The organism is Hydrogenophaga sp. L99 (assembly GCF_058731905.1).
In genome coordinates, this window is the sequence record NZ_CM178972.1 from 612,007 (window position 1) to 720,970 (window position 108,964).

Annotated in this window: 113 protein-coding genes, 4 tRNA genes and 3 pseudogenes (2 of these 120 running past the window's edge); 59 read left to right on the forward strand and 61 right to left on the reverse strand. The window is 63.0% G+C overall.

What is annotated here, in order from left to right; all coding sequences use genetic code 11:
* The 4 genes from pepN to AC4QBL_RS02920 form a co-directional block, all read right to left on the reverse strand.
* Positions 1-283: the 5' portion of an aminopeptidase N gene (gene pepN / locus AC4QBL_RS02905; protein ID WP_472908171.1), read on the reverse strand. Its footprint begins 2,420 nt before the window's first position; 283 of the gene's 2,703 nt are visible here — the first part of the coding sequence; its start codon is at positions 281-283; its stop codon lies off the left edge, out of view.
* Positions 267-935 carry an HAD family hydrolase gene (locus tag AC4QBL_RS02910; RefSeq protein ID WP_472908170.1) on the reverse strand — a complete coding sequence of 223 codons (669 nt, stop codon included), beginning with the start codon at positions 933-935 and terminating at the stop codon, positions 267-269. The genes pepN and AC4QBL_RS02910 overlap by 17 nt, the downstream gene beginning before the upstream one ends.
* A protein-coding gene (gene prfB, locus AC4QBL_RS02915) for a peptide chain release factor 2 (RefSeq protein ID WP_472908169.1) occupies positions 936-2,040 on the reverse strand; the annotation gives its coding sequence in 2 pieces (ribosomal slippage) (positions 936-1,958 and positions 1,960-2,040; 1,104 coding nt in all).
* Between the two features lie 192 nt (positions 2,041-2,232).
* The gene (locus AC4QBL_RS02920) at positions 2,233-3,156 is read right to left on the reverse strand and encodes an alpha/beta fold hydrolase (RefSeq protein ID WP_472908168.1); all 924 of its coding nucleotides are present in this window, start codon (positions 3,154-3,156) and stop codon (positions 2,233-2,235) included.
* A gap of 35 nt (positions 3,157-3,191) precedes the next feature.
* Between AC4QBL_RS02920 and AC4QBL_RS02925 the strand changes: the two genes are divergently transcribed.
* Positions 3,192-5,018 (forward strand): acetate--CoA ligase, encoded by a 1,827-nt coding sequence (locus AC4QBL_RS02925; protein ID WP_472908167.1) that lies wholly within the window; start codon positions 3,192-3,194, stop codon positions 5,016-5,018.
* Positions 5,019-5,067: 49 nt separating this feature from the next.
* Here the strand turns inward: AC4QBL_RS02925 and AC4QBL_RS02930 are convergent, their stop codons facing one another.
* Positions 5,068-5,742, reverse strand: coding sequence for a YiaD family glycine zipper/OmpA-like lipoprotein (locus AC4QBL_RS02930; protein WP_472900011.1), 675 nt, complete (start codon positions 5,740-5,742; stop codon positions 5,068-5,070).
* Positions 5,743-5,930: 188 nt separating this feature from the next.
* On the opposite strand from AC4QBL_RS02930, the gene AC4QBL_RS02935 reads away from it, so the two are divergent.
* The 4 genes from AC4QBL_RS02935 to AC4QBL_RS02950 all read left to right on the forward strand — a co-directional run bounded on the left by AC4QBL_RS02935 (position 5,931) and on the right by AC4QBL_RS02950 (position 8,637).
* Positions 5,931-6,983, forward strand: coding sequence for an aldo/keto reductase (locus tag AC4QBL_RS02935; RefSeq protein ID WP_472900012.1), 1,053 nt, complete (start codon positions 5,931-5,933; stop codon positions 6,981-6,983).
* A gap of 118 nt (positions 6,984-7,101) precedes the next feature.
* Entirely contained in the window at positions 7,102-7,602 is a 501-nt protein-coding gene (locus AC4QBL_RS02940; protein ID WP_472900013.1) for an aminoacyl-tRNA deacylase, read from the forward strand.
* A 46-nt stretch (positions 7,603-7,648) separates the two neighbouring features.
* On the forward strand, positions 7,649-8,275 hold the full coding sequence (gene plsY / locus AC4QBL_RS02945; protein WP_472900014.1) for a glycerol-3-phosphate 1-O-acyltransferase PlsY: 627 nt from the start codon (positions 7,649-7,651) through the stop codon (positions 8,273-8,275).
* Positions 8,272-8,637, forward strand: coding sequence for a RidA family protein (locus AC4QBL_RS02950; RefSeq protein ID WP_472900015.1), 366 nt, complete (start codon positions 8,272-8,274; stop codon positions 8,635-8,637). Before plsY ends, AC4QBL_RS02950 begins: the two co-directional genes overlap by 4 nt.
* A gap of 60 nt (positions 8,638-8,697) precedes the next feature.
* On the opposite strand, the gene AC4QBL_RS02955 is transcribed toward AC4QBL_RS02950, so the two are convergent.
* Together AC4QBL_RS02955 and AC4QBL_RS02960 are read right to left on the reverse strand one after the other, a co-directional pair.
* Positions 8,698-9,342 carry a retropepsin-like aspartic protease family protein gene (locus tag AC4QBL_RS02955; protein WP_472900016.1) on the reverse strand — a complete coding sequence of 215 codons (645 nt, stop codon included), beginning with the start codon at positions 9,340-9,342 and terminating at the stop codon, positions 8,698-8,700.
* A gap of 107 nt (positions 9,343-9,449) precedes the next feature.
* Positions 9,450-9,935, reverse strand: coding sequence for a YajQ family cyclic di-GMP-binding protein (locus AC4QBL_RS02960; RefSeq protein WP_472900017.1), 486 nt, complete (start codon positions 9,933-9,935; stop codon positions 9,450-9,452).
* A gap of 39 nt (positions 9,936-9,974) precedes the next feature.
* Between AC4QBL_RS02960 and murB the strand changes: the two genes are divergently transcribed.
* Complete coding sequence (murB, locus tag AC4QBL_RS02965) at positions 9,975-11,027, forward strand: UDP-N-acetylmuramate dehydrogenase (RefSeq protein ID WP_472900018.1); 1,053 nt, start codon at positions 9,975-9,977, stop codon at positions 11,025-11,027.
* 228 nt (positions 11,028-11,255) lie between these two features.
* On the opposite strand, the gene AC4QBL_RS02970 is transcribed toward murB, so the two are convergent.
* The 4 genes from AC4QBL_RS02970 to AC4QBL_RS02985 form a co-directional block, all read right to left on the reverse strand.
* Positions 11,256-11,972 carry a Crp/Fnr family transcriptional regulator gene (locus AC4QBL_RS02970; protein WP_472900019.1) on the reverse strand — a complete coding sequence of 239 codons (717 nt, stop codon included), beginning with the start codon at positions 11,970-11,972 and terminating at the stop codon, positions 11,256-11,258.
* A gap of 478 nt (positions 11,973-12,450) precedes the next feature.
* The gene (gene argG / locus AC4QBL_RS02975) at positions 12,451-13,785 is read right to left on the reverse strand and encodes an argininosuccinate synthase (protein ID WP_472908166.1); all 1,335 of its coding nucleotides are present in this window, start codon (positions 13,783-13,785) and stop codon (positions 12,451-12,453) included.
* 13 nt (positions 13,786-13,798) lie between these two features.
* Positions 13,799-14,116 carry a pyrimidine/purine nucleoside phosphorylase gene (gene ppnP, locus AC4QBL_RS02980; protein WP_472908165.1) on the reverse strand — a complete coding sequence of 106 codons (318 nt, stop codon included), beginning with the start codon at positions 14,114-14,116 and terminating at the stop codon, positions 13,799-13,801.
* A gap of 54 nt (positions 14,117-14,170) precedes the next feature.
* Positions 14,171-14,515, reverse strand: coding sequence for an ArsC family reductase (locus tag AC4QBL_RS02985; protein WP_472908164.1), 345 nt, complete (start codon positions 14,513-14,515; stop codon positions 14,171-14,173).
* A 56-nt stretch (positions 14,516-14,571) separates the two neighbouring features.
* On the opposite strand from AC4QBL_RS02985, the gene folC reads away from it, so the two are divergent.
* From folC to AC4QBL_RS03030, 9 genes are all read left to right on the forward strand, one after another.
* On the forward strand, positions 14,572-15,933 hold the full coding sequence (folC, locus tag AC4QBL_RS02990) for a bifunctional tetrahydrofolate synthase/dihydrofolate synthase (RefSeq protein WP_472908163.1): 1,362 nt from the start codon (positions 14,572-14,574) through the stop codon (positions 15,931-15,933).
* 45 nt (positions 15,934-15,978) lie between these two features.
* A complete protein-coding gene (locus AC4QBL_RS02995; protein ID WP_472908162.1) occupies positions 15,979-16,713 on the forward strand; it encodes an SPOR domain-containing protein in 735 nt (244 codons plus the stop codon).
* A gap of 25 nt (positions 16,714-16,738) precedes the next feature.
* Positions 16,739-17,227 (forward strand): CvpA family protein, encoded by a 489-nt coding sequence (locus tag AC4QBL_RS03000; RefSeq protein ID WP_472908161.1) that lies wholly within the window; start codon positions 16,739-16,741, stop codon positions 17,225-17,227.
* A gap of 61 nt (positions 17,228-17,288) precedes the next feature.
* Positions 17,289-18,791, forward strand: a complete 1,503-nt coding sequence (gene purF / locus AC4QBL_RS03005) for an amidophosphoribosyltransferase (protein WP_472900025.1) — start codon at positions 17,289-17,291, stop codon at positions 18,789-18,791.
* 33 nt (positions 18,792-18,824) lie between these two features.
* Positions 18,825-20,051 carry an O-succinylhomoserine sulfhydrylase gene (locus AC4QBL_RS03010; protein ID WP_472908160.1) on the forward strand — a complete coding sequence of 409 codons (1,227 nt, stop codon included), beginning with the start codon at positions 18,825-18,827 and terminating at the stop codon, positions 20,049-20,051.
* Between the two features lie 43 nt (positions 20,052-20,094).
* Entirely contained in the window at positions 20,095-21,483 is a 1,389-nt protein-coding gene (gene gltX, locus AC4QBL_RS03015) for a glutamate--tRNA ligase (RefSeq protein WP_472908159.1), read from the forward strand.
* A 78-nt stretch (positions 21,484-21,561) separates the two neighbouring features.
* Positions 21,562-21,637: transfer RNA gene (locus AC4QBL_RS03020), tRNA-Ala, on the forward strand.
* A 73-nt stretch (positions 21,638-21,710) separates the two neighbouring features.
* Positions 21,711-21,786: transfer RNA gene (locus AC4QBL_RS03025), tRNA-Glu, on the forward strand.
* A 56-nt stretch (positions 21,787-21,842) separates the two neighbouring features.
* Positions 21,843-21,919 (forward strand) — tRNA-Asp (locus AC4QBL_RS03030).
* A gap of 81 nt (positions 21,920-22,000) precedes the next feature.
* Here AC4QBL_RS03030 and AC4QBL_RS03035 read toward each other — a convergent pair.
* The 4 genes from AC4QBL_RS03035 to AC4QBL_RS03050 are packed head-to-tail and all read right to left on the reverse strand — an operon-like array spanning position 22,001 to position 25,188.
* Positions 22,001-22,180, reverse strand: coding sequence for a hypothetical protein (locus tag AC4QBL_RS03035; RefSeq protein ID WP_472900028.1), 180 nt, complete (start codon positions 22,178-22,180; stop codon positions 22,001-22,003).
* Between the two features lie 31 nt (positions 22,181-22,211).
* Complete coding sequence (locus AC4QBL_RS03040) at positions 22,212-23,123, reverse strand: DMT family transporter (RefSeq protein WP_472908158.1); 912 nt, start codon at positions 23,121-23,123, stop codon at positions 22,212-22,214.
* Positions 23,108-23,647: a methylated-DNA--[protein]-cysteine S-methyltransferase gene (locus AC4QBL_RS03045; protein WP_472908157.1), complete on the reverse strand. Its 540-nt coding sequence runs from the start codon at positions 23,645-23,647 to the stop codon at positions 23,108-23,110. The genes AC4QBL_RS03040 and AC4QBL_RS03045 overlap by 16 nt, the downstream gene beginning before the upstream one ends.
* Entirely contained in the window at positions 23,644-25,188 is a 1,545-nt protein-coding gene (locus tag AC4QBL_RS03050) for an AlkA N-terminal domain-containing protein (protein ID WP_472908156.1), read from the reverse strand. The genes AC4QBL_RS03045 and AC4QBL_RS03050 overlap by 4 nt, the downstream gene beginning before the upstream one ends.
* Before the next feature lie 134 nt (positions 25,189-25,322).
* Between AC4QBL_RS03050 and AC4QBL_RS03055 the strand changes: the two genes are divergently transcribed.
* Entirely contained in the window at positions 25,323-26,705 is a 1,383-nt protein-coding gene (locus AC4QBL_RS03055) for a phosphomannomutase/phosphoglucomutase (protein WP_472900032.1), read from the forward strand.
* 11 nt (positions 26,706-26,716) lie between these two features.
* Here AC4QBL_RS03055 and AC4QBL_RS03060 read toward each other — a convergent pair whose 3' ends face one another.
* On the reverse strand, positions 26,717-28,000 hold the full coding sequence (locus tag AC4QBL_RS03060; RefSeq protein ID WP_472908155.1) for a 3-deoxy-D-manno-octulosonic acid transferase: 1,284 nt from the start codon (positions 27,998-28,000) through the stop codon (positions 26,717-26,719).
* Complete coding sequence (locus AC4QBL_RS03065) at positions 27,997-29,376, reverse strand: 3-deoxy-D-manno-octulosonic acid transferase (protein ID WP_472908154.1); 1,380 nt, start codon at positions 29,374-29,376, stop codon at positions 27,997-27,999. The genes AC4QBL_RS03060 and AC4QBL_RS03065 overlap by 4 nt, the downstream gene beginning before the upstream one ends.
* A 53-nt stretch (positions 29,377-29,429) precedes the next feature.
* Here AC4QBL_RS03065 and AC4QBL_RS03070 point away from each other — a divergent pair, with 53 nt between their 5' ends.
* The 10 genes and pseudogenes from AC4QBL_RS03070 to AC4QBL_RS03115 all read left to right on the forward strand — a co-directional run.
* Positions 29,430-30,131, forward strand: a complete 702-nt coding sequence (locus tag AC4QBL_RS03070; RefSeq protein ID WP_472900035.1) for an acylneuraminate cytidylyltransferase family protein — start codon at positions 29,430-29,432, stop codon at positions 30,129-30,131.
* Complete coding sequence (locus tag AC4QBL_RS03075; protein ID WP_472908153.1) at positions 30,131-31,174, forward strand: N-acetylneuraminate synthase family protein; 1,044 nt, start codon at positions 30,131-30,133, stop codon at positions 31,172-31,174. The genes AC4QBL_RS03070 and AC4QBL_RS03075 overlap by 1 nt, the downstream gene beginning before the upstream one ends.
* A gap of 3 nt (positions 31,175-31,177) precedes the next feature.
* A complete protein-coding gene (neuC, locus tag AC4QBL_RS03080; RefSeq protein WP_472908152.1) occupies positions 31,178-32,293 on the forward strand; it encodes a UDP-N-acetylglucosamine 2-epimerase in 1,116 nt (371 codons plus the stop codon).
* 142 nt (positions 32,294-32,435) lie between these two features.
* Positions 32,436-32,837 carry a sugar 3,4-ketoisomerase gene (locus AC4QBL_RS03085; RefSeq protein WP_472908151.1) on the forward strand — a complete coding sequence of 134 codons (402 nt, stop codon included), beginning with the start codon at positions 32,436-32,438 and terminating at the stop codon, positions 32,835-32,837.
* Entirely contained in the window at positions 32,834-33,304 is a 471-nt protein-coding gene (locus tag AC4QBL_RS03090) for an acyltransferase (protein ID WP_472908150.1), read from the forward strand. Before AC4QBL_RS03085 ends, AC4QBL_RS03090 begins: the two co-directional genes overlap by 4 nt.
* Positions 33,288-34,409, forward strand: a complete 1,122-nt coding sequence (locus AC4QBL_RS03095; RefSeq protein WP_472908149.1) for a DegT/DnrJ/EryC1/StrS family aminotransferase — start codon at positions 33,288-33,290, stop codon at positions 34,407-34,409. The genes AC4QBL_RS03090 and AC4QBL_RS03095 overlap by 17 nt, the downstream gene beginning before the upstream one ends.
* The gene (locus AC4QBL_RS03100) at positions 34,396-35,460 is read left to right on the forward strand and encodes a glycosyltransferase family 2 protein (protein ID WP_492131626.1); all 1,065 of its coding nucleotides are present in this window, start codon (positions 34,396-34,398) and stop codon (positions 35,458-35,460) included. The genes AC4QBL_RS03095 and AC4QBL_RS03100 overlap by 14 nt, the downstream gene beginning before the upstream one ends.
* A 1,213-nt stretch (positions 35,461-36,673) precedes the next feature.
* Entirely contained in the window at positions 36,674-37,828 is a 1,155-nt protein-coding gene (locus tag AC4QBL_RS03105) for a rhamnan synthesis F family protein (protein ID WP_472908147.1), read from the forward strand.
* Complete coding sequence (locus AC4QBL_RS03110) at positions 37,825-38,787, forward strand: IS5 family transposase (protein ID WP_472906996.1); 963 nt, start codon at positions 37,825-37,827, stop codon at positions 38,785-38,787. Before AC4QBL_RS03105 ends, AC4QBL_RS03110 begins: the two co-directional genes overlap by 4 nt.
* A gap of 490 nt (positions 38,788-39,277) precedes the next feature.
* Positions 39,278-39,379: pseudogene (locus AC4QBL_RS03115) on the forward strand (IS5/IS1182 family transposase); the annotation flags it as partial.
* 278 nt (positions 39,380-39,657) lie between these two features.
* Here the strand turns inward: AC4QBL_RS03115 and AC4QBL_RS03120 are convergent.
* The 7 genes from AC4QBL_RS03120 to AC4QBL_RS03150 all read right to left on the reverse strand — a co-directional run bounded on the left by AC4QBL_RS03120 (position 39,658) and on the right by AC4QBL_RS03150 (position 48,823).
* Complete coding sequence (locus AC4QBL_RS03120; RefSeq protein WP_472908445.1) at positions 39,658-41,019, reverse strand: TolC family outer membrane protein; 1,362 nt, start codon at positions 41,017-41,019, stop codon at positions 39,658-39,660.
* Positions 41,020-41,068: 49 nt separating this feature from the next.
* Entirely contained in the window at positions 41,069-41,419 is a 351-nt protein-coding gene (locus AC4QBL_RS03125) for a rhodanese-like domain-containing protein (RefSeq protein ID WP_472908446.1), read from the reverse strand.
* Between the two features lie 10 nt (positions 41,420-41,429).
* On the reverse strand, positions 41,430-42,107 hold the full coding sequence (locus AC4QBL_RS03130; RefSeq protein ID WP_472908454.1) for a protein-L-isoaspartate O-methyltransferase family protein: 678 nt from the start codon (positions 42,105-42,107) through the stop codon (positions 41,430-41,432).
* A 63-nt stretch (positions 42,108-42,170) separates the two neighbouring features.
* Positions 42,171-45,362, reverse strand: coding sequence for an efflux RND transporter permease subunit (locus AC4QBL_RS03135; protein WP_472908447.1), 3,192 nt, complete (start codon positions 45,360-45,362; stop codon positions 42,171-42,173).
* A 10-nt stretch (positions 45,363-45,372) separates the two neighbouring features.
* A complete protein-coding gene (locus tag AC4QBL_RS03140; protein ID WP_472908448.1) occupies positions 45,373-46,569 on the reverse strand; it encodes an efflux RND transporter periplasmic adaptor subunit in 1,197 nt (398 codons plus the stop codon).
* 41 nt (positions 46,570-46,610) lie between these two features.
* Positions 46,611-47,300, reverse strand: coding sequence for a TetR/AcrR family transcriptional regulator (locus AC4QBL_RS03145; protein WP_472908455.1), 690 nt, complete (start codon positions 47,298-47,300; stop codon positions 46,611-46,613).
* A 44-nt stretch (positions 47,301-47,344) separates the two neighbouring features.
* The gene (locus AC4QBL_RS03150) at positions 47,345-48,823 is read right to left on the reverse strand and encodes a potassium/proton antiporter (protein WP_472908449.1); all 1,479 of its coding nucleotides are present in this window, start codon (positions 48,821-48,823) and stop codon (positions 47,345-47,347) included.
* A 123-nt stretch (positions 48,824-48,946) separates the two neighbouring features.
* On the opposite strand from AC4QBL_RS03150, the pseudogene AC4QBL_RS03155 reads away from it, so the two are divergent.
* Positions 48,947-49,372 (forward strand): annotated as a pseudogene (locus AC4QBL_RS03155) (class I SAM-dependent methyltransferase); the annotation flags it as partial.
* A 373-nt stretch (positions 49,373-49,745) separates the two neighbouring features.
* Here the strand turns inward: AC4QBL_RS03155 and AC4QBL_RS03160 are convergent.
* Complete coding sequence (locus tag AC4QBL_RS03160) at positions 49,746-50,048, reverse strand: formylglycine-generating enzyme family protein (RefSeq protein WP_472908450.1); 303 nt, start codon at positions 50,046-50,048, stop codon at positions 49,746-49,748.
* Positions 50,049-50,142: 94 nt separating this feature from the next.
* Positions 50,143-50,511: pseudogene (locus tag AC4QBL_RS03165) on the reverse strand (SUMF1/EgtB/PvdO family nonheme iron enzyme); the annotation flags it as partial.
* Between the two features lie 214 nt (positions 50,512-50,725).
* Here AC4QBL_RS03165 and AC4QBL_RS03170 point away from each other — a divergent pair.
* The 3 genes from AC4QBL_RS03170 (at position 50,726) to AC4QBL_RS03180 (ending at position 51,932) form a co-directional block, all read left to right on the forward strand.
* Positions 50,726-51,001 (forward strand): type II toxin-antitoxin system Phd/YefM family antitoxin, encoded by a 276-nt coding sequence (locus tag AC4QBL_RS03170; protein ID WP_472908451.1) that lies wholly within the window; start codon positions 50,726-50,728, stop codon positions 50,999-51,001.
* 7 nt (positions 51,002-51,008) lie between these two features.
* Positions 51,009-51,236: a type II toxin-antitoxin system RelE/ParE family toxin gene (locus AC4QBL_RS03175; RefSeq protein WP_472908452.1), complete on the forward strand. Its 228-nt coding sequence runs from the start codon at positions 51,009-51,011 to the stop codon at positions 51,234-51,236.
* Between the two features lie 147 nt (positions 51,237-51,383).
* The gene (locus AC4QBL_RS03180) at positions 51,384-51,932 is read left to right on the forward strand and encodes a hypothetical protein (protein WP_472908453.1); all 549 of its coding nucleotides are present in this window, start codon (positions 51,384-51,386) and stop codon (positions 51,930-51,932) included.
* 182 nt (positions 51,933-52,114) lie between these two features.
* On the opposite strand, the gene AC4QBL_RS03185 is transcribed toward AC4QBL_RS03180, so the two are convergent.
* Positions 52,115-53,152, reverse strand: a complete 1,038-nt coding sequence (locus AC4QBL_RS03185; protein WP_472907607.1) for an IS630 family transposase — start codon at positions 53,150-53,152, stop codon at positions 52,115-52,117.
* An 87-nt stretch (positions 53,153-53,239) separates the two neighbouring features.
* Positions 53,240-54,427 (reverse strand): acyl-CoA dehydrogenase, encoded by a 1,188-nt coding sequence (locus AC4QBL_RS03190; RefSeq protein WP_472908312.1) that lies wholly within the window; start codon positions 54,425-54,427, stop codon positions 53,240-53,242.
* A 106-nt stretch (positions 54,428-54,533) separates the two neighbouring features.
* Between AC4QBL_RS03190 and AC4QBL_RS03195 the strand changes: the two genes are divergently transcribed.
* Together AC4QBL_RS03195 and msrA are read left to right on the forward strand one after the other, a co-directional pair.
* Positions 54,534-55,421 carry a LysR substrate-binding domain-containing protein gene (locus AC4QBL_RS03195; protein WP_472908313.1) on the forward strand — a complete coding sequence of 296 codons (888 nt, stop codon included), beginning with the start codon at positions 54,534-54,536 and terminating at the stop codon, positions 55,419-55,421.
* Between the two features lie 49 nt (positions 55,422-55,470).
* The gene (gene msrA, locus AC4QBL_RS03200) at positions 55,471-56,010 is read left to right on the forward strand and encodes a peptide-methionine (S)-S-oxide reductase MsrA (protein WP_472908314.1); all 540 of its coding nucleotides are present in this window, start codon (positions 55,471-55,473) and stop codon (positions 56,008-56,010) included.
* 27 nt (positions 56,011-56,037) lie between these two features.
* Here msrA and AC4QBL_RS03205 read toward each other — a convergent pair whose 3' ends face one another.
* The 4 genes from AC4QBL_RS03205 to aztA all read right to left on the reverse strand — a co-directional run bounded on the left by AC4QBL_RS03205 (position 56,038) and on the right by aztA (position 59,207).
* Positions 56,038-56,412 (reverse strand): DUF1636 family protein, encoded by a 375-nt coding sequence (locus AC4QBL_RS03205; RefSeq protein ID WP_472899609.1) that lies wholly within the window; start codon positions 56,410-56,412, stop codon positions 56,038-56,040.
* 125 nt (positions 56,413-56,537) lie between these two features.
* Positions 56,538-57,476, reverse strand: a complete 939-nt coding sequence (locus AC4QBL_RS03210) for a metal ABC transporter substrate-binding protein (RefSeq protein WP_472908315.1) — start codon at positions 57,474-57,476, stop codon at positions 56,538-56,540.
* Positions 57,477-57,492: 16 nt separating this feature from the next.
* Complete coding sequence (locus tag AC4QBL_RS03215) at positions 57,493-58,398, reverse strand: metal ABC transporter permease (RefSeq protein ID WP_472908316.1); 906 nt, start codon at positions 58,396-58,398, stop codon at positions 57,493-57,495.
* Complete coding sequence (aztA, locus tag AC4QBL_RS03220) at positions 58,395-59,207, reverse strand: zinc ABC transporter ATP-binding protein AztA (protein WP_472908317.1); 813 nt, start codon at positions 59,205-59,207, stop codon at positions 58,395-58,397. Before aztA ends, AC4QBL_RS03215 begins: the two co-directional genes overlap by 4 nt.
* Before the next feature lie 96 nt (positions 59,208-59,303).
* Here aztA and AC4QBL_RS03225 point away from each other — a divergent pair, with 96 nt between their 5' ends.
* The 6 genes from AC4QBL_RS03225 to AC4QBL_RS03250 all read left to right on the forward strand — a co-directional run bounded on the left by AC4QBL_RS03225 (position 59,304) and on the right by AC4QBL_RS03250 (position 63,627).
* On the forward strand, positions 59,304-59,816 hold the full coding sequence (locus AC4QBL_RS03225) for a Fur family transcriptional regulator (protein ID WP_472908318.1): 513 nt from the start codon (positions 59,304-59,306) through the stop codon (positions 59,814-59,816).
* Positions 59,813-60,472 (forward strand): ABC transporter ATP-binding protein, encoded by a 660-nt coding sequence (locus AC4QBL_RS03230; protein ID WP_472908319.1) that lies wholly within the window; start codon positions 59,813-59,815, stop codon positions 60,470-60,472. The genes AC4QBL_RS03225 and AC4QBL_RS03230 overlap by 4 nt, the downstream gene beginning before the upstream one ends.
* Positions 60,469-61,680 (forward strand): FtsX-like permease family protein, encoded by a 1,212-nt coding sequence (locus AC4QBL_RS03235; RefSeq protein ID WP_472908320.1) that lies wholly within the window; start codon positions 60,469-60,471, stop codon positions 61,678-61,680. The genes AC4QBL_RS03230 and AC4QBL_RS03235 overlap by 4 nt, the downstream gene beginning before the upstream one ends.
* Positions 61,681-61,685: 5 nt before the next feature.
* A complete protein-coding gene (locus tag AC4QBL_RS03240) occupies positions 61,686-61,928 on the forward strand; it encodes a hypothetical protein (RefSeq protein WP_472908321.1) in 243 nt (80 codons plus the stop codon).
* A gap of 112 nt (positions 61,929-62,040) precedes the next feature.
* The gene (locus AC4QBL_RS03245) at positions 62,041-62,595 is read left to right on the forward strand and encodes a DUF3299 domain-containing protein (protein WP_472908322.1); all 555 of its coding nucleotides are present in this window, start codon (positions 62,041-62,043) and stop codon (positions 62,593-62,595) included.
* Between the two features lie 48 nt (positions 62,596-62,643).
* Positions 62,644-63,627: an AEC family transporter gene (locus AC4QBL_RS03250; RefSeq protein WP_472908323.1), complete on the forward strand. Its 984-nt coding sequence runs from the start codon at positions 62,644-62,646 to the stop codon at positions 63,625-63,627.
* Positions 63,628-63,649: 22 nt separating this feature from the next.
* On the opposite strand, the gene AC4QBL_RS03255 is transcribed toward AC4QBL_RS03250, so the two are convergent.
* Together AC4QBL_RS03255 and AC4QBL_RS03260 are read right to left on the reverse strand one after the other, a co-directional pair.
* Positions 63,650-64,108, reverse strand: a complete 459-nt coding sequence (locus tag AC4QBL_RS03255; RefSeq protein ID WP_472908324.1) for a TM2 domain-containing protein — start codon at positions 64,106-64,108, stop codon at positions 63,650-63,652.
* A complete protein-coding gene (locus tag AC4QBL_RS03260) occupies positions 64,105-64,635 on the reverse strand; it encodes a GNAT family N-acetyltransferase (protein ID WP_472908325.1) in 531 nt (176 codons plus the stop codon). The genes AC4QBL_RS03255 and AC4QBL_RS03260 overlap by 4 nt, the downstream gene beginning before the upstream one ends.
* A gap of 225 nt (positions 64,636-64,860) precedes the next feature.
* Between AC4QBL_RS03260 and rpsP the strand changes: the two genes are divergently transcribed.
* From rpsP to greB, 5 genes are all read left to right on the forward strand, one after another.
* Positions 64,861-65,127 carry a 30S ribosomal protein S16 gene (rpsP, locus tag AC4QBL_RS03265; protein WP_472899597.1) on the forward strand — a complete coding sequence of 89 codons (267 nt, stop codon included), beginning with the start codon at positions 64,861-64,863 and terminating at the stop codon, positions 65,125-65,127.
* A 19-nt stretch (positions 65,128-65,146) separates the two neighbouring features.
* Positions 65,147-65,746 carry a ribosome maturation factor RimM gene (rimM, locus tag AC4QBL_RS03270; protein ID WP_472899596.1) on the forward strand — a complete coding sequence of 200 codons (600 nt, stop codon included), beginning with the start codon at positions 65,147-65,149 and terminating at the stop codon, positions 65,744-65,746.
* Positions 65,747-65,859: 113 nt separating this feature from the next.
* Positions 65,860-66,648: a tRNA (guanosine(37)-N1)-methyltransferase TrmD gene (trmD, locus tag AC4QBL_RS03275; RefSeq protein WP_472908326.1), complete on the forward strand. Its 789-nt coding sequence runs from the start codon at positions 65,860-65,862 to the stop codon at positions 66,646-66,648.
* A gap of 145 nt (positions 66,649-66,793) precedes the next feature.
* On the forward strand, positions 66,794-67,150 hold the full coding sequence (rplS, locus tag AC4QBL_RS03280; RefSeq protein WP_472908327.1) for a 50S ribosomal protein L19: 357 nt from the start codon (positions 66,794-66,796) through the stop codon (positions 67,148-67,150).
* Between the two features lie 167 nt (positions 67,151-67,317).
* Positions 67,318-67,881: a transcription elongation factor GreB gene (greB, locus tag AC4QBL_RS03285; RefSeq protein ID WP_472908328.1), complete on the forward strand. Its 564-nt coding sequence runs from the start codon at positions 67,318-67,320 to the stop codon at positions 67,879-67,881.
* Between the two features lie 14 nt (positions 67,882-67,895).
* Here greB and AC4QBL_RS03290 read toward each other — a convergent pair whose 3' ends face one another.
* The 4 genes from AC4QBL_RS03290 to AC4QBL_RS03305 all read right to left on the reverse strand — a co-directional run bounded on the left by AC4QBL_RS03290 (position 67,896) and on the right by AC4QBL_RS03305 (position 72,175).
* Entirely contained in the window at positions 67,896-70,145 is a 2,250-nt protein-coding gene (locus AC4QBL_RS03290) for a RelA/SpoT family protein (RefSeq protein ID WP_472899593.1), read from the reverse strand.
* A 156-nt stretch (positions 70,146-70,301) separates the two neighbouring features.
* Positions 70,302-70,505, reverse strand: a complete 204-nt coding sequence (gene rpoZ / locus AC4QBL_RS03295) for a DNA-directed RNA polymerase subunit omega (protein WP_069047262.1) — start codon at positions 70,503-70,505, stop codon at positions 70,302-70,304.
* 29 nt (positions 70,506-70,534) lie between these two features.
* Positions 70,535-71,155, reverse strand: coding sequence for a guanylate kinase (gmk, locus tag AC4QBL_RS03300; protein WP_304835173.1), 621 nt, complete (start codon positions 71,153-71,155; stop codon positions 70,535-70,537).
* A 63-nt stretch (positions 71,156-71,218) separates the two neighbouring features.
* Complete coding sequence (locus tag AC4QBL_RS03305) at positions 71,219-72,175, reverse strand: YicC family protein (protein ID WP_472908330.1); 957 nt, start codon at positions 72,173-72,175, stop codon at positions 71,219-71,221.
* A 61-nt stretch (positions 72,176-72,236) separates the two neighbouring features.
* On the opposite strand from AC4QBL_RS03305, the gene AC4QBL_RS03310 reads away from it, so the two are divergent.
* The 5 genes from AC4QBL_RS03310 to hemW all read left to right on the forward strand — a co-directional run bounded on the left by AC4QBL_RS03310 (position 72,237) and on the right by hemW (position 76,936).
* The gene (locus tag AC4QBL_RS03310) at positions 72,237-73,241 is read left to right on the forward strand and encodes a serine/threonine protein kinase (RefSeq protein ID WP_439113969.1); all 1,005 of its coding nucleotides are present in this window, start codon (positions 72,237-72,239) and stop codon (positions 73,239-73,241) included.
* A complete protein-coding gene (locus AC4QBL_RS03315; RefSeq protein WP_472899591.1) occupies positions 73,238-74,137 on the forward strand; it encodes a PP2C family protein-serine/threonine phosphatase in 900 nt (299 codons plus the stop codon). Before AC4QBL_RS03310 ends, AC4QBL_RS03315 begins: the two co-directional genes overlap by 4 nt.
* 147 nt (positions 74,138-74,284) lie before the next feature.
* On the forward strand, positions 74,285-75,016 hold the full coding sequence (gene rph, locus AC4QBL_RS03320) for a ribonuclease PH (RefSeq protein ID WP_472899590.1): 732 nt from the start codon (positions 74,285-74,287) through the stop codon (positions 75,014-75,016).
* 22 nt (positions 75,017-75,038) lie between these two features.
* Positions 75,039-75,659, forward strand: a complete 621-nt coding sequence (rdgB, locus tag AC4QBL_RS03325) for an RdgB/HAM1 family non-canonical purine NTP pyrophosphatase (protein WP_472899589.1) — start codon at positions 75,039-75,041, stop codon at positions 75,657-75,659.
* A gap of 20 nt (positions 75,660-75,679) precedes the next feature.
* Positions 75,680-76,936 (forward strand): radical SAM family heme chaperone HemW, encoded by a 1,257-nt coding sequence (gene hemW, locus AC4QBL_RS03330; RefSeq protein WP_472908335.1) that lies wholly within the window; start codon positions 75,680-75,682, stop codon positions 76,934-76,936.
* Positions 76,937-76,940: 4 nt separating this feature from the next.
* Here hemW and AC4QBL_RS03335 read toward each other — a convergent pair whose 3' ends face one another.
* The 6 genes from AC4QBL_RS03335 to AC4QBL_RS03360 all read right to left on the reverse strand — a co-directional run bounded on the left by AC4QBL_RS03335 (position 76,941) and on the right by AC4QBL_RS03360 (position 83,124).
* Positions 76,941-79,457, reverse strand: coding sequence for a sensor histidine kinase (locus tag AC4QBL_RS03335; RefSeq protein WP_472908331.1), 2,517 nt, complete (start codon positions 79,455-79,457; stop codon positions 76,941-76,943).
* Positions 79,458-79,525: 68 nt separating this feature from the next.
* Positions 79,526-80,410, reverse strand: a complete 885-nt coding sequence (locus AC4QBL_RS03340; protein WP_472899586.1) for a phosphate/phosphite/phosphonate ABC transporter substrate-binding protein — start codon at positions 80,408-80,410, stop codon at positions 79,526-79,528.
* On the reverse strand, positions 80,410-80,790 hold the full coding sequence (locus AC4QBL_RS03345; protein ID WP_472899585.1) for a response regulator: 381 nt from the start codon (positions 80,788-80,790) through the stop codon (positions 80,410-80,412). Before AC4QBL_RS03345 ends, AC4QBL_RS03340 begins: the two co-directional genes overlap by 1 nt.
* Positions 80,787-81,956, reverse strand: a complete 1,170-nt coding sequence (locus AC4QBL_RS03350; protein ID WP_472908332.1) for a histidine kinase — start codon at positions 81,954-81,956, stop codon at positions 80,787-80,789. Before AC4QBL_RS03350 ends, AC4QBL_RS03345 begins: the two co-directional genes overlap by 4 nt.
* Before the next feature lie 434 nt (positions 81,957-82,390).
* Positions 82,391-82,759, reverse strand: coding sequence for a hypothetical protein (locus AC4QBL_RS03355; protein WP_472908333.1), 369 nt, complete (start codon positions 82,757-82,759; stop codon positions 82,391-82,393).
* Complete coding sequence (locus tag AC4QBL_RS03360) at positions 82,756-83,124, reverse strand: glutaredoxin family protein (RefSeq protein ID WP_472908334.1); 369 nt, start codon at positions 83,122-83,124, stop codon at positions 82,756-82,758. Before AC4QBL_RS03360 ends, AC4QBL_RS03355 begins: the two co-directional genes overlap by 4 nt.
* 226 nt (positions 83,125-83,350) lie before the next feature.
* Between AC4QBL_RS03360 and AC4QBL_RS03365 the strand changes: the two genes are divergently transcribed.
* From AC4QBL_RS03365 to AC4QBL_RS03380, 4 genes are all read left to right on the forward strand, one after another.
* On the forward strand, positions 83,351-83,599 hold the full coding sequence (locus AC4QBL_RS03365; RefSeq protein ID WP_472899581.1) for a lipoyl domain-containing protein: 249 nt from the start codon (positions 83,351-83,353) through the stop codon (positions 83,597-83,599).
* Positions 83,600-83,856: 257 nt separating this feature from the next.
* A complete protein-coding gene (locus AC4QBL_RS03370; RefSeq protein WP_472900628.1) occupies positions 83,857-84,819 on the forward strand; it encodes an IS5 family transposase in 963 nt (320 codons plus the stop codon).
* A gap of 130 nt (positions 84,820-84,949) precedes the next feature.
* Positions 84,950-85,387, forward strand: coding sequence for a universal stress protein (locus tag AC4QBL_RS03375; protein ID WP_472906483.1), 438 nt, complete (start codon positions 84,950-84,952; stop codon positions 85,385-85,387).
* A gap of 46 nt (positions 85,388-85,433) precedes the next feature.
* Positions 85,434-85,964, forward strand: coding sequence for a flavodoxin family protein (locus tag AC4QBL_RS03380; protein WP_472906484.1), 531 nt, complete (start codon positions 85,434-85,436; stop codon positions 85,962-85,964).
* 310 nt (positions 85,965-86,274) lie between these two features.
* Here the strand turns inward: AC4QBL_RS03380 and AC4QBL_RS03385 are convergent, their stop codons facing one another.
* The 10 genes from AC4QBL_RS03385 to AC4QBL_RS03430 form a co-directional block, all read right to left on the reverse strand.
* On the reverse strand, positions 86,275-86,619 hold the full coding sequence (locus AC4QBL_RS03385; protein ID WP_472906485.1) for a single-stranded DNA-binding protein: 345 nt from the start codon (positions 86,617-86,619) through the stop codon (positions 86,275-86,277).
* 52 nt (positions 86,620-86,671) lie between these two features.
* On the reverse strand, positions 86,672-87,151 hold the full coding sequence (locus AC4QBL_RS03390; protein ID WP_472899577.1) for a hypothetical protein: 480 nt from the start codon (positions 87,149-87,151) through the stop codon (positions 86,672-86,674).
* 94 nt (positions 87,152-87,245) lie between these two features.
* Positions 87,246-87,333, reverse strand: a tRNA-Ser gene (locus AC4QBL_RS03395).
* Positions 87,334-87,382: 49 nt separating this feature from the next.
* On the reverse strand, positions 87,383-88,051 hold the full coding sequence (ureG, locus tag AC4QBL_RS03400; protein WP_472906486.1) for an urease accessory protein UreG: 669 nt from the start codon (positions 88,049-88,051) through the stop codon (positions 87,383-87,385).
* Positions 88,052-88,064: 13 nt separating this feature from the next.
* Positions 88,065-88,787 (reverse strand): urease accessory protein UreF, encoded by a 723-nt coding sequence (locus tag AC4QBL_RS03405; protein ID WP_472906487.1) that lies wholly within the window; start codon positions 88,785-88,787, stop codon positions 88,065-88,067.
* Positions 88,774-89,331, reverse strand: a complete 558-nt coding sequence (ureE, locus tag AC4QBL_RS03410) for an urease accessory protein UreE (RefSeq protein WP_472906488.1) — start codon at positions 89,329-89,331, stop codon at positions 88,774-88,776. The genes AC4QBL_RS03405 and ureE overlap by 14 nt, the downstream gene beginning before the upstream one ends.
* 19 nt (positions 89,332-89,350) lie before the next feature.
* Positions 89,351-91,069, reverse strand: coding sequence for an urease subunit alpha (gene ureC / locus AC4QBL_RS03415; RefSeq protein ID WP_472906489.1), 1,719 nt, complete (start codon positions 91,067-91,069; stop codon positions 89,351-89,353).
* Entirely contained in the window at positions 91,069-91,374 is a 306-nt protein-coding gene (locus tag AC4QBL_RS03420) for an urease subunit beta (RefSeq protein WP_472899563.1), read from the reverse strand. The genes ureC and AC4QBL_RS03420 overlap by 1 nt, the downstream gene beginning before the upstream one ends.
* An 8-nt stretch (positions 91,375-91,382) precedes the next feature.
* Positions 91,383-91,544 carry a hypothetical protein gene (locus AC4QBL_RS03425; RefSeq protein ID WP_472899562.1) on the reverse strand — a complete coding sequence of 54 codons (162 nt, stop codon included), beginning with the start codon at positions 91,542-91,544 and terminating at the stop codon, positions 91,383-91,385.
* Between the two features lie 156 nt (positions 91,545-91,700).
* Positions 91,701-92,003 (reverse strand): urease subunit gamma, encoded by a 303-nt coding sequence (locus AC4QBL_RS03430; RefSeq protein ID WP_472899561.1) that lies wholly within the window; start codon positions 92,001-92,003, stop codon positions 91,701-91,703.
* 173 nt (positions 92,004-92,176) lie between these two features.
* Between AC4QBL_RS03430 and AC4QBL_RS03435 the strand changes: the two genes are divergently transcribed.
* Together AC4QBL_RS03435 and AC4QBL_RS03440 are read left to right on the forward strand one after the other, a co-directional pair.
* On the forward strand, positions 92,177-95,734 hold the full coding sequence (locus AC4QBL_RS03435; RefSeq protein ID WP_492131627.1) for a hybrid sensor histidine kinase/response regulator: 3,558 nt from the start codon (positions 92,177-92,179) through the stop codon (positions 95,732-95,734).
* Positions 95,731-96,753 (forward strand): response regulator, encoded by a 1,023-nt coding sequence (locus tag AC4QBL_RS03440; protein ID WP_472906491.1) that lies wholly within the window; start codon positions 95,731-95,733, stop codon positions 96,751-96,753. Before AC4QBL_RS03435 ends, AC4QBL_RS03440 begins: the two co-directional genes overlap by 4 nt.
* 23 nt (positions 96,754-96,776) lie before the next feature.
* Here the strand turns inward: AC4QBL_RS03440 and hepT are convergent, their stop codons facing one another.
* Together hepT and mntA are read right to left on the reverse strand one after the other, a co-directional pair.
* Positions 96,777-97,190 (reverse strand): type VII toxin-antitoxin system HepT family RNase toxin, encoded by a 414-nt coding sequence (hepT, locus tag AC4QBL_RS03445; protein ID WP_472899559.1) that lies wholly within the window; start codon positions 97,188-97,190, stop codon positions 96,777-96,779.
* Positions 97,183-97,611 carry a type VII toxin-antitoxin system MntA family adenylyltransferase antitoxin gene (gene mntA, locus AC4QBL_RS03450; RefSeq protein WP_472906492.1) on the reverse strand — a complete coding sequence of 143 codons (429 nt, stop codon included), beginning with the start codon at positions 97,609-97,611 and terminating at the stop codon, positions 97,183-97,185. The genes hepT and mntA overlap by 8 nt, the downstream gene beginning before the upstream one ends.
* A 269-nt stretch (positions 97,612-97,880) precedes the next feature.
* On the opposite strand from mntA, the gene urtA reads away from it, so the two are divergent.
* From urtA to urtE, 5 genes are all read left to right on the forward strand, one after another.
* Entirely contained in the window at positions 97,881-99,143 is a 1,263-nt protein-coding gene (urtA, locus tag AC4QBL_RS03455) for an urea ABC transporter substrate-binding protein (protein WP_472906686.1), read from the forward strand.
* Between the two features lie 91 nt (positions 99,144-99,234).
* On the forward strand, positions 99,235-100,842 hold the full coding sequence (urtB, locus tag AC4QBL_RS03460; RefSeq protein WP_472906493.1) for an urea ABC transporter permease subunit UrtB: 1,608 nt from the start codon (positions 99,235-99,237) through the stop codon (positions 100,840-100,842).
* An 89-nt stretch (positions 100,843-100,931) separates the two neighbouring features.
* Positions 100,932-102,038: an urea ABC transporter permease subunit UrtC gene (urtC, locus tag AC4QBL_RS03465; RefSeq protein WP_492131628.1), complete on the forward strand. Its 1,107-nt coding sequence runs from the start codon at positions 100,932-100,934 to the stop codon at positions 102,036-102,038.
* Positions 102,035-102,910: an urea ABC transporter ATP-binding protein UrtD gene (gene urtD / locus AC4QBL_RS03470; protein WP_472906495.1), complete on the forward strand. Its 876-nt coding sequence runs from the start codon at positions 102,035-102,037 to the stop codon at positions 102,908-102,910. Before urtC ends, urtD begins: the two co-directional genes overlap by 4 nt.
* 675 nt (positions 102,911-103,585) lie before the next feature.
* Entirely contained in the window at positions 103,586-104,278 is a 693-nt protein-coding gene (gene urtE, locus AC4QBL_RS03475) for an urea ABC transporter ATP-binding subunit UrtE (protein ID WP_304839837.1), read from the forward strand.
* Between the two features lie 40 nt (positions 104,279-104,318).
* Here urtE and AC4QBL_RS03480 read toward each other — a convergent pair whose 3' ends face one another.
* From AC4QBL_RS03480 to AC4QBL_RS03500, 5 genes are all read right to left on the reverse strand, one after another.
* Positions 104,319-105,467, reverse strand: coding sequence for a tetratricopeptide repeat protein (locus AC4QBL_RS03480; protein WP_472906496.1), 1,149 nt, complete (start codon positions 105,465-105,467; stop codon positions 104,319-104,321).
* A 48-nt stretch (positions 105,468-105,515) separates the two neighbouring features.
* Positions 105,516-106,019 carry a response regulator gene (locus tag AC4QBL_RS03485; protein ID WP_472906497.1) on the reverse strand — a complete coding sequence of 168 codons (504 nt, stop codon included), beginning with the start codon at positions 106,017-106,019 and terminating at the stop codon, positions 105,516-105,518.
* A 137-nt stretch (positions 106,020-106,156) separates the two neighbouring features.
* A complete protein-coding gene (locus AC4QBL_RS03490; protein WP_472906498.1) occupies positions 106,157-106,987 on the reverse strand; it encodes an urease accessory protein UreD in 831 nt (276 codons plus the stop codon).
* Between the two features lie 49 nt (positions 106,988-107,036).
* Positions 107,037-108,623: an HDOD domain-containing protein gene (locus tag AC4QBL_RS03495; RefSeq protein ID WP_472906499.1), complete on the reverse strand. Its 1,587-nt coding sequence runs from the start codon at positions 108,621-108,623 to the stop codon at positions 107,037-107,039.
* 121 nt (positions 108,624-108,744) lie between these two features.
* A protein-coding gene (locus AC4QBL_RS03500) for a nucleoside deaminase (protein ID WP_472899551.1) crosses the window boundary here: on the reverse strand, positions 108,745-108,964 show its 3' end. Its footprint extends 257 nt past the window's final position; only the last 220 of its 477 coding nucleotides appear in the window; its start codon lies beyond the right edge, outside the window; it ends in the stop codon at positions 108,745-108,747.

Consider the following 108,964-nt stretch of genomic DNA (forward strand, 5'->3'; position numbering starts at 1 on the left):
CTTCGGGCAGGTTCTCCAGCACCAGCTGGTTGCCGTCCATCTTGAACGAGCAGCCGGCACCGTTGACCAGCACGCGTGCCAGGTTCAGTTCCTCGCCGTCCAGGCGCAGCGCTTGCGCCGCCACGGCGGGGTTGCGGCGCAGGCGCATTTTGTTCAGCACCCGGGTTTTGGCCGGGTCCAGGTCAAAACTCAGCTCGACGGTGTCGATCCAGTAGGCGGGGGCGGCGTAGTCTTCGCGGCGGACCACCGTGGTTGGGCCATTGGCCTCACGCAGAAGGGACATGGTGGGTCTCCAGGAAACGGGATGTGATCAGGGCGTGGTAGTCGGGAACGCGGGCCAGCACGTGGGGTCCGTCGAGTTCGTCGGCTGGGTGTGAACTGCAAATGGCCACGGCGCGCATGCCAGCGCGCCGCGCCGCTTCAATGCCCAGCGGGGCGTCTTCAAACACGATGCAGCGCTCGGGCGCCACACCCAGGCGCCGCGCCACTTCCAGGAAAATGGCGGGATCGGGTTTGCCGGGCAAGCCTTCGTCGCCACCCACCGTGGGCAGTGTTTGCTCCAGCGCCAGGTGCTGGTAGGCAAAGGCCTGGTTGTGGCGGTCGCCTGCGGTGCCCACGCCGGCAGACAGCCCGCGCGCCTGGGCCTGCGCCAGAAAGGCTTTGAAGCCGGCGACTTCGCTGAACACGGGCGCAAACAGCTCGCGGTAGACCGCTTCTTTGTCGGCCACAAAGGCGGTGGCCTGATCTTCGGGCAGGTCTTGCCCAAACAGCTGGCGCATGCATTCCACACCCGTGCGCCCGGTGGTGCGGCGCATGAGTTCTGCCACGTCGATGTCCAGCCCCTGGCGGCGCGTGAACTCAACCCAGCTGCGCTGGTGCGAGGGCATGGAGTCGATCATGGTGCCGTCCATGTCGAAGATCAGGGCTTGAACCATTCAAACGCCTTGCTTCAGCGAGGCTTCAATGAAGGCGTCCAGGTCGCCATCCAGCACTTTTTGGGTGGCCGAAATTTCGACGTTGGTGCGCAGGTCTTTGATGCGGCTGTTGTCCAGCACGTAGCTGCGAATCTGATGGCCCCAACCCACATCGGTCTTGGTGTCTTCCAGCTTTTGCTGCTCTTCTTGCTGCTTGCGCAGTTCAAAGTCGTACAGCTTGGAGCGCAGGCGCTTCCAGGCCACGTCGCGGTTGCCGTGCTGGCTTCGTCCGTCCTGGCACTGCACCACGATACCGGTGGGAATGTGCGTCAGGCGCACGGCCGAGTCGGTCTTGTTGATGTGCTGACCGCCCGCGCCCGAGGCGCGGTAGGTGTCGGTGCGCACGTCGGCCGGGTTGATGTTGATCTCAATCGAATCATCAATTTCCGGGTAAACAAACACCGAAGCAAACGACGTGTGGCGCCCACCCGACGAGTCGAACGGGCTTTTGCGCACCAGGCGGTGCACACCGGTTTCGGTGCGCAGCAGGCCAAAGGCGTACTCGCCTTCGATCTTGATGGTGGCGCCCTTGATGCCCGCGGTGTCGCCGGCGGTTTCGTCTTCAATCGTGGTTTTGAAGCCCTTGCGCTCGGCGTAGCGCAGGTATTGGCGCAGCAGCATGCTCGCCCAGTCGCAGGCTTCGGTGCCACCCGCGCCGGCCTGGATGTCCAGGAAGCAGTTCAGCGGATCGGCCGGGTTGCTGAACATACGGCGGAATTCGAGCTTTTCCACCTCGGCGGCCACCTTGGCGGCTTCACCTTCAATGGTGATCAGGCCAGCTTCGTCGCCCTCTTCGTTCGACATGTCGAACAGCTCGGAGTTGTCGGCCAGTTCGCTGGTCAGGCGGTCCAGCACCAGCACCACGTCTTCGAGCGACTTCTTCTCGCGGCCCAGGTCCTGGGCGCGCTTGGGGTCGTTCCAGACCGTCGGGTCTTCAAGCGCCGATTCGACTTCTTTCAGTTTGGATGCTTTGGCATCGTAGTCAAAGATACCTCCGTAACTCGACCACGCGGGTGGTCAAGTCTTCGAGTTGGCTGCGGATGGCGTTGCTGCGTTCGGCTTCCATGGGGGATCCTTCGGTGTTGTGGTGTGCTGAAAAAAGGGGCGTCCGGCGCTGAGCCACCCGGTGCGGGTGGCGCGTGCTACGCCGGGCCGAAACCGCGATTTTCTCACGTCTGGCCTGCGGTTGCGCCGAGCCTTGCCGGGCGTGTTGAAGGGGGGTCGGTCCAGCCTGCCGGAGCCCATGCGCCTGGGCGGTTCAGGTCAGGTCAGCCCGGGCCAAAAAATGCTCGATGGTGTGGGCCAGCACCTGGGGCTGGTCGTGGTGCAGCATGTGGCCCGCGTCGTTCACCACCGCGTTGTCCAGCCGTGGCACCGCGCGTTGGCGCTCGTGGTATTCGGCCAGGGTGAACCGGCCTTTCCACCACTGGCTCATGCTGTCGTCGCTGGCGGTCACCGCCAGCACCGGCGCGCTGATGCGCCGGTACATTTCCAGCGCCTCGTCCACCCGGTACAGGTAGGCGCTCACCACTTTGTGGGCGGCATCACCCAAAATTTCCCACTGCCCCTGGGCGTTGGGGGCGGCCCATTGCCGGGCCAGCCAGTCGGCTTTGTCTTGCGCCAGGCGCGGGTTGGTTTTCATGAGCCGGCGGGCCACCGCGTCGGGCGAGTCGTAGGCTTTCAGCGTCTGTTCGCCCCGGTGCAGCGCTTTCACTTCGTCCATCCATTGGGCGTAGCGCCCAGGCGCCTGGGCGGGCTGGGTGGCCGGCATGCCAAAGCCTTCCAGGTTCACCAGTCGGTGAATGCGCTGCGGCCTCGCGCCGGCGTACACCATCACCACGTTGCCGCCCATGCTGTGGCCCACCAGGTCCACCGGCTGTTCCGGGGCATAGTGGTCCAGCAGGGCGTCGAGGTCGGCCAGGTAGTCGGGAAACCAGTAAGTGTCGGGTGCCGGGCCTTCAGCGCGGGTCAGGCCAAAACCCCGCCAGTCGGGCGCAATGATCCAGCGATCACCGGCCAGCGCGTCCACCATGAACTGCCAGGAAGCGGCCACGTCCATCCACCCATGCGCCAGCACCAACGGAGCGCGGGCCAAGTCGGGCTCGCCCCAGACGCGCACGTGGTAGCTGAGGTTGCGAATCGGGACAAACTCGCTGCGCGAGGCTTTCAGGGCTTGGTACATTCATCGGATCATAAAGACCGAGATGGAGACAGGCCATGCGCCCGAGTCAACGCCGAGACAAGAACGCAGCACATAAAACCGCACAGAGTCCGCGCAGTCGCCAGACCGCAGATGCTGCCTCCGCCAACGTGTATGCCGCCTTGCACAGCCAGTTCCGCTGGCTGGTGCCCGAGCGCTTCAACATAGCCGAGGTGTGCGCCCGGCGCTGGGCCGCCGACCCTGCCCACGCCGCGCAGACCGCCGTCATCGCCTGCGCCACCGACCAGCCCGACTGCCACCACAGCTACGCCGAACTGCAGGACCAGGCCAACCGCCTGTCCAACGCGCTCACGGCGCTGGGCGTGCAGCGTGGCGACCGCGTGGCCATTGTGTTGCCGCAGCGGTTTGAGACCGCCGTGGCTTACATGGCGGTGCTGCAAATGGGCGCGGTTGGCATGCCGCTGTCGCAGCTGTTTGGTCCCGAGGCGCTTGAATTTCGTTTGCAAGACAGCGAGGCAGTGGCCGCCATTTGCGATGCGAGCACGCTGGCCGCCGTGCAGGCGGTGAGCGCCCATTGCCCGTTGCTGCACAACGTGCTGGCGGTGGATGCGCAGGCGCAACTTGGCAATGCGCTGGACTGGACGGCGGTGCTGGCCCAGGCACATACTGAATTCCATCTGGTTCCCACACTGGCCGATGAAGCAGCGGTGCTGATTTACACCAGCGGCACCACGGGCAACCCCAAGGGTGCGCTCATTCCGCACCGAGCACTGATCGGCAACCTGACCGGTTTTGTGTGCAGCCAGAACTGGTTTGGCTTCGACCCGTTTGATGCCGCGCAGCCTTCGCAAGCGGTGTTCTGGTCGCCGGCAGACTGGGCCTGGACCGGCGGCCTGATGGACGCGTTGTTGCCCACGCTGTATTTCGGCCGGCCCATCGTGGGTTACAACGGCCGCTTCATCCCGCAAACGGCGTTTGAATTGCTGGAGCGCCACCAAGTGACGCACAGCTTTCTGTTTCCCACGGCGCTCAAGGCCATGATGAAAGCCTTTCCCGCACCGCGCAACCGCTACCGGCTGCAACTGCAGGGCCTGATGAGCGCGGGCGAAGCGGTGGGCGACGCGGTGTTTGCCTACTGCCAGCAGCAACTGGGTGTGACGGTGAACGAAATGTTTGGCCAGACCGAGATCAACTACATCGTGGGCAACTGCGCCCGCTTGTGGCCCGCCCGTGCCGGCAGCATGGGCAAGGGTTACCCCGGGCACCGGGTGGCGGTGATCGACGACGAAGGCCGCGAATGCCCGGTGGGCGTGCCGGGCGACGTGGCGGTGCACCGGCTGGATGTGCATGGCCAGCCCGACCCCATCTTCTTTTTGGGCTACTGGAAAAACGAAGCCTCAACCCGGGCCAAGTACACCGGCGACCCGGCCAACAGCTGGTGCCGCACCGGCGACATGGCGGTGCGCGACGCTGACGGCTACCTCTGGTACCAAGGCCGTGCAGACGATGTGTTCAAGGCGGCGGGTTACCGTATTGGCCCCAGCGAAATCGAAAACTGCCTGGTGAAGCACCCGGCCGTGGCCAACGCGGCGGCGGTGCCCAAACCCGATGCCGAACGCGGCGCGGTGGTCAAGGCCTATGTGGTGCTGGCGCAGGAATACCTGGCCGCCCAGCCAGGCCGGGTGGTGGGTGATGCCGCTTTTGTGCAGCGCCTCACCGCCGAACTGCAGGCCCATGTGAAGGGCAAGCTGGCACCCTACGAATACCCGAAAGAAATTGAATTTGTGGACGCTTTGCCCATGACCACCACCGGCAAGGTGCAGCGGCGTGTGCTGCGCCTGCAAGAAGAGCGGCGCTACAAAGAACAGCAGGGACGGGCCTGACGGCGCGTCCCTGTGCTGGGTCTCGGGGCGAGCGCCCCGAGGCGGCGGCTTACTTGGCGGCTGGTTCGGCCACGTAGATCTCAATGCGGCGGTTTTTGGCGCGGCCCTCAGCCGTGCCGTTGTCGGCCACGGGTTCGCGCGAGCCACGGCCTTCGGTGCTGAAACGGTTCACCGCCACGCCACGGGCAATCAGGTAGTCGCGGGCGCTGTTCGCGCGGTCCAGCGACAGGGGGTTGTTCACCGCGTCGCTGCCGGTGCTGTCGGTGTGCCCGACGATGGTCACGCTGGTCACCGGGTTGGCGTTCAGCGTGTTGGCAAACTGGTTGAGCACGCCCGCCATATTGGACTTGATGGCCGAGCGGCCCACGTCAAAGGAAATGTCGGCCGGAATGTCCAGCTTCAGGCGGTTGTCGGCGGTTTGGGTCACGCCCACGCCGGTGCCTGCGGTGGCCTTTTCCATGGCGGCTTTTTGCTCTTGCATTTTTTGCGACCAGATGTAGCCACCCAGCGCGCCGGCGCCAGCACCCAGCACCGCGCCCGTACCTGCGCGTTTGGAGCCTCCGGTGGCCACGCCGAGCAGGGCACCAGCGGCAGCGCCAATGGCAGCACCTTTGGCCGTGCCTTGCTGGGTTTCGGTCATGTTGGCGCAGCCTGTGAGGGTAATCGCGGCCGCCAGGACGGCAGCGGTGAAGGCGCGGGGCAATTGCGTTTTGTTGTGATGCATGTTCAATGCTCCTGTTCGGTTGTTACGAAAAATCGCTGCGGCTGAAGCTGCAACTGGCATTCGCCAGGTTGTGAGCATAGCGCGTCGCTTGTTGCGCTAGTGACCAGCCCTCTGCGCGGTTGAAGTCTAAACTTACACCCTGTATTCTTGATTCGCCAACGACTTCCATCTTTGCTTACAAATATTTCATGAAAACTGTCTCACTTGGCGCCAGCGCGCTACAGGTAACGCCCATATGTCTTGGCACCATGACCTTTGGCGAGCAGGTGACCGCGGCCGACGCACACAGCATCCTGGACCGCTCGCTGGAGCGAGGCGTCAATTTTCTGGATGCCGCCGAGATGTATTCCGTGCCGGCCCGGGCCGAAACCTGCGGCGCCACCGAAACCATTTTGGGCAACTGGTTTGCCAAAACACCGGGCGCGCGTGACAAGCTGGTGCTGGCCACCAAGGTCGCTGGTCCGTCGCGCGGCATGCCCTGGATCCGTGGCGAAAACTCCGGGGTCACCAAGGCCGAGATCATCAACGCCTGCGAGGGCAGCCTGCGCCGCTTGCAAACCGACGTGATCGACCTCTACCAGATCCATTGGCCGGCACGCAACACGCCCGCGTTTGGCGCGCTGTACTTTGACCCCAGCAAAGACAAGCCTTGTGCCTCCATCCATGAACAACTGGAAGCCATGGCCGAACTCGTCAAGGCTGGGAAGGTCAAGGCAGTCGGTCTGTCCAATGAAACGCCTTACGGTGTGCACGAGTTTGTGCGCCTGGCCGAACAGCACGGCTTGCCTCGGGTGGACACGGTGCAAAACCCTTACTGCCTGATCAACCGCAGCTACGAGAACGGCATGGACGAGACCTGCCACCGCCTCGGCGTATCGCTGCTGGCGTATTCGCCACTGGGGTTCGGTTTGCTCACGGGCAAATACGACGCTACGGGCCTGGTGGGTGATGCTGGCCGTATGGCGTTGTACGACTCCATGCGCAAGCAGCGCTGGGGCCGCCCGGAAGCACTGGGCGCAGCGCGCCGCTACAACACGCTGGCGCGCGACCACGGCCTCACGCCATCGCAGTTGGCATTGGCCTTTTGCTACCGCAACTGGCGCGTGGCCAGCACCATCATTGGCGTGACTTCGTTGACCCAGCTGGACGAATGCCTGGACGCGTGGGGCACCGAGCTCTCGCCCGAACTGCTGGCTGAAATCGACAAAATTCGGTGGGAATGCCGCGACCCAGCTCAATAAAGCCACAAGGCCGTGCACGAGGGGGCGTTGTCCAGAGGCACCGCGGAACTGGCTTCGTCAGGCCGCAGGTGCCGTCCCCCCTCCCAGCGCTGAAAGCGCGCCAGAGAGGGGGGAAGCCGTGAAACGGCGCAGGGGGGAGACCCATGTCTCGGAAACGCCCGCCACTGCCTGGCTCAAGGCGCATGGGGTTGCGTTCACCGAACACCCTTACGACTACCTGGAGCACGGCGGTGCCCAGCACAGCGCGCGGGTGCTGGGTCTGGACCCGTTTGCGGTGGTCAAGACCCTGATCATGCAAGACGAGCGGGCGCAGCCGCTGGCGGTGCTGATGCACGGCAACCGCACCGTGTCGACCAAAAACCTGGCGCGCCAGATCGGGGCCAAGTCGGTGGAGCCCTGCAAGCCCGAAGTGGCCAACCGGCACAGCGGCTACTTTGTGGGCGGCACTTCGCCTTTTGGTCTGAAACGCAGCATGCCGGTGTGGGTAGAAGCCTCGGTGCTGGCGCTGCCCGCGATCTGGATCAATGGTGGGCGCCGCGGGTTTCTGGTGGGTATCCACCCGGCGGTGCTGTCGGGCCCGCTGGGCGCTCAGCCGGTGCAGTGCGCGCTGGCAGAATAGCCGCAGCGCTGGCAACCACCAGCCGTCACACCACGAGGAGCTTTGTTTGGAATTCGCATACCCCCTGTTGGCCACGGTGGCCGCTTATTTTGTCGGCTCGCTCTCCTTTGCGGTGCTGGTCAGCCGCGTCATGGGGCTGAACGACCCGCGCACCTACGGCAGCAAAAACCCGGGTGCCACCAACGTGCTGCGCTCGGGCAACAAGGCTGCGGCGGTGGTCACGCTGCTGCTGGACGCTCTGAAAGGCTGGTTGCCCGTGGTGGCCGTGGCCTGGTGGGGCGAGCCCTACGGCCTGGGTGACGGTACGGTGGCACTGGTGGGCTTGGCCGCGTTTCTGGGTCACCTGTTTCCGGTGTTCTTTCGCTTTCAGGGCGGCAAGGGCGTGGCTACAGCGGCGGGCGTCATCATCGGTTTTCAGCCCTGGCTGGGCCTGGCTGCGCTGCTCACCTGGGTGATCGTGGCCTACTTTTTTCGCTATTCGTCGCTGGCCTCCATCGTCACGGCGGTGTTTGCGCCAGCGTTTTACCTGTTTGGCGACCGCGTCGCCTGGAGCGCACCCGGTGTGATGGTGCTGAGCCTGGCTGTGATGGGTGTGCTGCTGGTGTGGCGCCACGCGGACAACATCAACCGTTTGCTGGCGGGCAAAGAAAGCAAACTGGGAGCAAAAAAATGAGCAACGAGTTGGTGCGCCACGGTGTGGCCGCGCGGTACAGCGAGGCGGCGGTGTTTCAGGGCGTGGTGTACCTGGCCGGCATGGTGCCCGAGCGCGGCGACACCGACGTTACAGGCCAGACGCAAGATGTGCTGGACCAGGTGCAGGCGCGCCTGCAAGAAGCCGGCAGCGACAAGTCGCGCATTTTGCGGGCGCAGATTTACCTGAGCGACATCAACGACATTGCCGCCATGAACGCGGTGTGGGACGCCTGGGTGGTGCCCGGCACCGCCCCGCCGCGCGCCACGGTGCAAGCGGCGCTGGCCGACCGGGCCTGGAAGATCGAGATCGTGGTGACCGCTGCGCAGAACGAGCCGCTCTGATACGTCGCCAGCCAGCGAAGATGCTCCACCCACCCCAGAGTGAAACCGGCGATGGGAGGCCTAGAAACGCCGCTCCAACGTGAGCTGGTCGTTGTTGCGCTGCATCTGAAAGCGGGTCAGAAAGCTGTTGCCCAGCAGCACATAAGGCATGGCCTGGGGCAGCACGATGGCGGGCACCGCAAACACCTGGGCGTCGCCCACTTTCACCGAGTCCAGCCGCACCTGGTAGCCCACCGCGCCGCCGTTGGCGGTGCTGACCCGCACCTTCTGGCCCTGCTCGAAGGGCAGGTTGATGCGTTTGGCGTCCGCTTCGCTCAAGATGACCAGGGTGGCGCCGGTGTCCACCATGAACTGCACCGCACGGCCGTTGATCTGGCCCGGCGGCATGAAGTGGCCCTGGCTGTCGGCCGTGAGCACGATGCGCTGCGCGCCCGCGTCGCCTGTGCGCTTGCCCACGCTCACGGGTGCGTCGCCCACCCGCAGGGTCTGGCGCTGGCCGTTCACCTCCACCACAGCGGTTTCGCCTTGCACGCTCAGCAGTTTCGCGCCTTGGTGCGTCTGGCCGGCGCTGACGAACTTGGGCGCCGCGCCGTCCACGGTCAGCAGCGCCTTGGCGCCCGCCACGCCCGAGAGCGCCACCGACTGCGCCAACGACGAACCCGCGGCGAGCGCGAGGACCAGTGCAGGCAGCAAAGGCGTGGGCATGGGGTGTCTGGATCAGCGGGCGCCGAAGGCCCGGCTGTGCCGCCCCAAGGCGAGCGCGCCCCCTTGGGGGGCCGCGACCCGCGAAGCGGCGGAGCGTGTGGGCACGTTCAATCCCGGAAGTTGTTGAACGACAGCGGCAGGTCTTTCAGCTCAGCCTTGATCACATTCATGGCCGCCTGCAGGTCGTCGCGCTTGGCGCCGGTCACGCGCACCGCGTCACCCTGGATGGCGCCCTGCACCTTGAGCTTGCTGGCTTTGAGCGCCTGCTGGATCTTTTTGCCATCTTCGGTGGCAATGCCGTTGCGCACCTTGACCACCTGCTTGACCTTGTCGCCGCCGATTTTTTCGACCTTGCCTTTGTCCAGAAAGCGCACGTCCACGTTGCGTTTGGCCAGTTTGTTGCGCAGCACCTCTTCCACCTGCTGGAGCTGAAAGTCGGCGTCACCAAACAGGGTGATGTCTTTCTCTTTAAGTTCAACGGCGGCGCTGGTGCCCTTGAAGTCAAAGCGCGTGCCAATTTCGCGCGCCACCTGTTCAACGGCATTTTTCACTTCTACAAAATCGGCTTCGAGAACGGTGTCAAAAGAGGGCATGGTGAGGATTCCAGAGAGCGTGGGTGAGACAATCCAACGATGTTAGTCGAGAACAACGTGGCGCTCCAGCCCTACAACACCTTTGGCATCGTGGCCCGTGCGCAGCGGCTGGCCCGCGTGCGCTCCGAGGCCGATGTGCTTCAACTCATGGGCAGCGCCGACTGGGCTGCCGACACCGCCGCCGCACCGCCGTTTGTGCTGGGGGGCGGCAGCAACCTCGTGATCACGGGCGACGTGAAGCCGCTGGTGCTCAAGGTCGAAATCGCCGGGCGCCGCCTGGTGGAAGAAACCCCCAAAGGCTGGCTGGTGGAAGGCGGAGCCGGTGAAAACTGGCACACCTTTGTGGCCTGGACGCTGGACCAAGGCTGGCCGGGGCTGGAAAACCTGGCGCTTATTCCCGGCTCGGTGGGCGCTTCGCCGGTGCAAAACATTGGGGCCTACGGCGTGGAGCTGCAAGACCGCTTTCATTCGCTGGACGCGATCGACCTGCACACCGGCAAAGCCTTCACGCTCGACGCCGCGCAGTGCGGTTTTGGCTACCGCGACTCGGTGTTCAAGCACGCGCCAGCGGGTGAAAAGGGCCTGGGGCTGGCCGGGCGGGCGCTCATCACGCGGGTGCGGTTCTGGCTGCCCAAGCCCTGGAAGCCGGTGCTGGGCTACCTGGATCTGGAACGCAAGATGGCCGAGACCGGCATTTCAGCGCCCGACGCACGCCAGATATTTGACTGGGTGGTGGCCATTCGCCGCGCCAAGCTGCCCGACCCGGCCGTCATTGGCAACGCCGGCAGCTTCTTCAAAAACCCCACCGTGAACGAAGAGCAGTGCGCCGACATCATTGCGCGCGACCCCAAAGTGGTGCACTACCCCATGCCCGACGGCAGCATCAAACTGGCCGCAGGCTGGCTGATAGACGCCTGTGGCTGGAAAGGCAAAAGCGTGGGTAACGCCGGGGTGTTTGAACGCCAGGCGCTGGTGCTGGTGAACCGGGGTGGCGCCACCGGCGGCGAGGTGATGACGCTGGCCAAAGCCATCCAGACCAGCGTGTACGAGCGCTTCGGCATCCTGCTGGAGCCGGAGCCGGTGGTGATCTGACAGACACCGGTCATTGACACATCGAAGAAAGGCACTCCACGGGGCGCCTTTCTGTTTGGGGCATTGGAAAGTGAGAGCAGGGGATCGGGCGCCTCCCTCCATGCAGGGTCAGACTGTCGCGCGTTTTTGTGGACTTCGCCGAGGAATCCGCGCAGGAGGGCAAAAGGCAAGACCCCTTTGCATGGTGCTCGCGGCCTTCGGGTGTTCGAGGTGTGTCCCATACCCCGCCTACGAAGTCGGCGCCCACTCAAAGGCCGTCGGCGGCGGCGCCGCGCCCACTTTGTTGGTCAGCATACGCAAGCGGTCCGCCAGCAAGCGCCCCCACAGGCCTTCGAGCTTGCTCTTCAATTCAGGGCGCTTGTCGAGCAGTTGGGTCAGCGCCTCGCGCGGCAGCTCGAACACCTGCACCGGCCCGGCCGCGTGCACATCGGCCGACGCTGGCCGGTCGGTCAGGTAGCTGACCTCGCCGACGAAGCCGCCGTCCTCCACCTGGGAGATGGGGTGGCCGTTCAGGCTGACCGCGAGCCGGCCGCGGGTAACCACTGCAACCCCGTCCACCGGGCGGCCCGCCTCCACCAGCGCCTCACCGTCGGCGAGAGCCCTCTGGCGGCCGATTTGCAGCAGGTGCCGGAACTCGACCGGCGTCAGCACGGAGAAGGTCTTGCGGTACAGCGCTGCGGCGTCTTCCGTCAGGTCCGTAATCGACCGCTCGCGGTACAACAGCCAGAGCTGGTAGCCGTTGATCAACACGATGCCGACGTTGAAGCCGATCTGCACCCACATGGGCTGCCCGGGGCGAATGAAGTAGTAGACGATGAAGTCGATCAGGCAGGCGAACACCGTGATGACCCGCAGCCACGCGATGTCGCGCATCATGTACGACAGCGTCAGCAAGCCGTACGAGACGGCCGAAAGCCCGTCGTAGAAACCGAGTTCGATGTTCATCTGCCACCCCCTTGTTTCGATTCAGCTCGCCCAAGTGAGCGGGCTGCCCAAGAAAACGATCCTTGTCTTCAATGACACGCCGGCCAACATCGCCTCGCTTGTCGAAGCCCTGAGGGCCGGTTACCGCGTCAAAGGGGCCCCGGCGGCGAGCGCGCGATGGCCACGGCGCTCAGCGACGATCCGCTCGGCCCCATCCTGCTCGGCCGCAGCGGTTTCATGTCCTGCCTTTTGCCTGCAGGCAGTGGCGTCAACCCTGATTGGACCTCGCCACCAAAATCGAGATCTCGTTGTAACTGCTTCCGCTCCGCACATCAAGCGAGCCCGGTTCAGGCCTCAGAGACGTTCAGCCCGCAACATTCCGCCATTGTTCAGTGAAATCCAGGGTGTTGCACTTCACTTTTGAATCCGCCGAGTTTGTGTGTAATCAATATAAAAAACGGCCCTTTGAGGGCCGTTTTTCGTTGAGCAGTGCGACGGATTACTTATCGCCTTCCAGTCGGAGCATTTGCGCCCCTTCACCCAGCGACAGCAGTCCACTCTTGGCGTAAATACCCAGCTTGGCTCGCGTGTCCACGATGTCGAGGTTGCGCATGGTCAGCTGGCCGATGCGATCGAGCGGCGTGAACGGTGCGTCTTCCACCTTTTCCATGCTCAGGCGCTCGGGCGCGTAGGTCAGGTTCGGGCTCTCGGTGTTCATGATCGAGTAGTCGTTGCCGCGGCGCAGTTCGATGGTGACCTCGCCGGTGATGGCGCGCGCCACCCACCGCTGGGCGGTTTCGCGCAGCATGATGGACTGCGGGTCGAACCAGCGGCCTTGGTAGAGCAGGCGGCCGAGCTTGAGGCCGTTGATGCGGTACTGCTCGATCGTGTCTTCGTTGTGGATGCCGGTGACCAGGCGCTCGTAGGCGATGTGCAGCAGCGCCAGGCCGGGGGCTTCGTAAATGCCGCGGCTCTTGGCTTCGATGATGCGGTTTTCGATCTGGTCGCTCATGCCCAGGCCGTGGCGCCCACCGATGCGGTTGGCTTCCAGGATCAGGTCCACCAGGCTGTCAAACGTCTGGCCGTTCAGGGCGACCGGCTGGCCTTCTTCAAAGCGCACCGTCACGGTTTCGCGCTTGACTTCAACCTCGTCTTTCCAGAACGCCACGCCCATGATGGGGTTGACGATGGAAATGCCGCTGTTGAGGTGCTCCAGGTCTTTCGCTTCGTGCGTGGCACCCAACATGTTGCTGTCGGTGCTGTAGGCTTTTTCGGCGCTCATCTTGTAGCCAAAGCCGTTGGCCGTCATGAAGGCGCTCATCTCGGCGCGGCCGCCCAGCTCGTCGATGAACAGCTGGTCGAGCCAGGGCTTGTAGATCTTCAGGCTGGGGTTGGTGAGCAGGCCGTAGCGGTAAAAGCGCTCAATGTCGTTGCCCTTGTAGGTGCTGCCGTCGCCCCAGATGTGGACGTCGTCTTCCTTCATCGCGGCCACCAGCATGGTGCCCGTGACGGCGCGGCCCAGCGGTGTGGTGTTGAAGTAAGTCACGCCGGCGGTGCTGATGTGAAACGCACCGCACTGCAGAGCGGCAATGCCCTCATGGGCCAGCTGGGTGCGGCAGTCGATCAGGCGGGCTTTTTCAGCGCCGTACTGCATGGCCTTGCGCGGAATCTCGTCGTAGTCCGGCTCGTCGGGCTGGCCCAGATTGGCGGTGTAGGCGTAAGGGATCGCGCCTTTTTGCTTCATCCAGAGCAGGGCGGCGGAGGTGTCGAGCCCGCCGGAGAAGGCGATGCCGACTTTTTGCTGCGTGGGCAGGTTCTGAAGAATGGTGGCCATGTTCTGTGTCCGATCAGCCGAAATGGCAGATGTAGTGGTAAGGCTCGGTCACCCGAATGTCGAAGCTGCTGTTACCGGGAATGGCGAACGTGTCGCCGGGGCCGGACTTGAGCCAGGCATCTGTGCCGGCCAACTTGTATTCGCAGCTGCCGGCCACGCATTCCATTATTTCGGGCGCGCCGGTGTTGAAGGTGAGCGCGGCGGGCAGCACCACGCCAACCGATTTCTTAGTGCCGTCGGGGTAGGTGATGCCGTGGCTGACGCACTTGCCGTCAAAGTACACGCTGGCCTGGGTGGTGACGGTCACGCCGTCGATGTGGGTGGTGGTCATGGGCGAAGGAGATGTAAAGGCGAAAACGTTGATTTTAGGCCGGGCGTTTCGCGTTCAGCGACGGCTTTCCCAAGCCTCGGCGTCAAAGCCCACGGTCACGCCGTCGGCCCACTGCACCACCGGGCGCTTGATCACGCTGGGCTGCGCCAACATGAGTGCTCGTGCGCTGGCGGCGTCCACCACGGCGGCGCGTGTGGTTTCGTCCAGCTTGCGCCAGGTGGTGCCTTTGCGGTTCACCAGGGGCTCCCAGCCCAGCGCGGCCAGCCATTGGTCCAGCGCCGCCTCGGGCACACCTTGTTTTTTGAAATTGTGGAACTGGTGTTCCACGCCATGGTCCGTCAGCCAGGTGCGGGCTTTTTTGACGGTGTCGCAGTTGGGAATGCCGTAAAGGGTGGTCATGCCGCTGATTGTCCCCGATGCCTTGGCCGCACCGAGCGCAATGGGACAATCGGCGCATGCTGAATATTGATCTGCCCTCCCACCCCCAAACTCTGCCCGAGTGGCTGGCCCACTGCGAGCGCCTGCACCCCGTCACCATCGACATGGGGCTGGAACGCGTGCAGCGCGTGGCGCAGCGCATGGGCCTGGCCATGGGTTGCCCTGTGATCACCGTGGCCGGCACCAACGGCAAGGGGTCCACCTGCGCCATGCTGGAAGCGATTTACACCGAGTCGGGTTACCGCACCGGGCTGTACACGTCGCCGCACTTGGTGCATTTTGAAGAGCGTTGCCGCATTGCCGGCGAGCCGGTGGCCACGCAAGACCTGCTGCCCGCCTTTGCCGAGGTGGAAGAGGCCCGCAAAGGGCAGGGCGCTGATCAGGAAGAGGTCAGCCTGAGTTACTTTGAATTCACCACCCTGGCCATTTTGCGCACCTTGTCGCGCAGCGGGTTGGATGTGGTCATTTTGGAAGTGGGCCTGGGCGGCCGGCTGGACGCGGTCAACATCATCGACACCGACTGCGCGGTCATCACCTGCATTGCGCTGGACCACATGGCCCTGCTGGGCAACAACCGCGAAGCGATTGGCTACGAGAAGGCCGGCATCATGCGCACCGGCCGCCCGGTGGTGGTGAGCGACCCGGTGCCGCCACAAAGCATATTGGACCGCGCGCTGGAAGTGGGCGCTGACCTGTGGCGGCTGGGCAAGGACTTCCATTTCGCTGGCGACCAGCAGCAGTGGGGCTGGGCCATGCACCCTTCGCACGGCGGGCGGCGCTACGCAGGCCTGGCTTACCCCGCGCTGCGCGGTGCCAACCAGTTGGTGAACGCCTCTGGCGTGCTGGGGGCCGTGGAGGCGATGCGTGCGCGCCTGCCGGTGACGGCGCAGGCGGTGCGCAACGGGCTGGCGCTGGTGGAGCTGCCGGGTCGTTTTCAGATCGTGCCCGGCACACCCACGCTGGTGCTGGACGTGGCGCACAACCCGCATTCCGTGGCCGCGCTCACCGAAAACCTGGATGCCATGGGCTACTACCCCACCACCCACGCTGTGTTTGGCGCCATGGCCGACAAAGACCTGCCCGCCATGCTTGAGCGCATTGCGCCGCTGATTGACCACTGGCATCTGACCGACCTGCCGCTGGGGCGCGCCATCAAGGCCGATGCGCTGGCGCAGGTGCTCAACAACACCCCGGCCACAGCGCCCGGGGGCAAAACTCGGGTGGCCGGCTGCCATGCCAGCCCGATGGAGGCGCTGCGCGCAGCCGTGGCGCAGGCAGACCCCGCTGATAGAATCGTGGTCTTCGGTTCGTTCTTCACCGTGGGCGGCGTTTTGCAGGACGGCGTACCTCGAATGTCCGCCAAACACCTTGTTTCCTGAGGCCGTTATCGCCAGGCGTTGATGGTGTCAGGGTCTCTACCGCGAATGTTCAAATCCCGTTCAGGCTCTCAGGGCAACCCGGCGACACACCCGCCCCAAAGCATTGAGGCCGTGCGCCGGCGCGCCCGCCACCGCCTCATTGGGGCCGCGGTGCTGGTGTTGTTGGGCGTATTGGGTTTCCCCCTGTTGTTTGACACCCAGCCGCGCCCGATTTCGGTGGACATTCCCATCGAGATTCCAGCCAAGAATCCGGTCGCGCCCCTCAAGGCCGCCAAAACATCACCGTCCACCAGTCCGCCCGCGCCAGCCCAAACCCAGCAGCCCGCTGCGGGTGCAGACAGCGGCGTGACCACCAGCGACAGCCTGAGCGCTCGCGAAGAGGTGGTTGAAAGCGTGCGCCCTGCAGCTTCGCCGGCCAAACAGGCCCCGGCGCCCGAAGTGCAGCCCGAATCCGCCAAACCCGCAGCGACGCCGCCAGCGGCTGCCAAAGCCAGCGCCACCGAAGCCGCGCGCGCCAAAGCGCTGCTGGAAGGCAAGCCCGCCGAATCGGCCGAGCGCATTGTGGTGCAGGTGGGTGCGTTTGCCGACGCTGCCCGGGCCCGCGAAGTGCGCCTGAAGCTGGAACGCGCTGGCCTCAAGACCTATACCCATGTGGCCGAAACATCAGAAGGCAAGCGCATCCGGGTGCGAGTGGGTCCGTTTGCGTCCAGAGCCGAGGCCGACAAAGCGGCCGCGCGCGTGAAGGCGCTGGGCTTGCCTGCGGCCATTCTCACGCTGTGATGCCTTTCGCAGCGGCCCGGGCCTGATGCCCATGGTGTGGATCGACTGGGCCTTGCTGTCCGTGCTGTTGCTGTCGGCTGTGCTGGGTTTGTGGCGCGGGCTGGTGTACGAGGTGATTTCCGTGGCGGGCTGGGTGGCGGCGTTTGTGCTGGCCCAGGCTTACGCCAGTGATGTGGCTGCCTGGCTGCCCATGGACGGTTTTTCAGCCCCGCTGCAGCTGGCAGCCGGTTTTGCGGTGGTGTTCATGGTGGCGGCCTTTGCGGGCGGTCTGGTGGCCTGGGTGGTTAAAAAATTGGTGGAGTCGGTGGGCCTGCGCCCGGTAGACCGGGTGCTGGGTGGTGCGTTTGGGCTGGTGCGCGGTGTCGTGATCTTGCTCGGCGTGGCGGTGGTGGTGAGCATGACGCCCTTGCAGCAAGGCGCATGGCAGGCGTCTCGCGGGGCGGGTGTGCTCTCTGCCACGCTGCACGAGGTGAAGCCTTTGTTGCCCGAGGCCGTGGCCCGCTACCTGCCCTGAGCAGCGTGTCAGAACGCTGTGGTTTTAGTCTGAATTTTTCGTTTCTCGTCAAGGATCAAACATGTGTGGAATCGTGGGCGTGGTCAGCCAGGCGCCGGTTAATCAACTGATTTACGACGCGTTGCTGCTGTTACAGCACCGCGGCCAAGATGCTGCCGGTATCGTGACCCAGCAGGGCCGCAAATTTTTCATGCACAAGGCCAAAGGCATGGTGCGCGATGTGTTTCGCACCCGCAACATGCGGGCGCTGCCCGGCAACTGCGGCCTGGGCCAGGTGCGCTACCCCACTGCGGGCAATGCTTACAGCGAAGAAGAAGCGCAGCCTTTTTACGTGAACGCACCGTTTGGCCTGGTGCTGGTGCACAACGGCAACCTGACCAACGCCCAGGCGTTGAAGAAGGAGCTGTTTCAGACCGACCACCGGCACATCAACACCGACAGCGATTCCGAGGTGTTGCTCAACGTGCTGGCGCACGAGCTGGAAAAGGTCACCCGTGGCATCACCCTGAAACCGGCCGACGTGTTCGCTGCCGTGCGGGGGGTGCACCAGCGGGTGCGCGGTTCTTACGCGGTCGTGGCCCTGATTGCAGGGCACGGCCTGGTGGCGTTTCGCGATCCCTTTGGTATCCGCCCCCTGTGTGTGGGCCGCAGCCCGGCCGGTGTGATGGTGGCCAGCGAATCGGTCACCCTGGAGGGCAACGGTTTCGAACTCGACCGCGATGTGATGCCCGGCGAGGCCCTGTTTGTGGACCTGGACGGCAACATGCAGTTTGAGCAGTGCGCCGAAAAAACCAGCCACAACCCCTGCGTGTTTGAGTATGTGTACCTGGCCCGGCCCGATTCGGTGCTGGACGGCATCTCCGTCTACCAGGCCCGCCTGAACATGGGCGAAACGCTGGCCAAGCGCGTGGTGTCTACCGTGCCGCCGAACGAAATCGACGTGGTCATCCCCATTCCAGAGTCCTCGCGCCCCAGCGCCATGGAACTCGCCCAGCTGCTGGGCTTGCCGTACCGCGAAGGTTTTGTGAAAAACCGCTACGTGGGCCGCACCTTCATCATGCCGGGGCAGGGCGTGCGCAAAAAGTCGGTGCGCCAGAAGCTCAACGTGATCGCCAGCGAGTTCAAGGGCCGCAACGTGCTGCTGGTGGACGACTCCATTGTGCGCGGCACCACCAGCCGCGAGATTGTGCAGATGGCGCGCGACGCCGGTGCGCGCAAGGTGTACCTGGCCAGTGCCGCGCCGCCGGTGCGCTACCCCAACGTCTACGGCATCGACATGCCCACGCCCGACGAGCTGGTGGCCCACAACCGCACGGTTGATGAAATCCGCATCAGCATCGGTTGCGACGCGCTGATTTACCAGGATGTGGACGCCATGAAGCAGGCCATTGGTTCGCTCAACCCCAAGCTCGCCGGCTTTGACGCCTCGTGCTTTGACGGTGTGTACGTCACCGGCGACATCACGCTGGAAGACATCGCGCGCATGAACGCGGGTCGCGACCACAGCGAAGAGGGCGAGGAAGACACCTCGCGCCTGGCCTTGCCCAACGCCCAGACCGCTTGATGCGTGCAGGCCTTTTCTGAAGACAGCTTGAACATGAACACAGAGAACCCGGCCCACGGCGATGCGTTGGCAGGCTTGCACCGCGACACGCTCGCCGTGCGCGCGGCGGTGGAGCGCAGCCAGTACGGTGAAAACTCCGAAGCGCTGTACCTGACCAGCGGCTACGTGCAGCCCAGCGCCGAAGCGGCGGCCCGGCGCTTTGCCGGCGACGAAGAAGGCTTCACTTACGGCCGCTACGGCAACCCCACCGTGGCCAGCCTGGAGCAGCGTCTGGCCGCGCTCGAGGGCGCCGAGGCCTGCATGTCCACCGCCTCGGGCATGTCGGCCATCTTGCTGATGTGCATGGGCCTGCTCAAGGCGGGCGACCATGTGATCTGCTCGCACTCCATGTTTGGCTCCACCATCAAGCTCATTGGCACCGACCTGGCCAAGTTCGGTGTCGAGTCCAGTTTCGTGTCGCAGACCGACGTGAACGCCTGGAAAACCGCCATCAGGCCCAGTACCAAACTGCTGTTTGCCGAAACGCCCACCAACCCGCTCACCGATGTGTGCGACATCCGCGCTCTGGCCGACGTTGCCCACAACGCCGGCGCCTTGCTCTGCGTGGACAACTGTTTTGCCACGCCAGCGCTGCAGCGCCCCATGGCGCTGGGTGCCGACATCATCATGCACTCCGGGACCAAATACCTGGACGGCCAGGGCCGCGTGATGGCCGGCGCGCTGTGTGCCAGCCAGGCGTTGGTGACCAAGAGTTTTCTGCCCATCATGAAGAGCGCCGGCATGACGCTGGCGCCTTTCAACGCCTGGGTGGTGCTCAAAGGGCTGGAGACGCTGGACATTCGCATGCAGGCGCAGTCGGCCCGCGCACTGGCGCTGGCGCAGTGGCTGCAAGTGCATCCGGCGGTTGCACGGGTACATTACCCAGGCCTCACCAGCCACCCGCAGCACGAACTCGCCATGGCGCAGCAGTCCGGCTGCGGCGGTGCTGTGTTGTCGTTCGAGGTGAAGGCGGCTGACGCCGACCAGGGACGCCAGCGCGCCTTCCATGTGCTCGATTCGATGCAGATGCTGTCGCTTTCAACCAACCTGGGCGACACCAAAACACTGGTGGCCCACCCCGCCAGCACCTCGCACGGCCGCCTGACCGAAGCGCAGCGCCAACTGGCCGGCGTGAGCCAGGGTCTCATCCGCGTGGCGGTGGGTTTGGAGCACATCACCGATATCCAGACCGACCTGGACCGCGGCCTTTCCAGTATTTGACACAGCGCCCTTGCCCGCCAAGCCGCTGCCACCGATCCAACACATGACCACGCCCATCCGCACCCGTTTCGCCCCGTCGCCCACCGGCTTCATTCACCTGGGCAACATCCGCTCGGCCCTGTACCCCTGGGCTTTTGCCCGTGCCAACGGCGGCACGTTTATCTTGCGCATCGAAGACACCGACCTGGAGCGCTCGTCGCAGGCCGCCGTGGACGTGATCATTGAAGGCATGAAGTGGCTGGGCCTGGATCACGACGAAGGCCCGTTCTACCAAATGCAGCGCATGGACCGCTACAAGGCGGTGCTGGCCGACATGGTGGCCGCCGGCCATGTGTACCCGTGCTACATGAGCATGGAAGCGCTGGACGCCTTGCGCGAGCGCCAGATGGCCAACAAGGAAAAGCCGCGTTACGACGGCACCTGGCGCCCAGAACCCGGCAAGGTGCTGCCGCCAGTGCCCGAGGGCGTGCGCCCGGTGCTGCGTTTCAAAAACCCGCAGGGCGGTGTGGTGGCGTGGGACGACAAGGTCAAAGGCCTGATCGAAATCCGTAACGACGAACTCGACGACCTGGTGATCGCCCGGCCGGACGGCACGCCCACCTACAACTTTTGCGTCGTGGTGGACGACATTGACATGGCCATCACCCACGTGATCCGCGGCGACGACCATGTGAACAACACGCCGCGCCAAATCAATATCTTCAAGGCGCTCGGCAAAGAGCCGCCGGTGTACGCCCACCTGCCCACCGTGCTCAACGAGCTGGGTGAAAAAATGAGCAAGCGCAATGGCGCCAAACCCGTCACGCAGTACCGCGACGAAGGCTACCTGCCCGACGCCATGGTGAACTACCTGGCCCGCTTGGGCTGGAGCCACGGTGACGACGAAATTTTCAGCCGTGCTCAGTTTTTGGAATGGTTCAACCTGGATCACCTGGGCCGCAGCGCCGCCCAGTTCGACGAAGCCAAACTGCGCTGGGTCAATGCGCAGCACCTCAAGGCCATGGACGACAACGCGCTGTCCTCGCTGGTGGGCGTGCAACTGGAGAAGCGCGGCATCTTGGTTGACGAGCGCCTACCCCGCATTTGCGCCTTGTTCAAAGACCGTTGCGACACCACCGTGGCTCTGGCCAATTGGGCGGCAGCGTTTTACGCCGACATCACCCCGAACCCTGAGGAGCACGCCCAGCATGTGACCGATGCCGTGCGCCCTGCGGTGCTGGCGCTGGCCGCCAAGTTGGCCACCTGTGCCTGGGAACGTGCAGCCATTTCAGCAGCCATCAAAGAGGTGTTGGCTGCGCACGGGTTGAAAATGCCGCAACTGGCCATGCCGGTGCGTGTGCTCGTCATGGGCACCGCCCAGACGCCGTCGCTGGACGCGGTGCTTGAATTGCAAAAACAACAAACAATTTTGGACAGATTGCAAAACGCTTGAAATTTGTCCTATAATTTGAGGCTTGGCGGGATGCACTGATCAGTGAATAACTTAGAAGCGCAAAACGACAAACCCTGTGGGGGTATAGCTCAGCTGGGAGAGCGCTTGCATGGCATGCAAGAGGTCAGCGGTTCGATCCCGCTTACCTCCACCAAAATTTAGTTTTGTGTCTTAAAGCCGGTTTTTATCGGTGATATAATACAAAGCTCGGTTAGTTCCAAGGTTTTGACCCTATCGTCTAGAGGCCTAGGACATCACCCTTTCACGGTGAGTACCGGGGTTCGAATCCCCGTAGGGTCGCCAAGTTTGTGGCACTTGGCCTGAAGCTTTAAAGCATCAGGCAAAAGCTGCACCACTGCGGAGTGGTAGTTCAGTTGGTTAGAATACCGGCCTGTCACGCCGGGGGTCGCGGGTTCGAGTCCCGTCCACTCCGCCAGTAAAATGATAAACCGTCCAAGTCGTAAGATTTGGGCGGTTTTTTCTTGCCTGTTGGCTGTGTCTTGCGTGTCGTTGCGCGTTAGTCACCGTCTTTTTGGGCGTTCCAATCCCTTTTCTGTAGCGCCATTTTTTCGGCACGCCGTTGCGCTGCCGTGCTCTTGCCGTGGGCTCCAGCTTTGCGTTTGGCCGCCGGCACCACCAGCGGGTTGCGGGGCTTGGGTGTTTTGAGCCGCAGTTTTTTGTGGCGCGCTGAGTTCATGGCTGTTCCTCGTGTCAAAGCCTGCAAAGAATCATGTGGCGCGTTCCAGCCAGCGCAGCCGAACCAGTCCGGTTGACAGCGCTGTGCCGCACACAATGACGACACCGCAGAGCACCATCCAGGCGGTGATGCTTTCGCCCAGAAACAGTGCGCCGTACATCAGCGCAAACACCGGCACCAGAAAGGTCACGGTGAGGGCCCGGCTGGGGCCCGCTTTGGCGATGATGCGAAAGAACAGGATGTAGGCGATGGACGTGCAAAACAGCGCGACCGCGGCCAAGGCACCCCATGCGCTCAGGCTCACGGGCTGGGCGGGCCACAGCCAGAGCGTGGGCAGGGCGAGGCCCAGTGCCGCGCCCATCTGGCTGCCCGTGGCGGTGGCCAGCGGGTGGGCGCCGGTGAGGTAGCGCTTGGTGAAGCTCGCCGCCAGGCCGTAGCACAGGGTGGCCAGCAGGCAGGCTCCCATGGCCAGCAAGGTGGTGCCGGAGGCACCTGAGCCGGCTACCCCGGCTGCGCTGAAGCCTGACTTGCCGACCACCAGCAAGGCAACGCCCACAAAACCAATCAGCAAACCGAGCATGCGAGAGCCGCTCGGCCGGTCTTTGAGCCAGAGCCAGGCCACCAGCGCGCCCGATAGCGGCACCGTGGCGTTGAGAATGGACGTGAGGCCGGTGGTGATGTGCATCACCGCAAAGGCGAACAAGGCAAAGGGAATGCCGGAGTTGAGCAGGCCCACAAAAAGGATGGGTTTGGCGCGTTGTTTGAAGTCGGCCCAGACGCCTTTGACCAGAAAGACGGGCAACAAAAACAGTGCTGCCATTGTCACACGCAAGCCAGCGGTGGGCAGGGCACCAAACTCGGCAGCGCCCAAGCGCATGAACAGAAACGAAGAGCCCCAGAGCGCGGCGAGCAGGAAAAATTCGGCAATCAGGGTGGGTGACATGGGGAGGGTGGCGAAAAGAGACCATCGCCGTGCTCCAGGCGGAGCAGGGCGGCCTTGCGGTCAAGCCCGCCAGCATAGCCGGTGAGTGAGCCGTCCGCTCCGACCACCCGGTGGCAGGGCACCACGATACTCAAGGGATTGCGCCCAATGGCGGTACCCACAGCGCGCATTGCCGCGGGGCGGCCGATCTGGCTGGCCAGCTCGCCGTAGCGCTGTGTGTGGCCGGCGGGTATGGTGAGCAAGGCGTTCCAGACCGATTGCTGAAAGTGCGTGCCGCTTGACAAGTCCAGCGGCAGGTCGAAGGCGTTCAACGCGCCCGCCCAATAGCGGGTGAGCTGCTGCGTTGCGGCTTGCAGCACCGGGTGGCCGGCATCGGTGGGCCAGCTGTCGATGAGGCTGTCAGCTGGCAGGTGGCGCTGGTTGGTGAACCAGACACCAGCCAAACCCTGTGCGCTGGCTGCCAGCAAAAGGTTGCCAAGCGGTGATGTCACCGTGGTTTTGACCAAATTCGGGGTTTTTTTCATGGGGTGGGTTCCGGTGGGGCAGTGGCCGGTCCCAGGTAGGTGCCAGCCCAGGTGCGCAATACCGCGTAGCTGCGCCAGGGTCGCCAGGCGCTGGCCAAGCTATCGGCCTGGCGCCGGGTGGCGGCGCCCAGGCGGTGGTTCAGACCCAGGGCCTGGTGCAGCGCCACGTCGCCCGTGGGCCAGGCGTCTGGCCAGCGCAGGGCCCGCAGGGCGATGTAGTGTGCCGTCCAGGGGCCGATGCCAGGCAGCGCCTGCAAGCCCTGTAGCGTCGACAACAGATCGGCTTGGCCGTTCAGGTCCAGCGAACCGTCTGTCACGGCTCGGGCCAGCCCCTGGATGGCGGCTTGGCGCTGGCGCACGATGCCCAGCTCGCCCAACGCCTGGGGCTCCGCGTTGGCCAGGGTGTGTGCCGACGGAAACAGGCGGTTCAGGCCCGAAAACGGTGTGTCGATGGGTACGCCAAAGCGCTCCACCAGGCGCAGAGCCAGGGTGCGCGCTGCAGCTACCGTGATCTGTTGACCCAGCACCGCGCGCACGGCGAGCTCGAAGCCGTCCAGACCTCCCGGCACGCGCAAGCCGTCGCCGGTGGGGAAGTGCGGGTGCAGCACCGCGTTGATGGCTTGCGGGTCGGCGTCCAGGTCAAACAGCGCCCGCACTCGCCAGAGCAGGCTGGGTAGCACGGCGTGCAGGCTGACGCTGGCGCGCAACTCCAGCCGGTGGGCCGCAGGCTGCAACTGCGCGATCAGCCAGCCGGTGTGCACTTGACCGCCCACCACCAGCCGCACGGTGCGGTGCAGGCTAAGCGCTTCGGGTTGCACCCATTCCACACCGGGCAGTTGCCGCGCGGCCAGAAACGCCAGCATGGCTGTGGCGTCGTACGGCGGGCGCCACGACAGGTGTACGGTGGTGCCTGCGTGTGCCGCTTCGTGGGCGTGGGGTGTGGGCTGGCTGCGTCGCATTTGCGTGGGACTGAGCCCGTAGTGGGCCTGCAGGGCACTGTTGAAGCGCCGCAGGCTGGCAAAGCCGCTGGCCTGCGCCACTTGCGACACCGGCAAGCGCGTGTCGGCGAGCAATTGTTTGGCAATGAGCAGTTTGCGGGTTTGCAAATACCGCTGGGGTGAGACCCCGATGTGTGCCTCAAAAATGCGGCGCAAGTGCCGATCGCTCACACCCAGCCGCGCTGAAAGCCGGCTAACGGCCGTGCCTTCTGCGGCGGCGGAAGTCCAGCTTTGTGGGTCGTCCAGCAAGCACATGGCCTGGCGGGCCAGGATGGCGCCGGCGTCCTCAGCAGACCAGTGGCGGTCCAGCGGCGCCAGTTCGGGGCGGCAGCGCAGGCAGGGTCGAAACCCTGCCTGCTCGGCCTGCGCCGCGTGGTCAAAAAAGCGGCAGTTTTCGCGCCGCGGCGTGCGCACGCGGCAGACTGGGCGGCAGTAGATGCCGGTGGAGGTGACCCCGATGAAAAAACGGCCATCGAACCGCGCGTCGTGCGAGCACAGCGCGCGGTAGCGGGCTTCGTCATCGAGGTTCACAGGGCGGTTCATGGGGCACATGGTAAGCCGGTACGGCCGCCCTGACTGGCCATTTCCGGACAAGCTTCTCAGGTGCTCCAGCAAAGTGTTTCCGCAAGCCGTGCCCCCTACAATGCCGGCACTCCAAGCGTTCAGGGAAAAACACCATGCAAGTCGCCGCATCCATCTTCAAGGCCTATGACATTCGCGGCATTGTGCCGAGCACGCTCAACGAAGGCGTGGCCGAAGCCCTGGGCCTGGCCTTTGGCACGGTGGCCATGCGCCAGGGTGAGCGCACCGTGGCGGTGGGGCGTGATGGCCGCCTGAGCGGCCCGAGCATGGCTGCGGCACTCATTCGCGGCCTGGTGGCGGCGGGTGTGGACGTGATCGATGTGGGCCTGGCCACCACGCCCATGCTGTATTTTGCGGCCAACACGCTGTGCAGCAGCGGCATTCAGGTCACGGGCAGCCACAACCCCAAAGACTACAACGGCTTCAAGATGGTGCTGGGTGGGCGTGCTATTTACGGCGACGACATTCAGGCTTTGCGCCGCATCATTGAGGCAGAAAACCACCAACTCGCCGAGGGTGGGCGCGTGCGCCTGGTGAATGTGCTCAAGCCCTACACCGACCGCATTGTGGGCGACGTGAAACTGGCCCGCCCGATGAAGGTGGTGGTGGACTGTGGCAACGGCGTGGCCGGCGCTTCGGCGCCCGCGCTGTTCCGGGCGCTGGGGTGTGAGGTGGTGGAGCTGTTCAGCGAAGTGGACGGCAACTTTCCCAACCACCACCCCGATCCCAGCAAGCCTGAAAACCTGCAAGACGTGATGCGTGTGCTGCGCGAAACCGATGCTGAGCTGGGCCTGGCCTTTGACGGTGACGGCGACCGCCTGGGCATCGTGACCAAAGAAGGCCACAACATTTACCCCGACCGCCAGATGATTTTGTTTGCCCAAGACGTGCTCTCGCGCGTACCCGGCGGCAATATCATTTTTGACGTGAAATGCTCGCAGCGTCTGGCGCCAGCCATTGAGGCAGCAGGCGGCGTGGCCCACATTTACAAGACCGGTCACTCGCTCATCAAGGCGCGCATGAAAGAGCTGGACAGCCCGCTCGGTGGCGAAATGAGCGGCCACATTTTCTTCAAGGAGCGCTGGTACGGCTTTGACGATGGCAGCTACGCTGGTGCGCGTCTGCTGGAAATTGTGAGCCGCAGCCCCGATGCCAATGCGGTGCTGAACGCGCTGCCCACCAGCTTCAGTACACCTGAGCTCAACGTGGCCTGCGCCGAAGGCGAGCCGCATGCGGTGGTGGAGCAACTGGTTGCACTGGCCCGGTTCGACGCGCCCGCCAAGATTTCCACCATCGACGGCGTGCGCGTGGACTGGCCCGACGGTTTTGGTCTGATCCGCGCGTCCAACACCACACCGGTGCTCGTGCTGCGGTTTGAAGGGCACACGCCTGAGGCGCTACACCGCATAGAAACTGCCATGTTCGCTTTACTGAAGCAGGCCAAGCCCGACGCGGTGGTGGGCGCCAGCGCGCACTGAGGCACGTTGGTTTAAGGCGCGTTCGCTGAAGGCAGCAGGGCCAGAAGGTCTGCAATGTGCACAGCGCTTCGCTCCCTGTTGTCGGGTCCGTCGGCGCACAGCTGTGGCCCGGTCACCTGGGTGGCAGCCCACACCTCGCGTACGGCTGCCGCGAGCGACTCGGGGCTAGAGGCCAGCACGCTCAAACCCTGAGCATCCAGGTCGGCATAGCTTTCGCTGAAGTTGTGAACCAGAGGCCCATGCAACACGGTGTTGCCCAGGGTGGTGGCTTCATACGGGTTGTGTCCACCCACGGACACCCACGATCCGCCCACCATGGCCACGCGGCTCAGGCGGTACCACAGCCCCAGCTCGCCCATGGTGTCTGCTACGTAGCATGCGGCTTCTGTGGGCAGCATGGCGCCTTGGCTGCGCAACGGGGTGGCTGGGCCACACAGGTCCGCCACCATCGGGCCGCGACCTGCGTCGCGTGGGACCAATACCAGCAGAGCATCCGGGTATTTGCGGCGCAAAAGGGCGTGCACAGCCAGTGCCAGCTCTTCTTCTCCCGGGTGGCTTGAGGCCAGCACCCACACCACACGGCTTTCCAGCGCGGTGTGCCAGCGTTGCAGCTCGTCGGTGTCGGCCGCAGGTGGGGGGACCATGGCCTTGATGGTGCCTGTGATCTCGACCCGATCTGCCCGTGCTCCAAGTGCTTGCAGATGGCCAGCCGTTTCGGCGTTTTGTGCCCAGATGGCGTTAAAACCAGCGAGCAGCGGTGCATACAGATTGCGTCCCCAGCGCCGTTTGGCGGCTGAAGCGTCGTTCAACCGTGCATTGACCAGCACATGCGGCATACCCCTTTGGGCTGTGGCATCTATCAGGGCCGGCCACAGGTCCATTTCGCACCACAAAGCCAAGTCAGGTTGCCAGTGAGTCAAAAACTCGGCCACATTGCTGGGCGTGTCCACTGGCGCAAACCAGTGAGTAAAGTGGGGTCCCAACCGCTGCCGCGCCAGCGCCTCGCCGGAGGTGCGGGCGGTGGTGGTGATCAGAAAGTGCAGATCTGGGCGTTGCTCATGCAGTCTTTTGAGCAAGCCCGCCAAGGCCAGGGCCTCACCCACGCCGACCGCATGGCCCCACACCAGTGTGCCCTGTGGGCGCGCAGGTGCGTGGCGCATCCAGCGCTGGTCCAGGCTCATCGGTGTTTCCTTGCCCTGGTGAAGGCGGCGTTTCAGCCACCAGCGCCAGAGGGGCGAAAGTGCCTCAAACATGGCGCCATAGAAGCGCAAAGCGCGGGGTCGAAACAAGCTCATGGTGTGGAGCGCGCTCGCAGCCAGGTTGAGAACACCGCCATGTGCTTGGCAGCCGATCCGGCATGGGTGGCATTGAAGTGTTGCGTCTTTTGCACCAGCGCCGCATACGCGCTGGGTTCAGCCAGCACCGCTGTGAGCTGCCGAGCCAGATCGTCACCATCTTGCGCATGGTGCAGCACACCGGCCTCCATGGCCTCCAGTGCCGGGTATTCAATGCCCCGCACGCTGGGCCCGGTCCACACCGGCTTGTTGATCGCCAGCGGCTCAATGATGTTGTGGACTGCTTTGTCGCCAAACGATGAACCCACCACCACCACCTGGCTCAACCCCAGGTAAAAATACATTTCGCCAAGGGAGTCGCCCAGCAGCACCTCGGTTTGTGCCCAGTCGGGTGTGTGCTGCCATTGCAGCTTCGCATCCAGCGCCTGGCTGCGTCGCACCACCCGCAGCCCTGCCGCGAGCATCAGCTCGGCCACTGCATCAAAACGCTGCGGGCTTCGCGGCACATACACAAACAACGGGGCGGGGCGCCCCGCTTGTGCCATTGCGCGCTGCATGGCTTGCATGGCGCCAATAAAAATGCCGTCCTCGCCCACAATGGCGCTGGCAAAACACACCACCGGCCGGTCGTGGAGACGATAGGTCAGAAGCGTGTTGCCAGCCGCTTCCAGCTGGCTGGCTGACACGGGCAGATCAAACCGCGTCTCGCCCACGATGGCGACCCGTGGGCAACCCACTTTTTCAAAGCGCTGCGCGTGCAGGTGTGACTTGCACATCACCAGCTCATACGCTTTGAATAACCGGGCCCGAAAGCCTCCCCAGCGCTGATCGCGCTCAAAGCTGGCCCGGGGGTATTGGGCATTGGCCATGGCCAGCGGCACGCCGGCGCGGCGTACCGTTGCAAGCAACACCGGCCAAGTATCAATTTCGGTCATAACCGCGCAGCAGGGCCGCACGCGGGCCAAAAACCGGCGTACCGCCCAACTCAGCTCTAGCGGGGCGTAAGCCAGTTGCAGGCGCCCTTCCTGCATGGCTGCACCAAACAGCTGTTGTGCCGTCAGTCGACCCGCAGGGGTGAGCGTGGTGATGAACACCGAATGGCCTTGTGCCAGCAGCGCGTGCACCCAGGGCGCGGCTCCCCGCATTTCACCCATTGACGCCGAATGGACCCAGACCGGGTTCGTCAAAGCGCAGTGGACTGCGCCAAATCGCTCGTTCCAACCCTGCCGGTACATGGGTTCCTTGGCCCCTCGCCGCCACAGCAACACCCAGACCAAGGGCAGCAGCAGGTGCCACATCAACTCATATGCCCTGATGATCAAGCCCAGCCCCCAGCTGGGAAAAGGCGGTGCGGCAAGGTGAGGTGGTTGTTTCATGGGGCAAAAACGGGCGCCATCTGGTGGCTCAACGCTTCAGTATAGTTAGGCCCATGCTCGTCACACCGCCATCGACACCCTGGACAGCCATCATTCCCCTTCGCGGGGGCTCCAAGGGCCTGCCCGGAAAAAACACCCGTTTGCTGGCTGGCAAGCCGCTCTACCGCCATGCGGTGGATCTTGCCTTGGCAGCAGGTGCCAGCCGCGTGCTCATCAGCACCGACATCATCGAGGTGCTGAACGCCGATCTCCCCAGCGGCGTGACCACATTGCACCGCCCAAACGCATTGTGCGGCGACACCGTCTCGATGGCGCCAGTGCTGTTGCACGCGCTGCAAACCGAAAAAGTGAGCGGGGCGGTGGTGCTGCTGCAAGCCACTTCGCCCCTGCGTGTGATGGACGACGTGCAAGCTGCCTTGCGCAGTCTGTCCAGTGGCGAGTTCGATCTCGTCTTGTCCGTCACAGAAGCTGACCGAGGCGTTTTGAAGTGGGGGCAGATCGAAGACGGCCGCTTTGTCCCCTTGTCGCGCCCCGAACACTGCTTTGCCAACCGCCAGAGCCTACCTGCTGTTTACAAACCCAACGGCGCTGTCTACGCCATGCAGGCCCAGTGGTTTTTGGACAACCAAGGTTTTGTTACCCAGCGCATGGGCAGCATTGTCATGCCGCCCGAGCGCAGCCACGACATCGATAATCTCCCTGACTTCGAGCGTTGCGAAGCGCTCCTCACTGGTCTTCCCGCAGGAACTTCATGATGAAAATCGCCCACCGAGAAATCTCCCCCAGCCAGCCGCCACTGGTGATTGCCGAAATTGGCATCAACCACGGCGGCAGCCTGGATGTGGCTAAGGCTATGGTCAGTGCCGCACACCGTGCCGGCTGCGAAATGGTCAAGCACCAGACCCACTTCGTCGACGACGAGATGACCGACGAAGCCAAAGGCATTTTTCCGCCCAACGCTGACGTGTCCATCTGGGAGGTCATGGCCCGTTGCGCCTTGTCCAAAGACGATGAAATCGCCCTGAAAAAGCACGCTGAAGACCTCGGCCTGATCTACATTTCCACCCCGTTTTCGCGCGCTGCAGCCGACTTCTTGAACGATATCGGCGTAGCTGGCTTCAAAATTGGCTCCGGCGAAGCCAATCACGTGCCCCTGATCCGCCACATTGCCAGCTTTGGCAAGCCTGTCATCCTTAGTACCGGCATGCAGACCATCGACAGCCTGCGCCCTTCGGTGCAAGCGCTGGACGATGCGGACATTGAATACGCCTTGCTCGAATGCACCAACCTCTACCCCTCGCCGCCTGAAATCGTCAGCCTGCAAGGCATCACCGAGTTGCGTAACGCCTTTCCACGCGCCGTCATCGGCTTTTCAGATCACAGCATTGGCCCCGAAATGGCGCTGTCCGCCGTGGCACTGGGCGCTTGTATTCTGGAACGCCACTTCACCGACACCCGCTACCGCAAAGGCCCGGACATCATTTGCTCCATGGACCCTGCCGAGTTGCGGTTTTTGATTGATCGCTCGCGCGAAATTCAAATTGCGCTGAACAACCCCAAAGTGCGCACCGCACCCGAAGAAGACGTGTACCGCTTCGCCCGCGGCTCAGTGGTGGCCGACAAAGACCTGCCTGCAGGCCACGTGGTGAGTGCCGCTGACATCTGGGCGCGCCGTCCTGGGTCGGGAGAAATTTCGGTGCAGCACTTTGACCGCCTCATCGGCTCCCGCCTCACCCGCGCCGTCAAGCGCAACCAGCAACTGCTGTGGAGCGACCTCGATGGTGTGCAACCCGAGTAAACGATGAGCAAAAGACTCCTCTTCGTAACCGGCACGCGGGCCGATTACGGCAAGCTAGAACCCCTGGCCCGTGCGGCACAAGATGCTGGTTTTTCCATCAGCTTCTTCATCACTGGCATGCACATGATGCGCCGCTACGGCGAAACGCGGCTGGAAGTAAAGCGCTTTGCCGGCGCCGACTTCTTTGAATTTGTCAACCAGCGTGAGGGCGACGCACAGGACTTCATCCTCTCCAAAACCATCCTCGGCTTTTCCGACTTCGTGCACGAACACCGGCCTGACCTGGTCATCATCCATGGCGACCGTGTTGAGGCGCTGGCCGCATCCATCGTTTGCGCTATGAAATACATACCCTCAGCGCATATTGAGGGTGGCGAGGTGTCCGGCACCATCGACGAGAGCATCCGCCACTGCAATACCAAGCTTTGCGCCACCCACTTCGTCAGCTCAGAATCTGCTCGCGCCCGAGTGCTCGCGCTGGGTGAATCGCCCGATAGCGTTTACAACATTGGCTCCCCCGAACTCGACACCCACGCCCGGCCGTCGGGCGTGTCGATTGAAGAGGTCAAAGCTCGCTATGCGATACCGTTCGACGAATACGGTATTGCTGTTTTCCATCCAGTGACTTCGGAAGCCGACACCATTGGCGACCAGGCAGCTTCGCTGTTTGGCCGACTGGAAGCCAGCGGCAAGTGTTTCGTCGTCATCGCACCCAACAACGACCCTGGGACCGAAGACATCTTCGCCGTACTGGAACGTCTGCCCAAGGAACGCTTTCGGCTCATTCCGTCCATGCGCTTCAACTATTTTTCAGAGCTGATGAAAAATGCGGCGGTCATGGTGGGCAACAGCAGCGCAGGGGTAAGGGAGGCGCCGTTTCTGGGCGTGCCGAGTCTGGACGTGGGGACGCGGCAGACGAACCGGGCACAGGCGGGTTCTGTGACCACATGCGCAGCTGACGAAACAGAATGCATTGATCTTTTTTTAATCCATCGGTGGGGGCAGCGCCTGCCAATAGATGCGTCATTTGGCTCTGGAGATGCGGCACAGCGTTTTGCAGATACTGTGTGTCAGGCTGTGTACTGGAATCGCCCTTCTCAAAAAGTGTTTGTGAATTGAGTAAAAGAAGTTTTCTCAAGCAAGAGGCAGTAAAATAGCGCGCATAAAATAGTCGAATAGTTTTTTTTATTTAAACCTAATCAACTGGTTTTCATGAAGCCATTAAAGACAATCCTCTGCATTTTGCTATAAATTAAAATCCATGCACATTAAATTAATTCCTCTTCAGATCCATGGTGATGATCGTGGTTCTTTGATTGCTTTGGAAGAAGAAAAAAATATACCTTTTGATGTTAAAAGGATTTATTATTTATTTGGTACAAAGCAAGGTGTTAAACGAGGTTCTCACGCTCATCGTGAATTAACCCAGCTGGTGATTGCTGTACGAGGATCGTGCCGCTTTCTATTAGACGATGGTGCAGAAAAAGTGTCACTTTTATTAGATAATCCTGCACAAGGTTTATTGATTGATTCCTGTATATGGCGCGAGATGTATGAATTTTCCGAAGATTGTGTGCTTCTCGTGCTTGCCGATAAAGTGTACGATGAAACTGATTATATTCGTGACTACGATCAATTTAAAAAAGAGTATCACAAGAAATGATGATTCACTCGTTTAGTGATGTAAAAACCTCCCTCATTGGGGAGGGAACACGGGTTTGGCAGTATGTTGTTATTTTTCCAGGTGCACAAATTGGAAAAAATTGCAATATCTGTGCTCATGTCTTAATTGAAGATGATGTCACTATCGGGGACGATGTTACGATTAAATCTGGTGTGTATTTATGGGATGGAATTGTTATAGAGAGCAAGGTATTTATTGGTCCAAATGCTACATTTACTAATGACAAGAATCCAAGATCAAAAAAATATCTGGAAAAATATTTAAAAACAACTGTAGAAGAGGGGGCCTCAATTGGCGCAAACGCGACAATATTGCCCGGCCTGACGCTCGGTCGTTATTGTATGGTAGGTGCTGGTTCCGTTGTTACAAAAGACGTGCCGCCCTACAGCATCGTTGTCGGTAATCCCGCTCGCATTACAGGCTTGGTAAATGATCAAAGCAATTAATTTTTTGGATTTGAAAAAAATCAACCAAAAGTATGAAAAGGACTTGGTTGATGCGTGTACCCGCGTCATTCAATCTGGTTGGTATATAGGTGGCTCTGCCCTAACTGAATTTGAGAATAAGTTTGCAAATTATTGTGGTACGAAATTCGCAATAGGTGTTTCGAACGGGCTAGATGCGCTCATCCTAGTCTTGCGCGCATGGAAAGAACTTCATAAATTGAAAGATGGTGATGAGGTTATTGTTCCTGCTAACACATATATCGCCAGTATCTTGGCGATCACAGAAAATAACTTAAAACCTGTGCTGGTTGAACCAGATCCAAATACATTCAATATAGATCCAGCGCAAATTCGGCAGGCAATTACTTCAAAGACAAAAGTAATTTTGGCTGTTCATTTGTATGGACAGTTAGCGGATATGATCCAAATTTCGCAAGTGGCGAAAGATCACAATTTGCTGATTTTAGAGGATGCAGCGCAAGCACATGGTGCATCGGTAAACGGTGTTAAAGCGGGTTCTTGGGGAGTGGCTGCTGGATTTAGCTTTTATCCCGGAAAAAATCTAGGTGCTTTGGGTGATGCGGGTGCCATCACTACCAATGATCAAGTTTTAGCTGAATTGTTACGTGCCCTGCGTAATTATGGATCGCATGAAAAATATAGGAATTTTGTTCAAGGTGTAAACAATCGTCTAGATGATATTCAAGCGGCTATGCTTTCTGTTAAGCTAAACTATCTTGATCAAGACACACAAATTCGTCGCCGTATTGCTCGACGTTATTTGTCTGAAATTAAGAATCCTCTAGTGCGGCTGCCTATTGTTAAGACTAATACTGAACTCTATCTGGGTCACGTATGGCATTTATTCGTGATTCGCTGTGATCGACGAGAGGCATTGCAAGCTTATTTGCATGAGCGTTTCATCCAAACTCTTATCCATTATCCAATACCTCCACATCAGCAAAAGTGTTTTCCCTTGCTGAATGACTTGTCGTTACCAATAACTGAAAAAGTTCATCAATCGGTTTTGTCGTTGCCAATTAGTCCTGTGTTGTCAGATGATGATGTTACACGTATTGTTGGGGCTATTAATGAATTCAGATAATAGTAAACTCGTAACCTTTTGTTGTTTGGGTTACAATCACGGTGCCTATTTGGCAGAATGTCTTCAATCTATAAGTGCGATTGGGTACGATCATATTGAGGTTATAGTAGTTGACGATGGATCTGCTGACAATAGCTTAGAGACGTTGCATTCTTTAAAATTGAATTTTCCTTATCCGTTGGAAATTATTGCTCAGGAAAATACTGGAAATATTGGGAGGAATTTTAATAATGCGTTGAATAGGGCGAAAGGTGATTTTGTTGCTTATATCGCCCTAGATGATGTTTTCAATCCTCCGGTACTACTTGCAGAAATTGAGTTAATGACTCGTGATAATTCTTTAGCATTTGTTGCATCGTCAAAAACTGTAACGATTGATGACGAAGGTTTTTTAAATGCTAATAATTTACCCGAGTTGACTTTGGCGCGTTTAAAAAATCCAACAGTGTTAGATTGTCTGGAGTTAGAATATAAAGAATTTGGTTCTTTTTACATTCAAGGTGCAATAATAAGAAAAAAGGTTATCGATCAAATTGGTGGTTTCGATGAAGATATGACTGGTGATGATATTGTTTTGAGAACAAAAATATTCAAATTTATGTTGCAAAGTGATTGGTGGAATTTTAAGATAGTTGATAAAAACAGTGTTTTCTACCGTCTGCATGATAACAATATAAATAAAAATTCCATGCGACAGATTAAAATCGTTACAGAGTATTTGGCTCGGTACTGGCCCAGTCATCCTAATCCTCCTATTCTTATCTCGTGGGTAAAGCATTTGATCAGATACTTTCCTTCTGAGCAATACATGAAAGTTTTTGAATATAACGAAAGATCTGCGGAATTATTGAAGGACGAGAGGATTTTGCGTCTAATCAAACGATCCAATTTGTATAAAAAATTTCGGATGTTGGAGTTTATTTTCTCGAAAAAAAGATTTAATAATGGCGATCGTAATATTCGAATATTTGGCATCTTGGCTTACTCGTATAATAAATATAGTGGAATTCGATCAGGTCGTAATAAAATCCATTATTCCGAGATTAAATAAAAATTAGCATTTTTTAATTCGATTCTCCATCGGTGCCCGCACTCAAAGACCATATGTAATACATTTTTTTGGAGAATGTGTTGTATGTGCAGGCCAAACAAGCAACTGAGGTAAGGAGAGAGATCCTTGATGCAAACGCTGATTGAGAAACACTGGGGCCAGGGAGACGCCGAATGCAGACTCGAGCGCATTCCCTCAATCCTCATTCGTAATCTCAAGCGTCCTCAGGGGCGCTCGCCCTCACCCGGTGGGTCATCAAGCCTCGGTATTTTTGCAATAGCTTGCAGTTACGGTTATGAATTAGCTCAGATATGCGACCATGGTCTAGCCTGCAAGTCTCACGTAGATCGCAAGATGGTCAACCGCAGCTCTTGCGGCTTCGTGTACTGGCGGCCTTGCGCAGAGGCCTTGCCAGCGAGCAGGTCAGCGGCATACTTGCACGCACGCCTGATCATGGTCGTATCAGCTACGCCGCCATCTATAGCGCTTGTTACTCCATGCCAATTGATGAGCTGCGTGCTGAGGTGATGGCTTCGCGGGCGTGTAGCGATCAGTATCGTTGCCCGGGCGCCGCCGGAACAGACGGTCGTGCGCTTACACCTAATGCTGTCGGTGTTGATTTGCGCCCCATTGACGTTAGCGAACGACTGGGGCCCGGCCACTCAAAACGCATCAAAGGAGCTAGAAAACAGTCCCAGATTAGCATGCTGGTTAAGCGACCGACGATCTACACAATGTTTGTGCAGCTCGATAACGCGGCTCCCTATGCGGAGAGTTTCGGATTTGTCCGCAACAGCCTAGCTGCGGTAATGCAGCTGTCTGTGCCATACGAGATCAGAAAGATGTTAGGTCATAACTAGGTGCTGAGCACAAACAAAGGCACAGATGTGTTCTTTGCTCATGTTCTCAGAATCTTGGGACGCGGCATCAACGAGAACACCAATGGCCACCAGCGTTCTGATTTACTCAGTGGAACGGACCTCAACATCTAGATCCGGGAGGAGTTCGATTGCTAAAATTACAAACCTCGTATGTCTCCGCCTTGTCTGTTTACTGCTGAGCTGTTCCTGCCTACATTTACGTTCGATTTTCAGGCCTGTTGAGCCCCTATCTCAAGCTTGTTGTACTTGGAGCTTGAATCTGTCCAGTCATTGAAACATAGGGTGTTATGCTGCCGTTTATTTTTTTAATTAAATAATATTTTTAAATGCTAATGATACCTAAATGGAAGCTGAAACGCGAGCTGGACCTTATTAAGCAGCAATTAGTCAGTGTCCCACATTATTTCATTGATGTCGTACGTCAATATTTTTATGATAGATCGTTCCCCGGCAATTTAGCCATCCAAAAAAATAAGGAGTCACTTGGAGGAAAGTATGTAATATTTTTGAGTTTTGATCCCGTTGCGTTGTCAAAGTCAACTATTGATGCATGCAAATTCTTTGCTAATAAAGACTACAATGTCATGTTAGTATCAAATGCATCACTAAGTGAGATTGATATTAAAAGTGTAATCGGTAATGTGTGGTGCCTAGTGCAGCGCCCTAATTTTGGATATGATTTTGGCGGCTATCGCGACGGCATCAAGTTATTTAAATTCTGGGGGATTATCCCCGAAAATTTAATTATAATCAATGATAGCATCTGGTTTCCAATAAACGCAAATTGCAATACGATAGAGAAAATGGAAAGCAAGCTTGAAAGCTTTCAAGGTATTGTCAAGTTTACGCGTCTTTCTGACTTGAAAAAATATTTTTTCGAGTCATATTTTTTGTTTGTTAAGCGTAGTTGCTTTGATTCTGATGCGTTTTATAAGTACTGGATTAATTACAAATTATCAGATATAAAATATCGTGCGATTAAGCAGGGTGAGCGTGGTTTTTCTAAGGCGATGTTTGCAGCGGGTCACAGTCATGATGCCTTGTTTAGCAGAGATTTATTTAATAACGCCTTACAAGATAAGTCTGCCACTTACCTGCGAAAGTGCCTTGAGTATGGCGCGTACTCCGATGAGGATCTCGAGCTGGATTCGCAATCTTTGCTACTATCATATCAGGACAATGAAGATTGGAAACGTTCTGCTTTGGTTCATATCAAAAAAACTATCGATCGTAGAAATCCGCATGCATCGTTTCCCTACGCTAGTATGACATTGACAGATGCGTCTTTTTTAAAAAAGAATAAAAGTCCTTTGTATCTGCGGTCCCGCCAAATGTACATTAAAGCTGTGGAGGCTGGTGATCTTCCTAGTCCTAGCTCTGATAACGTTTGGGTTGAAATTCAGCGGGCATCCATTAAGGAAACTCTGCAAAACCACCCCAGCGGCATGGCAGATGTAAGCCCAGCGCGGCACACTCGGGCACCATGAAACAAAGCAGCTTTGACTTGAACCTGAGCACGCGCAAGACCCGCAAGCAGGTGTTTTTGCAGCAGATGGAAACCGTGGTTCCATGGGCTGCCCTGGTCGAGCTGATAGCCCCGTATTACAGCGAAGGGCGCAATGGTCGCCCACCCTTTGCGCTGGAGACGATGCTGCGAGTGCACTTCATGCAGCAGTGGTTCAGTCTGTCAGACCCGGCCATGGAGGAAGCCTTCTTCGACACACCGCTTTACCGCGAATTCGCTCAGCTCGATACCTTTGGCCGACTGCCCGACGAGAGCACCATTCTTCGGTTCCGCCACAGGCTGGAGAAACACAAGCTGGCCGATCAGATCCTGGCCACCGTCAACGAACTGCTGCAGCAGCGCGGCTTGCTGCTCAAGGCCGGCACCGCTGTAGATGCCACCCTCATCGCCGCGCCCAGCTCCACCAAGAACAAAGACAAAGCGCGAGACCCCGAGATGCACTCGAGTCAAAAGGGCAACGAGTGGCACTTTGGCATGAAAGCCCACATAGGCGTGGATGCCGAATCGGGCTTGGTGCACACCGTGCGAGGCACCTCGGGCAACGTAGCCGATGTCACCGAGGGCAACAGCCTGCTGCATGGTCAAGAGACGGACGTGTTCGGTGACGCGGGCTACCAAGGCGCAGACAAGCGCCCCGATGCAAAAGCCAGCCACAAATGGCATGTGGCCATGCGCCCAGGCAAGCGCAAGAAGCTGGACAAAGACAGCAACCCGAGGGATGCGCTGATCGACAAAGTCGAGAAGATCAAGGCCGGGATTCGCGCCAAGGTGGAGCACCCGTTTCGGGTGATCAAGCGCCAGTTCGGCTTCACGAAGGTGCGATATCGGGGTCTGAAGAAGAACACCTTGCAGATCAAGACGCTGTTTGCGTTGTCCAACTTGTGGATGGCCCGTCACAAACTGATCGGAGCACAGGCGTGAGTGCGACCGAAACCGGGTCAGTGGCCCTCAGGCGGCCCCAAATGGGGCAAACCGGATACGAATTCCAACCCAAACTGGGCCGGATCGCGCGAAAGCTCATCGGACGAAACTCCGTCAGGCACGTAACACGCTGGCTGGTGGGTTTTTCAGAGCATCCTTAACTGAGGATGGTTGTGAATTAAAAAATAGGTCAAAATGATTCTGATGTAATTAATTTTTGTGCAAGTTCAATGCGCATTTAAAACGTGACGTTTTGCGTGCATTTTTGTTGCGTCTCTAATCGAACCCAGAAGCGTCTGCTAAATGGGGTTCTCGTGGCGTCCGACTCGGCGAATAATGTTTGAGCCATCAGGCTTTCCAATCCATCCGCTCGTATCTTCTGTGGTGCATGATGCTTTGCTGGCTGCGTTACACGGAAAGCTAAGGAAACTCTGCAAAACCACCCCAGCGGCATGGCAGATGTAAGCCCCGCGCGGCACACTCGGGCACCATGAAACAAAGCAGCTTTGACTTGAACCTGAGCACGCGCAAGACCCGCAAGCAGGTATTTTTGCAGCAGATGGAAACCGTGGTTCCATGGGCTGCCCTGGTTGCAGATCAAGACGCTGTTTGCGTTGTCCAACTTGTGGATGGCCCGTCACAAACTGATCGGAACACAAGCGTGAGTGCGACCGAAACCGGGTCGGTGGCCCTCAGGCGGCTCCAAATGGCGCAAACCGGATACGAATTCCAACCCAAACTGGGTGGAATCGCGCGAAAGCTCATCGGAAGAAACTCCGTCAGGCGCGTAACACGCTGGCTGGTGGGTTTTTCAGAGCATCCCTAAAGCACTCATAGCCAACTTATTTGCTTGCCAATCCCCGCAGAGCTTCACCGCACCAGCAGCGCGTTGATCGGCTGCAAATCCTGCGCCGCAAGCTGCCCGCTGGCTTGTTTCAGGCGCAAACCGCCCAGCAGCACGTTGTAGCGGGCCACGGCGAGATCGCGTTTGGTCTGGAACAGCTGGCTCTGGGCGTTGAGTACGTCGATGTTGATGCGCACACCCACCTGATAACCCAATTTGTTCGCGTCGAGCGCGCTTTGGCTGGAGGCTTCAGCGGCTTCGAGGGCTTTCACCTGGCCCTGGCCTGAGAGCACGCCGAAGTAGGCGGCGCGGGTGGCCTGGCTCACGCCGCGTTGGGCGGCTTCCAGGTCGGCGCGGGCTTTGTCTTCCAGCGCCAGGGTTTCTTTGATGCGGTTTTGCACGGCGCCGCCGGTGTACAGCGGCATGTTGAACTGCACGCCCACGCTGGCCGTGTTGCTGCGCACATAGCCCAGCGTTGGGTTCGAGGTGGAAGGCGCCCGCGCGATCTGGTATTGCCCCACCAGGTCCAGCGTGGGCAGGTGGCCGGCCTCGGCTTTGCGGGTTTCCAGTTGGGCAATTTCAAAGCCCTTGGTGGCTTGCAGCACGGCGGGGTGGCTGGTTTCGGCTTGGTTGACCCAGGCCTGTGGGTCAGCTGGCGACAGCTCGGGCAAGGCCACGGGCGCCGCCAGGGGTTTGGGCGCCACGCCAGCTTTGCCCACCAGTTGATCAAGCGCCAGTTTTTTGACGCGCAGGTCGTTTTCGGCGGCAATTTCTTGCGCCAGCACCAAGTCAAACCGGGCTTGCGCTTCGCGCGAGTCGGTCACGGTGGTGGTGCCCACCTCAAAGTTGCGTTTGGCCGCTGCCAGTTGCTCAGACACAGCCGATTTCTGGGCCTTGACGAAGGTGAGCGTGTCTTCGGCGGCAAGCACGTCAAAGTAAGCCTGCGTGGTGCGCACGATCAGGTCTTGTTCGGCGGTTTCGAGCTGGGCCTTGGCAATGTCGATGCTCAGCTGTGCCTGGTCGTTGCTGAGTTTGTTGGTGGGGCGGTAGAGGGGCTGGCTGGCCGCGAGCGCCACGTTTTGGCTGTTGCTGCTTCCGTCTGGGGTTGTGCCAGAGTTGTCGCGGCGGGCCCAGTTGGCGGCGCCCGACAGCCCCGCCTGCGGCAGCAAGCCGGCACGGGCTTGGGCGGCTTTGGCCTGGCTGGCGGCAAACTGGGCGCGGGCAGACAGGTAGGTGGCGTCAAATCCCCGTGCCGCCTCATACAGCTCCACCAGGCTCTGGGCCTGAGCGCTGGTGGCCCCACCCAGCGCCAGCAGGGCGCCGATGGCCAAGCGGCTCAGCGCCAGCGGGCGCTTCGGTTGGGACGGGCTGATGGAATAGGCGTTCATGGGGGTTTCCTTTGAGGCAGAGCGGTGGGGCAACAAGGCGCAGGTGCGCTCAGTAGACCGGAACCGTGGGGTCGAGTTCGTGTGACCAGGCGTTGATGCCGCCATGGATGTTGACGACTTCGGTGAAACCGTTGTTCATCAGGAAATGCACCACCTGCGCGCTGCGGGCGCCGTGGTGGCACAGGCAGGCAATGGGCTGGCTGCGGTCCAGCTCCAGGTAGCGGGCGGGCACGCTGCGCATGGGCATGTGAAGCAACTGGAAACCGTTGGGTTTGACCGATGCGGTTTGCAGTTCCCAGGGCTCGCGCACGTCCAGCACGATGGGCTGGGCGCCCGGCGGCGTTTGGGCCTCGGCGGCTTTGAGCCAGTCCTGGAGTTGGGCGGGGTGTATCGAGATCATGGCGGCGGTCTCAGAACTGGAAGCGCGATGGCTCGGGGAAGTTGTGCAGGCGCGGCGCCACGGTGTCCCAGGGCTGGGCGGTCTGGAACGAGGCATCGCCCACGCGGGTAACCACGGTGGCGCGCATCATGGGCTCTTGGCCCACGATGGCCACCAGCCGGCCACCGGGAGCAAGCAGAGCGAGCAAAGCTGGCGGGATTTCGGCCACCGAGCCGCTCAGCACAATGGCGTCAAATGGGCCTTCGGCGGTGCAGGCAGCAAACTGGTTGGCGGCTGCGTCGGCGGTGCGCACATCGGCGTTGGTGATGCCGGCTTTTTGCAGGTTTTCGCGGGCGCTGCGGGCCAGGTTGGGGTCAATTTCAATCGATACCACACGCTGCGCCAGGCTGGCCAGCAGCGCGGCCAGGTAGCCGCTGCCGGTGCCCACTTCCAGCACCTTGTCGGTGGGCTTGAGCTGCAGGTCTTGCAGCATGCGGGCTTCCACCTTGGGCGCCAGCAGGCACTGGCCTTCTACCGCTGGGTGGGTCAGGGGCAGTTCCATGTCGGCAAAGGCCAGCGCCTGGTGGGCGGCGGGCACAAAGGCTTCGCGGTGCACGCGGCTCAGCAGCGCCAGCACGTTGGCGTCCAGCACTTCCCAGGGGCGGATCTGCTGTTCGATCATGTTGAACCGTGCCTGGTCAAGGCTCATGGGGGCGGTCTGAGTGGTCATGTTTGATACTCCGGTGGGTATATTAGCCGATGTTGGTCCATTTTACTGAGCGCTGGCCGGTGGAACCCTGACGTCGGCATGGGGCGGGTCCCCCTTAGCGCCGAAAAGGCGTCGAAACCATTGGGCCAGGTCGTCCATGTAGCAGTACACCACGGGCACCACCACCAGCGTGAGCAGCGACGAGGTGAGGACCCCGCCGATGACCGCCTGGCCCATGGGCGCGCGCTGCTCAGAGCCTTCGGTGAGTGCAAACGCCAGCGGCACCATGCCAAACACCATGGCCAGTGTGGTCATGAGAATGGGGCGCAGCCGCACCCGGGCCGCCAGCAGCAGGGCGCTCTCGCGGTCCAGCGGCGCCGCGCCGTCGATACCGTTTCGGGCGCGGATGGCGAAGTCCACCAGCAAAATGGCGTTTTTCGTCACCAGGCCCATCAGCAACACGATGCCAATGACCGAGAACATGCTCATGGTGGAGCCAAACATGAGCAGTGTCACCACCACACCAATGAGCGTGAGCGGCAGCGAGGTCATGAGCGCCAGCGGCTGCAAAAAGCTCTGGAACTGGCTGGCCAGAATCATGTAGATGAAGATGATGGCCAGCGCCAGGGCAGACAAGGCGTAGCCAAACGATTCCTGCATGTTTTTGGTGGAGCCGCCGAACTCGTAGCGGTAGCCGGGCGGGAAGGACGTGGTGTCGAGCACCCGGCGGATGTCGGCCGACACATCGCCTGCCGAGCGGCCGTACACGTTGGCGTTGATGGCCACTTCGCGGTTCAGGTTGCGGCGGTTAATCTGGTTCGGCCCGGTCGATTCCACCACCTGCGCCACCTGCCCCAGGCGCACCACGCGCGCTGTGCCGTCGGCGGCGATGCCCACCACAAAAGGCAGTTGTTCCAGGTCGCTGGTGCGCTGGCGCAGCTCGGGTGCCAGGCGCACGTTCACGTCGTAGCTTTCGCCGTCCACCGCGCGCCAGTTGCCCACGGTTTGCCCGGCCACCAGGGTGCGCAGGCTGCTGGCCACGGCCGCAGCGTTCAGCCCGGCGTCGGAAGCGAGTTCGCGCCGCATCACCACGTTCACCGTCGGTTTGTCGGGTTTCACGCTGGCGTCCAGGTCGACCAGGCCCACGATGGGGCGGATGCGTTCCATCACCTGTGCCGTCAGGCGTTCCAGCTCGGCCAGGTCGTCGCCCTGCAGCGAAAACTCCACCTGTTTGTTGCCGCCCACCGGGTCCAGCAGGCCGGCGTGGGTCACGGTGATGCCGGGCACGCTGCGCAGGCGCTCGCGCAGTTTGGCCGACATGGCATCGGCACTGAGCGTGCGGTCTTTGCGGTCCACCAGCCGCACGTACACGCTGGCGTACATGGTGCCCACGGCGTTGCCGGTGTTCAGGGTGGCCAGGGTGTATTTCACTTCCGGGAATTCGCGCAACACCGCTTCCACCTGCCGGGTTTTGGCTTCGGTGGCGGCCAGCGAGGAACCCACCGGGGTATGAAAGCTCAGCGAGGTTTCAGAAAAGTCGGCCTTGGGCACAAACTCGGTGCCCAGCAGCGGCACCATGAAAATGCTGCCCACAAACGTGACCAGCGCCAGGCCCAGCGTGGCCAGCTTGTGTTTGAGCGACCAGCGCAGCGCGCCCTGGTACGACTCGGTCATGCTGTCTTGCAGGCGGTCAAACCAGCCGGTGACGCGGCCAATGGTCTTGTCGTACAGCGTGCGCGGGGCGCCGTGGTTGTGTTTTTCGATTTCCGGGTCGTGCCACACGCTGGAGAGCATGGGGTCGAGCGTGAAGCTGACAAACATGGAAATCAGCACCGCGGCCACCATGGTGATGCCGAATTCGTGGAAAAACTTACCGATGATGCCGCCCATGAACCCGATGGGCAAAAACACCGCCACGATGGACAGTGTGGTGGCCAGCACCGCCAGGCCAATCTCTTGCGTGCCGTCCATGGCGGCATTGAAAGGCGTTTTGCCCATCTGCACATGGCGCACGATGTTTTCGCGCACCACGATGGCGTCGTCAATGAGCAGACCCACCGAGAGCGTGAGCGCCATCAGCGTGATCATGTTGATGGTGAACCCGAACAGGTTCATGAAAAAGAAGGTGCCGATGAGCGCAATGGGCAACGTGAGCCCGGTGATGACGGTGGAGCGCCACGAGTTCAGGAACAGAAACACGATCAGTACGGTGAGCAGCGCGCCTTCAATGAGCGTGCGGCGCACGTTGTCCACCGACACGCGAATGGGGCGCGAGCCGTCGGTGATTTGTTCCAGCCGCATGCCGGGCGGCACCTCGGCCTTGAGCGCCTCCACGGCTGCCTTCAGCCCATCGGTCACTGCAATGGTGTTTTCGTCTTGCGCCTTTTGCACCTGCAGCAGCAGCGTGCGCTGGCCGTTGTACAGCGCCAGGCTTTCCACTTCGTCGGTGCTGTCGCTCACCCGCGCCACTTGCGACAAATACACCGGCGAGCCACCGCGCCGGGCCACGATGATGGATTCAAAGTCTTTCGGGTTTTTCAGGCGCGCCAGCACCTGCACCACCCGTTCGCGCTCGGCACTTTTGAGCGTGCCTACCGGCAGGTCCTGGTTTTCGTTGCGCACCGCCGTGGTGATTTGTTCGGCCGTGATGCCCAGCGCTTCCATGGCCTTGGGGTCCAGGTCGATGTTGACCGCCCGCTGCGTGCCGCCCACCAGCGTCACCGAGCCGACACCGCGCACGTTTTCCAACCGCTTTTTCAGGGTTTGTTCGGCCCAGGTGGTCACGGCCACGGCAGAGGGCGCTTGGCCATTCACCGCCTCGGGGATCACCGCCAGCGACCAGATGGAGCGCGCCGCAGGGTCAAAGCGCAGCACGCGCGGCTCCTTCACCTCGGTGCGCAGCGTGGGCCGCAGAATCGCGATTTTTTCGCGCACGTCTTCGGCCGCTTTGCGGCCATCCACCGTGAGCTGAAATTCAACGATGACGACCGACTGGCCCTCGTAGCTGCGCGAACTCAGCGCGTTCACGCCCGCCACGGCGTTCACCGCTTCTTCCACCTTTTTGGTCAGCTCCGACTCGACGATTTCGGGCGATGCACCCGGGTATTCGGTAGTGACCACCACCACCGGAAAGTCGATGTTGGGGAACTGGTCGATCTGCAGCCGCTGGAATGAAAACAATCCCAGCACCACAAAGGCCACCATCACCATCGTGGCAAACACCGGGTTGCGCAACGAAATTTGGGTGAACCACATGGTGCGGTGCTCAGTGGGTGGTGGTCAGGGCGGCGGGGCTGCTGGCGCTGGGTGCGCTGCTGGTCTCGGTAGCGGCTTGCAGGCGCACGGCAGTGCCCTCGCGGATCAGCCCGGCCTGTGCCCGCAGCAGCTGGGTGCCAGCGGGCAGGCCGTCCAGCGCCACCATGGGTTCGCCGTTCAGCAGACCGCGCGCGCCGGGTGTGACCGGCCGGTGCTGGATGCGGCCGTCCTGCAACACCTGCACATAGGGTTTCGGTTGGTCGTTGCGCACGGCAGACAACGGCACCGCCAGCGCGTTCACCTGCCCGGTGACTATGTAACCCTGGGCAAACAGCCCCTGGCGCATGCCCGCACCCGCCGAGACACGCAAATACACCAGCACGCTGCGGCTGCCCGCCTGCACGCTGGGGTTGATGCGTGCCACCGTGGCCGGCACTGGCTGCGCCAGGCCTTCGACCGTCAGGCTCACCTGCAGGCCCGGCAGCACCGCCACCGCGTCGGCCGGGGCCAGCGCGGCTTCCAGCTCAAAGCCCGACAGGTCCACCACCTCCAGAATGCGCGCGTCCAGCCCCACCCGCTCGCCGTTTTGCACCAGGCGGGTCGATACCTGGCCGTTCAGGGGTGATCGCAGCGTGGTGTCTGCCAGGGCTTTGCGGGCAATGTCGCGCGCCGCCAGTGCCGCCTGGTGGTTGGCTTCGGCAGCGGCCAGGTTGGCGGTGGTGGTTTCCAGCGCGGTGGCCGATATGAAGCCCTGGCGCACCAGGGCCTGGTTGTTGTCCAGGGTGCGCCGGGCAATGCTCACCTGTGCCAGGGCCGCCTCGGCTTGCTGGCTGGCCTGGCGCAGCCGGGCTTGTGCCTCGGTGCTGTCAATGCGCGCCACCACTTCGCCGGCGCGTACCGTGTCACCCTCGCGCTTTTGCAGGCCTTGCACCTCACCGGCCACGCGGGCCTTGATCGCCGCCGTTTGCAAGGCCTTGAGCGAGCCGGAAATGCCCACGGTTTGCGCCAGGGTCAGGGGCTGCACCGCCACCACATCTTGGGCTGTCAGTTCATACACGGGGGCTTGCTGCAAGGCTTCGGCGGCCTGGTTGGCGGCGTCGCGCTGTGCGGCGCGTTTGTTCAGCGCACGCGCCAGGCCCAGCGCAATCGCCAGTACCAGCAGCGCCAGCAACAACCATTGGATCCAGGGGCGGCGTGGGGTGTTCATGGGGATGAATAAAGGGGTGTGGGTTGCCAGCGCGCGGGCGCTCAGGCGGTGGGCGCCAGCATGCCGCCCAGCAGCAGGCTCACCTGGCTGTCGATGAAGCTCACGGGGTCAATCTGTTGCGACGCGGGGCAGCATGGCGCCATGGAGTGTTTCCACATCAACAGAAAGATCATGGGTGCGATCAGGCTGTACACCGCGTATTCCAGGTGCAGCGGCCGAAACTCGCCGCTGTCCATGCCACGCTGCAGGATCCGGCGCAGCAGGTCGTGGCCGGGGCCAATCACTTCTTGCTGGTAAAAGGCCGCAATCTCGGGAAACATGCCCGCTTCGCTCATCACCAGCTTGGTGATACCCGAGGCCGCTGTCATGCCAATGCGCTCCCACCAGCTGTGCATGCAGTAGCGCACCAGTTCGGCGTTGCTGCCCTCAAAGCGGTCCAGTTCTGCATTCCATTCGGTGAATCGTCCGGCAATGGTTTCGCGCACCACGGCCTTGAACAGCTCTTCTTTGCTGGGGAAGTACAGAAACAGCGTGCCCTTGGACACGCCGGCCCGAGCCGCCACCTCTTCCACACGCGTGGCCGCAAAGCCTTTTTCAACAAACAGGGCGAGCGCCGCGTCCACCAGTTCACCCGGGCGTGCCTCTTTGCGACGGGCACGGCGCTGCCTTGGCTGGGTGCCAGTGGCGTCGTCTAGAGGGTCGTCGGCAGTTGCAGCGGGGGACACGGGCAGACAGATGTTAATGACCGATGGGTTATTAATATAACCCATGCCGCTCAGCCCAGCTTGATCCCCACGTGCCCAATGCGCTTGCCCTTCATGTCGCGCACGCTGATCTCGGCGGCACCCAGTGGCACGCTGTCGCCCGGCACCGGGGGGCGGTTCAGCTCGGACTGCAGCCAGTCGCCCACCGCCTGGGTGGGCTCGCCGGGCACCGGCAGCCCATAAAACGCGCACAGGCTTTCCATGGGCGTGCCAGCGTCCAGCACAAAGTCACCCAGCACCAGCCGAGCGTGTTCGGTGTCGTCCGGGTCCGGAATCGTTACCCCGGTGCGTTTGGCGCTCCAGGCAATGGTGGAGCCCTGCAGCAGCAGCGACGTGAGCACCACCACAAACGCCACATTGAAGAACGTCTGAGCCCCAGGCACGCCCGCCATCACCGGGAACACGGCCAGCACAATCGGCACCGCGCCACGCAGGCCCACCCAAGAAATAAAGGTCATCTCACGCGGTTTGAAGCGCAGTGGCGCCAGACACAGCCACACCGAAATGGGGCGGGCCACAAACATCAGCACCAGCGAAACCCCCAGCGCTGGCCACAGGGTGCGCAGCAGGTCGGACGGCGTCACCAGCAGCCCCAGCAGCAAGAACATGCCCGCTTGCGACAACCAGGCGTAGCCGTCCATGGCCGACAGCGAAGTGCGCACCTGCCGGCGTGCCCGGTTGCCCACCACCACGCCCATGAGGTAGACCGCCAGAAACCCCGAGCCGCCAAACCAGGTGGTGAAAGCAAACACCGTCAGCCCGCCCGACACCACCAGCAGTGCCCGGATGCCGCCGCCACCATCGGTTCCACGGCCCAGCCGCTTGAGCAGTTCAGCCAGCGCCCAGCCGCAACCCAGCCCAAGCACGGCGCCCCAGCCAAACTGCTGCAGCAGCGACAGCAACACATCTCCGGCGTTCACCGCGCCCGCGCCGCCCCCCGACACCGCCAGGGCTATGCCAATGAATGTCAACGTCAGGTACACCGCCATCGGGTCGTTCATGCCCGACTCAATTTCCAGCGTGGCCGCCACCCGCTCGTTCAGGTGCACACCAGAAGACTTCAGCAGCGAAAACACCGCCGCCGCATCGGTGGAGCCCACGATGGCGCCCACCAGCAAGGCCAGCGGCCAGGACAAGTCCAGCAGCCAATGCGCCGCCGCTCCGGTGATGGCCGTGCACAGCACCACACCCACCGTGGCCAGCAGCATGGATGGCCGCAAACCGGTGCGAAACGAACTCATGTTGGTGCGCAAGCCGCCGTCCAGCAAGATCACCGCCAGCGCCACGTTGCCTACCCAGAAGCTCAGGCGGAAATCGTTGAAAACCAGGCCACCAGGGCCGTCCACGCCCGCCAGCGTACCCACAACCAGAAACACCAGCAGGAAAGAAAAACCGATACGTGCTGAAAAGACCCCCGCCAACACGCTGATGAACACGAGCGAGGCAGCGGCCAGCAAGGGCAGGGTGAGGAAATCGAAGGAAAGAGTCATGCCCGTAAGCTAACAGAATGCGCAGCAGCCCAGACCGTCAAACACAATACGTTTTTCGGGTGCTCGTCTGTCCGAGCGAAACCCGCAAGCCCGTGGGTTGAATGAACATGACACGCACGCCCTATGGACAACCTGGATCTGCTGATCGACCTGCACCAACCCAACCACCGCCAGGGGCCGGGGGACGATGCACACACCGCGCTGGCGCTGCGTCTGAGCGGCCTCGACCCGGATGCGCCTGCCGCCGTGGCCGACATCGGTTGCGGAACCGGTGCGTCCACGCTGGCGCTGGCCCGGCTGCTGCCTCGGGCGCACATCACCGCGGTGGGCGTTCTGGCGCCCTTTCTGGCCACGCTGGCGCAGCGCATCGCCGCCGCCGGCTTGGCCCGCTGCGTGGCGCCGCTCGAAGCGTCCATGAGCGAACTGCCTTTTGCCGACGCGCAGTTCAACCTGCTCTGGTCCGAGGGCGCCATCTACAACATGGGATTTGAAAACGGCGTGAAAAGCTGGCGGCGGCTCCTCAAGCCCGGTGGCGTGCTCGTGGCCTCCGAACTCACCTGGACCACCGACGTTCGGCCGCCCGAGCTGCAAGCGCACTGGGAACGCGAATATCCCGAGGTCGGCACGGCCTCAGCAAAAATGCGTGTGCTGGAGCGACACGGCTATTCGCCACTGGGCTACTTCGTGCTGCCCGAGTCTTGCTGGATGGAAAACTATTACCGACCGCTGCAGGCCGGCTTCGGCGACTTTTTGCGGCGCCACGGCCACAGCGCAGCCGCGCTGGCCGTGGTGGCCGAGCAAGAGCAAGAGATCGCCTTGTACGAAGCGCACAAAGCGTTTTTCAGCTATGGGGTGTACGTGGCGAAGCGGGTGGATTGAACCGCTGGTGCGTTGCGACCAGGCAGCCCCAAGGCGCTGACAGTCAGTTCACCGCGGCAACGCAACGAAACCCGATGTACACCGCGTAAAAGTCCGCCGCTTTCCAGGCGTTCATGTCCTTGCGCATTTGCTCTGGTCCGTACCACCACGAGCCGCCCATGGTGCGCCGCTCGGCGCCTTGTGCGTCGCTCACCCACTCCCACACATTCGCCCCCATGTCGAAAAGGCCGTTCAAACCCTCGGCTGTGGCCCCTGCCGGCGCGGCGCGTGGCCAGGCATCGGCGCCGCTGGTGTTGGCGCCTTGCGGGGTGTTCCCGGTGGGGTAGGGGTAAGTGGTGCCGCGCACCCAAGGCGCGGGGGGCTGGGTTGCGCTGTTCGGTGTAGGCCGCGCTGGTCCATTCCGCAGCGGTGGGCAAGCGGCCACCCGCCCAGCGGCAATAGGCCTCGGCTTCGGCGTGCGTCAGGTGCACGGCAGGCAACTGGTTGGACGCAGGCGGCACGCCATCGGGGGTGCGCCATGTCCAGCCGGGGCGCCTTTGCCAGCCACCCACATATTCAAAACCGCCACCCTCGCGCTCGGCGCGTGTCACGGTGCCGGTGGCTTGGGCGAAGCGGGCAAACTGGCCAATGGTCACTTCGGTGCGGTCCACCAGCAAAGGCCCCACCCGTACGCGCTGTGGCTCCGCTGCGGCGGTTTGGGCCTGGGCAGTTGCTGCCCAGGCGGCCAGCAAGCCGCCCACCGTACAGGCGAATGCAGCGACCCGCCAAGGGCGCTGTGCCACAGGTTGGAAGGGAATGGATGGGTTCATCGGCACATGATCGCAGTGTGTGCTTGACCCAGTGCTGCGCGGGGATTCGGCGTGTCAGGCGCCATTGGTGGCGGTGTCGCACATTCGGGAGCTGCCTTTTGTACCTAGATAGAGAACACATGAGCAGGCGCACCCAAGCACCCGCGATCATTACCGATCCAGGTTGACTGCGTCCAAATACGGGGATAAATTCAGTCCACCATAAGGAGGTGCCATGCAAGCCCGTGAACAGATCCGATCCATCTCCTACCTCAAGAGCCACGCCGCGCAGATCTCGGAAGAGGTGGCCGCCACCGGGGCTCCGGTCATCATCACCCAGAACGGCGAAGCCGCCATGGTGATCGAGGGCGTGCAGCAGTACCAGGAAAAGCAGGAGCTGATCGCCCTGCTCAAGCTGCTCGCGCTGGGTGAGAAAGACCGGCGGGCGGGTCTGGGTCTCTCGGTGGAAGAGTCGCGCGCCCAGCTGGCTCAACGGCGCCAGCAGCGCTGACCGTACCATGGCCATCGTCATCCTGTCCGACGCGCAAGCCGACCTGCTTGACCTGCAGGATTACATGCTGGAGCGCTGGACCCCCGAGCTCTGGCTGGCCGCCGAAGACGATATCTTTGCGCAGCTCGCTCAGGTGGATTTGGGCTTCATCACCGGCCCAGTGGTTCCCTTGCTTGCCAGTGTGGGTATCACGGATTACCGCACGGTCCTCAGCTCACACCACTGCATCCTGTAACGGCAGATCGAGGGCAACACCTGTGTGTACGCGGTGGCCGGACAGATGCAGGATTTTCAGACGCTGTTGCTCAGGCGGCTGTTCAGGCGGTGAAGCGGTCAGCGCGGCAAGATCGACAGACTCACTGCGTTTATTTGAGGAGGCTACGTGACTTTTTTCCAGATGTTGCTGATGTTTGGTGTACCGCTGGCCGCCTTTCTCGCGTTGTCCATCTGGAAAGATCAGCGGCGTGAGAAAAAGGGCTGGCGTTCCAGGGTGCATTCTGGTTCGCACTCTTCAAATATGGACGGGATCTTGAAACTGCCAGAGGAGTCCCAGGAGCCATCGAGCTCTCTTCACACCAATGTGCAGGACGAGATCGCTGCGATTGCTCGTTTGTCGGCCAAACCATTTCACTCGTCTCCGGTCGTATCTTCGCCTAGTAGAACCGGCATGTTTAACCTGCCTGGGCGTTGGGAGATCAGGTATGTGGACGCATATGGAGAAGAAACAAGCCGCACGATACGAATCCTGCACTTGGATTTGCGAGCAATGGAGATCACGGCCTTTTGTGAGGCACGGAAAGCCGAACGCACCTTCAAGATTCGCAACATAAGGCGGGCCCGCGATGCCGTTACCGGTGCTGGAGTCAATATCGCTGCCTATGTTGAGAAAGTGCGCGCCGAACGCCGCGTCCAACGTGGCAAGTTCGGGTAGCTCAAATGGCGGTCCTGCCTCGGGAAGACTGACGGGAGTCCATCTTTCTGTTCGATGGGTTCACGTAGGATCCTTTACACGGAATGGGCTTCGCGTCGGTCTGAATTGAGTAGCCTTACTTCCAGTCGTTTCACCGCCAAAACAAAAAAGGGCTTCCACTATTGATCCGGCCCTGTGAAGTCTTAAGCTGCATATCGAACGTGACGGTCCTGGAAGTAGCTCATGACGCGCTCGGGGTTTTGCTCCAGCATCGCCATGTGATCGTTGGCCGCATCGCGTAGCTTGGCCTTGGTTCGCACCGGCACGCGCTTGCCCATCTCCTGCTTCAAGTCCGCATTGAGCCGCTCCTCTGGGTTGAGCTGTGGGCTGTAGCTGGGCAGGTAGAACAACTCGATCTGGTCCTGCCGCTCAGCCACCCAAGCCTTCACCAGCTTGCTGTGGTGGACCCGCAGGTTGTCCAGAATCAGAAAGACTTTTTTACCCGCGTCCTTGATCAAAGCTTGTAGGAATTCGATGAGCTTCTCAGCATCGAAAGCCTCGTCAATGATCATCCACCGCGTCTTGCCCTGGTTGGTCACCGTGGCAATCATGGAGAGCTTTTGACGGGTGCCGCCCACGGCCATGGCCACCGGTGTTTTGCCCGCTGGCGCGAAGCTCCTGCCGCGCACATCGGTGTTGACCAAGGCCGTCTCGTCGCCCCAGTGAATCTCGGCCCCCTCGGCCCTGGCGCGCTGCTCAATGCCGGGGTACTCGCCCTCCAACCAAGCCTGCACGGCAGCAGGGCTTTGCTCGTAAGCGCGCTTGATGGGCTTTTGCGGTGTGAAGCCCCAGCGGGTGAGGTACTTGCCGATGCTGCGCACTTGCAGCTTGATGCCAAATTCCTGTTCGATGAGCTGACCCACTGCGGCCCGGCTCCACAAGCTGAAATCCATCTTGAGCTGCTCGGGGCGTTTGTCGATGATCAGGCGCTGGATGGTATCTTCCTGCGCCTGACCGAGCACCCGGCCATCGCCTCTGGCTCGTCCACGAACAGCGGGACGTATCGCACCCCAGCCGCCAGCGTCAAACAGATCGATAGCCGTTCGCACTGTCGGGTAGCTCAGCCCCGTCATCGTGACGATCTGCATGATCTTGGTGCCTTGTCTGTACAGCCTCACGACCTGTTTGCGTCGTTCGTGAAGTTGCTCCAGTGTCTGACTTCTTGCGCTTTCTTTTTCCATGACACTCTGATCGCGAAAATCAGACAAAGTTCAGACTTTAACGGGCCTTATCTATAGGAGCCCCTTTTTTTGCAAGCGCGGAATAAATCAGTTCGAAAACGCCGCAATCCCGGTGATCGCCCGGCCCAGAATCAGCGCATGCACATCGTGCGTGCCCTCGTAGGTGTTCACCACTTCCAGGTTCACCAAATGCCGCGCCACGCCGAATTCGTCGCTGATGCCGTTGCCGCCCATCATGTCGCGTGCCAGGCGGGCGATGTCCAGCGCCTTGCCGCAGCTGTTGCGCTTCAAGATGCTGGTGATCTCGACCGCGGCCGTGCCTTCGTCCTTCATGCGGCCCAGGCGCAGGCAGCCTTGCAGGCCCAGGCTGATCTCGGTCAGCATGTCGGCCAGTTTTTTCTGGATCAGCTGGTTGGCGGCGAGCGGGCGTCCGAACTGCTGGCGGTCCATCACGTACTGGCGGGCGCGGAAGTAGCAGTCCTCGGCGGCGCCGAGTGCGCCCCAGGCGATGCCGTAGCGTGCGCTGTTCAGGCAGGTGAATGGGCCTTTCAAGCCGCGCACATCCGGGAAGGCGTTTTCTTCCGGCACGAACACCTCGTCCATCACGATCTCGCCGGTGATGGAAGCGCGCAGACCGACCTTGCTGTGGATGGCGGGAGCGCTCAGGCCTTTGAAGCCTTTTTCCAGAATGAAGCCACGGATCTGGCCGCCGTCGTCCTTGGCCCAGACCACGAACACGTCGGCAATCGGGCTATTGGTGATCCACATCTTGGCGCCGCTGAGCGAATAGCCGCCGGGCACGGCCTTGGCGCGCGTGACCATGCTGCCCGGGTCGCTGCCGTGGTTGGGTTCGGTCAGGCCGAAGCAGCCGATCCACTCGCCGGTGGCGAGCTTGGGCAGGTACTTCTGCTTCTGCGCTTCAGAGCCAAAGTCATTGATCGGCACCATCACCAGCGAGCTTTGCACGCTCATCATGCTGCGGTAGCCCGAATCGACGCGCTCCACTTCGCGGGCCACCAGGCCGTAGCAGACGTAGTTGAGGCCGCTGCCGCCGTAGGCTTCGGGGATGGTGGGGCCAAGCAGGCCGAGCTCGCCCATCTCACGGAAGATGGACACGTCGGTGGTTTCGTGGCGGAAGGCTTCGGTCACGCGGGGCAGCAGCTTTTCCTGGCAGTAGGCGCGGGCGGCTTCTTGCACCTGGCGCTCGTCGTCGGTGAGCTGGGCGGACAGGTGGAAGGGATCTTCCCAGCTGAAGGTGTTTTTGTTCGATGCCATGGTGCGGGTCTCCGGTGGTCGGGGTGGGGTTTGCTGGGCATTGTCGTTGGCCCATGAATAGCTGTCTAATATTGATTAACGATTAATCAATACAAAAAACATATTTATGGAATTTCGCCACCTGCGCTGTTTTACCGTGCTGGCCGAAGAGCTGCATTTTGGGCGCGCGGCCCAGCGGCTGGCCATGACGCAGCCGCCGCTCTCGCTCAATATTCAGCAGCTGGAAGCCTCGGTGGGCGCGCGCCTGTTTGAGCGCAACAGCCGCGGCGTGGCGCTCACCGCTGCTGGGCTGGCTTTTTTGCCTCGTGCGCAGGCGTTGCTGGAACAGGCGGCCATGGCGGCCCGCGAGGCGCGCGACGTGGGGCAGGGCCTAGCGGGGCAGTTGCACATTGGCTTTGCCGGCACCGTGCTCTACCGCGGTTTGCCGCAGGTGCTGCGGGCTTTTGGCAGCGCGCACCCCAGGCAGCGCCTGGCGCTGCGCGAGCTGAGCAGCAGCGAACAGCTGGTGGAACTGGTGCACGACCGGTTGGACCTGGGCTTTGTGCACACCACCCGGGTGCCAGCGGGTTTTTCGCAAATTCTGGTGTCGAGCCAGCCTTTTATGGCCTGCCTGCCGGCGGGCCATGCGCTGGCAGCGCAGGCGGTGCTGCCGCTGGAGCGGCTGAAGGGCGAGGCATTTGCTGTGGTGATGCGGGCCGTGTCGCCCGACTACCACGACCGCATCTTGGCGGCCTGTGCCGACGCGGGCTTTGAACCGGCGCTGCACTTTGAACTGCGGCACTGGCTGAGCGTGGTGTCGGTCATTGCGCAGGGGCTGGGTGTGGCGCTGGTGCCGGCGGCGCTGCAGCAGGCCGGTTTGCCCGGCGTGGTGTTTGTGCCGCTGGCCCAGCCGTTGGCGCCTTACGACACACACTGCCTGTGGCGCACCGGGCACGACGAGGCGGCGCTGGGGGCATTTTTGGCCACGGTGCGCGCTGCGGCGCAGCCGGGCTAGAGTGGCGGGCTGCCGGGGTTTTTCACCGCCGGCCTTCAAGGAACACAACATGACTGATTTGCAAACCATCGTGCTGGGCGGCGGCTGCTTCTGGTGCACCGAGAGTGTGTACAAAGAAGTGCGCGGCGTGACGGACGTGGAGTCGGGCTACAGCAACGGGCAGACGGCTCAACCCAGCTACGAAGCGGTGTGCACCGGGCGCACCGGTTGCAACGAAGTGGTGAAGCTGGTGTACGACCCGACCGTGATCAGCACGCGCGAGCTGCTGGAAATTTTCTTTGTGATTCACGACCCGACCACGCCCAACCGGCAGGGCAACGACGTGGGCACGCAGTACCGCAGCGGCATTTATTACACCAACGACGAACAGAGGCAGACCGCCCAGACGCTGCTGGACGAACTGGCTCGGGACGATGCCTTTGGGCGCCCGGTGGTGACCGAGCTGCTGGCGCTGGCCGACTACTGGCCCGCCGAGGACTACCACCAGGACTTTTTTGAGCGCAACCCGAACCAGGGCTACTGCATGGCCGTGGCCGCGCCCAAGGTGGCGAAGTTTCGCAAAACGTTTGCGAGACTGGCGCGCGGCTGAAGCTCAGCCGGCACGCCCGCTGGCGCTTCAGGCCGCAGGCAGGCAGGCCGGCAAGCGGGCCAAAATGCCCTCGCGCAGGCGCTCGGGGCGTTCCGCCCGCAGCAAGGTGCCGTCGGGGCTGAGCTGGTGCATCTGGGCGCAGGCAATCACCTGCTGGGCGGTCTCGGTGTCGGCGGTCAGGTCGCCAAAAAAGTACACGCTCTTGCCCGGCGCTTGCAGCGCCACGGTGCACGAGCGCGAACAGCCGTTCATGCATTCCACCGGGCGCACCGCAAACGGCAGGTCTTCAAGAAACGCGGCTTCCTGCACCGCTTCAAACAGGGCGCGGCCGGCGCGGGGGGCTTCGCGGGGTGCGCCGGCGGGGCGGCACAGCACGCAAACCAGTATTTCGGTGTTCGTCATGCGGGGATGGGTGTCAAGGCGGGGGATGGCAGTGGGCGGGTAAGCGCCCAGCGGGGAGGCGGCACCTTACCACCGCGCCCATGCCCCCGGGGCGTCACAGCTTTGTGCGCTGGGGCCACGGGTGTTCAGAGCCCGCGCACGGCGGCGGTGAGTGACTGGGTGTTCAAGCGCATCATGGCGATGTAGCTGCCCGCTTCGCCCGTGGGTGCAGACAGCGAGTCGGAATACAACGCGCCAGACGGTTTCGCGCCTGTTTCGCGTGCAATCTGGGCGATCAGGCGCGGGTCTGAAATGCTTTCCACAAACAGCGCCTTGATGTTTTCCTTTTTGATCTGCCGCACCAACTGCGCCACGCCCTTGGCGGAGGCTTCGCTTTCGGTGCTCACACCCTGCGCGGCTAGAAACTTCACGCCGTAGGCCTTGGCGTAGTAGCCAAAAGCGTCGTGCGAGGTGATCACCTTGCGCTGAGCCAGCGGAATGGGGGCCCAGGCGGCCTTGATGTCGGCGTCCAGCGTCTTGAGCTGGGCGATGTAGGCGCCGGCGTTGCGTTGGTACACGTCGCAGCTGCTGGCGTCGACCTCGCACAGGCCCTTGGCTATGTTGCCCACGTAGGTGATTACGTTGGGCACGCTTTGCCAGGCGTGCGGGTCTGCCGCACCGCCGTGGCTGTGCCCGTGTTGGTGGCCATGGTCGTCGGCTTTGCCCTTGACGGGTTCAATGCCTTGGCTGACGACCACGTGGCGGCCCTTGTAGCTGGCAGTGTTGAGCAGGCGGTTCATCCAGCCTTCAAAGCCCAGGCCGTTGGAAAACACAATCTGCGCCTGCCCGACCAGCTTCGCTTGGGAAGGCGTGGGCTGGAACACATGGGCGTCGCTGCCGGGGCCCACCAGCGCATCCACCGTCAGGCGGTCTCCCCCCACCTGTTTCACCAGATCAGCCAGGATGCTGAAGCTGGCCACGGCCTTGATGGGTGTGGGGGTCTGGGCCTGCAGCGACGGGCTGAGCGCCAGCATGGCGAGGCCGATGGCGGAGGCGATGAAATGGCGACGCGCAGAAGTGGTCATGGAGGGTCCTTGGGTTTCAGGCTTTGAGATGGGACGACGCAGGGCGCTGGTGGCGCAGCGCGCCGTGCGGGGCGAGCAGCAGCGACAGCAGGTAGGCCGCGCCGAGGCTGAGCACGATCACCGGGCTGGTGGGCAGGTCGGCGTGGTACGACAGCAGCAGGCCGGCCAGGCTGGCGGCCAGCGCCAGCGCGGTGGCCAGCAGCAGCAGCGGACCGAGGCGGCGCACCCAGAAGCGCGCGGTGGCCGCGGGCAGCACCATGATGCCCACCGCCATGAGCGTGCCCAGCGCGTGAAAACCGGCCACCAGGTTGATGACCAGCAGGCCCAGAAAACCGTAGTGCGCCACCGGGCTCCAGCGGCTGACCTGGCGCAGGAAGCCTGGGTCCAGGCACTCCATCACCAGCGGGCGGTAGAGCAGGGCGAGCGAAACCAGCGTGACCGCGCTGATGCCACCGAGCAGCAGCAGCGCCGCGTCGTCCAGCGCCAGCACGGTGCCGAACAGCACGTGCAGCAGGTCCACGCTGTTGCCGCGCACCGAGACGATGAGCACACCCAGCGCCAGCGAGAGCAGGTAGAACGCGGCGAGGCTGGTGTCTTCGCGCAGCACGGTGTTGCGCGAGACCAGCCCGGAACCCACCGCCACCGCCAGACCAGCGAACACGCCGCCGATGGTCATGGCGGTGAGCGACAAGCCCGCCACCAGGTAGCCGATGGCCGCACCCGGCAAGATCGCGTGGGCCATGGCGTCGCCGGTCAGGCTCATGCGCCGCAGCATCAGGAACACGCCCACCGGCGCCGCGCTGAGCGACAGCGCCACGCAGCCCAGCAGCGCGCTGCGCATGAAGCCGAATTCGACCAGCGGGCCGAGCAAGGGGTTGGCCAGCAGCCAGACCATGAGAGGCGATGCGGTGATGTCGCTCATGACAGAGCCTCTGCCGCGTGGGGATGGGTGTGGGCGTGCAGTTCTGGCGAGACCGCGCACGGCGGCGCATCGTCGTCAAACGGTTCTTGCATGCGCTGTGCCCGGGCCCAGTGCGCGTTGGTCAGTACCTCGTTGGTCGGCCCGAAGGCCACCAACTCACGCGCCAGCAGCAGCGTGAGCGGGAAGTGCGCGCGCACCTGTGCCAGGTCGTGCAACACCACGATGACGGTTTTGCCATGGTGCTGCCAGCGGTGCAGCAGGGCCAGCAGGTCGGTGCTGGTGCGGTTGTCCACGGCGGCAAAGGGTTCGTCGAGCATGACGACTGGCGCGTCCTGCAGGATCAGCCGGGCAAACAGGGCGCGTTGCAACTGGCCGCCCGAGAGGGTGTCCAGCCCGCGCGACTCGAAGCCGGTGAGGCCCACCGCGGCCAGCGCCTCGTCGCACAGGCGGCGGTGTTCGGCGGTGAAGCGCCCGAGCGCGCCCACCCGGTGCCACAGGCCCATGGCCACCATGCGCCGCACGTCGATGGGGAAGCTCGGGTCCAGCCCGCTGTGCTGTGGCAGCCAGGCGATGCGCTGCCCGGCCAGGCCGCTCACCGAGCCGCTGATGGGGCGCAGTTCACCCGCCAGCGCCTTGATGAGCGTGGACTTGCCTGCGCCGTTGGGGCCGACCAGCGCCAGCAGCGAGCCCGGCGCAATGCGCGCGCTGACGTGGTGCACCGCGGGGTGGCGGTCGTAGCCCAGCGTGAGGTTGTGCAGCTCAATCACCGGGGCTGCCGAGGTGGTCGGGTCTGCGGGCGGGTGGGACATGGGGGCGGGCCGTTTAAACTGTTGCAACTGAATTGCATTAATGTGCAAAGAAGGCGATAGTAACGCAACTTAGTTGCAACAAATGGAGGCAAGCCCATGTCTGCCCGTCCCGCCAAAGAGCCCGCTGCCGTGCCGCCCGAGATTCAGACCCGCCTGGAAGCCGCTGGCCTGCGCCGCACCCTGGGCACCCGCGCCGTGCTCGGCCTGTTCCTGGCGAACCCGCAGGGCACGCTGAGTCACGCGCAGGCACTGGCCTCGCTCACGGCCCGCGGGTTGGACATCAACCGCGTCACGCTGTACCGCCTGCTGGACCGGCTGGCCGCCTGCGGCGTGCTGCAACGCCACGCCGACGACGGCGCACGCACCTGGCGCTTTTGCCTGGCCGACGCGCCGCAAGAAGGTCTGGTGCCCCGGTTTGAATGCGACGCCTGCCACCGCCAGTTTCGGCTGACCGAGGCCAGCGAGCCGACCCGCGCCGTGGCCACCGACCTGTTTCGCACCCTGGCCAGCCTGGGCCACCAGGGCCAGCGGGTCGACCTGTCCATTCACGGCACCTGTGCCGGCTGCATACCCGCTGCGCCCAGCGGCACCCAGGAGCCGCTCGCGTGATTCAGGCGCGGGGCGTGGCTTTTGCCTACCCTGCGGGGCAGGCGCTGCGCTTTGACGACGTGTCGGTGGCGCAGGGCGGCACGCTGCTGCTGCGCGGGCCGTCGGGCAGCGGCAAGTCCACCTGGCTGGCGCTGGCGGCGGGTTTGCTCACGCCCAGCGCGGGCGTGTTGCGGGTGGCTGAACAGGACGTGGCGGCGCTCGGCCCCGGCCTGCGCGACGCCTGGCGGGCCCGCCACGTGGGCTTTTTGCCGCAAAAACTGTATTTGAGCGACGCGCTCACCGTGGCCGACAACCTGGCGCTGGTGTATTTCGCCGCCGGTTTGCCGGTGGACCGGGTGGCCATGGCGCAGGGTCTGGCCGCGCTGGGCGTGGCCGACCTGGCGGGCCGCAAACCCGCCCAGCTGTCAGGCGGGCAGGCCCAGCGGGTGGCCCTGGCCCGTGCCCTGCTGCTGCGCCCGCGCGTGGTGCTGGCCGACGAGCCCACCGCCAGCCTGGACGACGCGGCCTGTGCCACCGCCTTGCAGCGTTTGCAGCGCAGTGCCCAGGCCTGTGGCGCCACGCTGGTGGTGGCCACACACGATGCGCGGGTGCTGCAGGCGCTGCCGCAGGCGCAGGTGCTGGCCTTCCATGCCAAGGCTGCCGGGGCTGCGGCATGAATGTGTTCACGCTGTCGTGGCGCTACCTGTGGTCGCGCCCGCTGGCCACGGTGCTCAACCTGCTGTTGCTCGCGCTGGGCCTGGCGTCCGTGGCCTTTGTGCTCATTGCGCGCGACCAGGTGGACCGCGCCTTTGAACGCGACCTGGCCGGCATTGACCTGGTGGTGGGCGCCAAAGGCAGCCCCATGCAGCTCATTCTGGCGGGCGTGTTTCATCTGGACGTGCCACCGGGCAACATCGCGCTGGACGATGTGCAGGCCCTGCAGCAGCACCCGCAGGTGGCCCAGCTCATTCCGCTGAGCCTGGGGGACAACCTGGCGGGCTTTCGCATGGTGGGCACCACGGCCGACTACCCGGCCCATTTCGGCGCCAAGCTGGCGCACGGCGCGCTGTGGCAGGCGCCCATGCAAGCGGTGCTGGGTTCGCAGGTGGCAGCCCGCACCGGTTTGCAAACTGGCCAGAGCTTTGAAGGCGCGCACGGCCTGGGCGCTGGCGGCGCTGTGCACGCCGAAGCGGCTTACACCGTCACCGGCGTGCTGGCGCCCTGCGGCTGTGTGCTCGACCGGCTGGTGCTGACCGCCACCGAGTCGGTATGGAAAGTGCACGACGACATGCACGCCACTGACGACATGGACGAAGAAGACCGCGCCGCGCTGGCCGCTGACCGCGAGATCACGCTGGCGCTCATCACCTACAGCACCCCGCTGGCGGCGGTGAGTTTGTTGCGCTTCATCAACGACAGCACCGCCATGCAGGCGGCCGCGCCGGCGGTGGAAATCACCCGCCTGCTGAGCATGGTGGGTGTGGGCACGCGGGTGTTTCAGGGGCTGGGCGCGGTGCTGCTGGGGGTGGCGGCGTTATCGGTCTTCATCGCGCTGTGGAGCGCAGTGCGCGAGCGCCGGGGCGACCTGGCCATGCTGCGCATGCTGGGCGCGTCACCGCTGAAGGTGGGCGCGCTGCTGCTGTGTGAAGCTATGTGGCTGGCGGCGCTGGCTTGCGTGCTGGGCTTGCTGGCGGCGCACGGCTTGGCCGCGCTGCTGGGCGCGATGTTGATGGCTGAGCAGTCGCTCGCCATCTCGGGCTGGCAATGGGTGCGCACCGAGGTGTGGGTGCCCGTGCTGGCGTTGGGGGTGGCGCTCTTGGCGGCGGGGCTGCCCGCGATCAGCGCTTACCGGCTGGACGTGATGCCATTGTTGAATTCGAGGTGATGCCCATGAAAAGATATTCGATGTTTCTGGCTGCTGCGGCTTTGCTGAGCACCGCCGCGCTGGCCCAGCATTCCGACAAAGAACGCAAGGAAGACGCCGCCCGCCACCGCGCCATGGCAGCCGCCCACGACAACGCGGCGAAATGCCTGGAATCGGGCAAGAGCGAAGACGTGTGCATGAAGGAACTCCAGACCGCCTGCAAGGGTCTGGCCATTGGTAAATATTGCGGCATGAAACACGCCCACTGAGCCCACTCCCATCGCTTGCCCGCTGCGCGCAGCCGCTCAGCCCCTCAAGGGGCCACGCTGGCGCCCGGCAAGCCGGTTCTGTGGCGTTCTTGGGCTCAGACACTTCTTTCGCATGAATCACTTTTCCCGTTCTGTTGTTGCGTTGTCCTTGTGCGGAGTGGCTGCTGCCTTCGCGCAAACGTTGTCGCCGCCTCTGGGCACGCCGACACCATCAAAATCTGCACCTGCGGGCACGCCGTCGGCGGTGCCGCACGGGCAGGGCGCGGGCGTGCACAGCCCGCTGAGTCCGTTTGCGCCGCTGTCCAAACGCACCGACGTCGTGGCCTGGTCGGTTCTGACCGACGTGACCACGCGCATTGAAAACCGGCGCATCGTGCCCGTCTACCCCAAAGCCGTCGCGGCGCTGAACCAGAAAACGCTGCGCCTTCAGGGCTTCATGATGCCGCTGGAAGCGGGCGAGCAGCAGAGCCACTTCTTGCTGGCCTCGGTGCCATTGACCTGTTCGTTTTGCACCCCCGGCGGCCCGGAAAGCATGGTGGAAGTGCGCACCAAAACCCCGGTCAAATACAGCCTGGGCGCGGTGGTGGTCGAGGGCAAGTTCCATGTGCTGCAAAAAGACCCCTATGGGTTGTACTACCGCATCACCGAGGGTGTGGGCGTGAAGTAAGGTCATCGCCCTCAGCCGCTGTGCGCCGGCCTCCGCGCGACAGCGCCCATGCAGGGTCGGCGATACCATCGCCGGGTGAACATCGCTACCCACCCCGTCGTCGCTTCCCTCACCCCGGTTTTTTTGCTCATTGCCCTCGGCTACTTGGCCGGGCGACTGCAGTGGATTCGTGAAGCCGCCGTCAAGGACCTGTCCAACCTCGTCTTCTTGCTGCTGATCCCGGCCCTGCTGTTTCGCACCATGAGCGCGGTGCATTTTGAGACGCTGGACTTGCGGCCCGTGGCCGCCTACTTTCCGGCGGCGCTGGCCCTGCTGGGCGTGTCCATTGCCTGGCGCGGCTTCAACCGCAGAAGTGTGGTGATGGCGCTGGGCGGGGTGTTTTCCAACATGGTCATGATCGGCATCACCCTGGTGGAGCTGGCTTACGGCCAGGCCGGCCTGGTGACGCTGCTGACCCTGGTGTCGGTGCACGCGCTGATCTTGCTCACGGTGGGCTCCGTGGTGCTGGAGCTGGCGGTGGCCCGCGAAGCCCGTGCCGGTGGCGAGCGCGCGCCCCATGTGCTGCAAACGGCTTGGTCGGCCTTCAAGGGCGCACTGATCCACCCCATTCCGTTGCCCATTTTGAGCGGCTTGCTGTTTGCCCAGACCGGCTGGGCCTTGCCTGCGGTGGTGGACAAACCGCTGCAGCTGCTGGGCAGCGCCTTCGGCCCCATTGCGCTGGTGCTGGTGGGGGTGACGCTGGCCCGCACGCCACTGGGCGGCCACTTGCGCCAGGCGCTGTGGATCTCGGCGTCCAAAAACCTGGCTTTGCCGCTGCTGGTGGGTCTGTCGGCCTGGGCATCCGGCATCACCGGCTTGCCGCTCACCGTGATGGTGGTGGCTGCCGCGTTGCCCATGGGCGCCAACGTGTTTTTGTTTGCTCAGCGCTACGAAGTGGCGCAAGAACTCACCACCACCAGCATGGGCCTGTCCACCTTGCTGGCGCTGTTTACGCTGAGCCTGGTGATGCTGGTGATGGCGTATGTGAACTGAGCCGCTCCGCCTTGCGAGCGCGCTACTGGCTGATCTTGCGGGCCTCTTCAATCTGGTATTCGAAGTAGTGCTGGATGCCGTAGGTCAAACTGCCCATGAACGACACGGTACCCAGCAGCAGGCCCAGCACCAGCGCGCCAATCGTCAGCCAGTTGGTGGCACCGGCCTTGGCTTCGTCATCGGTGCCCGGGTTGAACCAGCGGTTCCACTTGGCCCGGTCGCTGAGCGCATACACAATGCCCGCCAGGCAGCCCGCCGCGATGCTGCTGCCCAAAAAAGGAATGAGTACCCAGGCCAGCTTGTCGTCTTGCCCCAGCGCCTGCACCCGGTTCACGCCCCACCAGCCAAGACCTGCAGCAATCGGGTGCAGCCAGCCGATCCAGTCGCCCAGGCCGCGCAGGTAAAAGCGGTGCACGCCCATGCTGCCAACCACCACAGCCAGCCAGGTGGCCACGGTTTTATTTTTGGCGCGGCGCGTCATGCCATGTCCTTCGGTGGCGTGCTGTCGCCAGCGCCCAGCGGCTTTTGCATCAGCACAATGTCCAGCCAGCGGTCAAACTTCCAGCCGCACGAGTTGATGACGCCCGCGGGCTCAAAGCCCAGCGCGCGGTGCACGCCAATGGACCCTGCGTTGGCCGAATCGCCAATCACCGCCATCACCTTGCGCACACCGGCGCGCTCCAGCGCCGCCAGCAGCTCGGCCAGCAAGGCGCGCCCCAGGCCCTTGCCTGCGGCTTCTGGCGCCATGTAAATCGAATCTTCAACCGAAAACCGGTAAGCCGGGCGCGGCTTGAACCAGTTGCCGTAGGCAAAACCCAGCACCTCGCCACCGTCTTCCACCACCAGCCAGGGCAGGCCTTTGGCCAGCACGTCGGCTCGGCGGGTGGTCATGTCGGCCACGCTGGGCGGGGTGGTTTCAAAGGTACCGGTGCCGTGCAGCACATGGTGGCCGTAAATGCGGGTGATGGCGTCGAGATCTTCGTCGCGGCTGGGGCGGATCAGGGGCATGAATCGTTAAAGCGTTGGGGTGGCCATCGGCCGGTAAGGGTGGTGTGCTGGTCGGTGCGCCAGCACGGGGCTATAATCGCGGGTTTTGCGGCGTTTCGCTGACCGGGTGGTCAGTCGTGTGTCTCAAGCGTTGCAATGAAACGGGTTGATAAATCGGATGAAGTTCAGCCGATGAAAACCCGGTGAGGTACCGATTGTGGTGCCTCTCCACCCGAAGGATAAATCATGGTCGTCATTCGACTCTCCCGCGGCGGCTCCAAAGCCCGTCCTTTCTACAACATCGTGGTTGCTGACAAGCGCAACCGCCGCGATGGCCGCTTCATCGAGCGTATCGGTTTCTACAACCCCCTGGCCCGTGGTGGTGAAGAGCCCCTGCGTATCGCCGTGGACCGCCTGACCTACTGGACCGGCGTTGGCGCCGAGCCATCGGACACCGTGGCCCGCCTGGTCAAGCAACACGCTGCCAAAGCCGCTCCCGCTACCGCTGCCTGATCCCAGGCCTGCGACTCCCGTGAGCGATCCCACGTCTGGCGTCTTCAAGGCGTCTTCCCTGCCGGTCGACGCCATCGAGCTCGGCCGATTCCAGGAGGCGTGGGGCCTTAAAGGCTGGCTTCACATCCTGCCGCACAGCGCCGATACCGAAGCGCTGTTTGCCTCGACCGAATGGTTTTTGCAGCCGCCCGAAGCCCGCTTCGCGCGCGGCTTTTCGGCGTTTTCCGGCTGCGTCACCGTCAAGATCGCCGAGATCAAGATCCATGCCGACGGCGTGGTGGCCCGCATCGAAGGCGTGGACGACCGCAACGCGGCCGAAGCGCTCAAAGGCGTGCGCATTTATGTGCCCCGCAGTGCTTTTCCGGCCACGCCAGAAGGCGAGTACTACTGGGTTGACCTCATTGGTCTCGATGTGGTCAACCGCGAAGGCGTGCACATGGGCATCGTGCGCGACCTGCTCACCACCGGCCCCAATTCGGTGCTGGTGCTCGAATACACCGAAACGGTTGACGGTGCCGAGCGCATCGCCGAACGCATGATCCCGTTCGTGTCTGCCTATGTGGACAATGTGGATCAGTCCACCCGCCGCATCACGGTGGACTGGCAACTGGACTACTAAACGCAACGTTGCCGAGCGTCGCGATCGCTCAGTTGTGATGGCTGCCAGGTGGTTGCAGCCAGTGACATTTTTGCCCTGTCCACGTCAACGCTGCGAGCGCGACAATAACCGCCATGCGATTCGACGTCATCACCCTTTTCCCCGAGCTGTTTGCCCCGTTTTTGACCTGCGGCATCAACCGCCGTGCGTTTGAGTCTGGCCTGGTCGAGGTGCGTTTGTGGAACCCACGGGATTTTGCCGAAGGCAATTACCGCCGGGTGGATGACCGTCCGTTTGGCGGTGGCCCCGGCATGGTGATGATGGCCGAGCCGCTCTGGCAATGCTTGCAGGCGGTGCGCGCCGAGCGTGCCGAGCCCCCCCCAACCCAGGCTCCTGTGCTGCTGTTTTCACCCATCGGTGATCGGCTCGACCACGCGGCGGTGGAGAGCTGGTCACAGAGCACGGGGGCGGTGCTGGTGTGCGGCCGTTACGAAGGCATTGACCAGCGTTTCATTGATGCCTGTGTCGACGTGCAGATCAGTCTGGGTGACTTTGTGTTGTCGGGCGGTGAAATTGCGGCCATGGCACTGCTGGATGCGGTAGCCCGCCTGCAGCCCGGGGTGTTGAACGACGAAGGCAGCCACCAGCAAGACAGTTTCAACCCTGCGCTGGATGGCTTGCTGGACAGCCCGCACCACACCCGCCCAGAGACGTGGGAGGGCCCGAACGGAGCGGTCACCGTGCCCGAGGTGCTGCTCGGCGGCCACCATGAGCGCATTGCGCGCTACCGCCGCGAGCAAAGCCTGATGCTCACAGCGCGCCTGCGGCCCGATCTTTTGGCGCAGGCGCGGGAGCGGGGTGCACTCACCGCTGCCGATGAAAAATGTCTGCGCGCGCTGCGCAGCGAGCCGGGCAGGCTATAATCCAAGGCTTTTCGATCCTCTGACCGGCCGCCGTAACCGGGCCAGCCCGCATCTGACACAAACCCGTTTGTGGCACATGGACAGGGCCCCTGCCGGATTTGTGGCCTTTAGTGCAGCGCGGGCATGATCGTGAAATCAGGAAACCATGAACCTCATCCAGACCCTTGAGCAAGAAGAAATTGCTCGTTTGAACAAAGTCATTCCCCCGTTTGCACCTGGCGACACCGTGATCGTCAGCGTGAACGTGGTTGAAGGCACCCGCAAGCGTTTGCAGGCCTACGAAGGCGTGGTGGTTGCCCGCCGCAACCGTGGCCTGAACTCCAGCTTCATCGTGCGCAAGATCTCCAACGGTGAAGGCGTGGAGCGTACGTTCCCGCTGTACAGCCCGCTGATCGCCAAGATCGAAGTCAAGCGCCGTGGTGCTGTGCGCCGTGCCAAGCTGTACTACCTGCGCGAGCGCAGCGGCAAGTCGGCACGTATCAAGGAAAAGCTGGGCGCGTAAAGCCTAGGGCACCCAGTGCCCTTGGTTTTGCCCAAAAAAGCCGCTCTTCGGAGCGGCTTTTTTTTCGCGCGTTGATGACCATCGCCATCAGCCGGCCTTGCACCCTGCGGTGCGGGCTTTTTGATGGCGATCCACACGCCCAAACATCCCCACCCGATAGCGACCCCATGAGCAAGGCTTTTACCCGCGAATCCGATCAGGACGAAGACGACGATCTGCCCGTGGTTGCGCCCCTGCCCACAGGGAAAAATTACATCACCCGCGCCGGTTACGAGCGCCTGCGCTCCGAGCTCTTCACCTTGATCGACGAAGAGCGTCCGAAAATGGTGGAGATCGTGCATTGGGCGGCCAGCAACGGTGACCGCTCGGAAAACGGCGATTACCTGTATGGCAAGAAGCGTTTGCGCGAGATTGATCGGCGCATCCGTTTTTTGACCCAGCGGCTGGAAATAGCCGAGGTGGTAGACGCCTCGGTGCACCATGGCGGCGATCAGGTGTTTTTTGGAGCAACCGTGACATACGCCGACGAAAGCGGCGTGGAGACGACCATCACCATTTTGGGTGTTGACGAGGTCGAAAGCGCCCGTGGAGAAATCAGCTGGGTGTCACCCGTGGCGCGAGCGCTGACCAAGGCCCGCGTGGGTGAAGTGGTGCGCCTGGCGGTGCCGGGTGGTGCGCAAGAGCTTGAAGTGCTGGCGGTTCGGTACCCGGCTCACCAACCCGCAAGCTGAATGCTCTGCTGTGTTCAGGCCTTGGCAGGTCTGTGGCGCTGCGCTTTCAACACCGAAGGCGTGCGTTTGAGGCTGCGCAGCACGTCAGCCAGGTGAACCCTATCACGCACCGCGATGGTGAACCGGATGTCGGTGGCGGTCTGCGCCGGCTCGTCACCCATATCGACGTGGGTGATGTCGGCCTCGGCCGATGCAATGGCAGACGCCACGCGGGCCAGCACGCCTTTGCCGTTGGTCACGGTCACCACCACCAGGGTCTCAAACGAGCGAACCGTTTCGTCGGCCCATTCAACTTCCAGAAATCGCTCGCTGTCGCGCAACAGCAGGCGTTTGCCCGTCGGGCATTCTTCGGCGTGCACCACCAGGCCTTCACCGCGGCCCAGGTAGCCCACGATGCGGTCGCCGGGGATGGGTTTGCAGCATGCGGCGTATTGCACCGACAAGCCTTCGCTGCCGTCGAGTGTGACCACGCCTTGGGATGCTGATTCGTCCTGACCGCTGGCATAGCGTTCGGTGCTGATCAGCAGCGCATCGGGCTTGAGCCCGGTTTCAGACAGCAACACGGCCAGCTTTTTGCCCACCATGCTGGCAATGCGCTTGCCCATGCCAATGTCGGCCATCAGCTCGTCGCGCGTTTTGTTGCCCGTGAAGCGCAGCAGTTTTTCCCAGGTGGCTTTGTATTCGCCGTCTTCGCTGGGCAGGGTGGCAATGCCCTCCGAGCGCAGCGCCTGGCCCAGCATGCGTTCGCCCAGTTCATTGGACTTTTCTTGCGCCACCGTCTTGAGGTGGTGGCGTATCTTGGAGCGCGCACGCCCGGTTTTCACGAAGGACAGCCAGGCGGGGTTCGGTTCGGCCTTCTCATCCGTGACGATTTCCACCACGTCACCGTTGTTGAGCTCGGTGCGCAAGGGCCGCTGTTCGCCGTTGATGCGCGCCGCCACGGCGCGGTTGCCCACCCCGCTGTGAATGGCGTAGGCAAAGTCCATGACGGTCGCGCCACGCGGCAGTGCCATGATCTTGCTCTTGGGTGTGAACACATACACCGCATCGGGGAAAAGGTCGATCTTGATGTGGTCCCAGAATTCCGAGGCGTCGTGCGTTTCCTGCTGGATGTCCAGCAGCGATTGCAGCCATTGCGTGCCCAGGCGCTGCGATGTGTCGCTGTTGGGCTCGCTGGCCTTGTAGAGCCAGTGGGCCGCCACGCCAGACTCGGCCACCACGTCCATCGCGTGGGTGCGCAGCTGGAACTCGATGTTGGTGCCAAAAGGACCGATCAGCGTGGTGTGCAGCGATTGGTAGCCATTGACTTTGGGAATCGCCACATAGTCGCGAAACTTGCCGGGCACCGGCTTGTACAGCTGGTGCAGGATGCCCATGCCGGTGTAGCAGTCGGTCAACTCAGGCACAACGATGCGAAAGCCGTAAATGTCCGTCACCTGCGAGAAGGACAGGTGCTTGTTGTCCATCTTGCGGTAGACGGAATACAGCGTTTTTTCGCGACCCATGATGCGCACGGGCATGCCATGGCGAGCAAATTCGGCTTCCACTTCCAGCTGCACGCGGGCAATCAGGTCGCGGCGGCGGTGGCGTGACTTGTTCAGCGCCTTGGAAAGCACCTCGTAGCGCCACGGGTGCAAGAACCGGAACGCCAGGTCTTGCAGCTCGCGGTAGGTGAAGTTCAGGCCGAGGCGGTGGGCAATGGGGGCGTAAATTTCCAGTGTTTCGCTGCTGATGCGCTCCCATTTGCTGCGCGGCATGTCACCCATGGTGCGCATGTTGTGGGTGCGGTCGGCCAGCTTGATCAAAATGACCCGCACATCCTTGGCCATGGCCAGCAGCATCTTGCGAAAGGATTCGGCCTGGTTTTGCTCGCGCGTGTCAAATTCCAGCTTTTCCAGCTTGGTCAAGCCGTCCACCAAGTCGGCTACGGGTGCGCCAAACCGCTCGGCCAGGTCCTGTTTGGTCACGCCACAGTCTTCGATGGCGTCGTGCATCAAAGCGGCCATCAAGGCCTGGGCGTCCAACTTCCATTCGGTGCACTGCGCCGCCACCGCAATGGGGTGGGTGATGTAGGGATCGCCATTTTTCCGCAACTGGCCCAGATGCGCTTCGTCTGCAAAACGGTAGGCCTGGCGGATGCTTTCAACGTCGGCTGGCGACAGATAATCCAGTTTGCCGAGCAAGGCCGCAAAGCTGGCCGCGGCGGCGCTGTCCGCTGGGTGGGCTTGGGCTGTGGTGGGCTCTGAATCGGGCACGGTGATCATCCCTGTACTTTAGCCTGAGATGGCCGGGTTTGCTGTCACTGCGCCGGGTGCCCGAAAACCACGGCAGGCGCGCTTGGATGATGGCTGTGAACAGATGAAGGCAGGACGAAAAAAAAACACCGCAAAGCGGTGTTTTTCTGTTCCAAAAGTCAGCGTTCAGAGCGGGACTTTTTTCAGCATTTCCAAGCCAACTTTGCCTTCGGCAATTTCGCGCAGCGCGGTCACGCCGGGTTTGTTTTTGCTTTCGATCTTGGGGGCATGCCCTTGGCTCAGCATGCGGGCGCGGTATGTGGCGGCCAGCACGAGCTGAAAGCGGTTGGGGATTTTTTCCAGACAATCTTCGACGGTGATGCGTGCCATGGGCGGGCTTTCGGGAAATGTGCGGTGGGTCAGTGGATGTTGAGCGCGCGGAACGTGTCGCTGCGGGCGATACGTTGGGCGGCGAACTTGAGCCGCTGGGCATGGACGATGGCTTTGAGATCAAACAAAGCCCGCTCGAACAACTCATTAATTATAACGAAGTCGAACTCCCGTGCGTGCCCCATCTCGGTAGCCGCGTTTTGCAGGCGCAGCTCAATCACCTCGGCACTGTCTTCGGCACGCCGCTCCAGCCGCGAGCGCAGCTCTTCCCAGCTGGGCGGCAATATGAACACGAGCACCGCGTTCGGAAAGATCCGCTTGACCTGAATAGCGCCCTGGAAGTCGATTTCCAGCACCACATCAGCGCCCTGGGCCATGCGCTGCTCGATGGCTTGTTTCGATGTGCCGTAGCGGTTGCCATGCACCATGGCCCATTCAAGGAACGCGCCTTGGATGACCATTTGGTCAAAGGTTTCCTTGGACACGAAGTAGTACTCGCGGCCATGCAGTTCCTGCCCGCGTGGCGGACGGGTGGTGTGAGAAACGGACGGCACAACGCGCGAGTCCAGCTCCATCAAGGCCTTGACCAAGCTGGACTTGCCGGCCCCACTGGGTGCCGCAACAACAAAGAGATTTCCGGGGTATTCCATAAAGGTAGGTGCTTGGTGTTGGGGTCACGGTCCGCGCAGCGGTACCGTGAGAGGGTCAGGCCTTCATTCGATGTTCTGGACTTGCTCGCGCATTTGTTCGATCAGCACCTTCATGTCCACCGAAATGCGTGTCAGTTCCAGGTTGGACGATTTCGATCCCAGGGTGTTGGCTTCGCGGTGCAATTCCTGGATCAGGAAGTCCAGCCGCTTGCCGACGTCGGCCCCTTTTTTGATCAGGCGCTCGATCTCGGCCAGGTGCGAGTCCAGGCGGGTCAGTTCTTCGGCCACATCGATGCGAATGGCGAAGGCCGTGGCTTCGGTGAGCGCCCGGTCTTTGGCCATGTCGCTGGTGATGGCGTTGCCCAGCGTGCCGGAGGCTGCGGCGCCTGGCGCTGCCGCGGCAGAAGCGCCGAGCGCCTCGTTCCATCGGTCAATGAAACGCTGGCGCTGCTGGGCCACCAGCTGGGGGATCAGGGGCTGTGCGTCTTTGGCCAGCTGGCGCAGCTGTTTCAGGCGGTCCAGCAGCATCTCGGCCAGGCGTTTGCCCTCACGTTCGCGCGCGGCCCGCAGGCCGTCCAGGCCGGTTTGCGCCAGCCCCACCAGGGTTTCGTGCAGTTCGCCCATGTTGCCTTGCTGGCGCGAGGTCAGTTGCAGCACCTCGGCCACCGACAGTGGCGCGGCGGTGGGCAGCCAGGCGCGGATGTTGTCTTGCAGACTCAGCAGCTTTTGCAGCTCCTGGGCGCTGGGCGCGCGGGGTCCTGCATCGGCCCGGCCCTCGACCCAGGCGCGCACCTCCACTTTGCCCCGTTTGAGGGTTGAGGTCAGCAGTTCCCGGATGGCGGGTTCCGACGCACGCAGGTCGTCGGGGAGCTTGAAGGTGAGGTCGAGAAAGCGGCTGTTGACCGAGCGAATTTCGATTCCCAGACCGGGCTTGGCCTCGCGTGCGGGCTCTGTGGCATTCGCGGCAGAGGGCCCGCCTGTTTGGGCCGTGGCGTAGCCGGTCATGCTGTAAACTGCCATTGAACTGTGTCCCATCAAGTTGTTTGGGCCAAAACGAGGCGTTCCGGAACCCATCCGAATTATGTCAAAGGTCAAACCCGCCCCGCTGCCACCCGATACCGTGATTGGTGGCTACCGCATCGTGCGCAAATTGGCGGCCGGTGGATTCGGCGTGGTGTACCTGGCGGTGGACACCGAAGGCCAGCAGGTGGCGGTGAAAGAATACCTGCCCTCATCCCTGGCCACGCGCGGCCCCGGCGAGCTGCTCCCGCAGGTGCAACCTGAAAAACTGTCGCTCTACCGGCTGGGCCTCAAGAGCTTCTTTGAAGAAGGCCGGGCTTTGGCCCAGATCTCGCACGCCTCGGTGGTGAGCGTGCTGAATTTCTTCCGAGAAAACGAGACCGTTTACATGGTCATGAACTACCTGGAGGGCGCGTCCCTGCAGGAATTCATCATCACCGCGCGCGAACTCAAGAAGCAAAAGGTGTTTCGGGAATCGACCATCCGGTCGCTCTACGACGAAGTGCTGCGGGGCTTGCGCATCGTGCACCAGCACAAGATGCTGCACCTGGACATCAAGCCGGCCAACATTTTTGTCACGGACGACAACCGCTCCGTGCTGATCGACTTTGGTGCAGCCCGCGAGGTGCTGAGCAAAGAGGGCAACTTCATCCGCCCGATGTACACCCCCGGCTTCGCAGCGCCCGAAATGTACCGGCGCGATTCCAGCATGGGCCCCTGGACCGACATCTATGCCATTGGTGCCTGCATTTACGCCAGCATGCAGGGTTATCCGCCCAACGACGCACCGCAGCGTCTGGAAAAGGACCGCCTGTCGCTTGCGCTCTCCCGTCTGCGCGGCGTCTATTCCGACAACCTGATCGAGGTGGTCGAATGGTGCATGTCTCTCGATCCGCTGTCTCGTCCCCAGTCGGTGTTTGCGCTGCAGAAAGAGCTGAGCCGCGAAACCGAGCGCAGCTACACCAAGCTCACCGTGGCCGAGAAAATGCGTCTGCAGTTTGACAACATCGTGTCGGACAACAAGAAGTCAGCGCGCAAGACGGGTGTCGGGACCAAGTTTCGATGAAATTTTCGGTCTATCAGATCAGCCGCCAGGGCGGGCGTGAGCGCAACGAAGACCGCATGGGCTACGCCTACACGCGGGAGTCGGGGTTGTTTGTGCTGGCTGACGGCATGGGTGGGCACCCCGAGGGCGCCATGGCAGCCCAGCTCGCGCTGCAAACCTTTTCTGCGTATTTCCAAAAGGCGGCCAACCCCACTGTGCGGGAAGTGCCCGAATTTTTGTCCAGCGCGCTCATGGCGGCGCACCACCAGATCATTCGTTACGCCTCCGAAAAAGGCATGCTGGACACACCGCGCACCACGCTGGTGGCTGCGGTGATGGAGCGCAACACCATGCACTGGGTGCATTGCGGTGATTCGCGGCTGTACATCGTGCGCGACGGTGAGCTGCTGACCCGCACGCGCGACCATTCCTACATGGAGCAGCAGGCCCATCTGGGCCGTGCCACGCAGCACATCAACCGCAACATCCTGTTCACTTGTCTGGGTTCACCGGCCAAGCCCGTGTTTGACCTGTCGGGCCCGCTGCCGCTGCAGCAGGGCGACCGCGTGCTGCTGTGTTCCGACGGTTTGTGGGGCACGGTAAAGGACCACGAAATCGCGTCTGAGCTGGCCAAGCGCCCGCTGGAGCAAGCGGTGCCCGAGCTGGTGGAAATGGCGTTGAAGCGCGGGGGCCCTCGCTGCGACAACGTGACCGTGCTCGCCATGGAGTGGGAGACGGCCGAGGAATTTCAGACCACCCGGGTGTCCACCGAGGACATTGAAGACGGCGTGTTTGCCTCCACCATCCAGTCGGGTGTGCCAGACCCGACCATTGAAGACATGGACGACGAGGCGATCGAGCGCTCGATCGCTGAAATCAACGAAGCGATACGGCGCACCGCCGAAAAAAATTCTTGATCGGTTATGGGACTTGTGCCGCCTGCGGCGTCACTCCCCTAGGGGGTAACGCGAGCGGCCCGGCAAAGCCACTTTTGCCATGACCTGGACTTGCGTCCCTTGCGCGCCAGCCCCACCCACTTTTAAGCAACCGCCACTGAGGTTTTCATGACTGTTTCCACACGTCCCGGCCACCGAGCCGCCAATGCCCTGCGCCCGGTGAAGATCACCCGCGGTTTCACCATCCACGCCGAGGGCTCGGTGCTGATTGAGTTTGGTGAAACCAAGGTGCTGTGCACCGCATCGGTGGAAGAGAAAGTGCCGCCGCACAAACGCGGCAGCGGTGAGGGCTGGGTGACCGCCGAATACGGCATGCTGCCGCGCGCCACCCACACCCGCAGCGATCGCGAAGCCGCCAAGGGCAAGCAGAGCGGGCGCACGCAAGAGATTCAGCGCCTGATTGGCCGCTCCATGCGCGCCGTGTTTGATCTGAAGGCATTGGGCGAGCGCACCATTTCGCTCGATTGCGATGTGTTGCAGGCCGACGGCGGTACGCGCACCGCCAGCATCACCGGGGCCTTTGTGGCCGCGCACGATGCGGTGTCGCGCCTGTTGGCGGACGGAAAAATCGCCACCTCGCCCATCAAGGACCATGTGGCCGCCATTTCGGTGGGCATTTTGCAAGGCACGCCATTGCTCGATCTGGAGTACGTCGAAGACTCGGCTTGCGACACCGACATGAACGTGGTGATGACCGGTGCCGGACATTTCGTGGAAGTGCAGGGCACGGCCGAAGGGGTGGCTTTTAGCCGCCGCGAAATGGACGCCTTGTTGGAGCTGGCTGAAAAAGGTGTGGGTGAGCTGGTGGCGCTGCAGCGGCAGGCGCTGGGTCTGGTTTAAATTTCTGTTGCGGCCTGTGTCCATGAAACTTGTTTTGGCTTCGAACAACGCGGGCAAGCTCGCTGAATTGCAGGCGCTTTTTGCCCCGCTCGGGGTGGAGCTGGTGCGCCAGTCGGATCTGGGCATACCCGAGGCGCCCGAGCCGCACTGCACGTTCATTGAAAACGCGCTGGCCAAGGCGCGGCACGCAGCGCGCGTGAGCGGCTTGCCCGCCCTGGCCGACGACGCCGGCCTGTGTGTGGAGGCTTTTGGTGGGTTGCCTGGGGTAGACACCGCGTACTACGCGACGCAGTTCGGTTATGCCAAGGGCGACGACAACAATGTGCGCGCCTTGCTGGAGCAAATGGCTGGCAAGACCGACCGCCGCGCTGCGCTGGTGAGCACACTGGTGGCGCTGCGCAGCGCAGACGACCCCGAGCCCCTGGTGGCCATGGGCCGTGCGCCAGGGCTGATCACCGAGCAGCCCATTGGCGACAACGGGTTTGGTTTTGATCCGGTGATGTACCTCCCGCAATTTGACAAAACCTTTGCGCAGCTGCCCACCGAAGTGAAAAACGCCAACAGCCACCGCGGCAAAGCGGCGCAGCAGATGCTGGCGCTGATGCGTGAGCGCTGGTTGTCTGAACCGCCGGCCCACGCATGAGCCAGGGCAACGGTGTCCCCATGTCGTGGCCCGGTGGCCTGGCTCCGGCTGCGGCACCTGCCAGCGCGGTGCCGGTGAACGATATTCGCCACTGGATGCGCCCCGGCACGCTACAACTGCGCAGCCTGCCGCCGCTCTCGCTGTACATCCACCTGCCGTGGTGCCTGAAAAAGTGCCCTTATTGCGACTTCAACTCGCACGAATGGAGCGCCACGGCTGAGCCCGGCCAGGCAATGCCCGAGCAGCGTTACCTGGACGCCTTGCGGGCCGATCTGGAGGCGTCGTTGCCGCTGATCTGGGGTCGCTCGGTGCACAGCGTTTTCATCGGTGGCGGCACGCCCAGCCTGTTTTCGCCGGCCGCTATCGACCAGCTGCTGGCCGATGTGCGTGCGCGCGTGCGGCTGGACGCCGATGCCGAGATCACCCTGGAGGCCAACCCGGGCACGTTTGAAAAAGACCGTTTTCGCGCGTTTCGCCAGGCGGGGGTCACGCGCTTGTCCATCGGTGTGCAAAGCTTCAACGATGCGCACCTGAAGGCGCTGGGCCGTGTGCACGACCGTGCCCAGGCCATGGCGGCGGTGGAAGAGGCCGCGCAAGCGTTTGACACCTTCAACCTGGACATCATGTACGCGCTGCCGGGGCAGACGCTGGCCGACTGCGAAACCGACATGCGTACCGCCCTGGCGTTCAAGCCGCCGCACATTTCCATCTACCACCTCACGCTCGAACCCAACACCTACTTTGCCAAGTACCCGCCCGCGCTGCCGCCGGACGACGATGCCTACGCCATGCTGGACCGTATCACCGAGCTGACGGCCGAGGCCGGGTTGGCGCGTTACGAAATTTCAGCCTATGCCCGCGACGGACACCGTTGCTGGCACAACCTGAACTACTGGCAGTTTGGCGACTACCTGGGCATAGGCGCCGGCGCCCACAGCAAGCTGAGCTTTGCCCACCGTGTGGTGCGCCCGGTGCGGGTGCGCGAGCCGCGCCTGTACATGGAACGTGCGCTGGCGGGCGATGCGGTGGTGAGTGCCGACGAGGTGGCCAGGGCCGACCTGCCTTTTGAATTCATGCTCAACAGCCTGCGGCTGAAGGCGGGTTTCGAGTTGCAGGACTTTCTGGACCGGACCGGCCTGCCGCTTTCCGCGATTGAGCGGGGCTTGAGCCGTGCCGTGCAGCAGGGGCTGCTGGAGCGGGATGCCCAGCGCGTGTGGCCCACCGAGCGCGGATTTGACTTTTTGAGCGATTTGCAGAGTCTGTTTTTGCCGGACTGAAACCTCAGGCCAGCCGCAGCCGCAGCGTGGCCACGGTGCCTTGCCCCGACTGGCTGTTCAGCTCGACACTGCCGCCATGGATTTCGGCGATTTCCCGCACCAGGTTCAGACCCAGGCCGGTGCCGGGGATGTTGCCCGATGCGTCGGCCCGGTAGAAGCGCTCAAAGGCACGGGCCAGCTGATCCTGGCTCATGCCCATGCCTTTGTCCCGCACATGAATGGCCACAAACGGGACATCGCTGCGGTTTTCCTGGCTGATGTCCACGCTCACCTGGGCGCCGCCTGGGGAATACTTGAACGCATTGCTGAGCAAGTTGGTCAGCGCTTGCTGTATTTTTTCGGCGTCCGCCATCACCTGTAGATCGGGCATCGGGCCCTGGCTGACCGTGCGGCCCAGGTCGGGGTTGGCGATGCCGCGTATCGCTTCACCCAAAATGTCGGCCACGGGCGTGGCCACGATGTGGAAGTCTTTGCCCTGGCGCGCTTCGATGCGGGACAGGTCCAGCAGCTCTTGAATCAGGTTGGACAGCAGCGAGCCTTGGCGGTGCACCGTCTCCAGCAGGTCGCGTTGCTTTTCTTCGGTGAATTTGCGGTGCAGCATCAACTCGGTGAAGCCCAGAATGCTGGCCAGCGGCGTGCGCAGTTCGTGGGCAGCGGTGGCCAGAAACTCGCTTTTCATGCGGTCCACCTCGGTCTGGTGCGTCACGTCGCGAAAGTACAGAATCGTCTCGCCGCTGCCGCCCAGGTTGCGGCGAATCTCGCGCTCCAGCACCTTGAAGGTGGGGCGCGCCAGCTTGATGATGTCGGTGGTGCGGTCGTTCCAGGTTTCGGTGATGGAGCGGTAGTTGTCGAAGTCTTCGCACAGGTTTTTGAACCACACGTCAAACCGCTGCAGCGAACACCAGGCGGGAATGTCCCCCACCATGCCCCGGAATGCCGGGTTGCTGTTGATCAGCTCGCCCTTTGAGTCAAAGACGGCAAAGCCGTCGGGGCTCAGGTCAAAGGTGGCGTTGAGCCGGGCGGTGCGCTCAATCAGTTTTTGCTTGACTTCAATCTGGCCACTCACGTCTTCAATGACATTGATGTAATGGGTAATAGTGCCTTGCGCGTCCTTCACCGGTGACACCGACAGCTTGTTGTGGAACAGGCTACCGTCCTTGCGGTAATTTTTCAGGGTCAGGCTCACCTCGCGGCCTTCCTGCAGCGTGCGGGCCAGCAGCGCCAGGTCGTCCTTGTCGGTCAAGGGTCCTTCCAGAATGCTGCTGAAGCGCCCCAGCACCTCGTGCGGCGCATAGCCGGTGATGCGTTTGAACGCCGGGTTCACGTACACCAGCGGCTGGGGGTAGCGGCGTGCGTCGCTGATCATGATGCCGTTGATGGTGCAGTCCACGGCACGGCTGTAGAGCGTCAGGTATTCCTCGGCCAGCTTGGTGTCGCTCAGGTCGCGCACGATGCAGGTGTACCGGATTTCGGGGTCGTTTTGAATCTCGCCCAGCAGCACCTCCACAGGGAACTCGGTGCCCCCGTGGCGCAAGGCGTTGATCTCGGTGCGGCCAATGCGGCTTTGCGTGCTGTGGATCAGCATGCCGCCGTCCATGGTCTGTTGCAGGCCTTCGCAGTTCAGGCCGATAAGAAAGGACTCCAGCGGCTGGCCCCGGACCTCCTCGGCGGGCCGCCCAAACATGCGCTCGGCGGCCGGGTTGACGCTGTCGATCAGGCCCGCCGGGCTGACACCAATGATGGCGTCGGCAGCGGTGTCCAGAATGGCGTGCAGGCGGGAGAGTCGCTGCTGGGTGCTGGCCATTTGTGTGGCCAGTTCCTGGGACGACCAGTTGAGCGCACGGCCCAGCTCGCGCACTTCGCGGCTGCCCCAGCGCATGCGCAGCTGTTCGCCCGGCTGCGCTGCCATGGCGGTTGAAAATCGCGCCAGTTCGCTCAAGGGCTTGATGGCACGGCGCAAAAACAGCAGGAAGAACCAGAGACCCAGCACCACCAGGCCCAGCGCGGCCATGGCGCCTATCAGCCAGCCATGCTGTGCCCGTTCCAAGCGTGCGTCGTAGCTGAAGACCACCTCGGCCCAGCCTTCATTCAAGTAGCTCCCATAGTCCAAAGCGCCAATGGGGTCGCGGTGATCGCGCGTGAGCAGGCTGGCGTAAGCGTGAACATGACCGTCTTCGACAGAGAACGGACTGCCGGGAGGTGTATCGTCCTGGTCGGTCGGGAAAATGGACAGAGGCCCGCCAGTGGGCTGGCTCAGCACACGCAGGGCCACCCTCCCACCCGGGCGCACCACGTGGATGGCCTGCACCCCCGGCAAGCTGGCGATTTCCTGCAACACGCTTTCCAGCGCGGCGAAGTCGCGGTCCAGCAACGGGGTCGCGCTGGAATGTGCCACCAGCTGAGCGATGGCCATGGCCCATTCGCGGCTTTCCACCTCGGTTTCTTCGACGCTGCGCTGGTAAGAAACCACACCGATCAACGAGCCGGCCACCAAGGTGACGCCCATCACCAGCCAGAGCATTTGGGTTTTCAGCGAGCGCTGGGAAAAAAACCGCCCGGGCCACCGCAAAGTCTTGTGCCACAGTGTTTTCACAGCGGTTTTCTCTCTGCGAACGGTTCGTTGACCACGTAGCTTTCCAGCGCCAGCTTTTCCAGCGGCTGGTAATCCCGGGCGTAGGTGGTGGCCACGGGGTTGGGTATCAGCGCTTGGTCCAGCTGCGCTTGAAGCGGGCTGTCGGGCGGAGCGTTCAGCAGCGTCTGCTGGATGCAACTGCGCACGGCCGAAGGCACCCGGGGGTGTGCTGCCAGCGGGTGCGGTGCAATCTGGGGTGTTTCGTAAATGACCCGCAGGCGCTCAGCAATGTGGCGTGGCTCAATGCCCAGCGTGTAGCTGGCACCGCTTGCGGCATCGGCTTCACCCACGATGACCTGGCGGTAGCTGTTGCTGTGCGTTCGGGCGTATTGCACCTTGACCTGGACCTTGTGCTCCCGCTCCAGCAAGGCGCGCATGTAAAGCGATGCTGCCAAGGCGTTGGGTGATGGAAATGCGACGGTCTTGCCTTCCAGATCGGACACGTGGCGCACGGGGCTGTCATCGCGCACCACCAGGACGCCCTTGAAGGGTTGCTTGCCCTCGCGGACCAGCGGCAGGTAGCCCTGGGCCTTGTGCGCGGTCACCATGTGGTACGGATTCAAAAAGACAAGGTCGAATTTGCCCTTTTTGAGCTGCGCTTCAAATTCGGCCGTCGAGCGGGACAAGGCCAACTGCACCGGCTGGCCGCAGGCCGTGGCCAGGGAAACGGCCAGAGGATGGGCGCGCTTGTGGAGTTCGGCGCTGGAAAACACCGGCACCACGCCCATGGAGAGCACCGGCGCTGCGGTACGGGTTTGCGCGGCCAACACCAGCGGCAGCGCGGCCAGGCCCAGACCCCATGCGCGCACCCAAGAACAGGTGCTGAAGGCACCACGGGCCATCAGCTGCGCCCCAGCATGTTGTCCACCAAGTCCAGCAGCTTCAGGGGGCTGAAGGCCTTGGTCAGGTAGGCGTCGCAACCCACTTTGCTGCCCTGCTCCAGGTCTTCCTTCTGGGCCCGGGCGGTGAGCAGCACCACTTTGGTGGTGTTTTTGAGTTCGGGGTGTTTTTTGACCTTGTCGCAGACCTGGTAACCATCGAGTTCGCCCGGCATCATCACGTCGAGCAGCATCACGCCGGGCTTGAGGTCTTGCGCCATGCGCCAGCCTTCGCTGCCGTTTTCGGCTTCAAACACCTCGGCATCGTCCAGGTGTTGCAGCGTGAGGCGAATGAGCTTTCGGATGTCCGGCTGGTCATCGACGATGAGAATGCGGGCGGTCATGCAGCGCTCCGGTTGCGGCCTCGGGCCAAGAGTTTCGAGAGGTCTTCCGCGTAAATTTGGGCTTGCAGCATATCGAGGTGGTGGGTGCTTCGGCGCGGAGCGCCGGTGGGGAGTTCGAGCATCACGTTGAGTTCCTGGTCGGATTCCTGCTCGACTCGCAAGCGTCCGCCATGAAGTTGCAAAATGCGCTGGGCCAGTGGCAATCCGATGCGCATCACAGGAGGTGCGGTGTCGGGTTTGCCGTTGTCCAGCGCAGCAGGTTTGAAGAGGGAAGCGGCGTGCCGGTTGAGGGCGGCGGCCGACAAAGCGCCCATGTTGACGATGCTGACCAGAAGGTGCTGGCCAGAGGCGCGAAAACCGATTTCCACACCCACTTGCTGGGACGGGTTGATTTCGGACCGGGCGTGCAGCACCGCGTTGTGGATGCATTCGAGCAGGGCGCGTCGGATCAGGCGGCCACTGCCGTAAATGGGTGGCAGATCGTCCTTGTCGCCATTGAACACAATGGACACGCCCTTGCTGCGGATGAGCGGCGAGAGTTCCATGCAGGTGCTGCGCACCAGGTCCACCATCATCATGCGTTCGTCGCCAATGAGCACATCTTCACCAAACACGTCCACCAGGTCCACCAGGCGGTCGAGGCGCTCGGTCAGGCCCAGCAGGCTGTCTTTCAAGCCGAGCATGGGCTCCGGGATAGGCGTGCTGCGGGTGTGGGTCAGCACGTCCTGCACGGGGGGCAGCAGTTCGCTGCGCAAGAGCTCCATGATCTGTTGCAAAGACAGTCGCTGGTCGGCCACGGGAGCCACCAAGGCGCTCTCGGCGGGGTCGGCTTCAGCGGTCGGTGCTTCGGCGGTCACCGCCATGGCCACCAGGCCCGCAATGGGTTTGGGTGCGCAGCGGCACAGCAGCTGGGCGATGCCGTTGTCGGACAGCGCTTCCACACGCAGCTCGTTGTGGGTGACGATTTTTCCCTGCGCGATGGCCTTGACCAGCTCGCGCACGTGGGGGTCGCTGCCCAGCACCAGTGCGGGGCGGCTGTCCAGCTGTTTGGCAGCCTGGTTGGCAAAGACCACATGGCCATCGTCGCTGAACAGCAGCAGGGGGCTGTTGATCAGGTCCAGCAGGACCAGCAGGGGGTTGCTCGCGGGAGGTGAAGCTTTCTGCATGTTGCGAACCAATACCGAACGGGGAAATACCCGGTCGTCCTATGTGTAGGCTGTATCGGCAGTTGGCCCGCGAGCTTTAGATGGCCGGATGATGCACCCCGGTCGTTTGGCTCTTGAGGTGAGGTCTAAAGAACTCTTATCGGAACTTTTTACAAACAAATTCACCTTTTTTTGCAGTTTTAAACGATAAAAATATGAGATGTGTGGGTGCCTGCGGTGTGCAGAGTCACTTTTCTGCGCGCCTGGGCCAAGTGAGCAGACCAGGCGAGCTAGGAGCCTGCGCGGCAGAAGCGCATCGGCTGGAACGGATGGAGGAAAGTCCCACTTCGCCCCTGTTTTTCCGGCTGTGGCGACGGCCACAGTCCTCAAAAGCAGGACCAAATTGGGCTCTTTTCCCACCCGTTTCGCTACGATGCCTTCAGCCGCGCAGGCTCCTAGAGATCTTCCCGCGCTTCGATACAGAGCTGTTGCACGCTGGACCCCTTCACCCCGGCCGCCGCGCGGATGCGCAGCGACCGCCCGGTTTCCAGCTGGACGCGGCAGTGGTAGTCCAGTCCGTCGGTGTGGCCTGGGCTGTGGCTGGCAATGCGGCGTAGCCATTGCTGTTTGCCGTCGAGTTCCACGCGCAGTTCGTGCCAGGGCTCTGCAGCCTCGGCGGGCACCCGCACCACCAGGGTCACGTCGATGTCAAAGGTCCGGCGCCGGTCCAGCGCGCCCGGGATGTCAACCACCGCCACGTTGGCGCTGCCCACGTCGCAGTGCCAAAGCTCGGCCCGGGGTGGCTTGCTGGCGGCGCGGTTCATGGTGCCAGCAGCCTCTGGAGCTCGCCAGAAGCGATGCACTGTTCCAGCTCTTGGGCTCCGCCAATGAGCATGCCGCGCGCAAACACCATGGGAAATGTGGGCCAGCCGGTCCACATCTTCAACGCGTTGCGCCGCCGCCATTGCGACGCATAGCCGCCAAACGCCAGGTAGCCGTGGGCGATGCCGGCCGACGCCAGGGATTTGCGGGCCTTGCGCACAAAGGGGTTGCCGTTCATGCCCACCACCACCACCGGGTGGATGTTGATGGCCGTTTGCACCTGTTGGATCACATCGCTGTGGAGTTCAGCCACCCTCTGCCGGATGGCGGGGTGCAGGTGGGTTTCGTCGAGCACGGGGCGGGTCATAGAGGGTCTCCAAGGGTGAGGGCTGAACTGTAGTGCCTGGGCGAAAACCTTGGGGCAGGGGTGTGTCAGCGTGCGGCCTCGGTTTTCCTGGTCATGGCTTGAGGCGGCTCAACAGGGTGCAGGGAATCCGCCGGTCGGGCGTCTGGGGTGGCGACACAATTTCGTTCAAGTCACGACGTGTGGCGTTTTCAGGTGGTGCGGTAGCCCCGCCTGCTCAGGAGTGTTTATGCACGCAGTGGTGTTGGACCCCCGGCTGTGGGAGTCGATGGAGGCCGGTGACCAAGCCCGCCTGGAGCGTTGGGTGGTGTCCGAGGGCGAGCATGTGAACGCCGGGCAGTTGCTGGCGCAAGCGCGGTTGCTGCACCAGACGCTGGACATCACTGCCCCACACGCGGGTGTGGTGGAGCAGATTGTGGTGGGCCATGGTGAGCCCATTGGGCACGGTGCGGTGCTGGCCCACCTGGTGCCCATTTGAGCTCGCGGTTTTGTCTTGTGCCGAACGCTGTTGCGGCCCGCTGCGCTTGGCACCATTGAGTCCGCTCAACAGCGCAGGCAACCGGCTCATTAAGCTGGGGCCAGGCCTTGTGTCGGGTTGGTCCCAAAGCAGGTGTTTGCATGGGGCTTTGGCGGTGGCTGCGAAAGGTTCTCCATGTTAAGGCAACGCTGATTAAGTACTGCTCGAGCGTGGTGTTTACCTGTACCGTTGCAGTACAGACGAACAGGCAGATGAAGATGAAACAGCAAACCCTTGCCATGGCCGCCGATCAAGCTGAAGGTTTTGAGCCTTACCGCAGGCCGACCAGGCGCGATACCTTCCTGGCCACGATGCAGCAGATCGTGCCCTGGCAGGCGTTGTGCGCGGTGATCGAGCCTCACTACCCCAAGGCCGGCAACGGGCGTCCACCGATCGGGCTCGAGCGTATGCTGCGCATGTACTTCGTGCAGCACTGGTTCAACCTGGCCGATGAGGCCTGCGAGGATGCGCTACTCGACAGCACCGCGCTGCGGCGCTTTGTCGGCATAGACCTCGGGCGCGAGCGCGTGCCCGATGCGACCACGCTGCTGAAGTTTCGCCGCTTGCTGGAGACGCACCAACTGGGCGAGGCCTTGTTTGCCAAAGTGGGAGAGGTGCTGCAGGCGCAGGGCATGAAGGTCGGTACCGGCACCATCGTGGACGCCACCATCATCGGCGCACCGAGCTCGACCAAAAACGCAGACAAGCAACGTGACCCCGAGATGCACCAGACCAAGAAGGGTCAGCAGTGGTATTTCGGGATGAAGATGCACATCGGCGTGGACAGTCGCAGCGGGCTGGCGCACAGCGCCGTGGTGACAGCGGCCAACATGCACGACAAACACCCGCTGCCCGATTTGCTGCACGGCAACGAGCAGCGCGTGTACGGCGACAGCGCCTACGCTAGCCAGAAGACGCTGATCGCTTCCAGGGCGCCCAAGGCCAAAGACTTCACCAACCAGCGCGTGCGCAAGGGCGGTGAAGTCGATGAAGCCGAACGCTCGAAGAACCGCAACAAGTCCAGAATCCGGGCGCGGGTCGAACACGTCTTTGCAGTGGTCAAGCGGCTGTGGGGCTTTGCCAAGGTGCGCTACCGGGGGCTGGCCAAGAACGCCACGCGCTCGTTCGTGGCGCTGGGATTGGCCAACATCTACCTGGCGCGTCAGCGCCTCATGGGATGAGTGCGTCTGCAGCGCACGCCAAACGCGTGCACAAGGTCGAAATGGCCCTGAAACGGTACGAAATCCACTTGATTTGACCTTGCTTCTCGCATGGCGCAATCAGGAGGCAACGGGTCGCTGGATCGACCGCTTGTTCAGCGTTGCCTTAAAAATTTTGATCGCTGTGGATGGTTCGGTGCCCGCCCACCACGCCATTGAAGCCGTGGCCCGAATGGCGCGAGAACAGGTCCAGGTGGCGGTGTCGCTGGTGAATGTGAGAACCCCGCTGCTGGACGGCGAATGGTCGCCCGACTCGCGGGAACAGATTGACGCCGCTTTGCGCGCACAGCAGGCACGCACGCTCAACGAAGCCACGCGCCTGGCCACCGCCAACGGCCTGGTGGTGGGCGCCAGTTACAACCCCGAAGGCCTGGTGGCCCAGGAAATAGTGCGTGTCGCCCAGGCGGCTGGCGTCGACCAGATTGCCATGGGCACACGCGGCATGGGCGCGCTGGGCAGTTTGCTCATGGGCTCGGTGGCTTTGCGGGTGGTGCACATGGCGCCTGTGCCGGTGCTGCTGGTGAAGTGATTTGCCGCGCGGCACAAGGGGGCAGGCTTATTTTGGGAGGCGCGCGATGAAACGCATTTTGGTGGTCTATTACTCGCGCAGCGGCCACACCGCATTTGTGGCGGAGCAAATTGCACGGCGCTGCCGGGCCGATCTGGTGTGCATCCACGACCCGACCGATCGCCGTGGCGCCGTGGGGTATCTGCGCAGTGCCTGGGAGGCCCTGCTGGATACGCGCCCGCTGATCGAGTTGGACCTGTGCCGGCCACAAGACTACGACCTCGTCATGGTGGGTACGCCGGTGTGGTTCTGGAACATGTCCAGCCCGGTGCGCAGCTTTTTGCACCGCTACGGGCGCCGCTGCGCACAGATCGCGCTGTTTTGCACCTATGGCGGCTCGGGCCAAGAGCGGGTGATGGACAGCATGGAGCGCCTCTGCAAACAGCCCGCCGTGGCACGGCTCGCGCTGACGGAACGCCAGGTGGTGCAACGTCAACATGCCCTGGCCCTCACCCGCTTTTTGGGCGAGGTCAAGCGCTGGCACCGGCTGAGCGATTCGGGTCAGACGGCGCAGAACGCGGGCAGACCACACGGCTGAAAAGGTTGCGCTACAAAAAAAGCCCGTCAACCGCGATGGATGACGGGCCCCGGTGAAGGCCCCCGGCATCGCCTGTGAGGGCTACGCCGGTCTGAGGGTGCCTTCATCCACCGTGGTGTCGGAACACCACAGCAACCCCCTCGCGGGGAATCCCCATCTGACCGTTGACGATGGGACTCACATTCCATCGCCGCCGGTTCAGGGTATCTTGCCGCGGCCCTGGCGTTGTTGATTGAGCGCGCTCAATGCTGGCCGCGGTGCGCTGAAAAACGCTGGTCAGCACACACCAATCCAACCGGCGTTGCGCGGTTCAATCGGGGTCGGTGTCGTTCGTGCCTAGGGCCGCCTGCTTGCGCCCCGCGTGGTAGGCCGTCAGCACCTGCGTGGCCACCAGGTCCAGGCTGGGGCGGGTGATGCCTTGTTTGTCCGTCCACACCTTGGGCGTGAGCGAGCCCGTCAGGCTCAGCGCATCGCCATCGGCCAGCGCCAGCAGGGCCGCGCAGGCCGCGTCGTCAAACGCAATCACGTTGACGATGAATTCTTCGTCTGCCTTGTTGCGTGCCAGCACCCGGGCCACGGTGTACCCGCGCCCCATTTTGTCCGTGCGCCGCGAGGCGTCACCCATCAGGCGGCCGGCAATCAAACCATCAATCATGTGGGTGCTTTCTGTGGGTTGGGGTCGGTGTCGCTGGGAATGGGGCTGGGTTTCAACGGGGCCGCTGGTAGCCAGAAGCCACCCAGGCTTGGGCACTGTCCAGCGTCAGCTTGAAGCTGGGCGGCACCGGCACGCGGGCCAGTTCTTCATCGAACCCGTCCAGCGCGGTCAGGCTGGCGGTGGCACCTTCTTCGTCGGGCACGATGGCCAGCGCCACCCGCACACGGTTGCCGTCCACCGTCACGGTCACGTTTTTGTTCAGCTCCGCGTGGCGCTGCTGCTCAGAGCGGCGAATCACTTCTTTGGCCGTTTTCACCAGCGTGTTGAAGGCCGCGGTGTCGAGCGGCTTGGGGTTCTTTTTGTCGCGCCCCATGGTCCAGGGCCCCACCAGGGCGGGCTCGGACTCGCCCGCCAGAAACATCGCCACCGCCCAGCCATCGTCGTCATCGTTGTTGATGACGCGCGCGGTCCAGTCGCCATCGCTCCACAAGCGGGCTTCGTGAATGGGCTCGTCGGCGGCGTCGGTGGTCATGGTGGCTGGGCTTGTGGGGCTGGCTGAGCGCGAGCCGTGTTGGGTGCAGCGGCAACAAAAAAGCGGCCTGGAAGCCGCTGGTTGCCTGTGCAGGTGGCGGAGACTGTGAGATTCGAACTCACGGACCCTTGCGGGTCGGCAGTTTTCAAGACTGCTGGTTTAAACCGCTCACCCAAGTCTCCGGATGCGGCTGCACAAGGCGCTTATTTTAGCCTGAGCGTGCCGGCCTGTTCACAGCGCGCCGGCTTCTGTCCGCAGCATGCCCCGCGTTTCGATGAAGCGCACCACCTCGGCCACGCCAGCCTGGGTTTTCAGGTTGGTCATCACCCAGGGGCGGCGCGCGCTGTCGGGGCGCATGCGGGCGGTGTCGGCCTTCATTACCTCCAGGTCGGCGCCTACGTGGGGGGCCAGGTCGGTTTTGTTGATGACGAAGAGGTCGCTCTTGGTGATGCCCGGGCCGCCCTTGCGCGGAATTTTTTCACCCGCGGCCACGTCGATCACGTAGATGGTGAGGTCGCTCAACTCGGGGCTGAAGGTGGCGGCCAGGTTGTCGCCGCCGGACTCCACAAACACGATGTCGGCGTTGGGGTGCTCGCCCAGCATGCGGTCGATGGCCTCCAGGTTGATCGAGCAGTCTTCGCGGATGGCGGTGTGCGGGCAGCCACCGGTTTCCACGCCCATGATGCGATCGGCCGGCAGCGCGCCGCTGACGGTGAGCAGGCGCTGGTCTTCCTTGGTGTAGATGTCGTTGGTGATGGCGATCAGGTCGTAGCGATCGCGCATGGCTTTGCACAGCATTTCAAGCAGGGTGGTTTTGCCGGAGCCCACGGGGCCGCCGATGCCCACGCGCAGCGGTGGCAGGGGTTTGGTGCGGTGGGGAATGTGGTGCAGAGCGGTCATGGTGAACTTGGGGTCAGGATCGGAACAGGCGGGAATATTGGGTTTCGTGGCGGGCCGACAAAATGGCCAGCATGGGGGTGAAGGCCTGGCGGGCATGGTCGGGCAGGGCGATGGCGTGGTCCACCGCAGCGGGTATTTCTTGGGCCAGCCGCGCCAGCATTCGCTGGCCCGAGCTTTGGCCCAGCGGCACCGACTTGATGGCCGCCTGCACCATGTTTTCGGCCCAGCCAAAGGCGTAACCCAGCAGGCTGTCGCGTTGGCTGGCCTGGCTCTGTGCGGCGGCGCAGGCCATGGCCACGGGGTAGGTGGGCGGGTGCAGGGCGGCGCTTTGCAGCTGCTCAAACACGCCGGCGCCCAGCTCGCCCAGGTTGCGCGCCCATTCCAGCAGCGACCGGCCCATTTGCTCGGTTTGCAGCCGAAATTCGTGCGTTTCGCGGGTGTGCAGCACCCATTGGTTGAGCGCTTGGATGCGGGCGAGGTCGCCGCGTTGCCAGGCGGGCAGGGCCTGGGCCACCACGGCCAGGTCGGTGCGGGCCAGGCCCAGGTGCAGCTGGTCGATGAGCCACTGTGCGGCGCTGGCTTCGTGGCTCACCAGGCCGGCTTCCACAGCGGCTTCCAGGCCTTCGGAATACGAAAAGCCGCCCACCGGCAGCGTGGGCGAGGCCAGCCACAAAATGTGCAGCAGGCCCGAGGCCGGGCGCGCTGTGCCTGGGGTCAACGGGTCAGCCGTGTGCATGGCCGTGATCGTGGGTGGTTGAGGTGTTGTGCCCGTGCGCATGTGCAGGGGCATGCCCGTGCCCATGGTGGTGGGTATGCCCGCCGGCTTGGGGCGTGTAGGCACCGCCTTCGGGCTCAAAGGGTTCGCGCACTTCCACCACCGTGAGGTGCATGGCGCGCAGCATCTCGGCCAGCACATGGTCGGGTTCGATCTTCAGGTGGTCGGGCTTGAGCTCAATGGGTACATGGCGGTTGCCCAGGTGGTAGGCGGCGCGGGTCAGGTCAAACGGGCTGCCGTGGGTGGAGCAAGGGGTGATCTTCAGCACCGCCTGGGGTGCGGCCACCACGCGCAGCAGCGTGCCGTCTTGCGTCACCAGCACGTCACCACCACGCACCACGGTGCCACGCGGCAAAAACACGCCGACGTGGCGCCCGTCGGACGCGGTGGCGTCAAAGCGGCTTTTCTGGCGCACGTCCCAGTCCAGTTCCAGCTGCGCTGCACGGCGCAACAACACGGGGGCGAGGCCTTCGCCTTGTGGGATGAGTTTGGACGCTTGAAGCATGAAAAAGGGCCTGAAACCGTTAAAAAAGAAAGTACCGCTGCGCCAGCGAAAGCCGGCTGGCGGGCTCGCAGGTGAGCAGCACGCCGTCGGCCCGCACGGTGTAGCGCTGCGGGTCAATTTCCATGTGGGGCAGGGCGCTGTTGTGCACCATGCTGGCCTTGGTGACGCTGCGGCAGCCTTTCACCGCCACCAGGTTTTTCTGCAACCCGAAGCGCCCGCCAATACCCGCTGCCAGGCCCGCTTGGGACACAAAGGTGAGGCTGCCTTTGGCCAGCGCCCCGCCCAAAGCGCCAAACATGGGCCGGTAGTGCACCGGCTGCGGCGTGGGAATGGACGCGTTGGGGTCGCCCATGGCGGCCAGCGCAATGCTGCCACCCTTGAGCACCAGCGCCGGCTTCACCCCGAAAAAGGCGGGCTTCCACACCACCAGGTCGGCCCATTTGCCCACTTCCAGCGAGCCGATGGTGTGCGACATGCCGTGCGCAATGGCCGGGTTGATGGTGTATTTGGCGATGTAGCGCTTGACGCGGAAGTTGTCGTTGCGGCTGCTGTCCGGCGCCAGCGAACCTCGCTGGCTTTTCATTTTGTCGGCCGACTGCCAGGTGCGCAAGATCACCTCGCCCACCCGTCCCATGGCCTGGCTGTCGCTGCTCATGATGCTGATGGCGCCCATGTCGTGCAGGATGTCTTCGGCCGCAATCGTCTCGCGGCGGATGCGGCTCTCTGCAAACGCCAGGTCTTCGGGGATCGACGCGTCCAGGTGGTGGCACACCATGAGCATGTCCACATGCTCGTCGAGCGTGTTCACCGTGTAGGGCATGGTCGGGTTGGTGCTGGACGGCAGGAAGTTGGCCTCGCCCACCACCCGCAAAATGTCGGGCGCGTGGCCGCCGCCCGCGCCTTCGGTGTGAAAGGCGCACAGGGTGCGGCCCTGGGTAGCGGCAATGGTGTCTTCCACAAAGCCCGACTCGTTGAGCGTGTCAGAGTGCAGCGCCACCTGGGTGTCGGTTTCTTCGGCCACGTCCAGGCAGTTGCTGATGGCGCTGGGCGTGCTGCCCCAGTCTTCGTGCAGCTTCAGGCCGATCACGCCGGCCTCTATCTGCTCGCGCAGCGGCGCGGGCTGGCTGGCGTTGCCTTTGCCCAGAAAGCCCAGGTTCATAGGCAGGCCGTCGGCAGCTTGCAGCATGCGTTCAATGTGCCAGGGGCCGGGCGTGCAGGTGGTGGCAAAGGTGCCGGTGGCCGGGCCGGTGCCGCCGCCCAGCATGGTGGTGATGCCCGAGGCCAGCGCCTCGTCCACCTGCTGCGGGCAGATGAAGTGAATATGGCTGTCAATGCCGCCCGCGGTGACGATGGCACCCTCGCAGCTGATGACTTCGGTGCCGGGGCCAATGACGATGTCCACACCCGGCATGGTGTCGGGGTTGCCCGACTTGCCGATGGCCACGATGTGCCCGCCCTTGAGGCCAATGTCGGCCTTGACGATGCCCCAGTGGTCGATGATGAGGGCGTTGGTGAGCACGGTGTCCACGGCGCCTTCGGCGCGGGTGCGCTGCGACTGCGCCATGCCGTCGCGAATGGTCTTGCCGCCGCCAAACTTGGCTTCCTCGCCGTAGCCGCCGGCGCGCAGGGTGAAGTCTTGTTCCACCTCAATGACCAGTCCGGTGTCGGCCAGGCGCACCCGGTCGCCCACGGTGGGGCCGTACATGTCGGCGTAGGCGCTGCGAGCAATGTGGGCCATCACAGCGCTCCTTGGGTGAGGCCGCGAAAGCCGATCACCACGCGGTCGCCCGCATAGTCCACCAGCTCCACGGTGCGTTGCTGGCCGGGCTCAAAGCGCACGGCGGTGCCGGCCGCAATGTTCAGCCGCATGCCGTGGGCGGCCACGCGGTCGAAGCTGAGCGCCGCGTTGGTTTCGGCAAAGTGGTAATGCGAACCCACCTGCACCGGGCGGTTGGCGGTGTTCTGCACCACCACCGTGGCGGTGCGCCGGCCAGGGTTCAGGGCGTGCTCGCCTGCTTCAATGAAGTATTCGCCGGGGATCATGGCGGAGCTCACTTCTTTGACAGCCAAACGGCCACAGCCAGCAGCGCACCCGCTGCCACAAAACCCAGGGCGTCGGTGGCATGCCAGTGGCTGCCCAACAGACCATGGCCTTCGTGGGCGAAGGCGGGCAGGGTGGCCAGGGTAGCCGCGATTGTGGGCAGAGATTTCATGTCATGGCTCCAAAGTGAAGAGGCAGGCAGTCGGCGCGAAATGTTTGAATCCAGGGATGCGGTGGAACCGGCTTCGCCGGGCCACTTGCATCGCCCCCTGGAGGGGGTCGCGCGCAGCGCGGCGGGGGTGGGTCAAATACCGCGGCGCGGGGGGTATCACGGTATCGGTTGGTGCACGGTCACCAGCTTGGTGCCGTCGGGAAACGTGGCCTCCACCTGGATGTCGGGAATCATTTCGGCAATGCCGTCCATCACGTCGGCACGGGTGAGCACGCTGCGGCCCTCGCTCATGAGCTGGGCCACGGTCTTGCCGTCGCGGGCACCTTCCATCACGGCGGCAGAAATCAGCGCCATCGCTTCGGGGTAGTTGAGCTTGAGCCCCCGGGCGCGGCGGCGCTCGGCCAGCAAGGCGGCGGTGAAGATCAGCAGCTTGTCTTTTTCACGAGGGGTCAGTTCCATTGCGTTTCACTCAATAGTTGGCTCTTGCAGCCGCACATGCCGGCTGAGCGCGAGGTGTCAGTTCCATGGCGGTGGGCACGTATTGGGGCTTTGTGTGGGGGGTCTCTAGCAAGTCCCGTGCCCTCTGGGGCCCTTGCACACCCGGCATGGCATGAAAGCTGCACAAACCCGGTGTGAACACCCCTTTGCCCGAACCCGTCGCCAGCCGCTCGCCCCGCCCCGTTGCCGAGGCCCCGGACGCCAGCGCGCCCCAGCGCATCACCCGCGTGCGCCGCGACTACAACCATTGGGTGGGCAGCGAAACCATGGAGGATTACGCGCTGCGCTACACGCCACAGCGCTTTCGCAAGTGGAGCGAATGGCGCGTGGCCAACACCGCGTTTGGGGCCGCGTCGTTTCTCATTCTTGAAGCGGTGGGCGCCACGCTGCTGGTGCAATACGGCTTCATCAACGCGTTCTGGGCCATCCTGGCCACCGGTCTCATCATCTTCATGGCGGGTCTGCCCATCAGCGTGTACGCCGCGCGCTATGGGGTGGACATGGACCTGCTCACGCGTGGTGCGGGTTTTGGCTACATCGGCTCCACCATCACCTCGCTCATTTACGCCTCGTTCACCTTCATCTTTTTTGCCCTGGAAGCCGCGGTGATGGCCTATGCGCTGGAACTCGCGCTCGGCATTCCCCCCGCTTGGGGTTATTTGATTTGTGCCGTGGTGGTCATTCCGCTGGTCACACACGGCGTGTCGGTCATCAGCCGTTTTCAGATGTGGACGCAACCGCTGTGGCTGGTGATGATGGTGGTGCCCTTTGTGGCGGTGGCGGTGCTCGACCCTGGTGCATTTGCCAACGTGGTGCACTACGGTGGTGAATCGGGTGCGGGTGCTGCGTTTGACTGGCACCTGTTTGGTGCGGCACTCACGGTGGGCATTGCGCTCATCACCCAAATGGGTGAACAGGCCGATTACCTGCGCTTCATGCCCGCGCAAGCGCCGGGCAAACCGCTGCGCTGGTGGGCCGGTGTGCTGGCCGGCGGGCCGGGCTGGGTGGTGCTGGGTGTGCTGAAAATGCTGGGCGGTGCGCTGTTGGCCTACCTGGCCATCAGCCACATGGTGCCGCCCGAGCGCGCGGTAGACCCCAACCAGATGTACCTGGCGGCTTACGAATACGTGTTTCCGCACTACGGCTGGGCGGTGGCGGCCACGGCGCTGTTTGTGGTGGTGTCGCAGCTCAAGATCAACGTGACCAACGCCTACGCTGGCTCGCTGGCCTGGAGCAACTTCTTTTCGCGCCTCACCCACAGCCACCCCGGGCGTGTGGTGTGGGTGGTGTTCAACACGTTCATCGCCTTCATGCTGATGGAAATGAATGTGTTCCAGGCGCTCGGTGAGGTGCTTGGGCTGTACAGCAACATCGCCATCGCCTGGATCATGGCCGTGGTGGCCGACCTGGTGATCAACAAACCGCTGGGCTGGTCGCCCAAGGGCATCGAGTTCAAGCGTGCCCATTTGTACGACATCAACCCCGTGGGTGTGGGCGCCATGGGGCTGGCCTCGGCGCTGTCCATCGTGGCGCACCTGGGCCTCATGGGCGCGGGCGCTCAGGCCTTTTCGGCGGTGATCGCCATGGTCACGGCGCTGGTGGCGGCGCCACTGATCGCTTGGGCCACGCAGGGGCGCTACTACATTGCGCGTGCCGCTGCGGATGGGGATGCGGCCGCTTGTGTGGCGGGCGGTTGCGGCGGTTGCGCCCGCCAAGGAGGCTCGTGCGCAAAAGCAGGACACACCCTCCAGACCTGCGTGATTTGCGAGCGCGCCTACGAAGCGCCCGACATGGCCCATTGCCCCGCCTACCAGGGTCATATTTGCTCGCTCTGCTGCACGCTGGACGCGCGCTGTGGCGACCTCTGCAAACCCCATGCGCGTCTCTCCGAGCAGTGGCAGGGCGCATTGCGCACGGTGCTGCCGCAGCGGGTGTGGCCGTATCTGGAAGCGGGCCTGGCGCACTACCTGCTCATCATGCTGGTGATGGCACCGGTGCTGGCGGCTGTGCTGGGTTTGCTGTACCAGCAGCAGGCGCAAGGCCTGGGGCAGGGGCTGCAGGCCGGGGCCGACGCTGGCTTGATCGACGCCGCCCTGCGCGCGGGTTTTCTGCATGTGTACGCCGTGCTCATGCTCATTGCCGCCACCGTGGCCTGGTGGCTGGTGCTGGCGCACAAAAGCCGCGAAGTGGCGCAAGAAGAAAGCAACCGGCAAACCCGTTTGCTGATGCAAGAAATTGACTCGCACCGCAAGACCGACGAAGCCCTGCAACACGCCCGCCAGGCCGCCGAGCAAGCCAACCAGGCCAAGACGCGCTACATCAGCACCATCAGCCACGAGCTGCGCACACCGCTCAACAGCATCCTGGGCTATGCCCAGCTGCTGCAGGAAGACACCGGCATGGCACCGCATCGAGCGCAAGCCATTCGCGTCATTCACCGGGGTGGTGAGCACCTGCTTTCGCTCATTGAAGGCACGCTGGACATTGCGCGCATCGAGTCCGGCAAGCTTGCGCTCGACGTGAAACCCATGGCCTTTGCCGACACCCTGCGCGAAGTGGCCAGCATGTTCGAGCTGCAGGCCGCGGCCAAAGGCCTGCAGTTCACGTTTGAAAGCGGCAGCCGCCTGCCCGACGCCGTGCGCGCCGACGAAAAGCGCCTGCGCCAGATCCTCATCAACCTGCTGGGCAACGCTGTCAAGTTCACCCGCGTGGGCCAGGTGCGCCTGCGCGTGGTGCATGCGCGCGAAATGGCGCTGTTTGAAGTGCACGACACCGGCCCCGGCATGGCCGCCGCCGACCTGGAGCGCGTGTTTGAACCCTTTGCCCGCGCCCAGGGCGAAGCCGCTGCGGTGGCACCCAGCGCCGGCACCGGCCTGGGCCTCACCATCGCCAAAATGCTCACCGACCTCATGGGCGGCGAAATGACCGTGCGCAGCACCCCCGGTGTGGGCAGCGTGTTCACCGTGCGGCTGTTTTTGCCCGAGCTGCACGGCGTGGCGCTGCCGCGCGCCGCCACCGCACCCGCCGTGACCGGCTACGCCGGCGAGCGCTTGCGCCTGCTGGTGGTGGACAACGAAGAGGCCGATCGCGAACTGCTGCAGCGCTGGCTGGCCCCGCTGGGTTTTGACGTGATGCTGGCCACCAGCGGGCTCGATGCCTTGCGCCTGCTCGATGGCCTGCAACCCGGCGACCCCGGCGCGCCCCACGCTGTGTTCATGGACCTGGCCATGCCCGGCATCGACGGCTGGGAAACCGTGCGCCGGCTGCGCGCCGCTGGCTGGGGGCCGGTGCCGCTGGCCATCGTGTCGGCCAATGCGTTTGACAAAGGGCTCGACAACGATCTGGGTCACCGCCCGCAAGACTTTTTTGTGAAGCCCGTGCGGCGCGAAGACCTGCTGGCCTGGCTTGCTCAGCGCCTGGCGCTGCAATGGCTCAGCGCCGAACCCGCTGCGCCGGCCGCGTTGAAACCGCCCACGACCGCCGCCAGCAACCCCACCGAACTGGCGCCCCTGCTGGAGCTGGTGCGCCTGGGTTACTACAAAGGCATCGTCACCTGGCTCGACGACTGGGTGCGCCAGCGCCCCGAACAGGCCGACTTTGCCCAGAGCCTGCGCACCCTGGCGCGCGAGTTTCGCTTTGAAGTGATCGAGCAGCGCCTGCTGGCGCACAGCGCCACACCCCAAACACCATGAACCCCCGCTCGCCCGCCGAACACCCCGGCACCCTGAACGACGCCCTGGTCGTACTCATCGTGGACGACGTGCCCGACAACGTGGCGCCGCTGCACGACGCGCTCGACGAAGCCGGCTACACCGTGCTCGTGGCGCTCGACGGCGAGGCCGCCATCCGCCGCGCCACCCAGGCCCTGCCCGACGTGGTGCTGCTCGACGCCGTCATGCCAGGGCTGGACGGCTTCGAGGTGGCCCGCCGGCTCAAGGCCAACCCCGCCACGGCCCACATTCCCATCATCTTCATGACCGGGCTGACCGAAACCGAGCACCTGGTGGCCGCGCTCGACGCCGGCGGTGCCGACTACGTGACCAAGCCCATCAAGCCGCGCGAGGTGATGGCGCGCATGGGCGTGCACCTGCGCACCGCGCGCCATGTGCGCCAGGGCGCGGTAGAACGCAGCCAGGCCCGCAACGCGCTGGACGCCTTTGGCTACGCCACCATCACCGTGCGCGCCAAAGACGGCCGCCTGATGTGGCAAACCCCGCTGGCGCGCGACCTGCTGCAGCGCTACTGCGGCACCGAAGCGCCCCACACGCCACCCGCCGTGGTGCAGTGGCTGCGCCGCCACCTGGGCGAAGCGCAAGCCCAGCGCGAGCCGCCGCGCCTCACCCTGGAAAACGGCCCGCGCCGCCTCACCTTTCGCCTGCACCAGCAGGTGGGCGACCAGGACGCCGAAGGCAGCGAAGCCCCCGGCGAGGGCGGCGACTGGCTCATCGTCATGCAAGAGACCTCCGACGCCAGCGTGCTCGAAGCCATGGCCCACGCCTTCGCGCTCACCGCCCGCGAAGCCGAGGTGTTGTACTGGGTGGCGAAAGGCAAGATCAACCGCGACATCGGCGATATCCTGGGCTCCAGCCCCGCCACCGTGAAGAAACACCTGGAGCGCATCTACGCCAAGCTTGGCGTCGAAACCCGCACCGCCGCAGCGGCCATGGCCATCAACCGCGTGCCGCTGCTGCAGCCGCAGCACGGGGGGTGAGCTGGAGGGGGTAGCGCGTCAGTTCAAGCACTGTCTTTTTTCAGGATGGCGGCGGTGAAGCGGAGGAAATCGTTCAGATGCACAGTCACCACCCGTTGCAAAATGGGGAGCAGCAACTTCTGGTCATCGTGCACCGCGATGTTGCGAAAGCCCACCATGCGTTGCATGGTGTCTTGCAATGTCGCATCCATCCAGCCCGCTTGCGCCAGCAGGGAAAACACATCGCGCGCACTCTGTGGCAAGCCCAGCCGGTCACGGCGAATCAGGTGCTGGCCCATGTCCAGGCAGGCCTCACAAGCCCGCTGAATGTTCAACACGGCAGCATCCTGCCGGGTGAAGTCGGTCGCAAAGTCCGGACTGGCCGCATATTCCTCGCGCGCACGGGCCACACACCGCTCCACGGTGGCCGCCTTGTTGAGCAACACGTCGTCAGCCATAAATGCTTCCTCTCTCGGCAATGTCGCGCAGCAAGCCAGCGCGTGCTTCGTCCAGATGCAGTTTTTCGGTCAGCGCGAAACACTCGAACAGACCGGCGGCGAGGGCATCACCCCACAGGCGCTGGCCGGTGGTCAGCACCTGGTGCTGCATCACCGTGCTGGCTGCGCGCAGGTCCAACAGATCGACATGCCGGTTGAGCAGCGCGGCCAATTCCATAGCGGTATCCCACAGCGCGTTGGCGTTGGCGTAACCGGGCAGCAAGACCGCCAGATCCACGTCGCTCAAGGCATCAGCCTGGCCACTGGCCTGGCTGCCAAACACATAAAACGCCAGTGCATCAGGAAACCGCTGCTGCAACACGCGCAGCACCGGGCCTTGGGCGCTGAGCGCGTGGGTCAGATCAAGGGATGTGGTGTGCATGGTTCATGGGGCGGACGTTATGCGAGCCACGATAACGATGGCAGCCGAAAGCTGGGAGCGGCGGCAGCGCTGGACCACAGCAGGCGCAGCCCGACGCGGCGAAGTTTTCAGCCGTGGGACCCCCGCATACGCCACCCGGCGTACAGACGCCTCTCAGGGTTCTCCCTAGCATCCAGTTGTCCGCTGTGAACCGCCTGAAAGGGCGGGTTCGGCGGCCAGAGTCACCCCCTCAACTGGATGTTTTTTAGAACCCCTGGAGAAGCGCCATGATGCAACGTCGATTCACCCTCAAAGCCCTGTCTGTGGCCGCCGCCCTGGGCGCCATGGGCATCACCGCCCACGCCCAAAGCACCATCAAGGTCGGGGTGCTGCACAGCCTGTCGGGCACGATGGCCATTTCAGAGACTGTGCTGAAAGACGTGGCCCTGATGGCCATTGACGAGATCAACGCCAAGGGCGGCGTGTTGGGCAAAAAGATCGAACCCGTGGTGGTGGACCCGGCTTCCAACTGGCCGCTGTTTGCCGAAAAAGCCAAGCAGCTGATCGACCAGGACAAGGTGGCCGCGGTGTTCGGCTGCTGGACCTCGGTGTCGCGCAAGTCGGTGTTGCCGGTATTTGAAGAAAAGAACAACCTGCTGTTCTACCCCGTGCAGTACGAAGGCGAAGAGCTGAGCAAAAACGTGTTTTACACCGGCGCTGCGCCCAACCAGCAAGCCATTCCCGCGGTGGAATACCTGATGAGCAAGGACGGCGGCAGCGCGAAACGCTTCGTGCTGCTGGGCACCGACTATGTGTACCCCCGCACCACCAACAAGATCCTGCGCGCCTTCCTGAAAAGCAAGGGCGTGGCCGATGCCGACATCATGGAGGAATACACCCCCTTCGGTCACTCGGACTACCAGACCATCATTGCCAACATCAAGAAGTTTGCCGCGGCTGGCAAAAAGACGGCGGTGGTGTCCACCATCAACGGTGACTCCAACGTGCCGTTTTACAAGGAACTGGGCAACGCAGGCTTGAGCGCGAAAGACGTGCCCGTGGTGGCCTTCTCGGTGGGCGAAGAAGAGCTGCGCGGCGTGGACACCAAGCCGCTGGTGGGCCACCTGGCCGCCTGGAACTACTTCATGTCCATCAAGAACCCGACCAACGCCGCGTTCATCAAGAAGTGGAGCGACTACGCCAAGTCCAAGAACATCCCCGGCCACAAGGACAAGCCGCTGACCAACGACCCGATGGAAGCCACCTACATCGGCATCCACATGTGGGCGCAGGCGGTTGAAAAGGCCAAGAGCACCGACACCGACAAGGTGATCGCCGCCATGGCTGGCCAGACCTTCAAGGCACCGGGCGGTTTCACCAGCACCATGGACAAGGAAAACCACCACCTGCACAAGCCGGTGTTCATTGGTGAGATCCGCGCCGACGGTCAGTTCAACGTGGTGTGGAAAACACCGGGCCCCGTGGTGGCCGACCCCTGGAGCGATTACATCGCTGAAAACAAGGGCAAGAAAAACGTGCCCATGGTGAAGTGAGCGCCGCCAGCCTTTGACCCGTGCGGGCGCAGCCATGGGGCTGCGCCCGCACCTTGACCCGAATGCCCCGGCACATTTGAAAGACGGCCCCATGCGTCCCACCCTGAATTCCTGGTTGTTGCGAACGCTGTGTGCGCTGTGGCTGCTGTGCAGCCTGCCCGCCCACGCCCTCACGCCCGCCGACGCGCTGGCCCTGGTGGCCGGCGACACGGGCGACCGCATCACCACCTTGAACCGGCTGGCCACCGAGCCCGACCCCAAAGCGTCTGCCCTCATCCAGGCCATGGCCGACGAAAGCGTGCGTGTGGACGGTGAGCGTGTGCTCATCGTTCAGGGCGAAGGCGCTGTGGACGCCGTGACCGGCGAGGTGCTGGCCACGCTGCCCGAAGCCGCCGAAGACGTGATGATCAACAACCGCATGCGCGGCGCGATGGAAACCGCGCTGGCTGGCATGGACCTGTTTGGCGCGACACCGGAGCGCCAGCGCGAGGCCGCCAAGAGCCTTCAGCGCAACGCGTTTGACGAACCCGACGCGGCCCAGTTGCCGCTGATCGACAAAGCGCTGGCCGGCGAGCTGGACCCGCAGGCACGCCAGATGCTGGAACTGGCACAGGCAGCGGTGCTGCTGACCAGCGACGACGAAGCGCAGCGTCTGGGTGCTGCCCAAAAGTTGGGCGAAGCGCGCCAGGCCGTCGTGCGGCCGCTACTGGTGCAGCGCATGGAAACCGAAGAAAGCCCGGCGGTAAAAGCCGCGCTGAAGGCTTCTCTGGCCGCGCTGGAGCGCTCGCTGTCCATCAGCAGCGCGCTGGCCCAGGCTTTTACGGGCGTCAGCCTGGGCAGCATCTTGCTGCTGGCGGCGCTGGGCCTGGCCATCACCTACGGGCTCATGGGCGTCATCAACATGGCCCACGGCGAGCTGATCATGATCGGCGCCTACGCCACCTGGCTGGTGCAGTCGTTTTTTAAGGAGTCGCTGCCGGGCTTGTTCGACTGGTATTTGCTGGTGGCCCTGCCGATTGCGTTCATCACTTCTGCGCTGGTGGGCGCGGCCATGGAGCGCACGGTGATCCGCTTCCTGTATGGCCGCCCGCTGGAAACGCTGCTGGCCACCTGGGGCATCAGCCTGGTGCTGATGCAGGGTGTGCGTACGCTGTTTGGCGCGCAAAACGTGGGTGTGGAAAACCCCAGCTGGATGAGCGGCAGCATCACCCTCATGGGCAACCTCACGCTGCCGTGGAACCGCATCATCATCATTGCCTTTGCGGCCGCCGTGCTGCTGGGCGTGACGCTCATGATCACCCGCACGCGGCTGGGCTTGTTTGTGCGCGGCGTCACGCAAAACCGGCCCATTGCCGCCTGCATGGGCGTGAACACCGCCCGCATCGACACCTATGCGTTTGCGCTGGGTTCCGGCATCGCCGGCTTGGCTGGTTGCGCGCTGAGCCAGATCGGCAACGTGGGCCCCGACCTGGGCCAGAGCTACATCGTGGACTCGTTCATGGTGGTGGTGCTCGGCGGTGTGGGCCAGCTCGCCGGCACGGTCTACGCCGCGTTCGGCCTGGGCATTCTCAACAAGTTCCTTGAAGGCTGGGCCGGTGCGGTGCTGGCCAAGATCGCGGTGCTGGTCTTCATCATCGTTTTCATACAAAAACGGCCGCAGGGGATTTTCGCGATGAAAGGCCGCAGTGCGGAAACATGAACACCATGACCACAACAACACAAGCACCCGTTCGCCCTGAGCCTGTCGATGGGCTCGCAAGGGCTTCGACGAGCTCAGCCCGAACAGGCGTGGTTTCTCCTGTCACACTGCCTCAAGCTGGCCCCCTGCTGACCCGCACCGGCTGGAGCGGTGCGCTGGTCGCGTTGCTGGTGGTGTGCGCCGTGGCGCCCGCCATGAATTTGCTGGTGCCCGAAGGCAGCGTGTTTCACCTGTCCGACTACATGGTCGGGCTGCTGGGCAAGATCATGTGCTACGCCATCTGCGCGCTGGCCATGGACCTGATCTGGGGCTACACCGGCATCCTGAGCCTGGGCCACGGCCTGTTTTTTGCGCTCGGCGGCTATGTGATGGGCATGTACCTCATGCGCCAGATCGGTACCGACGGCAATTACAAAAGCGAGCTGCCGGACTTCATGGTGTTCCTGGACTGGAAAGAGCTGCCCTGGCACTGGGCGCTTTCTGACAGCTTCATCGCCACGTTGTTGCTGATCGTGCTGGTGCCCGGGGTGGTGGCGTTCGTGTTCGGCTACTTCGCTTTCCGCTCGCGCATCAAGGGTGTGTATTTCTCCATCATCACGCAGGCGCTCACCTTTGCTGCGCTGCTGCTGTTCTTTCGCAATGAAACCGGCCTGGGTGGCAACAACGGCTTCACCGACTTCAAACGCATTCTGGGCATGCCGCTGGCCACGCAAAACATGCGCATGGCGCTGTTTGTCATCACCGGCCTCACGCTGCTGGGCTTCTTTTTGTGGGCGCGCTGGCTGGTCAACAGCAAGTTTGGCCGCGTGTTGCAGGCAGTGCGCGATGCCGAAAGCCGCGTCATGTTTTGCGGCTACAACCCGCTGCCCTACAAGCTCACCATCTGGACCATTTCGGCCGTGATGTGTGGCGTGGCGGGTGCGCTGTATGTGCCGCAGGTGGGCATCATCAACCCCGGCGAAATGAGCACGGCTGCCAGCATTGAAATCGCCATATGGGCCGCCGTGGGCGGGCGCGCCACGCTCATCGGCCCCATCATCGGCGCTTTCATTGTCAACGGCGCCAAGAGCTGGCTCACGGTGAGCTTCCCCGAATACTGGCTGTATTTTCTGGGTGCCTTGTTCATCGTGGTCACGCTTTACATGCCGCAGGGCGTGGTGGGACTGGTTCGCAAACTCAGAGGAGCGCGCGCATGACACCCGACCTGATGGAAGACGGCGCGCAGCGCTATGAAAAGATCGCTCCGCAGCTGGTGCCGGGCCAGACCGAGTCGGGTGGCCGCAGCGCGGGCTACGGCCGTGTGCACACCCCCGGCGCCGTGGACACCACGCACGGCCGCATCCTGTATCTGGAAGACGTGCATGTGAGCTTCGACGGTTTCAAGGCCATCAATGGCCTGAGCCTGGACATCGCCCCCGGTGAGCTGCGCTGCATCATCGGCCCCAACGGTGCAGGCAAGACCACGATGATGGACATCATCACCGGCAAGACCAAGCCGGACGCGGGCCAGGTGTTTTTTGGCAGCACCATTGATTTGCTGCGCTATCGCGAAGCCGAGATTGCCGCACTCGGCATCGGCCGCAAGTTTCAGAAGCCCACGGTATTTGAGCAACTCAGCGTGTTTGAAAACCTGGAACTGGCGCTGGCCACCGACAAGCGCGTGCGCCACAGCATGGTGTTCAAGCTCACTGGCGCGGAAAAAGACCGCCTGGGCGAGGTGCTGCAAACCATCCACCTGCTGGACAGCGCCGGGCGGCAAGCCGGCCTGCTGAGCCATGGGCAAAAGCAGTGGCTTGAAATTGGCATGCTGCTGATGCAAGAACCCAAGCTGTTGCTGCTGGACGAGCCTGTTGCCGGCATGACCGATGAGGAGACTGCGCGCACCGCCGAGCTGTTTTTGTCGCTCAAGGGCAAACACTCGCTGATGGTGGTGGAGCACGACATGAGCTTCATTCGCGCGATTTCCGAGAAGGTCACGGTGTTGTGTGATGGCGCGGTTTTGGCGGAGGGGACGTTGGATGAGGTGCAGGGGGATGAGCGGGTGATTGAGGTTTATCTTGGTCGCTGAGTCTTTGGTTTCTTTTGTGAATGTTTCGGCTTTCGCGGCGTGCCGGGTCTCGCCCCGGCGGGCGACTCACTTTTCTTTGCTTCGCCAAAGAAAAGTAAGCAAAAGAAAGGCGAGCCGAAGTCCGGGCCGCTTTGCGGTGCCTTGCGCTGCTCGGTTCGAGCGGGGTCGGGCTGAACTCGCCTTCGGCTCAAACAACGCCCGCCCTGATCCGCTCGCCCCTGCGCTGCTCAGCCCGGCCACACGGCACAGCATGAATGCGGGAACGGGAACGGGAACGGGAACGGGAACGGGAACGGGAGCCCGGCGCCCTCCCGGCGAGCGTGCCTTTCTCCCTCTCCCTCTGGGAGAGGGCAGGGGTGAGGGCCACGCCAGCCATGCAGCCGAAGGAAGTGCACCCGCACCCGCACCCGCATCCGCATCCGCACCCGCACCCCGCCGTCATGCGCTGGCGAGTAGCGCAGGTCTGGGCGGATCAGGGCGGGCGTTGTCTGAGCGCAGCGAGTTCAGCCCGACCCCGCCCGGACCGAGCAACGCAGCGTGCCCGAAGCGAAGCGCAGGGACAGCGCATCCGGCTCGCCTTTCTTTTGCTTACTTTTCTTTGGCGAAGCAAAGAAAAGTAAGGCGCCCGCCGGGGCGAGACCCGGTCAAACCCTCAAGCCGGAGAAAGCCATGAGCCTGCTAGAAGTCAAACAAGTCAACCAGTACTACGGCGGCAGCCACATCCTGCGCAACGTCAACCTCACCGCCGAGCTCGGCAAGGTCACCGTCGTGCTGGGCCGCAACGGCGTGGGCAAGACGACGCTGCTCAAATCGCTCATGGGTCTGGTGCCCATCAAGAGCGGCAGCATCCTGCTGGACGGCGTGGCCATCGAAAAAACCACGCCTTACGAGCGCGCCCGCATGGGCGTGGGTTTTGTGCCGCAGGGGCGGGAAATTTTTGGCCGCCTCACGGTGGAAGAAAACCTGCGCATGGGACTGGCCTACAAAAAGGGCAACACACCCATTCCGGCCGAGTTGTTTGAGCTGTTTCCGGTGCTCAAGCAGATGCTGGGCCGCCGTGGCGGCGATCTGTCGGGCGGGCAGCAGCAGCAACTGGCCATTGCGCGCGCGCTGGCCGCTGGCCCCAAGTTGCTGATCCTGGACGAGCCCACCGAGGGCATTCAGCCCAACATCATCAAGGACATTGGCAAGGTCATCCGCATGCTGGCCGACCGGGGCAACATGGGCATCGTGCTGGTGGAGCAGTACTACGACTTTGCCGAGGAGCTGGCCGACCGCTACGTGGTGATGGAGCGTGGCGAGGTGATTGCGAGCGGGCCGGGCAGCGAGATGCAGGCCAAGGGCGTTCGGCAGCTGGTCGCCATCTGAGCAACTGCTGCCAAGTCGCCGAACCGCGGCCGGGCGCGGCTTAGTCGGGCTCGTCGACGGGTGCGCCCTGGCGCGACAGCAGGCCTTCGGTGCTGGGGGGCTTGTAGCCCGCGGGCAGGGCCACACCGGTGGATGACACAGCGCTGCTCGCCTGGTCGCCCAGGCCCACATTCACTTCGGTGCTGCGGTACAGGTCGCGCATGGCCTGCACCTGTTCGGCCAGTGCGGGATGGTCCTCCATGCGCTCACCGTAGCGCTGAAGCACCTGGTAGGCCGACTCGATCAGCTTGCCGTTCAACGTGGCCTGTGCGCTTTCCAGCAGCATCACCACGGTGCCGCGGTGGTCGCCCTTGAGGTTGTGCGTCATGGCCTGCTCGGACATTTTGAGCACCTGAGCGTGTGCCGCTCGGATGCGGTTGGCAAATTCGGTGCGGCCCACGGCGGCGCAGGCCAGCAGTTCGGTCAGGGCCTTGCTGGTGCAAAAGCGCAGGCCCATGGTGTCCACGGCCGCGTCCACCTCGTAGAGCTGTATCGACCGGTTCGCCAGCTCGGTCATCAGCGCCAGCAGGTTGCAGGCGGCTTCAAAGTCGAAGCTGGGCTCGCTGATCGTTTTGGCCATGCGCCGCACCTCTTCCAGCACGCGCGCGGTCTGGTATTCCTGCAGCAGCTGGATGGTCTGCACCACATCCAGCAGGCGCTGCAGCCGCTCGCTGTCCTCCTCGCGGTCGCGCAGCCGCATCAGCTGTTCGGCGCAGCGCAACAGGCCACGCTGGTCGTCGTTGGTGAGCCGGGCAAAGGCCAGCAGCACCAGCGCTTGCGGGTCAAAGAGCTTGGATTCCAGGCCGATGCGGGCGGCACGGTCCAGTATCTCGATGCCCTTGTCGCGCTCGCCGGCGTAGTAGGCCATCATGCCCTGGCGCAGCAAGCGTTTGACCGAAGACGGCGTGAGCTTGGCCGCCATGGTGAAGGTGGCCAAGGCGTTGTCAAAGTTGCCTTGCTCAAACTGCGCGCGCCCCATCAGGTCGTAGGCGTCCGCGCACCCGGGGTCGGCTTGTATCAGGGCTTCCAGCGTGGTCGCAGCGCGCAGCGGGTAGCCCGCGTCCAGCTGGGTGCGGGCCACGCCCAGGCGGGCCCATGGCAGGGTTTTGGCTTCCACCACGGCTTCGTAGAGCTTCTGTGCGTCGGCCACGCGCCCGGCGCGCAGGAGCAGTTCGGCGCCAATGCGCGCGGCATACAGTCAGTAGGGCTGGCGCGATTCAAAACGCTCCTGGCACAGCCGGGTGGCGAGTTCGTAGTCTTGCGCATCGATGGCGGTGAAGATGTTTTCCAGCGTGCGTTTGCGCAAGCGGGCCAAAAAGATGCGCTCTGCCAGTGCCGATGCCTTGAAGGGCCGGATCACGTAGGCGTCCAGCGCCGACTCTGCCGCTTCGGCCACCATGCCGTAGGTGGCTTCGGACGAAATGAGGATGAACACCGTGTAGAACGGCAGCAGGTGGTTGCGGCGCAGGTCGTCCAGCAGGTCCTGGCCCGTGATCAGCTCGCGTTCAAAGTAGTGCTCACACACCACCACGTCAAAAGTGCCGATTTCCAGCTTGCGCCGGGCGTCCACCAGGCGGGGGCACTGCGCCACCGTGCCCATGCCGAACTGGCGCAGTTGGGCCACCAGGGTCGAACGCGACTGTGGGCTGCCGTCAATCACCAGCGCGCGGGCGTCACTGAGGTCGGTGGTGGAATCGATCATGCGCGGGCGTGCGAGGGGCTGTGTTGGGTGGGTTCCGTTGGGGTATTCCCATTTTGCGCACCCCAGGCCGCTGTCAAACCCGCAAACAACGGGGCAAAGCACCGGCTATTTCGCCCCGGCGTGGCCACCGCGAGGCGTCACACGCGCCAGATGCGCGGCGGTGTGTTGGTCAGGCCCCAGGCGGCGGGCCTGAGTTCGGCCCAGACCTGTTGAAATAGCGCCATCAGCGGCTCGACCAAGGGCGCCACGGCGCGCAACACCAGCATGTTGGGGTTGGGGCAGGTGGCGCCAGCCTGCACCTGGGCGGGTGCGGTGGCGAGCACGCTGCGCACCGTGTCCAGCAGGTGCTCGCGGCGCTCGCGGGTGAGCGCGGTGCCGCAGGCCAGCCACATCGTGCCCAGGCAGCGCTGGCCGTCCAGGCCCAAAGGGGAATTGAGCAACCGGGTGTCGCTCGCGTCCAGCTGGGCTTGTTCCAGCCACAGGCCTGGAATTTCCAGGCGCTGGCTGAAGCGGCCGGTGTCAAAGGGCTGGCAGGCGCTGGGCAGGCCCAGCGCGGTGACGTCCCAGCCCAGCCATTCGGCACCCTCGCCCAGGGTGGCCTGCACGGTGTTGCGGGCCTGGCAGCCGGGGTAGGCAATGGCCTCTAGCGGCAGCCATTCCAGGCGCGCACCAGTGCCCAGCTGTATGTGCACCTGCTGCGTGGCCACGGCGTTGTCGGTGGCATAAAAACGGGTGGCACCGGGGGTGCTCACCAGCGCGTGGGCGCCCGCTTCGACCTGCAGCGACACGTCCAGCACATCGCCGCCCACCAGCCCACCCGGCGGATGGATGATCACGTTGTGGCAGATGGCGTCGCCTTCGGGGTAGAGGCTTTTCAAGATGCGCAGCGGCCCGTTGTGCTGGTGGTGCAGCACGGTGCGCTGGGCTTCAAGGCGGTAATGGAGTTGGAGTTGGGCGTGCCAGGGCATGGCTCGAGTTTACGGGGCCAGGCGGTCCTGCCGCAGCGCTGGGTGGCCCTTATTGCGCCGGCTTGCGGGCTTTGGCCAGCCGGGTGAAGGCCGTGCCAAAGCCCCGCACCAGTTGTTGAAACGCTGCGTAGCGGGCGCCGTCCAGCGCGTGTTCGGGCTCTCCCGTGTCGGCCCACCAGATGCCCATGGGCTGCTGTTCCATGTCGACCGTGCCCAGCGCCACGCCCGAAGCCAGCAACAGCGGCGCCAGCGCGGGGGGCAGTTGCTGGCGGGCAGCGGGTACCTGAGCGGCTGTGACGCACAAGGACGCCGAGCGCTGTTTCAACAGCCTGGCCAGCAGATGGGTTTCTCCCGCGGGCAAGGTTAGACCGCGCGCGGTGAGTGCTGCGCCAAAGCCCTGGGCCACAGGGCAGTGCAGCTGGTCGCTGCCCGCCGCTTTCAGAAACAGGGCGCAGCGCTGCAGCCCCAGCTGTTTTTCCAGCGTGTCCACCGTGTCTTTCATGAGCGCGCGAAGGTCGCTGTGTTGCCCCCGCTGGCAGCGCTGTTGGTAGGCGGCGGTGCCTTGCTGCGGTGTCATGCGTGTGGCGACCTGTGGTTGGGCCTGAACCGCGCGCTGCGCCTTAGCCTGCGCCTTGGGCCAGACTGAACGCAGCACCGGTGGCGCCCACAGCAGGCGCGCCGCCGGTGCCACCAGCCCCTGGTTGAAGCTGCTTTCCTGGCTGGCGTGCAGGGCCAGTTGCACCAGCTCGCCCCGCAAGCGGTACAGCGGTTGTTGGGTGTGCACGGCTGCCGCAGCCATCAGCGAGCGGGTGTGCCGGCTGTACCAGCTGTCCTGTACCGACTGTGCCAGCCCCAGCGCCAGGCTGCAGGTCACCTCGGGCTGGCGCAATGGGCGTTGCAGGTGGCTGGGCAGCTCGGGTGCCACCGGCCCGCTCCAGTCGAGCCGGGCTGCGTGGGCCAGCAGCTTGGGCGGCACGGCGCGGTGTGCGTGTGGCGCAGCGCCGTCGTCCATACCCAGTGCGCCCAGGTGGGCGCTGCTGAGCGCATCCAGCGTGCAGCCCAACAACGCCCGTTCGGCCGTGGCGCGGCGTTGCCCGCTGGCTACCCAGCGCTCCAGCTCGGCGGCCACATCGGGTGCGGCCAAGGGCAGCTTCCAACGCACCACACCGAGCAAGGCGGTGGTCCATATCAGAGCTTCTGGGTCGCTGCCCGCATGCCGGGCCGCCCAGTGGTTGGTGAACAGACAGGCCAGGCGGCAGGTTGCCATGGCTTGGCGAGCCAGCCGGTGTCCGGGTTGTGCAAGGTCGAGGCGGTCGTTTTGCAGTGTGCGCACCCGGCTTTGCACCCGTTCAACCCCCAGCAGATTCACCGCGTGTTGCAAGCCCTGTAGCGGTTTGCCGCTGCGGCGCAGCGAGGCGCTGGCCGCCAGCATCAGGTCCACGGCCAGCGGCAGGTCGGCCTCAACCAGCTCCACCAGATCGCGAACGCTCAGCCGACTGCCGAGCATGCGCTGAATGGCCGGCGGCGAACTGAGCAGCGGCAGGCGCACGTTGGCCAGGCGCTGTTGCCAGGCTTGCAAGGACGCTGCCGGGGCAGGTGGCGCGGGTGTTGTGAAGAGGCGGTCGGGTGCGTTCATGGGCAAATACCATGCTCTGGGCGCCTGCGCGGCACAGGCGCACCGTGCCGGTGGTTGCCCAATTTTTCGACCCTTGCGCCGCGAACTTGAGCGGAGGCGCGGGTTCCCGCGGTCCAACCGGTCAGCGCGAAACCCAGAAACCCCGGTGCGGCTCCAGCATCTCGCCTTCCAGTTCGGGCACCGGGCCAATCACCTCCACGGCCTTTTGTCCGCGCGCCAGCACCTCGCGGCAGGGCAGAGACAGCGTGGGGTTCTCTTCGTGGCTGCCCGTGAGCGCCAAGAGCGCTTCTTCACTCGCCCCGTAAACGATGCGCCCGATGTTGGCCCAATACACCGTGCCG

What these genes read in the sequence shown, in the direction of transcription:
- AC4QBL_RS03390 (WP_472899577.1), bottom strand. Translation starts at nt 87,151, where the DNA reads ATGACCACCGACGCCGCCGACGAGCCCATTCACGAAGCCCGCTTGTGG.
- AC4QBL_RS03260 (WP_472908325.1), bottom strand. Translation starts at nt 64,635, where the DNA reads ATGCCCCTGATCCGCCCCAGCCGCGACGAAGATCTCGACGCCATCACC.
- AC4QBL_RS03255 (WP_472908324.1), bottom strand. Translation starts at nt 64,108, where the DNA reads ATGACGCGCCGCGCCAAAAATAAAACCGTGGCCACCTGGCTGGCTGTG.
- AC4QBL_RS02995 (WP_472908162.1), top strand. Translation starts at nt 15,979, where the DNA reads ATGTTCAAATCCCGTTCAGGCTCTCAGGGCAACCCGGCGACACACCCG.
- AC4QBL_RS03430 (WP_472899561.1), bottom strand. Translation starts at nt 92,003, where the DNA reads ATGGAACTGACCCCTCGTGAAAAAGACAAGCTGCTGATCTTCACCGCC.
- AC4QBL_RS02935 (WP_472900012.1), top strand. Translation starts at nt 5,931, where the DNA reads ATGAAAACTGTCTCACTTGGCGCCAGCGCGCTACAGGTAACGCCCATA.
- AC4QBL_RS03335 (WP_472908331.1), bottom strand. Translation starts at nt 79,457, where the DNA reads ATGCTCTGGCTGGTGATGGGCGTCACCTTGGTGGCCGGCTCGTTGATC.
- AC4QBL_RS03310 (WP_439113969.1), top strand. Translation starts at nt 72,237, where the DNA reads ATGTCAAAGGTCAAACCCGCCCCGCTGCCACCCGATACCGTGATTGGT.
- AC4QBL_RS03240 (WP_472908321.1), top strand. Translation starts at nt 61,686, where the DNA reads ATGAAAAGATATTCGATGTTTCTGGCTGCTGCGGCTTTGCTGAGCACC.
- AC4QBL_RS03195 (WP_472908313.1), top strand. Translation starts at nt 54,534, where the DNA reads ATGGAATTTCGCCACCTGCGCTGTTTTACCGTGCTGGCCGAAGAGCTG.
- ureG (WP_472906486.1), bottom strand. Translation starts at nt 88,051, where the DNA reads ATGACCGCTCTGCACCACATTCCCCACCGCACCAAACCCCTGCCACCG.
- AC4QBL_RS03100 (WP_492131626.1), top strand. Translation starts at nt 34,396, where the DNA reads ATGAATTCAGATAATAGTAAACTCGTAACCTTTTGTTGTTTGGGTTAC.
- AC4QBL_RS03350 (WP_472908332.1), bottom strand. Translation starts at nt 81,956, where the DNA reads ATGCAGAAAGCTTCACCTCCCGCGAGCAACCCCCTGCTGGTCCTGCTG.
- AC4QBL_RS03135 (WP_472908447.1), bottom strand. Translation starts at nt 45,362, where the DNA reads ATGTGGTTCACCCAAATTTCGTTGCGCAACCCGGTGTTTGCCACGATG.
- AC4QBL_RS02920 (WP_472908168.1), bottom strand. Translation starts at nt 3,156, where the DNA reads ATGTACCAAGCCCTGAAAGCCTCGCGCAGCGAGTTTGTCCCGATTCGC.
- AC4QBL_RS03250 (WP_472908323.1), top strand. Translation starts at nt 62,644, where the DNA reads ATGCAGGGTCGGCGATACCATCGCCGGGTGAACATCGCTACCCACCCC.
- AC4QBL_RS03075 (WP_472908153.1), top strand. Translation starts at nt 30,131, where the DNA reads ATGAAAATCGCCCACCGAGAAATCTCCCCCAGCCAGCCGCCACTGGTG.
- purF (WP_472900025.1), top strand. Translation starts at nt 17,289, where the DNA reads ATGTGTGGAATCGTGGGCGTGGTCAGCCAGGCGCCGGTTAATCAACTG.
- AC4QBL_RS03190 (WP_472908312.1), bottom strand. Translation starts at nt 54,427, where the DNA reads ATGGCATCGAACAAAAACACCTTCAGCTGGGAAGATCCCTTCCACCTG.
- AC4QBL_RS03040 (WP_472908158.1), bottom strand. Translation starts at nt 23,123, where the DNA reads ATGTCACCCACCCTGATTGCCGAATTTTTCCTGCTCGCCGCGCTCTGG.
- AC4QBL_RS02930 (WP_472900011.1), bottom strand. Translation starts at nt 5,742, where the DNA reads ATGCATCACAACAAAACGCAATTGCCCCGCGCCTTCACCGCTGCCGTC.
- AC4QBL_RS03085 (WP_472908151.1), top strand. Translation starts at nt 32,436, where the DNA reads ATGCACATTAAATTAATTCCTCTTCAGATCCATGGTGATGATCGTGGT.
- AC4QBL_RS03060 (WP_472908155.1), bottom strand. Translation starts at nt 28,000, where the DNA reads ATGAGCTTGTTTCGACCCCGCGCTTTGCGCTTCTATGGCGCCATGTTT.
- AC4QBL_RS03105 (WP_472908147.1), top strand. Translation starts at nt 36,674, where the DNA reads ATGATACCTAAATGGAAGCTGAAACGCGAGCTGGACCTTATTAAGCAG.
- AC4QBL_RS03345 (WP_472899585.1), bottom strand. Translation starts at nt 80,790, where the DNA reads ATGACCGCCCGCATTCTCATCGTCGATGACCAGCCGGACATCCGAAAG.
- AC4QBL_RS03355 (WP_472908333.1), bottom strand. Translation starts at nt 82,759, where the DNA reads ATGAACCGCGCCGCCAGCAAGCCACCCCGGGCCGAGCTTTGGCACTGC.
- AC4QBL_RS03290 (WP_472899593.1), bottom strand. Translation starts at nt 70,145, where the DNA reads ATGATCACCGTGCCCGATTCAGAGCCCACCACAGCCCAAGCCCACCCA.
- AC4QBL_RS03360 (WP_472908334.1), bottom strand. Translation starts at nt 83,124, where the DNA reads ATGACCCGCCCCGTGCTCGACGAAACCCACCTGCACCCCGCCATCCGG.
- AC4QBL_RS03000 (WP_472908161.1), top strand. Translation starts at nt 16,739, where the DNA reads ATGCCCATGGTGTGGATCGACTGGGCCTTGCTGTCCGTGCTGTTGCTG.
- folC (WP_472908163.1), top strand. Translation starts at nt 14,572, where the DNA reads ATGCTGAATATTGATCTGCCCTCCCACCCCCAAACTCTGCCCGAGTGG.
- gltX (WP_472908159.1), top strand. Translation starts at nt 20,095, where the DNA reads ATGACCACGCCCATCCGCACCCGTTTCGCCCCGTCGCCCACCGGCTTC.
- AC4QBL_RS03045 (WP_472908157.1), bottom strand. Translation starts at nt 23,647, where the DNA reads ATGAAAAAAACCCCGAATTTGGTCAAAACCACGGTGACATCACCGCTT.
- AC4QBL_RS03340 (WP_472899586.1), bottom strand. Translation starts at nt 80,410, where the DNA reads ATGGCCCGTGGTGCCTTCAGCACCTGTTCTTGGGTGCGCGCATGGGGT.
- AC4QBL_RS03055 (WP_472900032.1), top strand. Translation starts at nt 25,323, where the DNA reads ATGCAAGTCGCCGCATCCATCTTCAAGGCCTATGACATTCGCGGCATT.
- AC4QBL_RS03185 (WP_472907607.1), bottom strand. Translation starts at nt 53,152, where the DNA reads ATGGAAAAAGAAAGCGCAAGAAGTCAGACACTGGAGCAACTTCACGAA.
- urtB (WP_472906493.1), top strand. Translation starts at nt 99,235, where the DNA reads ATGCGTCCCACCCTGAATTCCTGGTTGTTGCGAACGCTGTGTGCGCTG.
- AC4QBL_RS03150 (WP_472908449.1), bottom strand. Translation starts at nt 48,823, where the DNA reads ATGACTCTTTCCTTCGATTTCCTCACCCTGCCCTTGCTGGCCGCTGCC.
- AC4QBL_RS03205 (WP_472899609.1), bottom strand. Translation starts at nt 56,412, where the DNA reads ATGACGAACACCGAAATACTGGTTTGCGTGCTGTGCCGCCCCGCCGGC.
- AC4QBL_RS03175 (WP_472908452.1), top strand. Translation starts at nt 51,009, where the DNA reads ATGGCCATCGTCATCCTGTCCGACGCGCAAGCCGACCTGCTTGACCTG.
- AC4QBL_RS03210 (WP_472908315.1), bottom strand. Translation starts at nt 57,476, where the DNA reads ATGACCACTTCTGCGCGTCGCCATTTCATCGCCTCCGCCATCGGCCTC.
- AC4QBL_RS03440 (WP_472906491.1), top strand. Translation starts at nt 95,731, where the DNA reads ATGAACCCCCGCTCGCCCGCCGAACACCCCGGCACCCTGAACGACGCC.
- hemW (WP_472908335.1), top strand. Translation starts at nt 75,680, where the DNA reads ATGTCGTGGCCCGGTGGCCTGGCTCCGGCTGCGGCACCTGCCAGCGCG.
- AC4QBL_RS03065 (WP_472908154.1), bottom strand. Translation starts at nt 29,376, where the DNA reads ATGAAACAACCACCTCACCTTGCCGCACCGCCTTTTCCCAGCTGGGGG.
- argG (WP_472908166.1), bottom strand. Translation starts at nt 13,785, where the DNA reads ATGGCCACCATTCTTCAGAACCTGCCCACGCAGCAAAAAGTCGGCATC.
- urtA (WP_472906686.1), top strand. Translation starts at nt 97,881, where the DNA reads ATGCAACGTCGATTCACCCTCAAAGCCCTGTCTGTGGCCGCCGCCCTG.
- AC4QBL_RS03140 (WP_472908448.1), bottom strand. Translation starts at nt 46,569, where the DNA reads ATGAACACCCCACGCCGCCCCTGGATCCAATGGTTGTTGCTGGCGCTG.
- AC4QBL_RS03110 (WP_472906996.1), top strand. Translation starts at nt 37,825, where the DNA reads ATGAAACAAAGCAGCTTTGACTTGAACCTGAGCACGCGCAAGACCCGC.
- AC4QBL_RS03365 (WP_472899581.1), top strand. Translation starts at nt 83,351, where the DNA reads ATGCACGCAGTGGTGTTGGACCCCCGGCTGTGGGAGTCGATGGAGGCC.
- AC4QBL_RS03095 (WP_472908149.1), top strand. Translation starts at nt 33,288, where the DNA reads ATGATCAAAGCAATTAATTTTTTGGATTTGAAAAAAATCAACCAAAAG.
- AC4QBL_RS03495 (WP_472906499.1), bottom strand. Translation starts at nt 108,623, where the DNA reads ATGAACGCACCCGACCGCCTCTTCACAACACCCGCGCCACCTGCCCCG.
- murB (WP_472900018.1), top strand. Translation starts at nt 9,975, where the DNA reads ATGTTAGTCGAGAACAACGTGGCGCTCCAGCCCTACAACACCTTTGGC.
- hepT (WP_472899559.1), bottom strand. Translation starts at nt 97,190, where the DNA reads ATGGCTGACGACGTGTTGCTCAACAAGGCGGCCACCGTGGAGCGGTGT.
- neuC (WP_472908152.1), top strand. Translation starts at nt 31,178, where the DNA reads ATGAGCAAAAGACTCCTCTTCGTAACCGGCACGCGGGCCGATTACGGC.
- mntA (WP_472906492.1), bottom strand. Translation starts at nt 97,611, where the DNA reads ATGCACACCACATCCCTTGATCTGACCCACGCGCTCAGCGCCCAAGGC.
- AC4QBL_RS02970 (WP_472900019.1), bottom strand. Translation starts at nt 11,972, where the DNA reads ATGAACATCGAACTCGGTTTCTACGACGGGCTTTCGGCCGTCTCGTAC.
- AC4QBL_RS02960 (WP_472900017.1), bottom strand. Translation starts at nt 9,935, where the DNA reads ATGCCCTCTTTTGACACCGTTCTCGAAGCCGATTTTGTAGAAGTGAAA.
- AC4QBL_RS02985 (WP_472908164.1), bottom strand. Translation starts at nt 14,515, where the DNA reads ATGACCACCCTTTACGGCATTCCCAACTGCGACACCGTCAAAAAAGCC.
- rph (WP_472899590.1), top strand. Translation starts at nt 74,285, where the DNA reads ATGACTGTTTCCACACGTCCCGGCCACCGAGCCGCCAATGCCCTGCGC.
- AC4QBL_RS03420 (WP_472899563.1), bottom strand. Translation starts at nt 91,374, where the DNA reads ATGATCCCCGGCGAATACTTCATTGAAGCAGGCGAGCACGCCCTGAAC.
- ureC (WP_472906489.1), bottom strand. Translation starts at nt 91,069, where the DNA reads ATGGCCCACATTGCTCGCAGCGCCTACGCCGACATGTACGGCCCCACC.
- AC4QBL_RS03035 (WP_472900028.1), bottom strand. Translation starts at nt 22,180, where the DNA reads ATGAACTCAGCGCGCCACAAAAAACTGCGGCTCAAAACACCCAAGCCC.
- AC4QBL_RS03235 (WP_472908320.1), top strand. Translation starts at nt 60,469, where the DNA reads ATGAATGTGTTCACGCTGTCGTGGCGCTACCTGTGGTCGCGCCCGCTG.
- trmD (WP_472908326.1), top strand. Translation starts at nt 65,860, where the DNA reads ATGCGATTCGACGTCATCACCCTTTTCCCCGAGCTGTTTGCCCCGTTT.
- greB (WP_472908328.1), top strand. Translation starts at nt 67,318, where the DNA reads ATGAGCAAGGCTTTTACCCGCGAATCCGATCAGGACGAAGACGACGAT.
- AC4QBL_RS03490 (WP_472906498.1), bottom strand. Translation starts at nt 106,987, where the DNA reads ATGCCCTGGCACGCCCAACTCCAACTCCATTACCGCCTTGAAGCCCAG.
- AC4QBL_RS03070 (WP_472900035.1), top strand. Translation starts at nt 29,430, where the DNA reads ATGCTCGTCACACCGCCATCGACACCCTGGACAGCCATCATTCCCCTT.
- ppnP (WP_472908165.1), bottom strand. Translation starts at nt 14,116, where the DNA reads ATGACCACCACCCACATCGACGGCGTGACCGTCACCACCCAGGCCAGC.
- AC4QBL_RS03050 (WP_472908156.1), bottom strand. Translation starts at nt 25,188, where the DNA reads ATGAACCGCCCTGTGAACCTCGATGACGAAGCCCGCTACCGCGCGCTG.
- ureE (WP_472906488.1), bottom strand. Translation starts at nt 89,331, where the DNA reads ATGCTTCAAGCGTCCAAACTCATCCCACAAGGCGAAGGCCTCGCCCCC.
- AC4QBL_RS03315 (WP_472899591.1), top strand. Translation starts at nt 73,238, where the DNA reads ATGAAATTTTCGGTCTATCAGATCAGCCGCCAGGGCGGGCGTGAGCGC.
- msrA (WP_472908314.1), top strand. Translation starts at nt 55,471, where the DNA reads ATGACTGATTTGCAAACCATCGTGCTGGGCGGCGGCTGCTTCTGGTGC.
- AC4QBL_RS03245 (WP_472908322.1), top strand. Translation starts at nt 62,041, where the DNA reads ATGAATCACTTTTCCCGTTCTGTTGTTGCGTTGTCCTTGTGCGGAGTG.
- AC4QBL_RS03130 (WP_472908454.1), bottom strand. Translation starts at nt 42,107, where the DNA reads ATGAGCCTTGACCAGGCACGGTTCAACATGATCGAACAGCAGATCCGC.
- rdgB (WP_472899589.1), top strand. Translation starts at nt 75,039, where the DNA reads ATGAAACTTGTTTTGGCTTCGAACAACGCGGGCAAGCTCGCTGAATTG.
- AC4QBL_RS03215 (WP_472908316.1), bottom strand. Translation starts at nt 58,398, where the DNA reads ATGAGCGACATCACCGCATCGCCTCTCATGGTCTGGCTGCTGGCCAAC.
- AC4QBL_RS03305 (WP_472908330.1), bottom strand. Translation starts at nt 72,175, where the DNA reads ATGGCAGTTTACAGCATGACCGGCTACGCCACGGCCCAAACAGGCGGG.
- AC4QBL_RS03380 (WP_472906484.1), top strand. Translation starts at nt 85,434, where the DNA reads ATGAAACGCATTTTGGTGGTCTATTACTCGCGCAGCGGCCACACCGCA.
- AC4QBL_RS03370 (WP_472900628.1), top strand. Translation starts at nt 83,857, where the DNA reads ATGAAACAGCAAACCCTTGCCATGGCCGCCGATCAAGCTGAAGGTTTT.
- AC4QBL_RS03090 (WP_472908150.1), top strand. Translation starts at nt 32,834, where the DNA reads ATGATGATTCACTCGTTTAGTGATGTAAAAACCTCCCTCATTGGGGAG.
- AC4QBL_RS03385 (WP_472906485.1), bottom strand. Translation starts at nt 86,619, where the DNA reads ATGATTGATGGTTTGATTGCCGGCCGCCTGATGGGTGACGCCTCGCGG.
- AC4QBL_RS03125 (WP_472908446.1), bottom strand. Translation starts at nt 41,419, where the DNA reads ATGATCTCGATACACCCCGCCCAACTCCAGGACTGGCTCAAAGCCGCC.
- rpsP (WP_472899597.1), top strand. Translation starts at nt 64,861, where the DNA reads ATGGTCGTCATTCGACTCTCCCGCGGCGGCTCCAAAGCCCGTCCTTTC.
- AC4QBL_RS02955 (WP_472900016.1), bottom strand. Translation starts at nt 9,342, where the DNA reads ATGCCCACGCCTTTGCTGCCTGCACTGGTCCTCGCGCTCGCCGCGGGT.
- urtD (WP_472906495.1), top strand. Translation starts at nt 102,035, where the DNA reads ATGACACCCGACCTGATGGAAGACGGCGCGCAGCGCTATGAAAAGATC.
- AC4QBL_RS03425 (WP_472899562.1), bottom strand. Translation starts at nt 91,544, where the DNA reads ATGAAATCTCTGCCCACAATCGCGGCTACCCTGGCCACCCTGCCCGCC.
- AC4QBL_RS03405 (WP_472906487.1), bottom strand. Translation starts at nt 88,787, where the DNA reads ATGCACACGGCTGACCCGTTGACCCCAGGCACAGCGCGCCCGGCCTCG.
- aztA (WP_472908317.1), bottom strand. Translation starts at nt 59,207, where the DNA reads ATGTCCCACCCGCCCGCAGACCCGACCACCTCGGCAGCCCCGGTGATT.
- rpoZ (WP_069047262.1), bottom strand. Translation starts at nt 70,505, where the DNA reads ATGGCACGCATCACCGTCGAAGATTGTCTGGAAAAAATCCCCAACCGC.
- gmk (WP_304835173.1), bottom strand. Translation starts at nt 71,155, where the DNA reads ATGGAATACCCCGGAAATCTCTTTGTTGTTGCGGCACCCAGTGGGGCC.
- AC4QBL_RS03225 (WP_472908318.1), top strand. Translation starts at nt 59,304, where the DNA reads ATGTCTGCCCGTCCCGCCAAAGAGCCCGCTGCCGTGCCGCCCGAGATT.
- rplS (WP_472908327.1), top strand. Translation starts at nt 66,794, where the DNA reads ATGAACCTCATCCAGACCCTTGAGCAAGAAGAAATTGCTCGTTTGAAC.
- AC4QBL_RS02910 (WP_472908170.1), bottom strand. Translation starts at nt 935, where the DNA reads ATGGTTCAAGCCCTGATCTTCGACATGGACGGCACCATGATCGACTCC.
- AC4QBL_RS03010 (WP_472908160.1), top strand. Translation starts at nt 18,825, where the DNA reads ATGAACACAGAGAACCCGGCCCACGGCGATGCGTTGGCAGGCTTGCAC.
- AC4QBL_RS02925 (WP_472908167.1), top strand. Translation starts at nt 3,192, where the DNA reads ATGCGCCCGAGTCAACGCCGAGACAAGAACGCAGCACATAAAACCGCA.
- AC4QBL_RS02950 (WP_472900015.1), top strand. Translation starts at nt 8,272, where the DNA reads ATGAGCAACGAGTTGGTGCGCCACGGTGTGGCCGCGCGGTACAGCGAG.
- AC4QBL_RS03120 (WP_472908445.1), bottom strand. Translation starts at nt 41,019, where the DNA reads ATGAACGCCTATTCCATCAGCCCGTCCCAACCGAAGCGCCCGCTGGCG.
- AC4QBL_RS03485 (WP_472906497.1), bottom strand. Translation starts at nt 106,019, where the DNA reads ATGATCGATTCCACCACCGACCTCAGTGACGCCCGCGCGCTGGTGATT.
- AC4QBL_RS03170 (WP_472908451.1), top strand. Translation starts at nt 50,726, where the DNA reads ATGCAAGCCCGTGAACAGATCCGATCCATCTCCTACCTCAAGAGCCAC.